Source organism: Rhodococcus sp. KB6, assembly GCF_001445685.1.
Taxonomy (GTDB): domain Bacteria; phylum Actinomycetota; class Actinomycetes; order Mycobacteriales; family Mycobacteriaceae; genus Rhodococcus_F; species Rhodococcus_F qingshengii.
Genome location: NZ_LNAK01000120.1, coordinates 142741 through 258083, shown reverse-complemented (window position 1 = coordinate 258083; position 115343 = coordinate 142741). Strand labels below are relative to the sequence as shown.

General features: G+C 61.9%; 108 protein-coding genes and 2 pseudogenes (2 of these 110 only partly in view). 60 read left to right on the top strand and 50 right to left on the bottom strand.

Annotation, left to right across the window (positions count from 1 at the left end; genetic code table 11):
• Positions 1–100 carry the 3' portion of a TetR/AcrR family transcriptional regulator gene (locus ASU23_RS17610; RefSeq protein WP_030536123.1) on the top strand. It extends 536 nt beyond the left edge of the window, so the window shows 100 of its 636 coding nt (coding positions 537–636); its start codon lies off the left edge, out of view; the stop codon is at positions 98–100.
• On the opposite strand, the gene ASU23_RS17605 is transcribed toward ASU23_RS17610, so the two are convergent.
• Positions 101–1450, bottom strand: coding sequence for an MFS transporter (locus ASU23_RS17605; RefSeq protein ID WP_030536122.1), 1350 nt, complete (start codon positions 1448–1450; stop codon positions 101–103). It lies immediately after the preceding gene.
• A 375-nt stretch (positions 1451–1825) separates the two neighbouring features.
• On the opposite strand from ASU23_RS17605, the gene ASU23_RS17600 reads away from it, so the two are divergent.
• The 5 genes and pseudogenes from ASU23_RS17600 to ASU23_RS17585 all read left to right on the top strand — a co-directional run bounded on the left by ASU23_RS17600 (position 1826) and on the right by ASU23_RS17585 (position 6196).
• Complete coding sequence (locus ASU23_RS17600; protein ID WP_058038360.1) at positions 1826–3403, top strand: AMP-binding protein; 1578 nt, start codon at positions 1826–1828, stop codon at positions 3401–3403.
• Between the two features lie 19 nt (positions 3404–3422).
• Positions 3423–3545 (top strand): annotated as a pseudogene (locus ASU23_RS35335) (hypothetical protein); the annotation flags it as partial.
• Between the two features lie 93 nt (positions 3546–3638).
• The gene (locus ASU23_RS34275; protein WP_003942869.1) at positions 3639–3806 is read left to right on the top strand and encodes a hypothetical protein; all 168 of its coding nucleotides are present in this window, start codon (positions 3639–3641) and stop codon (positions 3804–3806) included.
• Positions 3799–4929, top strand: coding sequence for a thiolase family protein (locus ASU23_RS17590; protein ID WP_003942932.1), 1131 nt, complete (start codon positions 3799–3801; stop codon positions 4927–4929). Before ASU23_RS34275 ends, ASU23_RS17590 begins: the two co-directional genes overlap by 8 nt.
• 55 nt (positions 4930–4984) lie before the next feature.
• A complete protein-coding gene (locus ASU23_RS17585) occupies positions 4985–6196 on the top strand; it encodes a CdaR family transcriptional regulator (protein ID WP_058038358.1) in 1212 nt (403 codons plus the stop codon).
• On the opposite strand, the gene ASU23_RS17580 is transcribed toward ASU23_RS17585, so the two are convergent.
• Positions 6197–7024 (bottom strand): SDR family oxidoreductase, encoded by an 828-nt coding sequence (locus tag ASU23_RS17580; protein WP_003942902.1) that lies wholly within the window; start codon positions 7022–7024, stop codon positions 6197–6199. It abuts the gene before it with no gap.
• 164 nt (positions 7025–7188) lie between these two features.
• Here ASU23_RS17580 and ASU23_RS17575 point away from each other — a divergent pair, with 164 nt between their 5' ends.
• Positions 7189–8421, top strand: a complete 1233-nt coding sequence (locus ASU23_RS17575; protein WP_058038357.1) for a CdaR family transcriptional regulator — start codon at positions 7189–7191, stop codon at positions 8419–8421.
• Positions 8422–8425: 4 nt separating this feature from the next.
• Here ASU23_RS17575 and ASU23_RS17570 read toward each other — a convergent pair whose 3' ends face one another.
• The gene (locus ASU23_RS17570; protein ID WP_030536118.1) at positions 8426–8773 is read right to left on the bottom strand and encodes a hypothetical protein; all 348 of its coding nucleotides are present in this window, start codon (positions 8771–8773) and stop codon (positions 8426–8428) included.
• A gap of 225 nt (positions 8774–8998) precedes the next feature.
• Between ASU23_RS17570 and ASU23_RS17565 the strand changes: the two genes are divergently transcribed.
• Entirely contained in the window at positions 8999–10084 is a 1086-nt protein-coding gene (locus tag ASU23_RS17565; RefSeq protein WP_003942925.1) for a TerC family protein, read from the top strand.
• A 61-nt stretch (positions 10085–10145) separates the two neighbouring features.
• Here the strand turns inward: ASU23_RS17565 and ASU23_RS17560 are convergent, their stop codons facing one another.
• Positions 10146–11192 carry an NADP-dependent oxidoreductase gene (locus ASU23_RS17560; RefSeq protein ID WP_030536117.1) on the bottom strand — a complete coding sequence of 349 codons (1047 nt, stop codon included), beginning with the start codon at positions 11190–11192 and terminating at the stop codon, positions 10146–10148.
• Positions 11193–11560: 368 nt separating this feature from the next.
• On the opposite strand from ASU23_RS17560, the gene ASU23_RS17555 reads away from it, so the two are divergent.
• Entirely contained in the window at positions 11561–12826 is a 1266-nt protein-coding gene (locus ASU23_RS17555) for a cytochrome P450 (RefSeq protein ID WP_007730518.1), read from the top strand.
• Positions 12827–12964: 138 nt separating this feature from the next.
• Entirely contained in the window at positions 12965–13546 is a 582-nt protein-coding gene (locus ASU23_RS17550; RefSeq protein ID WP_050656919.1) for a PadR family transcriptional regulator, read from the top strand.
• Positions 13547–13680: 134 nt separating this feature from the next.
• On the opposite strand, the gene ASU23_RS17545 is transcribed toward ASU23_RS17550, so the two are convergent.
• Positions 13681–14403 (bottom strand): IclR family transcriptional regulator, encoded by a 723-nt coding sequence (locus ASU23_RS17545; protein ID WP_007730520.1) that lies wholly within the window; start codon positions 14401–14403, stop codon positions 13681–13683.
• Positions 14404–14683: 280 nt separating this feature from the next.
• Between ASU23_RS17545 and ASU23_RS17540 the strand changes: the two genes are divergently transcribed.
• Positions 14684–15610, top strand: a complete 927-nt coding sequence (locus ASU23_RS17540; protein ID WP_007730522.1) for an alpha/beta hydrolase — start codon at positions 14684–14686, stop codon at positions 15608–15610.
• Between the two features lie 5 nt (positions 15611–15615).
• Here ASU23_RS17540 and ASU23_RS17535 read toward each other — a convergent pair whose 3' ends face one another.
• Both ASU23_RS17535 and ASU23_RS17530 read right to left on the bottom strand, forming a co-directional pair.
• Complete coding sequence (locus ASU23_RS17535; RefSeq protein WP_058038356.1) at positions 15616–16266, bottom strand: Dabb family protein; 651 nt, start codon at positions 16264–16266, stop codon at positions 15616–15618.
• Positions 16259–16606: a hypothetical protein gene (locus ASU23_RS17530; protein WP_007730530.1), complete on the bottom strand. Its 348-nt coding sequence runs from the start codon at positions 16604–16606 to the stop codon at positions 16259–16261. The genes ASU23_RS17535 and ASU23_RS17530 overlap by 8 nt, the downstream gene beginning before the upstream one ends.
• 241 nt (positions 16607–16847) lie before the next feature.
• Between ASU23_RS17530 and ASU23_RS17525 the strand changes: the two genes are divergently transcribed.
• Both ASU23_RS17525 and ASU23_RS17520 read left to right on the top strand, forming a co-directional pair.
• Positions 16848–17735, top strand: a complete 888-nt coding sequence (locus ASU23_RS17525; RefSeq protein WP_058038475.1) for an SDR family NAD(P)-dependent oxidoreductase — start codon at positions 16848–16850, stop codon at positions 17733–17735.
• Between the two features lie 47 nt (positions 17736–17782).
• A complete protein-coding gene (locus ASU23_RS17520; RefSeq protein WP_007730535.1) occupies positions 17783–18646 on the top strand; it encodes an SDR family NAD(P)-dependent oxidoreductase in 864 nt (287 codons plus the stop codon).
• Between the two features lie 27 nt (positions 18647–18673).
• Here ASU23_RS17520 and ASU23_RS17515 read toward each other — a convergent pair whose 3' ends face one another.
• The 3 genes from ASU23_RS17515 to ASU23_RS17505 form a co-directional block, all read right to left on the bottom strand.
• Positions 18674–20170 carry an MFS transporter gene (locus ASU23_RS17515; RefSeq protein ID WP_202426560.1) on the bottom strand — a complete coding sequence of 499 codons (1497 nt, stop codon included), beginning with the start codon at positions 20168–20170 and terminating at the stop codon, positions 18674–18676.
• A 154-nt stretch (positions 20171–20324) separates the two neighbouring features.
• Positions 20325–21788: a benzaldehyde dehydrogenase gene (locus tag ASU23_RS17510; RefSeq protein WP_058038474.1), complete on the bottom strand. Its 1464-nt coding sequence runs from the start codon at positions 21786–21788 to the stop codon at positions 20325–20327.
• Positions 21789–21881: 93 nt separating this feature from the next.
• Positions 21882–22772 carry a LysR family transcriptional regulator gene (locus ASU23_RS17505; protein ID WP_058038355.1) on the bottom strand — a complete coding sequence of 297 codons (891 nt, stop codon included), beginning with the start codon at positions 22770–22772 and terminating at the stop codon, positions 21882–21884.
• Positions 22773–22896: 124 nt separating this feature from the next.
• Between ASU23_RS17505 and ASU23_RS17500 the strand changes: the two genes are divergently transcribed.
• From ASU23_RS17500 to ASU23_RS17485, 4 genes are all read left to right on the top strand, one after another.
• A complete protein-coding gene (locus ASU23_RS17500; protein WP_003942969.1) occupies positions 22897–24264 on the top strand; it encodes an NAD(P)/FAD-dependent oxidoreductase in 1368 nt (455 codons plus the stop codon).
• Between the two features lie 49 nt (positions 24265–24313).
• On the top strand, positions 24314–25066 hold the full coding sequence (locus tag ASU23_RS17495) for an IclR family transcriptional regulator (protein WP_003943227.1): 753 nt from the start codon (positions 24314–24316) through the stop codon (positions 25064–25066).
• A gap of 98 nt (positions 25067–25164) precedes the next feature.
• Positions 25165–26355, top strand: a complete 1191-nt coding sequence (locus ASU23_RS17490; protein ID WP_007730544.1) for a 4-hydroxybenzoate 3-monooxygenase — start codon at positions 25165–25167, stop codon at positions 26353–26355.
• Positions 26356–26677: 322 nt separating this feature from the next.
• A complete protein-coding gene (locus tag ASU23_RS17485; RefSeq protein ID WP_058038473.1) occupies positions 26678–27547 on the top strand; it encodes a TIGR03619 family F420-dependent LLM class oxidoreductase in 870 nt (289 codons plus the stop codon).
• Positions 27548–27591: 44 nt separating this feature from the next.
• Here the strand turns inward: ASU23_RS17485 and ASU23_RS17480 are convergent, their stop codons facing one another.
• Together ASU23_RS17480 and ASU23_RS17475 are read right to left on the bottom strand one after the other, a co-directional pair.
• Positions 27592–28914, bottom strand: a complete 1323-nt coding sequence (locus ASU23_RS17480; protein ID WP_058038472.1) for a ClC family H(+)/Cl(-) exchange transporter — start codon at positions 28912–28914, stop codon at positions 27592–27594.
• 114 nt (positions 28915–29028) lie between these two features.
• Positions 29029–29649: a LysE/ArgO family amino acid transporter gene (locus ASU23_RS17475; protein WP_042451547.1), complete on the bottom strand. Its 621-nt coding sequence runs from the start codon at positions 29647–29649 to the stop codon at positions 29029–29031.
• A gap of 75 nt (positions 29650–29724) precedes the next feature.
• Here ASU23_RS17475 and ASU23_RS17470 point away from each other — a divergent pair, with 75 nt between their 5' ends.
• From ASU23_RS17470 to ASU23_RS17450, 5 genes are all read left to right on the top strand, one after another.
• Positions 29725–30618 carry a LysR family transcriptional regulator ArgP gene (locus ASU23_RS17470; RefSeq protein ID WP_030536105.1) on the top strand — a complete coding sequence of 298 codons (894 nt, stop codon included), beginning with the start codon at positions 29725–29727 and terminating at the stop codon, positions 30616–30618.
• A 132-nt stretch (positions 30619–30750) separates the two neighbouring features.
• On the top strand, positions 30751–32223 hold the full coding sequence (locus ASU23_RS17465; RefSeq protein ID WP_054826947.1) for a class I adenylate-forming enzyme family protein: 1473 nt from the start codon (positions 30751–30753) through the stop codon (positions 32221–32223).
• A gap of 85 nt (positions 32224–32308) precedes the next feature.
• A complete protein-coding gene (locus ASU23_RS17460; RefSeq protein WP_042451545.1) occupies positions 32309–34156 on the top strand; it encodes a DUF3556 domain-containing protein in 1848 nt (615 codons plus the stop codon).
• Entirely contained in the window at positions 34153–35586 is a 1434-nt protein-coding gene (locus ASU23_RS17455; protein ID WP_030536102.1) for an NAD(P)/FAD-dependent oxidoreductase, read from the top strand. Before ASU23_RS17460 ends, ASU23_RS17455 begins: the two co-directional genes overlap by 4 nt.
• 35 nt (positions 35587–35621) lie before the next feature.
• Complete coding sequence (locus ASU23_RS17450) at positions 35622–36911, top strand: CdaR family transcriptional regulator (RefSeq protein WP_030536101.1); 1290 nt, start codon at positions 35622–35624, stop codon at positions 36909–36911.
• A 112-nt stretch (positions 36912–37023) separates the two neighbouring features.
• On the opposite strand, the pseudogene ASU23_RS33465 reads toward ASU23_RS17450, so the two are convergent.
• Positions 37024–38313, bottom strand: a pseudogene (locus ASU23_RS33465) (DUF222 domain-containing protein); the annotation flags it as partial.
• A 116-nt stretch (positions 38314–38429) separates the two neighbouring features.
• On the opposite strand from ASU23_RS33465, the gene ASU23_RS17445 reads away from it, so the two are divergent.
• The 7 genes from ASU23_RS17445 (at position 38430) to ASU23_RS17415 (ending at position 49921) form a co-directional block, all read left to right on the top strand.
• Entirely contained in the window at positions 38430–39737 is a 1308-nt protein-coding gene (locus ASU23_RS17445) for an SWIM zinc finger family protein (RefSeq protein WP_039973158.1), read from the top strand.
• Complete coding sequence (locus ASU23_RS17440; protein WP_058038354.1) at positions 39734–41218, top strand: DUF5691 domain-containing protein; 1485 nt, start codon at positions 39734–39736, stop codon at positions 41216–41218. Before ASU23_RS17445 ends, ASU23_RS17440 begins: the two co-directional genes overlap by 4 nt.
• A 59-nt stretch (positions 41219–41277) precedes the next feature.
• Positions 41278–42348 (top strand): AAA family ATPase, encoded by a 1071-nt coding sequence (locus tag ASU23_RS17435; protein WP_050656937.1) that lies wholly within the window; start codon positions 41278–41280, stop codon positions 42346–42348.
• A complete protein-coding gene (locus ASU23_RS17430) occupies positions 42345–44531 on the top strand; it encodes a DUF5682 family protein (RefSeq protein ID WP_082661414.1) in 2187 nt (728 codons plus the stop codon). The genes ASU23_RS17435 and ASU23_RS17430 overlap by 4 nt, the downstream gene beginning before the upstream one ends.
• Positions 44528–45691: a VWA domain-containing protein gene (locus tag ASU23_RS17425; protein ID WP_047269390.1), complete on the top strand. Its 1164-nt coding sequence runs from the start codon at positions 44528–44530 to the stop codon at positions 45689–45691. The genes ASU23_RS17430 and ASU23_RS17425 overlap by 4 nt, the downstream gene beginning before the upstream one ends.
• A gap of 42 nt (positions 45692–45733) precedes the next feature.
• Entirely contained in the window at positions 45734–47356 is a 1623-nt protein-coding gene (locus ASU23_RS17420; protein WP_058038352.1) for an MFS transporter, read from the top strand.
• Positions 47357–47593: 237 nt separating this feature from the next.
• Positions 47594–49921 carry a bifunctional diguanylate cyclase/phosphodiesterase gene (locus ASU23_RS17415; RefSeq protein WP_058038351.1) on the top strand — a complete coding sequence of 776 codons (2328 nt, stop codon included), beginning with the start codon at positions 47594–47596 and terminating at the stop codon, positions 49919–49921.
• Position 49922: 1 nt separating this feature from the next.
• Here the strand turns inward: ASU23_RS17415 and ASU23_RS17410 are convergent, their stop codons facing one another.
• Together ASU23_RS17410 and ASU23_RS17405 are read right to left on the bottom strand one after the other, a co-directional pair.
• Positions 49923–51047, bottom strand: coding sequence for a GGDEF domain-containing protein (locus ASU23_RS17410; protein ID WP_253741379.1), 1125 nt, complete (start codon positions 51045–51047; stop codon positions 49923–49925).
• A gap of 121 nt (positions 51048–51168) precedes the next feature.
• Positions 51169–52608 (bottom strand): amino acid permease, encoded by a 1440-nt coding sequence (locus ASU23_RS17405; protein WP_058038349.1) that lies wholly within the window; start codon positions 52606–52608, stop codon positions 51169–51171.
• Positions 52609–52765: 157 nt separating this feature from the next.
• Here ASU23_RS17405 and ASU23_RS17400 point away from each other — a divergent pair, with 157 nt between their 5' ends.
• Positions 52766–54304 carry a PucR family transcriptional regulator gene (locus ASU23_RS17400; RefSeq protein ID WP_058038348.1) on the top strand — a complete coding sequence of 513 codons (1539 nt, stop codon included), beginning with the start codon at positions 52766–52768 and terminating at the stop codon, positions 54302–54304.
• Here ASU23_RS17400 and ASU23_RS17395 read toward each other — a convergent pair.
• The 3 genes from ASU23_RS17395 to ASU23_RS17385 form a co-directional block, all read right to left on the bottom strand.
• A complete protein-coding gene (locus ASU23_RS17395) occupies positions 54280–55716 on the bottom strand; it encodes an aldehyde dehydrogenase family protein (RefSeq protein WP_058038347.1) in 1437 nt (478 codons plus the stop codon). The genes ASU23_RS17400 and ASU23_RS17395 overlap by 25 nt on opposite strands.
• Positions 55713–57086 (bottom strand): 4-aminobutyrate--2-oxoglutarate transaminase, encoded by a 1374-nt coding sequence (gene gabT, locus ASU23_RS17390; RefSeq protein WP_058038346.1) that lies wholly within the window; start codon positions 57084–57086, stop codon positions 55713–55715. Before gabT ends, ASU23_RS17395 begins: the two co-directional genes overlap by 4 nt.
• Positions 57087–57204: 118 nt before the next feature.
• Positions 57205–58011, bottom strand: coding sequence for an alpha/beta fold hydrolase (locus ASU23_RS17385; RefSeq protein ID WP_058038345.1), 807 nt, complete (start codon positions 58009–58011; stop codon positions 57205–57207).
• Between the two features lie 75 nt (positions 58012–58086).
• On the opposite strand from ASU23_RS17385, the gene ASU23_RS17380 reads away from it, so the two are divergent.
• A complete protein-coding gene (locus ASU23_RS17380) occupies positions 58087–58848 on the top strand; it encodes a DUF2127 domain-containing protein (RefSeq protein ID WP_003943067.1) in 762 nt (253 codons plus the stop codon).
• On the opposite strand, the gene ASU23_RS17375 is transcribed toward ASU23_RS17380, so the two are convergent.
• Both ASU23_RS17375 and ASU23_RS17370 read right to left on the bottom strand, forming a co-directional pair.
• The gene (locus tag ASU23_RS17375; protein WP_030536077.1) at positions 58832–59971 is read right to left on the bottom strand and encodes a cation:proton antiporter; all 1140 of its coding nucleotides are present in this window, start codon (positions 59969–59971) and stop codon (positions 58832–58834) included. The two genes, ASU23_RS17380 and ASU23_RS17375, sit on opposite strands and share 17 nt — an antisense overlap.
• Positions 59972–59978: 7 nt before the next feature.
• Complete coding sequence (locus tag ASU23_RS17370) at positions 59979–60341, bottom strand: hypothetical protein (protein WP_042446474.1); 363 nt, start codon at positions 60339–60341, stop codon at positions 59979–59981.
• Between the two features lie 272 nt (positions 60342–60613).
• Between ASU23_RS17370 and ASU23_RS17365 the strand changes: the two genes are divergently transcribed.
• Both ASU23_RS17365 and ASU23_RS17360 read left to right on the top strand, forming a co-directional pair.
• The gene (locus ASU23_RS17365) at positions 60614–61060 is read left to right on the top strand and encodes a cupredoxin domain-containing protein (RefSeq protein ID WP_042446430.1); all 447 of its coding nucleotides are present in this window, start codon (positions 60614–60616) and stop codon (positions 61058–61060) included.
• A gap of 96 nt (positions 61061–61156) precedes the next feature.
• On the top strand, positions 61157–62932 hold the full coding sequence (locus ASU23_RS17360; protein ID WP_253741377.1) for a CocE/NonD family hydrolase: 1776 nt from the start codon (positions 61157–61159) through the stop codon (positions 62930–62932).
• Between the two features lie 33 nt (positions 62933–62965).
• Here ASU23_RS17360 and paaI read toward each other — a convergent pair whose 3' ends face one another.
• The 4 genes from paaI to ASU23_RS17340 all read right to left on the bottom strand — a co-directional run bounded on the left by paaI (position 62966) and on the right by ASU23_RS17340 (position 66461).
• Entirely contained in the window at positions 62966–63334 is a 369-nt protein-coding gene (paaI, locus tag ASU23_RS17355; RefSeq protein WP_047269444.1) for a hydroxyphenylacetyl-CoA thioesterase PaaI, read from the bottom strand.
• Positions 63335–63400: 66 nt separating this feature from the next.
• Positions 63401–63712, bottom strand: a complete 312-nt coding sequence (locus ASU23_RS17350; protein WP_058038343.1) for an EthD family reductase — start codon at positions 63710–63712, stop codon at positions 63401–63403.
• A 6-nt stretch (positions 63713–63718) separates the two neighbouring features.
• Positions 63719–65761, bottom strand: coding sequence for a phenylacetic acid degradation bifunctional protein PaaZ (paaZ, locus tag ASU23_RS17345; protein WP_058038342.1), 2043 nt, complete (start codon positions 65759–65761; stop codon positions 63719–63721).
• 88 nt (positions 65762–65849) lie between these two features.
• Positions 65850–66461, bottom strand: a complete 612-nt coding sequence (locus tag ASU23_RS17340) for a TetR/AcrR family transcriptional regulator (protein WP_007730612.1) — start codon at positions 66459–66461, stop codon at positions 65850–65852.
• 107 nt (positions 66462–66568) lie between these two features.
• Here ASU23_RS17340 and ASU23_RS17335 point away from each other — a divergent pair, with 107 nt between their 5' ends.
• The 9 genes from ASU23_RS17335 (at position 66569) to paaK (ending at position 74221) form a co-directional block, all read left to right on the top strand.
• A complete protein-coding gene (locus tag ASU23_RS17335; protein ID WP_058038341.1) occupies positions 66569–67297 on the top strand; it encodes an enoyl-CoA hydratase/isomerase family protein in 729 nt (242 codons plus the stop codon).
• Entirely contained in the window at positions 67294–68151 is an 858-nt protein-coding gene (locus ASU23_RS17330; RefSeq protein ID WP_007730617.1) for a 3-hydroxyacyl-CoA dehydrogenase family protein, read from the top strand. Before ASU23_RS17335 ends, ASU23_RS17330 begins: the two co-directional genes overlap by 4 nt.
• Positions 68152–68178: 27 nt before the next feature.
• Complete coding sequence (locus ASU23_RS17325; protein ID WP_029256503.1) at positions 68179–68964, top strand: enoyl-CoA hydratase-related protein; 786 nt, start codon at positions 68179–68181, stop codon at positions 68962–68964.
• A gap of 92 nt (positions 68965–69056) precedes the next feature.
• The gene (paaA, locus tag ASU23_RS17320) at positions 69057–70025 is read left to right on the top strand and encodes a 1,2-phenylacetyl-CoA epoxidase subunit PaaA (protein WP_007730621.1); all 969 of its coding nucleotides are present in this window, start codon (positions 69057–69059) and stop codon (positions 70023–70025) included.
• Positions 70022–70339 (top strand): 1,2-phenylacetyl-CoA epoxidase subunit PaaB, encoded by a 318-nt coding sequence (gene paaB, locus ASU23_RS17315; RefSeq protein ID WP_020909477.1) that lies wholly within the window; start codon positions 70022–70024, stop codon positions 70337–70339. Before paaA ends, paaB begins: the two co-directional genes overlap by 4 nt.
• Positions 70340–70367: 28 nt before the next feature.
• Positions 70368–71285: a 1,2-phenylacetyl-CoA epoxidase subunit PaaC gene (gene paaC, locus ASU23_RS17310; RefSeq protein WP_007730623.1), complete on the top strand. Its 918-nt coding sequence runs from the start codon at positions 70368–70370 to the stop codon at positions 71283–71285.
• 2 nt (positions 71286–71287) lie between these two features.
• On the top strand, positions 71288–71794 hold the full coding sequence (paaD, locus tag ASU23_RS17305) for a 1,2-phenylacetyl-CoA epoxidase subunit PaaD (RefSeq protein WP_037130654.1): 507 nt from the start codon (positions 71288–71290) through the stop codon (positions 71792–71794).
• A gap of 4 nt (positions 71795–71798) precedes the next feature.
• Positions 71799–72878, top strand: coding sequence for a 1,2-phenylacetyl-CoA epoxidase subunit PaaE (paaE, locus tag ASU23_RS17300; protein ID WP_058038340.1), 1080 nt, complete (start codon positions 71799–71801; stop codon positions 72876–72878).
• Positions 72879–72919: 41 nt separating this feature from the next.
• The gene (gene paaK, locus ASU23_RS17295) at positions 72920–74221 is read left to right on the top strand and encodes a phenylacetate--CoA ligase PaaK (protein ID WP_007730627.1); all 1302 of its coding nucleotides are present in this window, start codon (positions 72920–72922) and stop codon (positions 74219–74221) included.
• Positions 74222–74223: 2 nt separating this feature from the next.
• Here the strand turns inward: paaK and ASU23_RS17290 are convergent, their stop codons facing one another.
• The 10 genes from ASU23_RS17290 to lepB form a co-directional block, all read right to left on the bottom strand.
• Positions 74224–74847 carry a LysE family translocator gene (locus ASU23_RS17290; RefSeq protein ID WP_042446415.1) on the bottom strand — a complete coding sequence of 208 codons (624 nt, stop codon included), beginning with the start codon at positions 74845–74847 and terminating at the stop codon, positions 74224–74226.
• A 92-nt stretch (positions 74848–74939) separates the two neighbouring features.
• Positions 74940–76133, bottom strand: coding sequence for a globin domain-containing protein (locus tag ASU23_RS17285; RefSeq protein WP_058038339.1), 1194 nt, complete (start codon positions 76131–76133; stop codon positions 74940–74942).
• Between the two features lie 31 nt (positions 76134–76164).
• The gene (locus ASU23_RS17280; protein WP_003943059.1) at positions 76165–76614 is read right to left on the bottom strand and encodes an Rrf2 family transcriptional regulator; all 450 of its coding nucleotides are present in this window, start codon (positions 76612–76614) and stop codon (positions 76165–76167) included.
• 119 nt (positions 76615–76733) lie between these two features.
• On the bottom strand, positions 76734–77864 hold the full coding sequence (gene galK, locus ASU23_RS17275; protein WP_058038338.1) for a galactokinase: 1131 nt from the start codon (positions 77862–77864) through the stop codon (positions 76734–76736).
• A complete protein-coding gene (gene galT, locus ASU23_RS17270) occupies positions 77864–78964 on the bottom strand; it encodes a galactose-1-phosphate uridylyltransferase (protein WP_054187517.1) in 1101 nt (366 codons plus the stop codon). Before galT ends, galK begins: the two co-directional genes overlap by 1 nt.
• Positions 78961–79587 (bottom strand): SMI1/KNR4 family protein, encoded by a 627-nt coding sequence (locus tag ASU23_RS17265; protein WP_054187516.1) that lies wholly within the window; start codon positions 79585–79587, stop codon positions 78961–78963. The genes galT and ASU23_RS17265 overlap by 4 nt, the downstream gene beginning before the upstream one ends.
• Before the next feature lie 21 nt (positions 79588–79608).
• On the bottom strand, positions 79609–80193 hold the full coding sequence (locus tag ASU23_RS17260; protein ID WP_003943180.1) for a TetR/AcrR family transcriptional regulator: 585 nt from the start codon (positions 80191–80193) through the stop codon (positions 79609–79611).
• On the bottom strand, positions 80190–81239 hold the full coding sequence (locus ASU23_RS17255) for a saccharopine dehydrogenase family protein (protein ID WP_058038337.1): 1050 nt from the start codon (positions 81237–81239) through the stop codon (positions 80190–80192). The genes ASU23_RS17260 and ASU23_RS17255 overlap by 4 nt, the downstream gene beginning before the upstream one ends.
• Positions 81240–81294: 55 nt before the next feature.
• A complete protein-coding gene (locus ASU23_RS17250) occupies positions 81295–81648 on the bottom strand; it encodes a glyoxalase superfamily protein (protein ID WP_058038336.1) in 354 nt (117 codons plus the stop codon).
• A gap of 106 nt (positions 81649–81754) precedes the next feature.
• On the bottom strand, positions 81755–82498 hold the full coding sequence (lepB, locus tag ASU23_RS17245) for a signal peptidase I (RefSeq protein WP_058038335.1): 744 nt from the start codon (positions 82496–82498) through the stop codon (positions 81755–81757).
• A 426-nt stretch (positions 82499–82924) separates the two neighbouring features.
• Here lepB and ASU23_RS17240 point away from each other — a divergent pair, with 426 nt between their 5' ends.
• Entirely contained in the window at positions 82925–84406 is a 1482-nt protein-coding gene (locus tag ASU23_RS17240) for an anion permease (RefSeq protein WP_058038334.1), read from the top strand.
• Positions 84407–84409: 3 nt separating this feature from the next.
• Here the strand turns inward: ASU23_RS17240 and ASU23_RS17235 are convergent, their stop codons facing one another.
• The 3 genes from ASU23_RS17235 to ASU23_RS17225 are packed head-to-tail and all read right to left on the bottom strand — an operon-like array spanning position 84410 to position 87858.
• Positions 84410–85159, bottom strand: a complete 750-nt coding sequence (locus tag ASU23_RS17235) for a succinate dehydrogenase/fumarate reductase iron-sulfur subunit (protein WP_003943253.1) — start codon at positions 85157–85159, stop codon at positions 84410–84412.
• The gene (locus ASU23_RS17230; RefSeq protein ID WP_054781015.1) at positions 85156–87108 is read right to left on the bottom strand and encodes a fumarate reductase/succinate dehydrogenase flavoprotein subunit; all 1953 of its coding nucleotides are present in this window, start codon (positions 87106–87108) and stop codon (positions 85156–85158) included. Before ASU23_RS17230 ends, ASU23_RS17235 begins: the two co-directional genes overlap by 4 nt.
• Complete coding sequence (locus ASU23_RS17225) at positions 87109–87858, bottom strand: succinate dehydrogenase cytochrome b subunit (protein WP_047269404.1); 750 nt, start codon at positions 87856–87858, stop codon at positions 87109–87111.
• A gap of 156 nt (positions 87859–88014) precedes the next feature.
• Between ASU23_RS17225 and ASU23_RS17220 the strand changes: the two genes are divergently transcribed.
• Positions 88015–89343, top strand: a complete 1329-nt coding sequence (locus ASU23_RS17220; RefSeq protein WP_058038333.1) for a lipase family protein — start codon at positions 88015–88017, stop codon at positions 89341–89343.
• Positions 89340–90596 carry a hypothetical protein gene (locus tag ASU23_RS17215; RefSeq protein ID WP_052959792.1) on the top strand — a complete coding sequence of 419 codons (1257 nt, stop codon included), beginning with the start codon at positions 89340–89342 and terminating at the stop codon, positions 90594–90596. Before ASU23_RS17220 ends, ASU23_RS17215 begins: the two co-directional genes overlap by 4 nt.
• A gap of 52 nt (positions 90597–90648) precedes the next feature.
• Here ASU23_RS17215 and ASU23_RS17210 read toward each other — a convergent pair whose 3' ends face one another.
• Positions 90649–92025, bottom strand: coding sequence for an MFS transporter (locus tag ASU23_RS17210; RefSeq protein WP_003942962.1), 1377 nt, complete (start codon positions 92023–92025; stop codon positions 90649–90651).
• A 52-nt stretch (positions 92026–92077) separates the two neighbouring features.
• Positions 92078–92953 (bottom strand): SGNH/GDSL hydrolase family protein, encoded by an 876-nt coding sequence (locus ASU23_RS17205; protein ID WP_058038332.1) that lies wholly within the window; start codon positions 92951–92953, stop codon positions 92078–92080.
• A gap of 136 nt (positions 92954–93089) precedes the next feature.
• Here ASU23_RS17205 and ASU23_RS17200 point away from each other — a divergent pair, with 136 nt between their 5' ends.
• From ASU23_RS17200 to ASU23_RS17190, 4 genes are read left to right on the top strand one after another with little or no spacing between them, the layout of a single operon-like run.
• Positions 93090–94373 carry a CdaR family transcriptional regulator gene (locus tag ASU23_RS17200; RefSeq protein WP_058038471.1) on the top strand — a complete coding sequence of 428 codons (1284 nt, stop codon included), beginning with the start codon at positions 93090–93092 and terminating at the stop codon, positions 94371–94373.
• Positions 94374–94433: 60 nt separating this feature from the next.
• Positions 94434–94556, top strand: coding sequence for a hypothetical protein (locus tag ASU23_RS35105; protein WP_256520072.1), 123 nt, complete (start codon positions 94434–94436; stop codon positions 94554–94556).
• On the top strand, positions 94553–94960 hold the full coding sequence (locus ASU23_RS17195) for a hypothetical protein (protein WP_156423168.1): 408 nt from the start codon (positions 94553–94555) through the stop codon (positions 94958–94960). Before ASU23_RS35105 ends, ASU23_RS17195 begins: the two co-directional genes overlap by 4 nt.
• A gap of 55 nt (positions 94961–95015) precedes the next feature.
• Positions 95016–95744 (top strand): YdcF family protein, encoded by a 729-nt coding sequence (locus ASU23_RS17190; RefSeq protein ID WP_054781017.1) that lies wholly within the window; start codon positions 95016–95018, stop codon positions 95742–95744.
• Positions 95745–95746: 2 nt separating this feature from the next.
• On the opposite strand, the gene ASU23_RS17185 is transcribed toward ASU23_RS17190, so the two are convergent.
• Complete coding sequence (locus ASU23_RS17185) at positions 95747–96550, bottom strand: AraC family transcriptional regulator (RefSeq protein ID WP_253741395.1); 804 nt, start codon at positions 96548–96550, stop codon at positions 95747–95749.
• Between ASU23_RS17185 and ASU23_RS34920 the strand changes: the two genes are divergently transcribed.
• Together ASU23_RS34920 and ASU23_RS17180 are read left to right on the top strand one after the other, a co-directional pair.
• Positions 96473–96640, top strand: a complete 168-nt coding sequence (locus ASU23_RS34920) for a hypothetical protein (protein ID WP_225320434.1) — start codon at positions 96473–96475, stop codon at positions 96638–96640. The genes ASU23_RS17185 and ASU23_RS34920 overlap by 78 nt on opposite strands.
• Positions 96641–96830: 190 nt before the next feature.
• Positions 96831–97523, top strand: coding sequence for an alpha/beta hydrolase (locus tag ASU23_RS17180; RefSeq protein WP_047269408.1), 693 nt, complete (start codon positions 96831–96833; stop codon positions 97521–97523).
• Between the two features lie 54 nt (positions 97524–97577).
• Here the strand turns inward: ASU23_RS17180 and ASU23_RS17175 are convergent, their stop codons facing one another.
• Together ASU23_RS17175 and ASU23_RS17170 are read right to left on the bottom strand one after the other, a co-directional pair.
• Entirely contained in the window at positions 97578–98009 is a 432-nt protein-coding gene (locus tag ASU23_RS17175) for a MarR family winged helix-turn-helix transcriptional regulator (protein WP_003942924.1), read from the bottom strand.
• A 147-nt stretch (positions 98010–98156) separates the two neighbouring features.
• The gene (locus ASU23_RS17170; RefSeq protein WP_007730785.1) at positions 98157–98825 is read right to left on the bottom strand and encodes a DsbA family protein; all 669 of its coding nucleotides are present in this window, start codon (positions 98823–98825) and stop codon (positions 98157–98159) included.
• Between the two features lie 140 nt (positions 98826–98965).
• Between ASU23_RS17170 and ASU23_RS17165 the strand changes: the two genes are divergently transcribed.
• A complete protein-coding gene (locus ASU23_RS17165; RefSeq protein WP_030536057.1) occupies positions 98966–99793 on the top strand; it encodes an AraC family transcriptional regulator in 828 nt (275 codons plus the stop codon).
• Here ASU23_RS17165 and ASU23_RS17160 read toward each other — a convergent pair.
• Positions 99780–100775, bottom strand: a complete 996-nt coding sequence (locus ASU23_RS17160) for an ABC transporter substrate-binding protein (protein ID WP_042446360.1) — start codon at positions 100773–100775, stop codon at positions 99780–99782. The two genes, ASU23_RS17165 and ASU23_RS17160, sit on opposite strands and share 14 nt — an antisense overlap.
• A gap of 6 nt (positions 100776–100781) precedes the next feature.
• Entirely contained in the window at positions 100782–102176 is a 1395-nt protein-coding gene (locus ASU23_RS17155) for an MFS transporter (RefSeq protein ID WP_003942889.1), read from the bottom strand.
• Between the two features lie 119 nt (positions 102177–102295).
• Here ASU23_RS17155 and ASU23_RS17150 point away from each other — a divergent pair, with 119 nt between their 5' ends.
• Positions 102296–102958 (top strand): TetR/AcrR family transcriptional regulator, encoded by a 663-nt coding sequence (locus tag ASU23_RS17150; RefSeq protein WP_007730788.1) that lies wholly within the window; start codon positions 102296–102298, stop codon positions 102956–102958.
• 6 nt (positions 102959–102964) lie between these two features.
• Here the strand turns inward: ASU23_RS17150 and ASU23_RS17145 are convergent, their stop codons facing one another.
• Entirely contained in the window at positions 102965–104185 is a 1221-nt protein-coding gene (locus ASU23_RS17145) for an SfnB family sulfur acquisition oxidoreductase (RefSeq protein WP_058038329.1), read from the bottom strand.
• 98 nt (positions 104186–104283) lie between these two features.
• On the opposite strand from ASU23_RS17145, the gene sfnG reads away from it, so the two are divergent.
• Positions 104284–105408 carry a dimethylsulfone monooxygenase SfnG gene (sfnG, locus tag ASU23_RS17140; RefSeq protein ID WP_007730790.1) on the top strand — a complete coding sequence of 375 codons (1125 nt, stop codon included), beginning with the start codon at positions 104284–104286 and terminating at the stop codon, positions 105406–105408.
• 12 nt (positions 105409–105420) lie between these two features.
• Here the strand turns inward: sfnG and ASU23_RS17135 are convergent, their stop codons facing one another.
• Positions 105421–106947, bottom strand: coding sequence for an aldehyde dehydrogenase family protein (locus tag ASU23_RS17135; protein WP_058038470.1), 1527 nt, complete (start codon positions 106945–106947; stop codon positions 105421–105423).
• Between the two features lie 127 nt (positions 106948–107074).
• Between ASU23_RS17135 and ASU23_RS17130 the strand changes: the two genes are divergently transcribed.
• Together ASU23_RS17130 and ASU23_RS17125 are read left to right on the top strand one after the other, a co-directional pair.
• Positions 107075–108217, top strand: a complete 1143-nt coding sequence (locus tag ASU23_RS17130; RefSeq protein WP_007730792.1) for an acyl-CoA dehydrogenase family protein — start codon at positions 107075–107077, stop codon at positions 108215–108217.
• Between the two features lie 9 nt (positions 108218–108226).
• Positions 108227–108919 (top strand): GntR family transcriptional regulator, encoded by a 693-nt coding sequence (locus tag ASU23_RS17125; protein ID WP_054781111.1) that lies wholly within the window; start codon positions 108227–108229, stop codon positions 108917–108919.
• A 10-nt stretch (positions 108920–108929) separates the two neighbouring features.
• Here ASU23_RS17125 and ASU23_RS17120 read toward each other — a convergent pair whose 3' ends face one another.
• Complete coding sequence (locus tag ASU23_RS17120; protein WP_052416921.1) at positions 108930–109550, bottom strand: TetR/AcrR family transcriptional regulator; 621 nt, start codon at positions 109548–109550, stop codon at positions 108930–108932.
• Positions 109551–109666: 116 nt separating this feature from the next.
• Between ASU23_RS17120 and ASU23_RS17115 the strand changes: the two genes are divergently transcribed.
• From ASU23_RS17115 to ASU23_RS17105, 3 genes are all read left to right on the top strand, one after another.
• Positions 109667–110536 carry an oxygenase MpaB family protein gene (locus ASU23_RS17115; RefSeq protein WP_058038328.1) on the top strand — a complete coding sequence of 290 codons (870 nt, stop codon included), beginning with the start codon at positions 109667–109669 and terminating at the stop codon, positions 110534–110536.
• 104 nt (positions 110537–110640) lie between these two features.
• Entirely contained in the window at positions 110641–111780 is a 1140-nt protein-coding gene (locus ASU23_RS17110; protein ID WP_042921573.1) for an EstA family serine hydrolase, read from the top strand.
• Positions 111781–111927: 147 nt separating this feature from the next.
• Entirely contained in the window at positions 111928–113022 is a 1095-nt protein-coding gene (locus tag ASU23_RS17105; protein ID WP_058038327.1) for a GGDEF domain-containing protein, read from the top strand.
• A 9-nt stretch (positions 113023–113031) separates the two neighbouring features.
• Here ASU23_RS17105 and ASU23_RS17100 read toward each other — a convergent pair whose 3' ends face one another.
• Both ASU23_RS17100 and ASU23_RS17095 read right to left on the bottom strand, forming a co-directional pair.
• Positions 113032–113244, bottom strand: a complete 213-nt coding sequence (locus ASU23_RS17100) for a DNA-binding protein (RefSeq protein WP_058038326.1) — start codon at positions 113242–113244, stop codon at positions 113032–113034.
• Positions 113245–113276: 32 nt separating this feature from the next.
• Positions 113277–114707 carry an MFS transporter gene (locus tag ASU23_RS17095; protein WP_054187507.1) on the bottom strand — a complete coding sequence of 477 codons (1431 nt, stop codon included), beginning with the start codon at positions 114705–114707 and terminating at the stop codon, positions 113277–113279.
• A 63-nt stretch (positions 114708–114770) separates the two neighbouring features.
• Between ASU23_RS17095 and soxR the strand changes: the two genes are divergently transcribed.
• Positions 114771–115211: a redox-sensitive transcriptional activator SoxR gene (gene soxR / locus ASU23_RS17090; protein WP_003943238.1), complete on the top strand. Its 441-nt coding sequence runs from the start codon at positions 114771–114773 to the stop codon at positions 115209–115211.
• Positions 115212–115223: 12 nt separating this feature from the next.
• Here the strand turns inward: soxR and ASU23_RS17085 are convergent, their stop codons facing one another.
• On the bottom strand, positions 115224–115343 hold the final stretch of the coding sequence (locus ASU23_RS17085) for an ABC transporter ATP-binding protein (protein ID WP_058038325.1). The gene runs 687 nt beyond the window's last position; 120 of the gene's 807 nt are visible here — the last part of the coding sequence; its start codon lies beyond the right edge, outside the window; the stop codon is at positions 115224–115226.

Genomic DNA, 115343 nt, shown 5'->3' with positions numbered 1-115343 from the left:
GAAGTCCAATCAACGTACGCCCCGGCAGTTGTACGAACAGATGATGCGAAGTTTCCTCTACGGGGTTCTTCACGCCGACCAGGTGGACAACTCGATCTGATCAAGCGGCAGGTACAGATGCCTTTTCGCCGTCGACGGCAAGTGCGACGGATTCCTTGGTATTGCGAATCTGTGCGTATGTGATCGTTGCGGTGGCGAGCAGGGTCGGTACGACGAAGAGGAAGAAGATGGATTCTGTCGTCCAGGAACGGTCGACGAGTAGACCGATCCCCAACGGCGTCACGATACTTCCGATGCGGCCGAGTCCCGCTGCGATTCCGAGAGCGGAGACACGTGCTTCGGGGCGGAAGAGGATCGGCACCATGACATACAGGCCGGTGTAGGCCGCGGTCATACACAGCCCGAGCAGAGCTGACGCCACCAGCGCGGGGCCGAGTTGAGTCGAGACCAGAGCGAGGACGCCGAACAGTAGCGAGCCGGCGAGGATGAAGCCCATCGTGATCCACATCGAGGCGAATCGAAGGGCCAGGCCGGCGAAGACCAGCGTTCCGAGCGCGCCGCCAAGCGAGAACATCAGTCCACCACTGATTCCGGCGTTGTTGGACATGCCGGCAAGCTTGAGAAGTTTCGGTGTCCAGGTATTGCCGAAGAAGTATGCGATGTTGACCAGGCCGAAGACGATGCATGTCGTCGCCAGGGCCCAGGACTTCAGGTGAGCAGATCCGGAGACGTTCGGTGACCGCCGCACGGGTGTCGCGTGATTACCCGTGGCCGGGACTCCGGTCAGTTTCATCTTGGAAATCAGTTCGTCCAGCTTCTTTCGCGACGACTCGGTTCCCTTGGCGGCGAGGAAGTCCGGCGATTCGGGGATTCCGAAATAGGCGACACCCGCCATTATTGCCGTGACGACCGCGCCGAGCAGGAATGCGGAGTGCCAGCCGTACGTCGACATCAGCACCGCTGCTCCGGCGCCGCCGAGTACACCCCCGAGTGGAATGCCGATCGCGAACAGCGCGATGAGCGTCGAGCGCTTGCGTGCAGGTGCGTACTCGCCGACGATGATCGGCGAACTCGGGATGATGCCGCCCATACCGACGCCGGCCAGCAGACGCGCAAGCGCAAGTTGTGTGACGTCGCCGCTCGCTGCGGACAGTAGAAGACCGACTGTGATGACGACCAGCGAACCGATCAGCAGAGGGCGGCGCCCGTATCGGTCGCCGACCGGTCCCAAGGCGATCGAGCCGACTGCCATGCCGATGAGACCAGCGCTGAAAAGCATGCCGGACTGGGTGCCGGATATTCCCCAGTCGTCCGTGATCGGCAGTATGGCGAGTGACATCGAAAGGATGTCGTATCCCTCGGCCATATTGACCAGCGTGCACAGAAGGACGACCCGTATTTGGAGTCTGCTGAGTGGAGACGCATCGATCAGTTCGCGTGCTGAAGCCATCGTGTTCCTTAGTCGGAAGGGGTGGTTGTGGGTGTGACTTGGCTTGTGCGCTCGGGTGTTGTTCACCAGCAGCAGTTTTCGAGTGGGCACCGAGTCGGTGTGCCTCAAGTCACATTCGTCAATCTAACGCAGTTCGGTTAAATGGTCAAAGCATGCGCCGCCGGTAAACCTAATGACGTATGGTTTAGTGTACGAGACGGGATGATTCTGCTGAGTCTGTTCGACCGTTGGCTCTATTCTGTTGTTGTGCAACAGTTTTGCAGTTGTCGATGGTTGACAGGTCGGTCAGGGGAGCCTACGTTTCGGCGAGATGTAAACAGTTACTGACAACTTCCTGGGACGCTGCGGCCCGCAGGAAGGAAGGAATGGTTTCCCATGGCCCTCTCCGATTTCTTCGACCAAGGGTGGAGCGTCGATCCCGCTGCCATCGCATATCGTCACGGCGACGTCGACTGGACGTTCGAAGAAGCGGGTTCGCTGTCCTGTCGTGTCGCGAACGCGTTGCTGCGAGACGGAATGAAGCCGGAAACGAAGATCGGCGTTCTCTCTCCCAATGATCCCGCGGCGTGGTTATGCGTCATCTCCGCCTGGCGTGCCGGTGGAACCTGGGTGCCTCTCAATCCGAACAGTCCGATCACGGACAGCATCGGGTTCATCAACCAGTTCGATTGCGAGATCCTCTTCTATCACCCTGTGCTCGCCGCAGCTGTAGACGAGATTCACGCTGCAGTCGGCGACCGCATCCAGTACATCCGCCTCGAAGGAGAAGCGGACGCCGCCGAGTGTGTTCGTGACTACGCCCGCGCTTTGACGGACTGGCTCGGCGATTCTCCGTCGACGCATCCGAGGGTCGACGTTCCGCAGGATTCCGTGGCGATGATTTCGCCGACCGGCGGTACGACAGGCGCTCCCAAGGGTGTGATGAACACCCACCGCAGCTTCTCGATGTGTGTTGCGCAGCTAATGCTTGCCATGCACTATCGCGCCGACGAGAAGGTGGTCAACCTCGCGGCTGCCCCCATGACGCACTCCGCCGGAATGCTGACCCTGCCGGCAACTGCCCGCGGCGGCGCCGTGGTCGTGTTGAAGCGGCCGGATCCGGAGACCCTGCTCGAGTCGATCGACCGATACAACGTCACCGACCTGTTCCTGCCTCCCACCGTGATCTACCGGTTGATCGAACATCCGGATCTGGCGAAATACGATCTCACGTCGCTGCGGTACTTCCTCTATGGTTCTGCCCCGATGTCGGCCGAGAAGCTGCGCAAGTGCTTGAAGGTTCTGGGTCCGGTGATGATCGAATGCTTCGGCCAGACGGAAGCTCCCGGCTCCATCAGTTTCCTGCGCCCCGAGCAGCACTTTGTCGCCGGCGAGATCGCCGACGACGCCCGATTGCTGTCTTGTGGTCGGCCGTCGCCGTTGATCAGAGTCGAAATCCGCGACGACGAAGACAACGCGCTTCCGAGCGGTGAGCGTGGCGAAATCTGCGTACGCGGAGACCTGGTCATGAAGGGGTACTACAACAACCCCGAGGCGACCGCCGACACCATACGTGACGGTTGGCTTCACACCGGCGACATCGGATACCTCGACAACGAAGGGTTTCTGACGCTCACCGACCGCAAGAAAGACATGATCATCTCGGGCGGATTCAACGTCTTCCCAGCTGAGGTCGAGCAGGTGATTTGGTCGCACCCCGCTGTGCAGGACTGTGCCGTCATCGGCATTCCGGACCCGGAATGGGGCGAGGCCGTCACCGCTGTCGTCGAGCTCAACGAGGGCGCAGAAGTAGGTGCCGACGAGCTGATTGCTCTGTGCCGCAACAAGCTCGGAGGTGTTCGTAGTCCCAAGCGAATCGACTTCGTCGAACGACTCCCGCGCAGCGTCAACGGGAAGGTCCTCAAGAAGGATCTCCGAGAACTCTACTGGGCTGATCAGGCTCGACGAGTCTGAAGAACAGGACTGACGAATAATGCACCCTTCATTCGACGATGCCGCCCTGCGATGTGAAGGCACGAGCATCAGACTGCTGGCTTCGCAGTGCAGTCGGTGCGAGAACATCAGCTTCCCTTGCCGTGAGCGTTGCGCCAAGTGCTTCGCCCCGGCGACCCAGATCGAACTGGCCGAGTCCGGCACCGTCTTATCGCATTGCACTGCAGCATTTCCGATTGCCGGAGCGCAACCTCCCGTGACCATCGCGCAGGTGCGTATCGGTGACGCCGACATCGAAATTCTGGGAGTCAGTGCCGATCCCGTTCGAATCGGTGATGTGGTTTCCGTTGTTCCCCGGAGTGCGGGCACGGAAGACTCACTGTTCACGACATACGGTTTCGAAAAGGAGTCGCGCGATGCGTGAGGTATACATCTCGGGCGTCGGAATGACGCCGTTCGTTTCCAAAACGACGACACCGCCACATGTTCAGGGTGGACAGGCGTTGAACGCGGCCCTCGGGGATTCCGGACTGGACTGGGCTGAAGTCGGCCTGCTCGTGGTCGGTGCCGTCGGTACCGGAATGTCGACCGCTCCGCTGGTTCTGCACGAAATGGCGTGGACCGGGATTCCTGCTGTTGCGGTAGAGAACGCATCAGCCACCGGCACAGCGGCTTTCGAGCAGGCCCGCGCTGCTGTGGCATCGGGGCAGGTGGAAACTGCCGCGGTGGTCGGAGTCGGAAGCCTCGGTGCTCTCTTGATGAGCCGCGCTGCCGAAGGGGAACGTGAACCGGACTTGATTTCTGTATCCGGCATGGCAGTTCCTGCTGTTCCGTTTGCGTTGATGAAGCAGGCTCGCATGCATCGACACGGCGAATCGGCCGACGCCAGCCTCCTGGTGGTGGAGAAGAACCTCTTCAATGCAAGCCGAAACCCCATGGCGCAGCGTAACAAAGCATTGACGATGGACGAGTTGAAAGCTGCACCGATGCTGGTGGATCCGCTCCGGCGCGTCGAATCCTGCCCGATCGGTGACGGCGCAGCGGCAGTCGTCATCACCAGCAGAAAACTCGCGAACGCCAGTCGGGCCGTCCGAGTGGCTGCCGCCGTAGCGGAGACGGACAAGTGGCACGGGGCTGCCGCGTTCATGCCTGATCTCGGTGTGACCAAGCGGGTCTCCGCCCGTGCCTACGAGCAAGCTGACATTCGCCCCGACAACGTCGACGTCGTAGAGGTTCACGAGGCTTTCAGCGTCGAAGAACTGCAGTACATCGAGGATCTCGGGTTGGCGGCGGAAGGGAAGGCGTCGTTCGCGATGGCAGACGGCGATTTCCACATCGGAGGCCGTGTCGCGGTCAGCCCCAGCGGTGGACTGATCGGCCGTGGGCATCCCGGTGGAGCTACCGGCCTGTCCCAGTTCGTCGAGATCACGCAGCAGATTCGTGGGCAGTCCGGGGTCCGTCAGCACGACGGTGCGCGGATCGGATTCGCGCAGATGATCGGAGCCGGCGGAGTGAGTTACGCGCACATCCTGGTCGGCGAAGACTAGCGGTTCCGGTACGACAGTCCCCCCGCCTTCGGAACGTGGTGGAAGAATGCGGGGGGTGAACGCAACCGGAGTGCCCACAGAAGTGCTTTCCCGGGTAGCCGCGGCAGGGGCGGACGACGCCGGTGGCCTACCCGTCGAACTGCTGGGTGATTTCCTCGACGTGCTCAGCGACGCTGTCCGTGAAGGGAAACCGCTGCAGCGTCGCCAGCTGCACCGCTTCCGCGCTCGCGGGGAAGAAGCAGCGCAGCAGGGTGTCGCCTTGCGAGCCCTGCTCGATCTGTATCTCTCCTCGGCCTGGCGTCTGTGGCGTGAACTGCCTGCTGTTATTGCGGCACAATCGGATCCGAATGCCGTCGTCGCGGCCGGCGAAGTGATGCTGCGTGCCGTCGACGATGCCGTCGCCGAACTGGCCGAAGGGTTTCAGTTGGCCAGACGTTCTCTGGTCCGCTCGCAGGTATCGGCACGCCGCGAGTTCGTCGACGACTTGTTGACCGGCGGCGCTGACGTCGTCGGATTGTTGGATCGCGCTTCAGGATTCGGTCTCCACCTCAGTGGTCCGCATGCCGTGGCGGTAGTGACCGCCGCCCGTGAGTTCACCGACGACAACCCTTTGGTGCGCGCCGTCGAACGTGCCGTTCTGGGTAGCAAGGGTGACGCCGACGCGTTGGTCGCCAGCAAGAGCGGCAAACTGGTGGTAGTTTTCGCGGCGCCGGATCGCGATGCCGTCGACCACGTGCTGGCAGGGATTCGTTCGGCTCTCGGACCGGGGACCGATGACGATGGGCGAGTGCAGTTGCAGCGGCGTCCGTTGGACGGCACGTGGCAGATCGCTGTCGGGCGCCCTCGAACCACCGCTTCGGGCGTGGTGGCGTCGTACCGGGAGGCGCTGGACGCACTGGACCTGGCGCAGCGCCTGTCGTTGACCGCACCGATCATCGATGCTCGTGACCTGCTGGTCTACCGGGTTCTGGTCAACGACAGACCGGCGGTCACCGACCTGATCCACACCCTTCTCACACCGCTGCTCGAGGCGCGTGGTGGCGCTGGACCGATGATCGACACACTGCTCGCGTACTTTTCCGCCGGCGGCAATACGGCTAAGACCGCCCGAGACCTGCATTTGTCCGTCCGCGCCGTGACGTACCGGTTGGACCGCATCCGTGAACTCACCGGTCAGAACGTCAACGATCCCAACGACAGCTTCGCGCTCCACGCTGCCGTACTGGGTGCGAAGCTGCTCGACTGGCCGGCCACCGAGCTGACCTGATCAGCTTGCGCGGGCGCGTTCTTCGTAGGCAGCACGTGCCGCGGTGTCGACGTCGCCGAGAAACTGCGTCTCGACGCCGAACAGTCGGCTCAATGCCTCGTACGGCCGCCGGGGGAAGAAGCCCTGTGCCTGCACGAGCAGCCCGGACACCCGCGTAATACGTACGCGTGGACGCGGTTTGGTGATCAAGCCGACGACGGCTTCGGCGATTTCCTCCGGCTGAACCTCTCGGAATCCCTTCATTCCCGAAGTGCCCGAGGTGAGTTGGGTGTTGGTGAGCGTCGGCAGCACGGACGAGATGTGAACTCCGGTGCCACGAACTTCCTTGCGGACAGAATCGGTGAAGCCCAACACCGCATGCTTGGCGCCGCAGTACGTCGACAAACCGGGGCACGGGAGTTCGCCTGCAAGCGAAGCGATGTTGATGACGTGTCCACGTCCGCGCGGAAGCATCCGTCGCAATGCGAGCTTGGTTCCCGTGATCACGCCGAGGACGTCGATCTCGATGATGCGTCTGGTCACGGAGTCGTCCTCGTCGACGATCCGTCCGACCGGCATGATGCCCGCATTGTTGACCAGCACGTCGATCGGGCCGAGTTCACCTTCGACGGTGTCGAGGAAGTCGAAGAACGAGGCGGGGTCGGTGACGTCGAGGCGCCCGAACGTGCGGATGCCCAAATCCTTGGCTGCTCGCGCGAGAGTGGCTTCGTCGATGTCGCCGATCGCGACCGTCGCACCCAGGCTGATCAGCCGCTTCGCGGTGGCGTATCCGATGCCCCGGGCGCCGCCGGTGATGACCACTACCTGACCGTCGAAAGGTTTGTTCATTTACTCCAGCGTCTCCAAAGATAGGGGTTGGTTGCAGTGAGATGAATCTGCAGTGAGATGTGATTGTGGACCAGTCGAAACCGGGTTGCTAGGGCTTCTTGGCCGAAGTGAGACGATAGATTTGTGACTAAGTCACAATCAGGATGACAAGTCGGGGAGGCGCCATGGACACATCGGAGTTGGACGGCTGGATTCCAAATCTCGCGCCCATCTATCTCCAGCCGGAGGTGATCGACGGTTTCGTTCAACGCATCGACGACGCCATTGCGGTGGCCAATCCTGAAGTGGCGGGTGATCGGGAGCTACGACGCGATGTGGATGCGAGCACTGCGGCGCAGCTTCGCGTCATCGTGGCCGCGATCGCGGGCGGTTCCCAGGAGGTCACGCCGCCGCCGGAGTCGGTTGCGCTTGCACTCACCGTTGCCAGGCGCGGTATGGATCTTCGAGTCCTGCTCAAGATCTACGGTGCCGGACGCCTCGCGATGCTGGGCTTCGTCGACGAGTCGATAGAAGCACTTCCGATCGGTCCGGAACTCAAGCGCGCACTTCTGGTCCGAGTGTGGGGTTCGGCGATGAGATGGCTGGAAGTGACCACCGAATTGTTGGTGGCAACGTATGCGAAGGAGCGTGAGAGCTTGGCGCGCGGCGCTTTTGCGCGTCGGTCCGAGACGGTGCACGCGATTGTCGCAGGCGAAGCACTTCACTCCGATGAGGTGTCGCAGATTCTCGACTACCCGATGCGGCGCCACCACACTGCGTTTGTTCTCTGGACGGACGACACCGATCCGGCCGCCGACGTATTGGCCCGATTGGACTCGTATGCGCGTTCCTTTGTGGACGAGTCGAATGCCGAGCGCGTGCTGACGCTGCCTTCGGGGGCGCGCGAGGTGTGGTCGTGGGTCGCGCATTTCGACGACCATGAGTGGGCGGCGCTCGATCGTGCTCGGAATTCGGACCTCCGTGTCGCGGTGGGGGCCAGCGGTTACGGAATGGAAGGATTCGCGCGCAGTCACCGCGAGGCTCTCGCCGCGCAGCGCATCGCGGTCCGTTCGACGGGTTCGCCGGGGGTCACCGTCTACGAAGATGTTCAGGTTCCCTGTCTGCTCACCGAAGATCTGGACGAACTGCGTGCGTTGGTGGCCCGGGAATTGAAAGGACTCGCCGGCGCGGACGGTGTCACGACGCGTATCCGTGACACCGTTCGGGTCTATTACGAGAACAATTGCACTGCAGCCGCTACCGCCGTGGCGCTCGGTCTGCACAAGAACACCGTGCGGTATCGACTCGATCAGGCCGAAAAGCTGTTAGACCGCAGCGTGGACCAGCGTCGGCTGCCAACAGAGTTGGCGCTCATCGCGCTGGAGAGCTACGGAGCCGCCCTCCTGGCGAACCCGTGACTCGCTACTGCATGTCGTCGAGCCCGGGGAGCGAATAGCCGGAGCTGTCATCCCAATCGGCGGGGGTGTCGTCGAGTGAAACGTCCCAGTCTGCGTCGGGCACCGCTCGCCGGAGTTCGGTCAGAGCGTTGAACCAGTAGACGAGCGAAGGAATTACCTCGGTCGGGTCGCTCGAGATCTTTGTCGAACCGTTGAGCAGAGTGTCGGGGATATCCGACGGATAGAGGTCCAGGACCTCGTAGTCGAACGGAAATTCGTCGTTGTGGACGGCGATGAGTCGGTCGACTTCGGCCTTCTCGTCGTCGGTCAGCGGTGTGGTGCGGACGGCGGAGTAGTACAACGAGGTGCTCATGCTTGCCAGGCTAGAACAAGATGCCGTCCAGCGGCGGTTTCGGACGCAACACCCTCAGATTGCATGGTTTCGGCAACTTCAGGTGTGAAAGTCGTCGATATTTCGACCGGGATGGATAGAAGTCGGCAAGGAACACTGGAGAAGACGGCGAGACGGCCGTCCGAACCCAGTGAAGGAGCTCCCCGTGACCGCAGTCATCAGTGCCATTCGGGTAGGTGGTCAGCGATGAACGTTCCCATGTGGGCGTGGGCCGCGTTCGCCGCAGTCATCGTCGTCATGTTGCTCATCGACCTGCTCGCCCACCGCGGCGCGCACGTCATCGGCTTCAAGGAAGCGGCCTGGTGGAGTGCACTCTGGGTCGGTTTGTCTCTCGTATTCGCGGTGGTCGTCACCCTGACCTTGGGGGTGAACTCGGGCGTCGAATTCACCACGGCCTGGCTGTTGGAGAAGAGCCTCTCCGTCGACAACCTCTTCGTGTTCGCCCTGATCTTCGGTTACTTCAAGGTGCCCCGTGAATACCAGCACCGCGTGTTGTTCTTCGGTGTCATCGGCGCCCTGATCTTCCGCGGTATCTTCCTCGCCGCCGGCGTTGCCGTGGTCAGCAAGTTCACGGCCGTGCTGTTCGTCTTCGCCGCCATCCTGCTCTACAGCGCCTACAAGCTGCTCAAGGACGACGACGAGAACTTCGATCCGGGAACCTCGCTGGCGGTTCGCTTGCTGCGCAAGATCATGCCGGTCCGTGAGGAATACGCAGGAACCAAGTTCTTCGTCAAGGAAGCCGGAAAGCGCGTCGCAACACCACTGTTCGCCGTCGTCGTCGCCATCGAAGCTGCCGACCTCGTGTTCGCAGTCGACAGTGTCCCGGCAGTGCTGGCAGTGAGTGACGATCCATTCATCGTGTACTCCAGCAACGCGTTTGCGATCTTGGGTCTGCGTGCCCTGTACTTCCTGCTCTCGGGCCTGCTCGAGAAGTTCCACTACCTGTCCAAGGGTCTGTCGATCATCCTCGCCTTCATCGGCGTGAAGCTGATCATGCAGGCCAGCCACAAGGTGATCAGCACGTCGATCCCCGAGATTCCCTCACTGGTCAGCCTCGCGGTGATCATCGTGGTGTTGGCAGGCTCGATCATCCTGAGTCTCAAGAAGCCGCTACCGGAAGAGCCTGAGGCCGAAGAGGTTGCGACCGGTGATGCACCGATCGACCTCGAGAAGTCAGGTGCTGACGGCAGCATCGAGAAATCCGGCGTCCAGCTCGCAACCGGCGAGCGCGACGACGATGACGACAAGGTAGATGCTCGGCCCAGAGGCTGACGCCTGATCGGCTGAACGAATCGAAAAGGGAGACCACACAACGACGTGTGGTCTCCCTTTGTCAAATCATCACCAACTGCTTCCCCCGGTTGTGGCCCGAAAGCTGCCCGATCAAGGCCGCTGGGGCATTTTCGATGCCCTCGGTGACATCGTTGCGGTAGCGCAGTCCACCTTCGGCGATTCGAGCGGACGCCCACGCCCGGTACTCCGGGTACCGGTCGTAGTGGTCGTAGCAGACGAACCCTTCGATGCGTAGACGTTTGCGTAGTACAGGGCGTAGGGGAGGCCCGACTTCGCTTTCATCCTGGTTGTATTCGCTGATCATTCCGCACACGACGACCCTTCCGAAATCGGCCATGCGATCGAAAACCGCTCGCGTGATCGAGCCTCCGACGTTGTCGAAATAGACGTCGACGCCCTTCGGACACAATTCGTCCAACTGCTCGCCGATGTTCGCCGTCTTCCTATCTATGCAGGCGTCGAACCCCAATTCCTCCACAACGTATTCGGTCTTCTCACCCCCGGCGATTCCGATCACCCGGGCGCCCGCCAGCTTCGCGATTTGGCCTGCAACCATGCCGACTGCTCCGCCGGCCGCCGAAACCACGACTGTGTCTCGCTCTCGGACGTCGGCGACCAACCGCATTCCGCAGTGTGCGACAAATCCTGGCTGTCCTAGAATTCCGAGTTCATCTCCTAGGGAAGCTCGATTCTCCCTCGGTATGCGGTCCAGGGCAGCGCCTTTGATTGTGTGATAAACCTGCCAGTGCGTGCCGCCTCGAACCAAATCACCTGCCGCAAAGTCAGGATGCCGCGAAGAAATCACTTCGCCGACTGCGATGCCGTCCAAACCGGAGTGCGCAGGCACTACTCCAGCCAAGACGACGTCGCCGATACCGGCAACAGCTCCCAACGGCCCGGGGGCAGAGCTGGTGGACGGTAGGCGTCTTCGTATCGCCGGATCGATCGAAAGATAGTGGGCGCGGAACAGAACTTCGCCGTCCGCGGGCGGCCGGATCGGAACCTCGTCGATCCGAAAATCTTCTACGACAGGCAAGCCGCGGGGAGCTCGAACGACTCGCACAGCGCGGTTCACATATTCGGTCATGCGCAATTTCCAATCTGCTTCGACACCGGTTCGCATCACTTCTCGGGACGATTGCCCGGAATTGATCTCGCCGCCTTACTGATTCACGGCGAAGACGTCTGGGAATTCTGTCCTCGAGCAGCAAGGAGCGCACCTTCCCGCCCGCTCAGTGAGAATGTGGCAACCCGACGTCCGGAGCGCGACTTCATTTCCCATACAGCGGGCGGTTTGTTGGTTGCCTCGTAGTCCGACTGTGAAGCTCTGCGCAGTTCAGTTCAGCGCAGCGCTGACGCTCGTCACCAGTGGTATTCGGCTGTGGATTTTTACGAGGGCGTCAATGATCTGCCAGATCTTGTGTGAGTGATTTTGTCGAGGACGAGAGGTTGACTATGACTTCGCCGGTGGGTTCGGAGCGTGCGGTTCATGACACAACGGATTGGCTCAGAACGGGATTGGTCGATCCAACGGAGCCAGGCTTCCTGTCCGATCCGTACGCGCGGTACGCGATTGCGCGAGAAGTTGCTCCGGTACAACAGCATTCGAATGGCGTATACATGCTTTTCGCCTACGACGACGTGAAACGCGCACTGGCGGACAAGTCGCTGAGTTCGTCGGAACAGTATGCACTCGAGGCACCGCGCAATATGCGGATCAAGGCGGCCGGTGGTAGCGACGCCTACTTGTTGCGCCCATCGTTGTCGAAGCTGGATCCGCCGGACCATCTGGCATTGCGCAAGCTACTGGCGCGCCCGTTCACGCCCAGGGCAATCAAGCGTTACGACGCGCGGGCGAAGGAAATCGTCGACGAGTTGCTTGCCGATCATGGACGGGGCTCCGAGATCGAGCTGGTGACGGAAGTTGCTCATCCGCTACCGATTCGCCTTGTCTGCGAAATTTTCGGTATCCCCGTACCTGCCGACACCGATACGATGTTCGAGTGGACCCGTAAGGGACTCAACCTACTCGATCCGTTTCTGACTGCCGAGCAGACCAGCGACTACATTTCCGCTCAGCGTGATTTCTCGGCACACCTTCAGGACGTTATCGCTTGGAAGCGCAACAATCTTGGCGACGACATCCTGTCGGACTTCATCTCCGCCGGCGACGAAGGCGAGATAATCGGGCCGGATCAAGTTGCCGCAACCGTGCAGACTTTGGTCATCGCCGGACTGGACACCACAGTCAATCAGGTCGGTCTCACCATGAATGCACTTATGGGCCATCGTGATCAGTGGGAACGACTCGTCGACGACAGGGCACTGCTCGATCACGCGGTAGAAGAAGTCCTGCGCTATGAGCCGACGGCGCAGTTGATGATTCGCATTGCTCCCGAGGATTACGCGGTGGGAGATGCGGTGATTCCGGCCGGAAATCACATTGTGACGTGGCTGGCGTCGGCAAACCGCGATGAAACTCGATTCGGTCCGAACGCGGACAGATTGGACTGGTCGAGGTCAAATGTCCGGGACCACATCACGTTCGGTCACGGTGCGCACGCTTGCCTCGGTGCGTGGTTGGCCCGGCTGGAGATCAAGACCATCCTGAATGCGTTGATCGACAAAGCGCCGAAGACCGAGCTCGTCGACGGTGGAGTGACGTGGGGTGGCACGGCCTTTATCCGCGGTGTCTCCGAACTGCGATTGAACCTTTTCTGATTGCACGAATTCGTGAACAGACCACTCGGTGGGCAAGTCGGTGTCAGATGGTCGACGTCTTGTTAGTCTGGGCCGGTGCCTGATCCCGCAACTGCGTGTTACCCGGCATTGCCCGCGACAAGTTGGGCAGTGCTGGGAATGCTCACATTCGGAGAAGAACTCAGTGGCAGCGATCTGAAAAGCTGGGCCGACTGGAGCATCGGGTTCTATTACTGGAGCCCGTCGGTGAGCCAGGTCTATACCGAGCTCAAAAAGCTGGAAACGCTGGGATTCGTCAGTTCGCGGGAGGTTTCGGAATCGGGTGGGCGTCGTCGACGAGTGTTCACGATAACCGAATCCGGTATCGAGGCTCTCAGATCATGGTCACGCCGATCGGAGATCGAAACCCCCGTTCTCAAACATGGAGTGATGTTGAGACTGTGGGTCGGCCACCTCAACGACCCCGATCAGCTCAAGTCGATAGTGCTCGATCACATCGACAACCTCGAGGCAAAGAAGCTCAAGGCAATCGAACACGCCGATAACTCGGAGAATGAACCCGCCTGGGCATTTACCGAGATGAGTCTGCGATGGATAGGCCGCCATTTTCAGATGGAGATCGACCTCGCCGCTCAGTTGCTCGATGACATCGATGAGGCCGCCGCTCGATTCGCGCAAGGCGACGCCAACGCTCTCGGCTTGCCGCAGCCCGTCAATGCCGGTAGTTGGAAGTTGATCTGAGCGTGCGGAGGTACAACTCTCCAGATTCTGCCCCACGCCAATAGAATTGTGCTGTCGAGGTTTTCGTGCCCAGTCTTCGTGCCCAGTCTTCGTGCCTAGTCTTCGTGCCTAGTCTTCGTGCCTAGTCTTCGTGCCTACTGAGCTCGCATGCTTTCGGTGGTCCGGACGCCCGCATTTCGCCACAGGGAAGCGGCTGTTTCCCGAAGAAGCCCGGTGAGAGGCGAGTTCCGCTCGTCGAGCGGCATTTGTCGGAGCGGTCCGCAGATCGACAGCGCGGAGGTCGCGACGCCGATCGGGCCGATCGGAGTGGCGATCGTGCCGAATCCGTCGATCGGCGTGTCACGGCCGTATCCCACGCCGGTTTTTCGGACCTCGTCGGCCGCCTCTCCTCGCTCGTTGTTGAAGGTGTGGAGGACCCTGCCGACGAGAGTTCCGTCTGCGCGCGTGCTGAAACCGATCCGATTCGGAATCATGCTGGCGAAACGACCTGCCATGTGGGCGCGGCACACCACATTTGAGCCGTCGAGAATCGTCATCTCGACGATCAGTCCGGTACGCCGGTGCAATTCGTACAGGTGCGGATGCGCAGCTGAGTGAAGTCTGTCCTGGTACACGGCCAACGAGCCGAGTTCCACGAGCCGCAACCCGAGCGTGTAATCGCGGCCGCTGCGGTGCAGCCACCGAAGTTGGACCAGATGGTCGAGTATGCGGTGGGCTGAAGACCTTGGAAGCCCGGTTCGTCGGACAATCTCGGCGAGGGTGAGACGATCTCGACCGCCGAACGCATCCAGTAGCAGAGAGACTCGGTCGAGGAAGGCGTTCGGCGTTGCGGGATCGACCTCGAGCTGGAGCGACATGTGTTCCCTCTGCTATCCCGTAGTCAAGTTGGACAACTGCCCTGGACAAGGCTATTTCGATTAGGAATGATGACATGTTTTTTCTGCTTTGTGAAGAAGGCCACCCTGTGGATCGGACGCCTCCGGTGCTCGTCGGCGGAAACGGACCACTGATCGGGAGAGCGGGTTCCTTGCTTGGTGGTGGGCGATCTACGTTGACGTGATCACACGCCAAGTGGACAAACGCGGATGCCGGCGCAGACGTAGCGCCACCCGCCGGGCTGAGAGACCAGGAGACGATATGACGATTCAAGCGGAAGTCACCACGATGCTTGCAACCCTCAACGCTGGATTCCCGGATGTCACCAGTGTCCCGCCGTCGGAGCTACGAACTCTGATTCGGAACCGACGTGCGCCGCTGACGGGTCTTCCCGACATGCTTTCAGTCGAGAATCACGTAATCGACGGTCCCGGTGGAGATCTGGCAATTCGCGTCTTTCGTCCGCATGGAACCTCGAACGACGTTCCTCTCGTGGTCTTCGCTCACGGGGGCGGTTTCGTGTTCTGCGATCTGGACAGTCACGACGAATTCTGTCGATCGATGGCGCAGGGAGTCGGCGCAGTAGTGGTTGCCGTCGACTATCGGTTGGCGCCGGAGCATCCGGCACCGGCAGCCCACGACGACGTCTACGCCGCGGTGGCGTGGGCCAGCGAGCATGCTGCCGAATACGGTTCCGACGCAGGTAAAATCGCACTTGTGGGCGACAGTGCGGGAGGGAACCTCGCGGCGACCGTGGCTATTGCCGCTCGGGATCGGGGTGGTCCGGAAATCGCCCTTCAGGTTCTCATCTACCCCGTGATCGACGACGACTTCGAAACCGAGTCGTATCGGCTCTACGGCACGGGTCACTACAACACCACCGCAGCGATGGAATGGTACTGGCAGCAGTACGCGCCTGAAGGTCGCGACGACGCCCGTGTGATTCCTACGCGTGCGGAGACGCTCGCCGGTCTTCCGTCTGCTGTCGTCGTGACAGCCGAACTCGATCCGCCGTGTTCGTCAGGTGACGCGTATGCGCAGATGCTCGCGACGGCTGGCGTTTCGGTGCGCCATCATCGCTTCGAAGGATTGTTCCACGGCTTCCTCACTATCCCGTCTTTGTCACTGACCGAGCCTGCGCGACAGAAGCTTTGGGCGATGACGCGCGAGGCGCTCGGTAGCGAGTAGGCAGATCACTTCACTGTCAGGAGTCTCTCGGTGAGATTGCCGAACGTGTGACAGATTCTGTCGTGGACCACTGCCTCGGGACATTCGGGGTCGAACCACCGGTCCACCACTGCCCAGTGAATCGGATGATCGAGGTACTGGGTCTGCAGTGAGCCGAGGTCGGTGAACTCCTGCTCCCAGACATGAGTCCATGGTGTGTGCCCGGTCGCTGCGTCGACTCGGCTGAGACGCCAGGCGCAGATCGACGAGATATGGGTAGGCATCCTGAGCAGATCCCGTTCGAATTCCTCGAGTACGTCCTGGGGTGTGCTGGGGGATATCCGGATGAACAGCGCTCGGTACACCTGACCGGCGGCTTCGGCGCCGGAACGTCCCGTGGTCCCGGACGAGTACTCGGCACCGTGGAAGTGGTCGACGGCGGCGCAGCGCAGGCTGTCGTCGACCGCATCTCGGGCTGTCTGCCAAGCCATCTCGTCTTCGAACTGAAGATGGACGATCAGATCTCCGCCGTTGATGACGCCGGGAAGTGTCGTACATACGAGATGACGCAGCGCGTTCGACGATTCGGCAACTGCGGCAATGTTCTTCACTGCAGCGGTCCACTCGTCGGCGCCCGCCCCGTTGGCGGCGTGCACGACTCTTGTCACGTTATACATTGCTCAGTCCTTCGATGTCCTTTGCTGCGGCGGCCATGGAGCGACTCCGTTCGATTATGAGCGGAGCCATTGCATCCCACCACTGCCTGAGGGTGGAGTCTCTGCGGCCCTGGCGCGTCATCGACCACCAGCCGGCCGTGCCGTCGACCGTCCAGGTGACGGTCAAGGTGTTCGGGTCTTGATCGCACCACAACGGAGGGCTGACGAGTACGTCGGCGAGTGTCATGCCGCGACGCTGTGCACTCGGCAAATACTGGTCGAGTAGCGCGTCGACGAACTGTCGACCGCATCCCGGTTTCGTGACTATCCGATCGATCACGTAGAGCGTTTCATCTGCCATTGGTGAAGATTACTTTCCCCTAACCCGTTGTGATGCTTTCGATCTCACACAGCGGGAGATAGCGGATTTGGTCATGTGCCCGGCATTTCGACACCTCCCGTCAGGCGGGAATCGTTGCTGTGCAACAGAATCGGATGATGCAACATGGCGGACAACGATTGCGTGAAATGCAGTCGAACTCAGGTCGAACACATACGTCATGTGTTCGATGTCGTGAAGTGGAAGAGCCTTGGAGGAGCAGTTGAATCACTCGCTGGTAGGGAAGACCGCGCTGGTGACCGGGAGCAGTCGAGGCATCGGCAGGGCGATCGCCAGGCGACTGGCGGCAGAGGGGGCAACCGTGGTCGTCACCGCACGGTCGGCTCGGCCTACCGCGGCAGTCCGTGCCGACAGTAATGTCGTCATCGGCGGTACGTTGTCCGAGACCGTCGAGATGATCGAGTCGCAACACGGTCGTGCACTTGCCATTCCGGCCGATCTCGAGGATTCCGAGGCTCGCGACGGATTGATCGAGAAGGTCGTCTCGCGGACCGGAGGTATCGACATCCTCGTGAACAATGCCGGGTTTGCCGACTACGCGCCGATCGAGAAGATGTCGCTGGCGACGTTCGATCGGACCCTCGACCACTACATTCGCGCGCCGTTCGCCCTGTCGAAGGCAGCCATCCCCTACATGCGAGAGCGCGGCGCAGGCTGGATCGTGAACATCGGTTCCTCGACGGGACTGAATCCGATCAGGCCCTTCCGCGACTACAACAAGACGTCGGGTGACGTGATTTACGCGTCGATGAAGGCAGCACTGCACAGGTTCACACAGGGCCTCGCCGCGGAGGTGCTGGACGACAATATCGCGGTCAACTCGGTGGGGCCTTCCACTGCGATCTCGACTCCCGGCGCCGACGCACTCATTCCGGATGGATACGAAACCGAGCCCGTCGAGTATCTTGCCGAGACGGTACTGGCCATGTGTTCTCTTCCCGCGGCCGAGCGGACCGGCCTTGTAGCCTTCAGTCTTCATTTTCCCTGGTATCAGGATCTGGTCGTGAAGGCGCTCGACGGGCAAGGGCTGATGCCCAGACGTGAGCCACCGACGTGGTGCAATCCCAACATTCTGCCCGAAGGAATCTGAAGTCTTTGTCGAGCAATAGTTTCGGCGACACAACCCGAGGAGTGGAGATGTCCCACGCTGAACGCCGGTTCGGTACCGGCACGGCCGTCGTGACCGGTGCGGGGGCCGGTATCGGTGCAGGGTTCGCCCGTCACCTTGCGCGGCTGGGAATGACGGTGGTCGTTGCCGACATCGACGAGGAGCGTGCGTCGCTCGTCGCCGAGGACATTCGCGCGGCCGGTGGGAGAGCTGACGTCCATGGGGTGGACGTAGCGGATGCCGATGCCGTGAAGAGGATGGCGGACAATGTGTTCGATCGTCACGGCAGCGTCGAGTTGCTGGTCAACAATGCCGGAGTGGAGACGGCCGGGTTGCTGTGGGAAGTCAGTGGTGCGCGGTGGAGACGGTTGATGGAGATCAACGTCGACGGCGTCTTCTATTGCCTTCGTGCTTTCGTGCCATTGATGTTGAAGGTGGGTAAGCCGGCGTGTGTGGCCAATCTGTCTTCTGTCGGCGGGATCAACAGCGCCGCGGTGCAAGGACCGTACATCGTCAGTAAGTTCGCGGTGCTGGCGATGACCGAGAGCTTGCACCAAGATCTGTCGTTGGTCGACTCTCCGATTCAGGTCAGTGCTGTTGTTCCACACTCGATCCGGAGTGAGATCTTTCGTGCGGCCCAGCGTGACGCGCCGACTACGAACGTCACGGCAAACGCTGTCTTCGATGCAATGCAACAGGCGAACGTCGAATCCGGACTCGACCCGCTCGATGCCGCCGAGCACATGACCGAAGCAATAGCGCGTGGGGACTTCTGGGTGTTCTCCGACGACGACGCGTGTCGGCAGTTCACCGACCGCCGAGCCGCTCAGCTTCGAGACCTGCTACCTCCCGCCGATCCTCGCACAATGCTCACACGCATGGGCATCTCGTGAATGCGGAGCTGTTCGGAGCAGGCCTGTTCACGCGCTGCCGTTGACAGACGTCGACGCACTCTTGGGGAGGCCTGACCAACCCACCAGGCCGACCAGAGCGAAAGCTACGGCGGCAGTGACGAAGGTGACGGTGAAGGCGGATTCGCTGGGCAGAGCGGATACGCCCTCTGGCAGGTTCGCGATGGTCATCGAGGCGAGAATCGTAGTCACCACTGCACTGCCCATGGCGCTGCCGGTGGAACGGGAGATCGAGTTGATGCCGTTGGCTATTCCACTCTGGTGTCGCGGAACGCTCGACATGATGATCGCGGGCATGGCCGCGTAGCCCAGGCTCACGGCGGCGCCGATCACGATGCCGGCACCGATGACCGACGCGGTGTGCGTGTGGTCGTACGCGAGCCAGGCGAACGGCACCGCACCACAGATGGCGGTGAGTCCCAGGACGAAGCGTGGCCCACGCACTCTGATGAGCCGCCCACCGATCGGTGCTGCGATCAGCGAGGCAATCGCACCCGGCAGCAGGAATTCCACCGACGCACGCAGAATGCTGGCGTCGAATCCGTATCCCGTGAGGGCGTGGGGAAGCTGCACGAGATAGGAGATGCCCAGGAAGTTGGCGAACATTCCGAAGCCCAGCATGACCCCCGCCAGATTCGCCATCATCACGGGCCGGTGGACGAACATTCGCATGTCGACCAGTGGTTCGTCGACGATCTTCTCGATCCAGACCCAGACTGCGAACATCACGATCGAGCCCAGGAAAACACCGATGGTCACGGGTGAGAACCAACCCCATTGGTGGCCTTGCGAAATCGACAACAGGAGCAGAAGGAGTGCAGCGCCCAGGCTCAGCGCGCCGATGACGTCGACGCGCCCGCCGCTCTTGTGCTTGGTTGCCGGAACCAGCGTGATGACGGCGACGAGGGCAAGCAACGCGAACCCGGTGGCCATCCAGAAGGCATTGCGGTAGTCGGCATCCGGAGCCGATGTGAGAAGTCCGGTGGCTACGAGGGCGAGCCCGCTGCCGAATGCGAGAGTTCCGCTGACCAATGCCATCGCGCCGGGAAGCTTGTGTGGGCGGACCTCTTCGCGCAGGACCGACAGAGCCAGCGGGAAGATGGCGGTGGCGGTCCCCTGGAGGACGCGTCCGAGGATGAGAAGTGGCAGATTGTGTGCCAGTGCGGCGACGATCGAACCGATGACCATGACGACCAGAACGCCGACCAGCGTGCGCTTCTTGCCGTGCTGATCGCCGTAGCGGCCCAACAGGGGAGTGAAAACGGCGGCCGACAGCAACGTCGCCGTCGTCACCCAACTGATGCCGGCCGCGGATGCGCCCAGATCGGACTGAATACGCCCCAAAATCGGGACGGGCAGTGTCTGCATCATCGAGACGATCATCGCGGCCAGGCTGAGCGCCCCGATGATGACGGCCTCGCGGCGCGGCGATGTTACGACGGATACATCCGGGGTGTCGTGGACCGTTGGCTGCGCAGCGCTGTCGGTCGTCACTGAATTCGTCAAGTGGGTCCTTCTCGGGAATTACAAGAGAAATTGCTTAATGTGCCGAAGTAATTTTCTCTGGATGGTAAGTCCGCGAGATCGATCCCGTCAATGCTGGTCAGTGAGCCCCTGGGGTCAGTTCGGTGTATTCAGGACCAACTCGGCGTGTTCCGGACTAGAAGGGGTAGACCGGGAGTGCGCTCTGCGCAGTCACCCACTGCGTTTCGGTGAAGGCGTCGAGGTTTGCGCCGATACCGCCGACGCGGCCACCGTTACCCGAAGACGCCATACCGCCGAACGGGATGACTGCTTCGTCGCCGACGGTCTGATCGTTGATGTGTACGAGGCCGGTGGGGATCTGTTGAGCGAGTTCGAGTCCGCGCATGGCGTCGGAGGTCAGAATGCCCAGTGACAGTCCGTACTCGGAATCGTTGGCTATGGTGACGGCCTGTTCGACGGTGGCGAAGGAGGTGACCGGTGCGACTGGCCCGAAGACTTCGTCGGCGAATGCCGGCGCGGTGAGTGGGGTGTCGGCCAGCACGGTGGGCCGGTAGAAGAGATCCTCGTAGGTGCCACCGGCCGCCAGTTTTGCTCCGGCCGCGATGCTTCCGGTGACCAGGGAGTGGATGTGGTCGCGTTGTTTGGCGTCGATGATGGGTCCGAGTGCGACCTGACCGGTGAACGGGTCGCCTACCGGAAGCTTGTCGGCGCGTTCGGCAAGGAGTGCGGTGTAGTCGGCGGCGATACTTTCGTGGACGAGCTGGCGGCCGGTGGTCATGCAGATCTGCCCCTGGTGCATGAAGGATCCGAAAGCGCCTACAGATGCGGCCTTTTCGAGGTCGACGTCGTCCATGACGATCAGTGCGTTGTTTCCCCCGAGTTCGAGGTGTGCTCGTTTGAGATGGCGGCCCGCCAGTTCACCGACAGCGCGTCCTGCCCGGGTCGACCCGGTGAATGCGATGACGCGAACGCTCGGATGAACCACGATTGCCTCACCGGCGTCAGCGCCACCCGGCAGCATGCCGAACACTCCGGCAGGCAAACCGGCTTCTTCGAAGATGCGGGCAAGAACCACACCGCCACAGATCGCCGTGCGCGGATCAGGCTTGAGGATCACCGAATTGCCCAGTGCCAGTGCGGGAGCGACTGCACGGATCGACAGAATGATCGGGAAGTTGAACGGTGCGATGACGCCGACGGTGCCGACGGGGACGCGACGAGAGAAGCTCAGCCGCGGTTGCTCCGAGCGCAGCACCTCGCCGACGGGGTGTGCGGCCAAAGCTGCTGCGTTGTAGCACTCTTCGGCAGCGGTGTGGGTTTCCAGTCCGGCTTTGGCGGGAATGCTGCCGGCCTCGCGGATTACCCATTCGCCGATTTCGTCGGCGTACTGTTCGAACAGTTGACCGGCGCGGCGTAGAACGGCGGCTCGTTCGGTGTACGGCCTTGCTGCCCAATCCTTCTGAGCGGCAGTAGCTTTTGTTGCAGCGGCTGCCACGTCGTCTGGTGTTGCCATGCCGACCGTCGTCAACTGCTTGCCGGTGGCCGGCTCGACGACAATACGATCGTCGGCGCTACCGAGAACCCATTCGCCGTCGAAGATCTTCGATTCCCACACAGGTTCGCTCAGTAGACGCGTCATGGCCGCTCCTCGGTAAAGGGATGCAACCGCGCGCCGCATCACATGGTTGTGGACCACGTTGCTCCGTGAGGGGAGTCGATCGCCATCGCACTTTCACTCAGTGAAAGACGGATTCATGGCGTCCTTGAGCGCTTGGATCAGATCGGCGAACTCGGTCGAGTGGGTGGCGCCGCTGCGGGTCACTCCCGAGACGGGAATTCGCAAGCGGCCGTTCGATTCTCGCATGAAGCTGATGCCGGCGCGTGGAGATTCGCCTGCGGTGATCGAATACAGCAGGGTCCAGGCGCGCGGGTTGGTGATCACGTCCAGCGTGGCTGTGTGATCGCTCGGAATTGCTGGGCCCAGTTGGACGCGTCGATCTATCTCGCGGAACGCGTCCTCGACCACCTTGTGAATGAGCACCTGGCTTTGGCGCGGCGGCAGGAGCAGGGGGTATGCGGCCAGATCATTGAGGTCGACGCTTTGCTGGCCGGCCAGGGGGTGCCGGCTCGACATTACGACCAGCAGATCTTCGACGCCGAGATCCAAGGGTTCGAGTCCGGGGCGGTCGACGCCGCCGCGAATCAGCGCGATGTCGGCGTCACCGGAGGCCACGGCGTCCATGCGGTGGGCAAAACTCTTGATGACGAACTCGACGTCCAGGTCCGGATGAAGTTCGCGCACGTGTGCGATGGCGTCCAGCGTCTGAGCGGCGAAGCTCATGTTTCCGGTGATCCGGATCCGGGCTCGTGGGTCGCGTGCGACGGAGTATGCCATCGTTTCGAGGCTGAGGACTTGCTGCGCGATGGGCACGAGTCGCGATCCTGCCGGGGCAAGGCGAACGGCTCGGGTCGAGCGTTCGAAGAGTGTCGCGCCAAGCTCCTTCTCCAGTCGGGCGACCTGATGGCTGATCGCCGACTGCGAGATGAAGCAGCGCTCGGCAGCGCGACTGAAGCTCAGTTCCTCGCTCACGACGAGGAAGTACTTGAGTTGGCGGAAGTCCATGAGGACAGCTTACTTATGAGCAATCGAGATAACAGTCTTGCGAATACTCCAGCTAGCTGGACCCGACCCATGATCAGTCCATACCGTAATAGTCATACTTTCAATTTGGTTGAGGAGATTTGTTGTGGATAGAACAGCTGCGGGTCGCGCTGACATCGACGCGACTGGACACGAGCAGACTCAGGTAGTCATCGTCGGTTCGGGATTCGGAGCCCTCGCCGCGGCCAAGACCCTCGCGAAGTCCAAGACGCCGTTCGTCCTCATCTCCGCCACCACCGAGCACCTCTTCCAGCCGCTGCTCTACCAGGTGGCGACGGGCGTTCTGTCGGCAGGCGAAGTTGCTCCGCCCATCCGCACGATCCTGCAGAAGTACCCCAACGCCGACGTGCGTCTCGGTCGCGTCGTCGAGGTCAACGCCGAAGAGAACACCGTCGTCTACGAGGCTTCGGGCACCCGCCACACTCTCGGATACCGCTCGCTCATCGCAGCCACCGGTGCCACCCAGGCGTACTTCGGTCATGACGAGTTCGAAAAGGTCACCTACAAGCTCAAGACCGTCGAGGATGCCGAGGTCCTGCGTAAGCAGATCCTGCGTTGCTTCGAAGAGGCTCACACCACCAACGACGCGCTGGTTCGCCGCAACCTGCTCAGCTTCGTTGTCGTCGGTGCAGGCGCGACCGGCGTCGAGCTCGCCGGACAGATCAAGGAACTGGCGCGTCGCTACTTCGCCAAGTCCATCAACAACATCAGCGCCGACGAGGTCACGGTCACCATGGTCGAGGGCGCGGGCGTTGCGCTTCCGGCCTTCGGCGGCAAGCTCAGTGAGTACACACAGGCCTCGCTCGAGAAGTCGGGTGTCGAGGTTGTTCTCAACACCATGGTCACCGCCATCGACGAGCACGGTGTCACCGTCTCTTCGGCAAAGACCAAGGAAGAGAAGCGCATCGACGCCGAGACCGTCATCTGGTCGGCCGGTGTTCGAGCCAACGACTTCGCCGCAGTGCTCGGCGAGGCGACCGGTTGTGAGAGTGACCGTGCAGGTCGTCTGCTCATCAATCCGGACTTGACCGTCGGCGGGTTCGCCAACGTCTTTGCCATCGGCGACATGACTTCGCTGAACGGTCTGCCGGGTCAGTCGCCCGTTGCAATGCAGGGTGGCCGTCACGCAGCGAAGACTGTGAACGGAAAGGTCAAGGCCGGAACGCCTTTCAAATACTTCGACAAGGGCAGCATGTCGATCATCAGCCGATTCAGCGCTGTGTGTCGCGTCCGCAAGGTCGAGTTCAAGGGCACGATCGCCTGGTTCATGTGGCTGGCCGTGCACGTGATGTATCTGGTGGGCTTCCGCAACCGGTATGTCGCTGTGATGTCGTGGTTCGGTTCGTTCATCGGTCACCGTCGTCCGCACTTCCACTACGCGCAGGAGCCGATGAAGATCGAGGCCACGCCGCCAGTGACCGAACGCGAACCGGAATTGGCGCACTCCGCGTAGCTCCGCACCGCCTGAACACGTTTCGCCTGATGTCAGTCACACTGTGTGAATGGCATCAGGCGAGCGTTCGTTGATCGGCCGGGCATTTATCGTGCTCGGTGCCTTCGACGCGAAATCGCCGCGGTTGACGCAGTCGGAGATCAGTCGTCGCAGCGGTTTGCCTCTGCCCACCGTCCACCGACTGTGTGGGCAGTTGGTGGCTGAGGGCGCACTCGAGCGTCGGAGTGACGGCAAGTACCAGGTCGGAGTCCGGTTGTGGGAGATCGGCGCTCTTGCTCCCGGCGCTCACGGCCTACGGCAGGTGGCGTTGCCGTTCCTCGAGGACCTGTACGAGGTCACCCGAGAGAACGTGCAGTTGGTCGTTCGTGAGGGCACCGAGGCTCTGTACCTCGAGCGCTTGTCCTCGCGTAGCGCCGTCACCGTGGTCGGCCGTGCCGGCGGAAGATTGCCGTTGCACGCGTCCAGCGGTGGATTGATTCTCCTTGCGCACGGCGGAACCGAGCTTCTCGACGACGTCCTTCGCGCCGGCCTCGAGTCGTTCACTCCCAAAACCATTACTTCCGAGCGGATTTTGCGAGCAACTCTCGACGAGATCAGGCGCGCCGGATTCGTGGTCTGTCGTGAGTATCTGAACGTCGGAACCCTTGCCGTCGCCGCTCCTGTCCGCGAAGCCGGGGGCAGTGTCGTGGCAGCGGTCTCGACAGTTGTTCCGGTGGAGCAGGATCCGGCTCCTTTACTGCCGGCGTTGGTCGCGGCCGCCCGTGGAATATCACGCGGGCTTGGTAGCGGTGGGTTTCGATAGCTCGTTTCGGTCTTTCACTGAGTGAAATTGCAGCTGTTCAGAGGAGTGATCGTGGTCGAGGGTGGTCTCAATCGTCACTCACCTCAGGAGCTCTCTGTATGTCTTCTTCACGCACCCAGGTCGGAATCGTCGGTGGTGGTCCCGCCGGGTTGATGCTCTCGCATCTGTTGCATCTGAAGGGAATCGATTCGGTTGTCCTGGAATGCCGCACCCGCGAAGAGGTAGAAGGCACCATTCGTGCCGGGGTGCTCGAACAGAACACGGTTGATCTCATGGTCGAGACCGGACTCGGTGATCGACTGAAGCGGGAGGGCCTCGAACATCACGGAATCGAGTTGCGATTCGGTGGACGAGGGCACCGAATCGCGTTCGACGAACTGACCGACGGGCGAGCAGTCACGGTGTATCCGCAACACGAGGTGCTCAAGGATCTGATCGCGCGGCGTCTCGCTGACGGCGGGGACATTCGATTCGGAGTGTCCGACGCGCAAGTACACGATCACGAATCGGATCGCCCGAGTATCACTTTTGTCGACTCGGACGGAAATGATCAGAAGCTCGAGTGCGCCCTGGTGGCCGGTTGCGACGGTTCACGCACCGGAACGCGAAAGCTGATTCCCGAACCGTCGATCCGAACAGATCATTTCCGCCAGTATCCCTTCGCGTGGTTCGGCATCCTGGCCGAGGCGCCGCCGTCGTCCGAAGAACTGATCTATGCCAACCATGAGCGCGGGTTTGCACTGATCAGCACACGGACGCCCGAGGTACAGCGTCATTACCTTCAGGTCGATCCGGACGACTCCGTGGACAACTGGTCCGACGATCGAATCTGGGACGAGCTGCACATGCGCGTCGACGGTGAGGGGGCGGAGATCAAGGACGGCAGGATCTTTCAGAAGTCGATCCTCCAGTTCCGCAGCTTCGTGTGTGAGCCGATGCAGCACGGCAACCTGTTTCTTGCAGGGGATGCGGCGCACACCGTGCCGCCGACCGGCGCGAAGGGAATGAATCTCGCGATCGCCGACGTCTACGCACTGGCGAAGGCAATGGACGGTTTCTTCACCTCGTCCGACCGAAAGATGCTGGACGGGTACACCGAAACGGTGTTGCCGCGTGTGTGGCGGACGCAGCACTTCTCGTGGTGGATGTCGTCGATGCTCCATCGCTTGCCAGACGACAGCGGTTTCGGGCATCGCCGACAGTTGGCCGAGTTGGACATGGTCACGCGTTCCGTGGCGGGACGAACGCTGATCGCCGAGAACTACGTCGGAACTCCCTTGCATCAGTAGGCCGATTCGCAGGTTGCACGGTGCGAAATCAGGGGGAGTGGGGTGCCAGGTGTCACCAGGACCCCGAAGTTCTTGGTATGTGTCCGCCTGGCGGGAAGCCGCCGAGCCGAAGTAGCGGGAGCTTTGTAACCTCGAACACGTCCTTGTCCAACCGAGGGTGGCTGATGCTTCGACCGCACTGCGGGGGAGTTGTCGTATGACTGAGCGTTGCAAGAAGTGACTGTTCAGGATCCACTGTCTCCCAAGCCGATCGGTGCGAACCGACTTCGAGCTCATCGAGGCACTTCAGTCGCTCCGGTCAACTGAACAGAGGGATCTTCCGATGAAGTTCAGCCTCGCCGTGGCGATGATTCCCCTCTCTCAACTCGTTGCACTTGCGAAAGTGGCCGAAGAATGCGGCTTTTCTTCGATCACGATGCCCGACTCACTGTTCTTTCCCGAGCGGGGCGCTACCGGGTATCCGTATACCGCTGACGGTGTGCGGATGTGGGACGCGAAGACACCATTTGTAGACCCCATGATTGCCGCGGCCTTCATGGGACCCGGAACGTCGAAGATTTGCTTTTATCCGCAGGTGCTCGAGCTCAGCTCACGCAATCCTCTGCTGCTGGCAAGCCAGGTGGGGTCGGTCGCGAATCTGACAGGAGGCCGCTTCGGTCTCGGGGTCGGTGTGGGCTGGGCGCCAGAGGAATTCGAGTGGTGCGGCGCTTCCCCCAAGGATCGAGGCCCGCGAGTCGACGAGATGCTCGAGGTACTGCGACTGGTTCTAGGCGGCGGTATGGTCGAACATCACGGCAAGTTCTTCGACTTCGACAGGCTGCAGATGAGCCCGGCGCCGATCGATCCCGTCCCCATCTACATCGGAGGACATTCCGCGGCCGCATTGCGCCGTGCAGCGCGAGTGGGTGACGGTTGGACCTCGGCTACAGTCTCTTTCGCTGATCTGCAAGCTCTCATCGCGAGGATCGGCGTCCTGCGGGTCGAGTACGGGCGCGCCGAGTCCCCGTTCGAAATTCAGGCCGTCTGCGCCGATCGCTTCGGTCTCGACGGCTCCCTGGAACTGGCCGATAGCGGAGTGACGGAATCGATCGTCATTCCTTGGGCCATGTACGGCCTCGGGTTCGACTGCGACCTGGAAGCGAAGAAAGATGCGGTACGCAGGTTCTCCGAGGAAGTCATCTGCAAATTCTGAAATTCACGTAGCGCACCCGTGCTGCAATGACCCGTGTGCGGGGATCAATCCGTATGCGGGCGTTGCGGCTCCAACATCCGTTCGCGCAGACTGTCGTAGATAGGTGCCGACCCTGCCGACGTGGTGACGAATACCGCTGCCGCAGTGGCAGCGAGCATCGGGACCAGCGTCGACGTCACCGCGGTCATTTCGACCACGATCACGATGCCGGTGAACGGTGCGCGTACTACGGCGCCGAAGAAGGCAGCCATACCGACGGTGGCCATGGTGACCGTGAGCCCGGCGTCCACTCCGGGCACGAAGCTCGACAGTCCGGTGAAGATCGACCCCCAGACCGCGCCGAGAGCGAGTAAGGGAGCGAACAGTCCGCCGGGAGTTCCAGCGGCATACGAGAGCGGGCCGGTGAAGAACCGAACCACCAAGTACAGCAGCAGGATCGGCAGTACGAAGGTCCTTCCGCCGACGATCATCTGTGCAAGAACGTCGCCGCCCCCACTGGCCAACGGGTCGAGGAACAGCGTCAGGCCGATGACGGCGCCGATCGTTGCGCCGATGACAGTCGGTGGGATCTTGTCGAGCCGTGCCACGATGTCGAGTAGTCCTAGAATCAGGCGGTTGTACGCAATACCCAGTAGCCCCGTGAGGATTCCGAAGACGACGAACAGTGGCAAGAATGCGAGTTGAGGTGTCGGGACGGTGCCGACTTCGAAATCGGGTTGATCACCGATGACGATCCGTGCACAGCCCACCGCCACTGAAACACCGAAAAGGGTTGGCAGCACGGTGCGCAGCCGGAACGAGTGCGTCACCTCCTCGCAGACGAACAGTGCTCCCGCGATCGGCGCGTTGAATGCGACAGCGAGACCTGCTCCGGCCGTGGATGTTTGCAGCATGGCGACGTCGGGTTCGGTGAGGCGGGCTCGCCGTCCCGCTTCTGCTCCGATCGCCGCACCCATGTGTACGGTGGGGCCTTCACGACCGAGAACCAGACCGGAGCCGATCGCCAAGAGGCCGCCGATGAATCTGGCGGGCACGAGATTGATTCCCGGCGGTTTCGCTTCACCGCGGGACACCGCCTCGACGTGCTGGATGCCGCTTCCCTTTGCGAGGGGCACTCGTCTGACGATCAGTACGGCAAGTACGGTACACAGGGCCACCAGGAGGACCGGCACGAGCCACCCGACGTACGGAACGTGATGCGCCCAGTTCACGATCGCCTGACGAAGTTCGTCGGCCCTGATCAGACACCAACGGAACGCGCCGCCGACAAATCCGACCCCGACGCCGGCGACCGCAGCGAGTAGACACAGCAAACCCAGTCCGCGGTTGGAGTCACGCGGTTCGGTGCCGCCATCGTCCTCGGTCATCGTGATCAGCCCTACCTGATGGTCACAACTCGCGACAGGTGAATTGAGCTTCCTCATCTTGGACGGTAACCCATCCCGCTACCCGCAGGGTCGGATCGAGGTTGTGCAGCCTGGTCACAATTCGACAAGCAGGCTGATTCCGAGAACCGCCATCATCACGGCGATCAGAGCATCGAGAACCCGCCAGGCGTTGGGTTTCGCAAAAAGCGGCGTCAGCAGACGTGCGCCGTAACCGAGGGCGCCGAACCAGACCACACTTGCCGTGATGGCACCGGCGGCAAACCACCAACGTCCGATCTCGCCGCGACCGTTGGCGATGGAACCCATGAGCACGACGGTGTCGAGGTACACGTGTGGATTGAGCCAGGTGAGAGCCAATGCCATCGTGACGGCGGCAAGCCTCGACCCGTTGCCATGTCGATCCGGCGCCAACGTCTGGGGGTGAAGTGCCCGCTTGGCGGCGAAGAGCGCATAGCTGAGGAGGAAAACGGCGCCGGCGATACGAACGAACGTGATCATCGACGGTGCGTGTTCGAGGAGGGTCCCGATTCCGCTGACGCCCGCGAGGATGAGAATTGCGTCTGACAACGCGCACACTGCGACGATCGGGAGTACGTGTGATCGCGTCAGGCCTTGACGAAGAACAAACGCATTCTGGGCGCCGATTGCGACGATCAAAGACAGTCCGACCCCGAAACCGACGAGGGCCGACGCAGGGTCGTTGGTGCTGAGCATGTCGTCGAGCCTGCCGCTCGGATTTCAGTCAGTCCAGCTAATGATTCTTAGGATGCATCAGAGTAGCTTCAGATTATGTTGGATTTCGAGCAACTGAGGGCATTGCACGCCGCGGTCGACGAGGGAACCTTCGAGGCGGCGGCGCGGAAGTTACACATCACGCCTTCGGCGGTCAGCCAACGAATCAAAGGTCTCGAGACCTCGGTTGGCCGGATCCTGGTGCAGCGCACCAAACCCATCCGGGTCACCGATTCGGGGAGAGAAGTCCTGCGTCTTGCCCGTCAGATAGACGCACTGTCGCGTGACACCGTGCGAGAACTCGGCCTTGAAAATGGTTCAGGGATGTTTGCACGCGTCTCGATCGCGGTCAATGCCGATTCGCTGTCCACCTGGGTTCTCGGGGCCCTCGCGGAGTTCACGCAAGAAGTCAGTTTCGATTTTCATCTCGACGATCAAGACCACACCACTGAACTACTGCGCGACGGTTCGGTCATGGCTGCCGTCACCTCTGTTGCGTCACCGATTCAAGGGTGTACCTCCAGCCGTTTGGGCATCATGCGGTATCGGCCGATGGCGAGTGCGGAGTTCTGCCGTCGTTGGTTCGCAGACGGTGTCACGGCCGAATCCCTTTCGGAGGCGCCGCTGGTTGTGTTCAATCGCAAGGATCTACTGCAGGATCGCTACCTCGATCAAAAGGTCGGCCACCCCGCCGATCCGCCCCGTCATCTTGTTCCTTCATCGGCAGACTTCGCGGACGCCGTCAGGCGGGGATACGGCTGGGGATTGATACCGGACCTGCAGCGCGGCGACGACGATCGCTCCGGCGTGCTGATCGGATTCGATCCGGACTTCGTGGACGACGTTCCGCTGTACTGGCAGCAGTGGAAACTGTCGTCACCTGTCTTGCGCCGGATCTCCGAGGTGGTGACCAGACGCGCCCACGAGGTGTTGCATCAGCCGTCGAACTGATGCATACCGTACGTGTGGTGTTGTGCTCAGGGAACAAAGAACCTGGACAAGTTGATCCCCTGGGACCGTTTCTTCGGCCGCAGGACGCCGATAGTGTTTTGAGTCACACACGAATGAAAGGTGCTGACTCTCGTGGCGAACATCGGATATCTGGCTTGGGATCTTGCAGAGAAGTACGGGCAGAAGCCGTGCTTGCGGGACGACCACGTCGAACTCACGTATGAAGAGTTCGCAGATCGCACGGAAGCTGTTGCCGCGCAATTGGCTGGACTCGGAATCGGCCTCGGTGACGTGGTGGCGATCATGCTGCCCAATCGCGTCGAGTTGCTGATCGCGATCATGGCTGCCTGGCGCATCGGTGCTGCCGCTACACCCATCAATCCGATGTTCACCGCGAACGAAGCGGACTACCAGATCGCGGACTCCGGGGCCGAGTTGGTCATCACCGCCACTGCCGACGCACCCTCGGGCGGCCGCGCAGTGTTGGCCGTCGAGGATCTGGCGACAGTGCCGCCGACCGATCCCCGACCCGGAATCGATGTTGCAGCAGACGATCTGGCGTTGCTCATCTACACCAGCGGCTCCACCGGACGGCCCAAGGGAGTGATGCTGACTCATGCCAACCTGCAGTTCATGGCTTCGTCGATGGGCAAGAACATCGGTGTTACCGGCGCGGATCACTGCCTGCTGATTCTGCCGCTGTTCCATGTCAACGCGATCTGCGTCAGCGTCTTGACGCCCTTACTTGTCGGCGGACAGGTGAGTGTCACCGGGAAGTTCTCGGTTTCGAGATTCTTCGACGACGTCGCGCGGCTTCGCCCCACGTATTTCTCGGCGGTGCCGGCAATCTACGCGATGCTGACCTCACAGCCGGAAGACCCTTCGATCGACACGTCGTCCTTGAGGTTTGCCGTGTGCGGTGCGGCGCCGATCAGCAAGGAACTCCTCGAACGCGCTGAGCAGCGTTTCGGTTTCGTGATCGTGGAAGGTTACGGACTCACCGAGGGGACCTGTGCGTCGGCCTGCAATCCTGTGGACGGCGTGCGCAAACTCGGTACGGTCGGCCCGGCGTTGCCCGGCCAGCAGATTTCCATTCTTGCCGAGGACGGAACCTTTGCGCCCGCCGGGACTGCCGGAGAGGTGGTCATCAAGGGTGGCAACGTGATGCGTGGCTATCTGGGTAAGCCGGAGGAAACTGCGAAGACCGTCAAGGATGGTTGGTTGCATACCGGTGACGTCGGAGTCCTCGACGAGGACGGCTACCTGACCCTGGTCGATCGCATCAAGGACATGATCATCCGTGGGGGAGAGAACATCTACCCCAAGGAGATCGAAAACTCGCTCGCTACGCACCCTTCCGTGCTCGAGGCAGCCGTCATCGGCGCTCCGCACCAGGTCTACGGAGAGGTGCCAGTTGCCTATGTTGTCGCCTACCCCGATGCGCCCGTCACCGAAGACGAACTGCTCGAACATGTCACGGCCTTGCTCACCCGAGTAAAGGTGCCAGTGGCGATCTACGTCGTCGATGCGCTTCCCCGAAACCCGGTGGGCAAGATCGACAAACCTGGAATGAGACGAGCTCTGAGCGCAACTCCCGCTCACTAGTCACTTCCCCGTAGTACCAGCACAACTCGACGACGTCCGTCGAGTCGATCCGTCATGCCCACATTCCGTATTTCAGGAGCACATCATGGGATTCAAAGAAGGAAACTTCCCTCCCGTCGATCCGGCAACGTTCATGGACAAGCCGTTTCTCGAGCGTCTGCGTGACATGTCCACGCACTGGGTGGATTACGGCTTCGGTACGCCGAAGATGGTCCACACCGTCTACATCATGAAACTGTTGTTCCTTTACCTGGCAGCTGGAACAGCCGTTGCCACTTTGACTTCCGGCCTCTCGTGGTTCGACATCGGATCGTGGTGGAACCAGCCGATCGTCTACCAGAAACTCATCATCTGGACGATGATGCTCGAGATGCTGGGCTTGGCAGGATCCTGGGGGCCGCTCGCCGGCCACTTCAAGCCGATGACCGGTGGAGTTCTCTACTGGCTCCGCCCCGGCACCATTCGTCTGCCACCGTGGCCGGGCAAAGTGCCGCTCACCTCGGGTGACACCCGCACGGTGTTCGACGTCTTCATCTATGTCGCCGCAGTCGCCAATCTCCTTGTTGCCGCTGTTCTCCCCGGTGTTCACACCACAGGAATCGACTCGGCAATCGCTGACAATGCCGGACTGGTGCGCCCGACGGTCTTGTACTCCTTCCTGGTACTCATGGTGATTCTCGGGTTGCGGGACAAGGTGCCCTTCATCGCTGCCCGTAGTGAGCAGTACCTGCCGGCGATCTTCTTCTTCACATTCCTGCCGTTCGTCGACATGATCCTGGCGCTCAAACTGCTGATCGTCATGGTGTGGATCGGTGCCGGTGTCTCGAAGTTCGGTCGCCATTTCTCGCTGGTGGTTCCTCCGATGCTCAGCAATACCCCGTGGATCCCGTCGAAGAAGATCAAGCGCGCCCACTACCGGAATTTCCCGGAGGATCTGCGGCCTTCACACCTGGGCGGCGGCGTCGCACACGTGGCCGGAACGATGGTCGAAATCGTCACCCCGTTGATACTGCTGTTCTCGACGAACAAAACCCTCACGATCCTCGCCGTGATCCTCATGGTCGGATTCCATCTGTTCATCGCGTCGACCTTCCCGCTTGCCGTCCCACTCGAATGGAATCTTCTGTTCGCCTACGCCTCGGTCTTTCTGTTCCTGGGATTCCCGGCATGGGACGGCTACGGACTCGGCGCCATGTCCTCACCGTGGATTACCGCGGGAATTGTTGCAGCCCTTGCCTTCTTCCCCATCCTCGGAAACCTTCGACCCGATCTGGTGTCCTTCCTGCCGTCGATGCGCCAGTACGCCGGCAACTGGGCATCCGCGACGTGGGCATTCGCGCCGGGCGCTGAAGCCAAGATCGACCAGTTCATCAAGCGTCCGTCGCCGGATACGCGCAATCAGTTGATGACGATGTACCCCGAAGATGTGTCCGATGTCGTTCTGCATCAGCTGTTGGGCTGGCGTTCCATGCACAGCCAGGGGCGTGCGCTGTTCTCTCTGATGATCAGGCACCTCGGCGACGACATCAACACGTACTCACTGCGGGAAGCAGAGTTCATGTGCAACTCCATCGTCGCCTTCAACTTCGGTGACGGGCACCTGCACGACGCGAAGTTGATCGCAGCCATTCAGCGTCGCTGCAATTTCGCACCCGGTGAGTTCCTGGTGACCTGGATCGAATCGCAGCCCATCCACAAGGGAACGCAGGAGTACCAGGTGATCGATGCCGCTCTCGGTGTCATCGAACGAGGTACTTTCAAGGTCGCCGACGCAGTCGCCGAACAGCCGTGGTTGCCGAACGGGCCCATTCCGTTCGACGTTCAGTGGACACTGGACGTACGGGCCGACCGCGCGGCAACGGATCCGCAGGTTGTCTCCGAACCGAAGATGCGTACGAGGGTCAGCGGTAGCGAGCAAGAGGTGAGTAAGTGACAAAGGCCGTAGTCGTCGGCAGCGGGCCCAATGGGCTCGCTGCCGCGGTACACCTCGCACGTAGCGGTGTGGACGTGCAGGTGCTCGAGGCTGCCGACCAGATCGGCGGAGGCACCCGCTCCGGTCCGATCGACGTGCCGGGGTTGATCCATGATCACTGCTCGGCGTTTCACCCGATGGGTATCGGCTCGCCGTACCTGTCCAAGCTGGACCTCGAGCGATACGGGCTGATCTGGAGATGGGCAGAGGTGGACTGCGCGCATCCGCTCGACAACGGGGACGCCGGGGTCCTGTACCGCTCGCTGGAGCAGACGGCTGCGGGGCTCGGCGCTGACGGGCCTCGATGGCAACGCATGTTCGGTGACTTGTCGACTGGGTTCGATGCGCTGGCGTCCGATCTGATGCGCCCGATCGTCAATGTTCCGCACCATCCGCTGCGGCTCGCAGCTTTCGGTCCGCGAGCGCTGCTTCCGGCAACGGTGACCGCCAAACTGTGGAAGACGGACAAGGGGAAGGCGCTGTTCGGCGGGGTTGCCGCACACGCCTTCTATCCACTCAACCGTCCGGCCACCTCGGCGGTGGGATTGATGATCACTGCTGCTGGTCACCGCTACGGTTGGCCGGTTGCCGAGGGAGGTTCGCGGTCGATCACCGACGCGATGGCTGCGATGCTCCTCGATCACGGCGGCAAGATCGACACCGGCGTTCGGGTTCGTACGGCCTCCGAGATTCCGGACGCCGATGTTGTTCTGCTGGATGTCAATCCGGGGGGTGCGCTCGAAATTCTGGGCGATCGACTCCCTGGTCGAGTGGCGAGGGCCTATCGAAAGTTCAAGCAGGCTCCCGGAGCATTCAAGGTCGATTTTGCGATCGAAGGTCATGTGCCGTGGACCAATCCGGACTGTGCTCGGGCCGGAACTGTCCATCTGGCAGGTGGTTTCGACGAAATCGTGGCCGCTGAGCGTGAGACGAATTCAGGCCGTATGCCGGACCGGCCGTTCGTGCTCCTAGGTCAGCAATACCTGGCTGATCCCACCCGATCCGCCGGGAACGTTCATCCTCTGTATGCCTATGCGCACGTGCCTCACGGTTACGCCGGCGACGCTACGGAGGCGATCATCCGTCAGATCGAGAGGTTTGCGCCAGGATTCCGGGAGCAGATCGTCGCGACGTCGAGCAGTGGTACAGCTGACCTGGCAGAGGACAATCCGAATCAGGTAGGCGGCGACATCATCGGAGGTGCCAACACCGAACTGCAGGTTGTCTTGCGTCCGCGCGTCGCAGTCGATCCGTACAGCACGGGGATCGCGGGCACTTACCTGTGCTCGGCCTCGACCCCGCCGGGTGCCGGAGCACATGGAATGTGCGGGTACAACGCAGCCGAATCGGCTCTGAAGTACCTGCGACGAAAGGGTGCGGAAGTTCTGTGAGTAGTCCATCGCACAAGGAGCGAGGCGCCGGTGCGATGCGGCGCCTCGCCCGAGTGCCTGCAGCCGCGGAGCCGGAAGTGCTTGCGGTGGTTGCCGAGTTGGCACGACGACTCGACGAGCGCAGCGCCGACATCGCGCGTGAGATGGCCTTCATGATGGCTCACGAAATCGACCAATTGGATGCAGACGCCAAATTGCTCGAAATGCTCGAGGCCAGCGTGCAGGGAAACATCACGACGATCATCCACGTATTGGCCAACGACATTCCGATCGATCATCTCCAACCCACCACTGCTGCAGTGGAATACGCTCTGCGTCTGGCGCAGCGGGATGTCCCGTCCAACTCCCTTGTCCGGGCCTATCACATGGGCCAAGGCGATCTGATGCGGATATGCCACGACGAGATCAGCACACTGGATATTCCGGCGCGACTCACTTTGGCTGTCCTGAAACACACTTCGGACGTGGTCTACAGCTACATCGACTGGATCACGCTCTACGTCTTCGACGCGTACGAGCGGGAACGCAGTCGATGGATGGCAGCGCAGGGAAACCTCCATTCCGCCGCAATCCACGCCCTCCTGTCCGGCACCAACGCAGATACCGCTGCTTTCGAAGCGGAGACCGGGTACCGCCTGGGTCAGAACCACGTCGCCCTGGTGGTCTGGTCGACGTGGGATGCCGACGTCATGGGCATCAATACGCTGGACCGACTCGTACGTGATCTCGGCGCAGCGGCGGGAGCGGACAAGCCGCCGATCATCACCGCCATCGATCGGCGCACGGTGTGGGCGTGGCTGCCGTTCGGTCGCCGGGTGCCTGCGCCGGATCCGGAGGTTCTCGCGGCGGCAGTGCCGTTGGACGGCGGGGCGCGGGTGGCAATCGGACTGCCGGGGTCAGGGGTCGACGGTTTCAAACGGTCCCACGAACAGGCAACCGCCGCCTATTCGGTTGCTGCCGTCCCGGATACACCGCAGCGACCTGTGGTGAGCTTCGGAGACCGCGGCGTCGCTGTGGTTTCACTTCTGTCCGAGAACATCGATTCGACGAAGTCGTGGGTCTGGGAGGTGCTTGGCCCGTTGGCGGAAGATACGCCCTCTGCTGCATCCTTGCGGACGACGTTGAGTGTGTACTTTGCACATGGTGAAAGTCATCTGCACACTGCCAATCACATGAATCTGCACCGGAATACGGTGAAGTATCGCATCAACAAGGCGCTCGGCGATCCAGTTGCTGCCGGCCGAGACAAGTTGGATCTTGCTCTGGCCCTGCAGGTTTGTGAGTTGTTGGGCAGATCGGTCTTGCGCCCCGCGCGAACGTCGTGAGTTGTGGAAAGTTGTGGACGCGCCACGGCCTGTGGGCTCCGTATCGGGTTTTGATGTCCGATGCGGAGCCTGGCCGTGTTCTGTTGTCGCCAAAGAGGTTTGACCCCTCAGGTTTGAAGGTGGTGTTCGCGGGCCGCGGTTGCTGCCCGGGGTCGATCGAGGGCGGCGGGACGAACCAGGGTTTGTTGTCGACACCGATGCGGATTTCCCATTTCCCGACGAACCCGGATTTTCGGTGCATCAATCGATGATGTGAACGGCACAGCAGCACCAGGTTGTTCATCACCGTCGGGCCGCCGTTCGCCCAGTGCCGGATATGGTGCGCATCAGTCCACGGCGGTACACACGTGCAGCCGGGGAACGCGCAGCCTTTGTCTCGGGCGATCAACGCCACTCGCTGCTCCGCGGTCACCAACCGTTTCCCGGGTTGCGCATCCAAGGGCGCGCCGTGATCGTCGAGCAGGACGGTGGAGAGGAAACAATCGCATCCGAGAAGTCGGGTCTGCGACACCGAGAGTGGCCCGAGCCAGGGCATGTGCCCGACATCAAGATCCGACGCAGACTCTTCACCATCAGAAGAGGCGGCGCAGTCTCGGTGCTCGGCCAGATCCCGTGCGTTGATGTGCACGTTCACGTGCGGGCGTTGCCCACCATCGAAACCGGTTTTGGCGCAATCGAGATAGCGGCGGATCAGTTCGGTGAACCCGTCGGCAGTTCGTTTCGCTGCCGACCGAGAATCCGGGGTTCCATCGGGTGCCGGGGTGGGCATCGTCAGATTCGACAACGCCGACAACAACATTTCACCGGTCAGGGCGTCGAAATCCCCACGCACCACCACCCGACCGTTCAATGTCGAGGCGATCCGCAACTCGTTGAGATCGACATCCTCGGCGGGCGGGATCTCGTCCGATTCGAACAACCGCTCCAAGGTCGCGATCACGTTCCGCACCTTCGTCGTCGTCGCCTCAACACCCGACGCAGCAGCCAACAGTAGGTCGATACAACGAGGGAGCGCTTCGTCCGGCATGCCTTTCGGTGGTGACTCACAGAACGCCACGATCAACACGGCATGATCGAACGAGCAATCCCCGCCATCGAACCGAGCAGCCACCGCCGGAAACGGCCGCAAAGCAGCACCCAACGCGGCGATCTTCTTCCCGTCCCGAACCTGCAGCATCGTATTCGCCGCCAACCACGCACCCACCCCGCGGCTGGCAATCACCTGATCATCCGGGCGCGTCGACAACTCGTCCACCACCGCCACTCGAACGGCTTCCAGGCGCAGAATCTCCGCACTCGCCTCGACAGCAGCAGCGCGCAACTCGGCAGCAGTCAACCGCCACAACCGTCCGCGTAACCCCACCGCAGAACCCGACACCACGTCCGACAACAAGACACTCATTGAATCCCCCGATCCCCTCCCCAAATCATATTCGAATATGTGTTCGAGCCAAGGGGTTATTCACCAACGAATCGGCCTGACTCTGTGATGTCAGCGGGTTGTCATACTGTGGTCGAGTGACTTCGCCGTGGACAGCTGGGCAGGTGGCGTCGGTAGCTCCCGACGCCGCATCGCTGGCCGCTGCGCGCAAGTTGGCTGGTTCGTGGAGCCATGCCGGCAACAGGGGTCTCGCGCTCTGGGGGCTGTGTCAGGGCAGCGGCTCGAAGCCGTATCAAGCAGTGGTCGACCTGAGGGGCCCTGCATACAAGTGCTCGTGCCCCAGTCGAAAGTTTCCGTGCAAACATGCTCTGGGGCTGCTGGTGGAATGGTCGGAAGGGCGTGTGCCGTCGGCGGACGAGCCCGCCGACTTCGCGGCAGAGTGGTTGTTGCGCCGCGAGGAGAAGGCCGAGACCCGCGGCGAAAGGGCTGAGACCGGCGACGAGGCTCCCAAGAGGGCTCCCGACCCGGCGACAGCGCAGAAGCGCGCCGACCGCGTTGCGAGCGGTCTCGTCGAATTGGACCTGTGGATCACCGATCAGATTCGCAGTGGTCTGGCAGCGATGGACACATCCTGGGCGGGCTTCGACGCAGTAGCTGCTCGAATGGTGGATGCTCAGGCGCCTGGTGTCGCAGGCACACTTCGAGCCTTGGCGGGCACCGTTGCGTCTACCGAGAACTGGCCCGAGACAGTCCTCGACGAGTTGGCTCGGTTGCACCTGCTGGTTGCTGCGCATCAGAAGCTGTCCGAGTTGCCGGAAGATCTTGCCTATTCGGTGAAAGCACACGTCGGCTATCCGGTCTCAACCGAGAGTGTGATGGAATCGATTCCGGTGAAAGAGAACTGGATGATTCTCGGTTCCGGGATCACCGAGGAGAAGCGACTGTTCACCCGAACGGTGTGGATGCTCGGCAGGAATTCGAAGCGGTGGGCCATGCTGCTCGACTTCTCCCACGGGTCGGCCAATTTTGCCACCGAAACGCCGCCAGTCGGGTTTCTGCTCAACGCCGATGTTCATTTCTATCCTGGTGCCGCGGCATTGCGGGCGCGGATAGGGGTCACGCACGGAGAACCGGAGCCCTTCACAACCATGCCGTTCGGAAGCATCGACACTGCGTTGCAGCAGTTTACCGATGCCCTCGCCGCGGATCCATGGTTGCGCTCGTGGCCGGCAGTGATCAGTTCGGTGGTCCCGTCGTTCGTCGACGGATCATGGTTTGTCGTCGACGAATCGGGCACAGCGCTTCGGGCAGAGGGTGATTCGGATCTTCTGTGGAAGTTGCTCGGCATTTCCGGCGGTTACCCGGTCACAGTCTGCGGAACGTGGAACGCGCTGGCTCTTACTCCGATCTCGGTTTTCACGGGAGGGCAGGTGATCGTGCTGTGAGTACATTGATCTCAGCGGCGCTCCTTGGGACAGCTAGAACAGCAACAACATTCGAGGAGCTGCCGACTGAAGTGCGTGGCTACGCTCGCGAACTCGACGGCGATCCTGCCGAGATGCTTCTCGCAGGAGCAGCGTTGGAGAGGGCGTACCGCCGTGGTGGTGCGGGCTCCACCACGGCGGCGGTGCCGACACCTGCGCCAGACGATGTTCGATTCACGCTGCCGGAATCCTCATCGGCGCATCTGCTGTCGATGCTCGCGGCCAAGGCGACCTTGCTCGACGAATGGTTCGCAGTCGCGTTGGAGCACAATTACCGTGCGCCTGATCATCTGGTCGCCGAGTTGCTTTCTTTCGCACGTGCAAGTGAAGCTCACCGGGAGAGCATCCTGCAGATTGTCGGCGAGCGTGGTCGATGGCTTGCCGCGCAAAACCTCGAGTGGAGCAAACTCGTCCGAACCAGGGATGCCAACCCGGACGTGTGGCGTCACGGAAGTTCGTCGCAGCGCACACAGTGGCTGATAGACACTCGTCGAACAGATCCCGCGCTGGCGCTGGCCGAACTCCGAAAGTCCTGGGGCACCGAGCGGGGCGAACAGAAGGCTGCCTTCGTCGCGGCGCTGGCAAACGGACTGAGTGCGGATGATCAACCATTGTTGGAGGAAGCCCTCGACGACCGTCGCAAGGACGTGCGACGCGCGGCAGTGGAAGTACTCGGACAACTCCCCGAATCGGAGTTCGGGGAGAGAATGGCTGCTCGGGTTCGGAAATGGGTGCGGGTGGAAAGGAAACTCGTTCGGTCCACGCTCGTCATCGTCCCGCCTGAGGAAGTCGATTCAGCGGCGAGGCGAGACGGCATCGAAGACCGGCCGAATCCACACACCGACTATCGTGCCGAGTATGTGCGTCAGGCGATCGGTTCTGCGCCGTTGTCTCTGTGGAACAACATGATCGGTGGACCAGGCAAGGTCTTGGGGATGAGCGTTGACGAAAGCTGGGAGCCGATCCTTCACGACGCGTGGTCCACCGCCGCAGTCGCGCAGAACAATACGGAATGGGCGCTGGAACTCTTTCGTATGCGCGGCACCGCCACCGATCGACGCGTGCTCCCGTTGGTGCCGGCCAAGGCGCTGGCTGATCTGTTGAGGTCCGGAAACGGCGACGCCAACGTTCTGCACCCGGGCCGGGCAGCGATCTACGACGCTCTGCGAGGTCCATGGCCCGAGGACATCACCCGGGCAGTGGTAGCCCAGTGGGAACGAGTTGCGGCCAGACGTGCCGACGGAGGCGCCAAGGCCGGCGAATTCTCACGCTACAAGTACGTCGCATCGCTGCGCCTGGCCGAGACTCGATTTCCTTACAGCGCAGTAACTTTGCTGGAGCGTGCGGCGGAGCGTGCTCGTGACCCCGACTGGCGGCAAACCTTCGCCAGAACTGCCAGTGCCATCACCCACCGCAAGACTCTGCTCGAGGAGCTCAAGTGACTGACAGCGTAACCGTGCCCACCACGGAACCGGAAAAGCTCGCGCAACCGGCAAAGCTGATGCGGCCCCACGCAGAGCAGGAGTACGCGCTCGAACTCGAAGCACTGGCCGCGCAGGATGCTCGTCCGCGTCCACCGTCGTGGAACTTGTCGCCCTGGGCCGTCGTGACGTATCTGTTGGGTGGCACTCTCGACGACGGAACCGTCATTTCGCCGAAGTACGTCGGTCCACGGCGGTTGATGGAAGTGGCCGTCGCAACTCTTGCCACCGACCGGGCGCTACTGCTGTTGGGGGTTCCCGGTACGGCCAAGACCTGGGTCTCCGAACACCTTTCGGCCGCAATCTCGGGTGCGTCGACGCTCCTGGTTCAAGGCACGTCGGGTACGCCCGAGGAAGCTATCCGCTACGGCTGGAACTACGCACGTCTTCTCTCCGAGGGTCCGACCGCCGGTGCGCTGGTGCCTTCTCCCGTGATGACGGCGATGGAAACCGGGAAGATCGCCCGCGTCGAAGAGTTGACGCGTATCCCGGCCGACGTGCAGGACGCTCTCATCACCATTCTCTCCGAGAAGACGTTGCCGGTGCCGGAACTGGGCATCGAGGTGCAGGCAGCCAAGGGCTTCAATCTGATCGCTACCGCCAACGATCGCGATCGCGGTGTCAACGATCTGTCGTCCGCACTGCGTCGACGGTTCAATACCGTAGTCCTCCCGTTGCCGGCCAGCGAGGAAGACGAGGTGGCCATAGTGGCACGTCGAGTCGAACAGCTGGGCGCAGCACTGGAATTGCCGACAACCCCCGCAGCAGCCGAGGAAATTCGCCGGGTCGTCACCGTGTTCCGGGAACTGCGATCAGGCACGACCACCGACGGCCGCACCAAGTTGAAGTCCCCGTCCGGAACTCTGTCGACGGCGGAGGCGATCTCGGTGGTCACCAACGGTTTGGCGTTGTCTGCGCATTTCGGGGACGGCGTACTGCGGGCATCCGACGTCGCTGCCGGAATCCTGGGTTCGGTGATCAAGGATCCGGTCGCAGACAAGGTGGTGTGGAACGAGTACCTCGAGGCAGTAGTGCGTGAACGCGGCGAGTGGTCCGACTTCTACCGGGCGTGCCGCGAGGTCACCGGGTGACCATCGTGATTCCGGACCTGCGTGTCCGGGTCTTCGGTATCCGTCACCACGGCCCGGGATCTGCTCGTTCGGTTCGGCAGGGTCTGGAAGAGTTCTCGCCTGACGTCGTCCTGATCGAAGGGCCTTCGGACGCAGACCCGTTGGTGATGCTGGCGGCGTCGGAATCGATGGAACCACCGATTGCGTTGCTCGCGTACGCCACTGGCGAGCCGTCGAAGGCGGCCTTCTGGCCGTTTGCGGTGTTCTCACCCGAATGGCAAGCGCTGCAGTGGGCTGCGAAGAACGTTGTGCAGGCACGGTTCTGCGATCTGCCCGCCTTCAACGTGTTGGCGGATCAGGGGATTCGTACTGTCCGCGAGGGCGATCCTCTGTCGGAACTGGCCGCGGCCGCGGGTTTCGACGACACCGAGCGCTGGTGGGATTCGGTGATCGAATCGAGCTCGGGCGCAGATTCTTTCGATGCGATCACCGAGGCGATGGAGGCGCTGCGTGAGACAGTGCCGATCGACGAGGAGACAGCGCATCGCGAAGCGTACATGCGTCAGGTGCTGCGAAAGACGTTGAAAGATGGCGCTGAGCGGGTAGCGGTCGTCTGCGGAGCCTGGCACGCGCCGGCGTTGGTCGGAGCCTTGGGGCCGGCGGCACCCGATGCTCGCATCCTCAAAGGAATGTCCAAGGTCAAGACCTCGCTGACCTGGGTTCCCTGGACTCACTCACGCCTGGCGTCGGCATCGGGTTACGGCGCCGGAATCACCTCGCCGGGCTGGTATCACCACCTGTTCACTGCGAACGACAAGACGATCACGCGGTGGCTCACCAAAGTTGCGCGGGTGCTCAGGGACGAGGACCTTCCGATCTCGAGTGCTCACGTCATCGAAGCTGTCCGGTTGGCAGATACGTTGGCGGCAATGCGTTCTCGACCCTTGGCGGGATTGTCGGAGGTCACCGAGGCAACGAGGTCGGTGATGTGCGACGGGAACGACGTTCTTCTGGATCTGATCACGCGAAGATTGGTTGTGGGCGAAGCGCTGGGCGCGGTGCCCGAGGAAACGCCGACAGTCCCACTCGAAGCAGACCTGCGCGCACGCTCGAAGACCTTGCGGCTCAGACAACAAGCGGGAGCAAAGACTCTCGATCTGGACCTGCGACGCGACATCGACGTCGAGCGTTCCCAGTTCCTGCACCGACTGGGGATCCTCGAGATCGATTGGGGAACCCCGGCCGACAGTGAGGTCCGTTCCACCGGAACGTTCCGGGAGACTTGGGCGCTGCAATGGAAGCCCGAATTCTCGGTCTCGGTGATCGAGGCGTCGCTGTGGGGCACGACGGTGGCTGCAGCGGCAACATCACGTGTCGTCTCGAAGATCAACGAGCCGGACATCTCTCTCGCGTCACTGATCGGACTACTGGAGAACTCGCTCCTGGCGAACCTGCCGGCAGCGTTGTCCGCTGTGCTGGAAAGTGTGAAAACGGTGGCGGCACTAGATCATGACGTGTCGCACCTGATGGCGGCGCTGCCCACGCTGACGCGAACGCTGCGGTACGGCGATGTGCGCGGAACCGACGTGTCGGCATTGGTCGACGTCGCCGACAGCTTGTTGATCCGCATTTGCACCGGCCTCGCAGTCGCCGTCACGGGCCTGGACGATCCCAGTGCCGAGGAGTTTCGCGAACACCTCGACAAGGTTCACTCGGCAGTCATGGTTCGTGACGATCGCGATGCGAGCGCACGGTGGCTGCAGGCCATGGCCGGCGTGATCGACCGTGACGACGTCAACGGATTACTCGTCGGACGGTTGGTGCGGCTACTGCGCGACAGCGGTTCGATCACGGAAACCGCTGCAGCCCAGCGCTTGTCTCGGGCCCTGTCCGTGGGAAGCACGCCGACCGCCAAAGCCGGGTGGGTCGACGGGTTTCTCGGTGGAGGAGGGCTTGTGCTCGTTCACGATCGAGCGTTGCTCACGCTGATCGACACGTGGGTTCGCCAACTTCGTGAGCAGGACTTCATCGACACGCTTCCACTGCTTCGACGTACGTTCGGAGCGTTCGAGGCGGGGGAGCGTCGAGCGATCGGTCAGGCGGTCAGAGGTGGACGACGCGTAGAAACGACAGTGGAGACCGATGCTCGACGCGGCAGAGCGGCAATGGCGGTCGTTGCGGACATCTTGGGGGTGGGCGCATGAGCGACGACGATCAGCGCCTTCGACGCTGGAGACTGATGCTCGGGGAATCCGCCGAAGAATCGACGGGTGGGCTGGGCCAACCGGGCGAGCGTCGAATGGATGCAGCTCTTGCCGCACTCTACGATTCGTCCGGCCCGACCAAGGGGCGACGCCGCTCAGCCGGATTGGGGGCGTCGGCTCCGTCCGTCGCCAGATGGCTCGGCGATATCCGGACGTACTTTCCCAGCACGGTGGTGCAGGTGATGCAGAAGGACGCGATCGACCGACTGGGTTTGGCGCAGTTGCTGCTCGAACCGGAACTGCTCGATGCCGTCGAGCCCGATGTGCATCTGGTCGGGACGCTGCTGAGCCTCAACCAGGTCATGCCGGAGGCCAGCAAGGCAACTGCTCGAATGGTCGTCGGCAAGGTGGTTCGGGAAGTCGAAGAGCGAATCGCGCAGAAAACGAAGGCCGCGGTGACCGGGGCTCTCAATCGTTCGGCCAGAACGTCGAATCCGAAGTTGCGTGACATCGACTGGGACCGAACCATCCGAGCAAATCTGTCGCACTACCTTCCGGAGTATCGAACCGTCGTCCCCGAGCGGCTCGTCGGATACGGCCGCAAGTCGAAATCCGTGCAGCGCGACGTAGTCCTGGCGATCGACCAATCGGGTTCGATGGCGTCCAGCGTCGTCTACGCATCCGTGTTCGGCGCGGTGTTGGCGTCGATGCAGGCGCTGAAGACTTCGCTCGTGGTTTTCGACACTGCCGTCGTCGACTTGACGGACAAACTGTCCGACCCAGTCGACGTCCTTTTCGGGACCCAACTTGGTGGGGGCACGGACATCAACCGCGCAATCGCGTACAGCCAGTCACTGATCTCGCGTCCTGCCGAGTCGATGTTCGTTCTGATCTCGGACCTCTACGAGGGCGGTATTCGCAACGAGATGTTGCGCCGCATGGCCGCCATGAAGAACTCCGGCGTTCAAGTCGTGGTTCTACTGGCACTCTCGGACGACGGGGCACCGTCGTTCGATCACGACAATGCAGCGTCGCTGAGTGCCCTCGGGATTCCCGCGTTTGCGTGCACGCCGGACAAGTTTCCGGAACTGCTGGCGGTGGCTCTGGAACGCGGGGACGTGTCGGCTTGGGCGGATCAGCTCAGCCTCGAACAGCACTGACCGGTCTGCTTCGAGGACCTGAACACCGGGTACACCCGCACGATGGGTGACGGACAGGTTGCTGGTTCGACTACGCAGGCGGGTTCAGGACTGGTTCTCACGGTGTTGGCATCCAGCCAATTCCTGATGACCTTGGACAGTTCGGTCATGAACGTTTCGATGGCAACCGTCGCCGAGGACGTCGGCACGAGCATCACCGGCATTCAAACCGCGATCACGCTGTACACCCTGGTCATGGCGACGCTGATGATCACGGGCAGCAAGCTGGGGTCGATGATGGGTCGTCGCCGAGCCTTCGCGGTCGGCTTGATCATCTACGGCGCAGGTTCTCTGACAACGGCGCTCGCTCCCAATCTTGCGGTTCTGCTGATCGGATGGTCGTTCCTCGAAGGCGTCGGTGCGGCACTCATCATGCCCGCGATCGTCGCGCTCGTCGCCACCAACTTTCCGGCGCAGAAGCGCCCGGCTGCCTACGGTCTGGTCGCTGCCGCCGGCGCGATGGCCGTGGCGGTCGGGCCGCTGATCGGCGGCGCCGCGACGACATTTGCGTCATGGCGTTACGTGTTCGTCGGCGAAGTCGTGATCGTTGTCCTGATCTTGCTGGTGCTGAGCAAGGTGGTCGACGTCCCACCGTCGAAGTCGCGCCTCGATTACGTCGGATCGATCTTGTCCGTGGTCGGGCTGGGCATGATCGTCTTCGGCGTACTGCGCTCGAGCGAGTGGGGTTGGGTGCAGGCCAAACCCGACGGACCGCAGCTGGTCGGGCTTTCCCCGGTGGTGTGGCTGCTGATCGCCGGGCTCCTGGTCGTGTACGGATTCCTGCGCTGGGAGGGACGCCTGGCCGCTGCGGGGAAGGAGCCGTTGCTTGATCCGGCGATGCTGCGAAACCGCGAGCTCAGTGGCGGACTTTCCATGTTCTTCGCGCAGTTTCTGGTCCAGGCGGGCGTGTTCTTTGCGGTCCCGTTGTTCTTGTCCGTAGTTCTGGAGCTCAGTGCCCTGGAGACGGGAGTTCGCATCCTGCCGTTGTCGGCGGCGCTCGTGTTGGCTGCCATCGGTATTCCGAAGCTGCGGCCTACCGCGAACCCGCGGCGCGTGGTCCGAGTCGGATTGTTGGTCATGGTCGTCGGCATCTTGATGCTCGTGGCGGGCATGGACCCCGGAGCCGACGCGGCGGTCGTGATGATCCCCATGCTGTTCATGGGTTTCGGCTTGGGCTGTCTGTCTTCACAGCTCGGAGCGGTTACCGTGTCGGCGGTCCCGGACGACCGCAGTACCGAGGTCGGCGGGCTGCAGAACACTGCCACGAACCTGGGCGCCTCATTGGGAACCGCGCTGATCGGGTCTGTTCTCATTGCCACTCTCTCGAGCTCTGCGATTGCCGGGATCGAAGACAACCCGGCGGTTCCGACCTCGGTGCAGCAGCAAGCGAGCACCGACCTGGCCTCGGGCGTGCCGTTCCTGTCGACGACGCAACTTCGATCAGCTCTCGGTGACGCCGGCGTCGCCGAGTCGACGGCGGACGCGATCGTGGGTGTGAACGAAGACGCCAGGCTGGACGCGTTGCGTGTCGCCTTTGCCGTGGCTGCGCTGCTCGCGATCGCAGCGTTGTTCCCGACCGCTCGAATCCCTAGCGTCGCAGTCGGCGACAAACGTGGGTCGAGCTAAGAATCAGCAATCGCGGATCGACCTGGAAGATCGAGGGATCGACCTCTGGATATAGTGATCTGCGCACAATCGATTCGTCAGATGGCTACCGTTGTGAAGGAAACAAGCAGCGAGTCTGAAACACTGACGTTTCACCGGATAAGGGTTCGGTGGGGAGCCAGGGGAGGTTCGGATGGCCAGGCGAGCGGATTCGACGCCCGCTGATGGCGCCTGCGCAGATGTCGGGATGCCTCGCTGATGAACCGTCCGAGTCGATTGGGCAGGCAAGATCCTGCTTCGGAGGCCGACTGCAACAGCCTGTTTCGCCGTCAGATAGACGAAGCTGCAGCCGTCGCGCCGTTCGCCAATCTTGCGTACATGGCGAGTTTGGTCGTGATTCTGACCTACACCGTCCCGCCCGGACGTCAGACGCTCAGGTGGTTGGGTGGCGCCCTCATCTTTCTCGTCCTCGCGAATTCGATCCGAGTATGGATTCCCCTTCGCTGGCGACCGTCGAAGCACACCCCGCGCTACGACTACGTGGGTCTGCTCGTCGAAGTGATCGTGGTCGCGACCCTCGACGTCACACTTTTCGCTCTGCTCTTTCACGACATGGACGTCTTCCGCGACTTGGTTCTGATCGCGACGATGGCCGGGATCATGGGCGCCGGGACCGTGACGTTCTCGAGTCTGAGATCGGTGAGCCTGACCTGGATCTACATTCACGGCCTCGGCGTCTTCACTGTTCTCGTCGTCCACGCCGAACCCCACTTTCGCATACTTGCGATTCAGTTGTGCATCTACATGTTTGCGCTCACCGTAGGGGCGGTCTATCTGTCGGCCTCTTTCCAGAGACGTTGTCTCGCAGAGTTTCAGGCGGAATCCGAGCGTCAGACTGTGGCGTTGTTGCTCGACGGTTTCGAGGGCGGTTCTCGCGACTGGCTGTGGGAGTGCGACACCAACGGCCGGTTCTCCCACACCTCGGCACGTCTCGCCGAGGTCGCAGGTATGACGGTGGACGAGTTGCAGCAACTCACCTTCGGACAACTCCTCACCAGACTCCAGATCGCATCGAGTCCGGAGGGGCGTGCGGCCGCGGCCCAGATGATCGACAAACTCGAATCGAGTGCTCCCTTCCGGGACACTGTCGTGCCGGTGCATGTCGACGGTAGGCGACGCTGGTGGTCTCTTTCCGGCAATCCACGGGTCCTCGAATCCGGCGTGATTCTGGGTTGGCGCGGTGTCGGTTCCGACATCACGGAGAGGTATGTCCACGAGCAGGAGATCCTTCGCCTTGCGGCCACCGACTCGTTGACCGGGTTGCCGAACCGTCGTGCGTTCGGAGTGGCGCTCGAGGAAGCGATCGACTCCCGCGCGCCGGAGAAGCAGGTTCTCGTCGGGATTCTCGACCTCGACAACTTCAAATCGGTGAACGACACCCTTGGCCATCCGATCGGGGACCAATTACTTCTCGAAGTCACGAAACGCCTTCGCGACGTGATCGGTTCGGACATGTGCTCGCGGATGGGCGGTGACGAATTCGGGCTGATCGTCTGCACGTCTTCGCGCGACGATCCCGGTGTGATCTTCGATCGGTACCTGGAAGTGCTGCACGAACCATTCTTTGTCGAAGGCAATCGGATCGAAGTGCGGGCCACGATCGGTTACTCGAGCGCGCCCGAGGATTCGACGGACGCCGACGGATTGGTGATGCTGGCGGATCTGGCTCTGTACGAGGCGAAGTCGACGGGACGCAATCGAGTGGGCAAGTTCTCACCGCTGCTGCGGGCGAGGGCATCGGCGCGGGCGACGGCGTTGCACGAGCTGGACAGAGGGATCGAGGAAGGGCAGTTCGATCTCCATTACCAGCCTCAGGTCGACACTCAGACCGGTGAAGTGGTGGCCTTCGAGGCTCTTCTTCGGTGGAACCATCCCAGCCGCGGCCTCATCGGGCCCAGCCAGTTCATCTCGGTGGCGGAGGAAACCGGAATGATCATTCCCCTCGGCGCGCAGGCAATGGCGATGGCGACCGCCGCTGCTGCGGGGTGGCCGACCGGAATTGGCGTCTCGGTCAACGTTTCACCAGTGCAGTTGGTGTCGCGAGAGTTCGGTGCGATGGTGAAGAAAGCGCTGACGGATTCGGGCTTGCCTCCGCAACTGCTGCAGCTCGAAATCACCGAGACAGGTGTTGTGGACGATCGCGCGATCCGGGATCTCTACAAGCTGCGTGAGCTCGGGGTCACCGTCGCACTCGACGATTTCGGCACCGGCTATTCGTCCTTCGCCACGCTCCAGAGACTTCCAATCGACGTTCTCAAGATCGATCGCATGCTGGTCACCGACTCGGACGATCCGAAGATGTCCGTGGTGAAGTCCATTGTCGAATTGGCCGCGGCCCTCGGTATGAAATCGTTGGCCGAGGGCGTGGAGACCATCGAGCAGTTCCGCCGCGTCCAGTGGGTCGGGTGTGACCTGGTCCAGGGTTACCACATCAGCAAGGCTCTGACCGCTGAGCGCGTCGATGTGTATCTTGCCGCGACGGACACGGAAACCGGGCGCAGCGTCCACCCACTTACGTGGCTGTGAATCAGATCTGAGCCGAGCGGATCGTATTACCGCCTGCCGCTTTCGCTTGATACATCATCGAATCCGCGACATTTGTCGCCGCCAGGATTGCGGAAGCACCGCCGCTCCACGCCTTCGATTCGGCGGTCATCATCACCGCTCCGACGCTCACCGTTGTGGGGATCGCGTCGGAACAATCCGACAGCGCGGCGTTTATCCCGTCGATCAACAGGGTTGTCGATTCGGGATCGCCGGCGATGACGGCCAGGTATTCTTCCCCGCCGGTTCGAGCGATGACTCCGCGTTCGCCGAGATGTGTGCTCAATCGGTTCGCGGTTCTCCTGATGACATGATCGCCTTCGGCATGACCGTGAAGATCATTCACCGTTTTGAATTCGTCGATATCGACGACGATGAAGGCGAGAGATGAAGAATCGTCTCGGGCGCTCTCGAAGAGATCGCCGACTGCCCCTTCCAGTCCCCGACGGTTGAACAGTCCAGTGAGGGGATCCCGGTCCGAATACTGGGCATCGCGGTAGAGAGTGCGCCAAGTCAGGTGCGCAAAAATGGGAACGAGTGTGACAGCTCCGAAAAGAACGGTGCCGCGGGCCAGAAGCGTCGTGATATCGACGTCGCCTTCCAGATATGCAAGAACGAAAACGGTGGTCGTGACGGTCGTCGACCAAACGACATGAGCGACAAGCCACTTTGCGCTGACAAAAAGCGTCGCAAAGGTTCCGGTGACCGCGAAGACGATGCAACCGAACGTCCCGGACGAGCGATCCGGCACCAGGAGGACGGCAGCCGCGATCCCGAGATCTGCGAATATTCCGAATGCAAGCAACCCCCGGCGTCCGGGAAACGGTTGTGTGAACCAGCATGCGGCGATTCCCACACACGTACAGATCATGAAAATCGAAAGAGCTTTGCCGGGTGTGGTCGGCGGCGTATCCGGACCGATCAATTTGTAGAAAGCGGACAGTCCGAAGATGATCGTCATCATTCCGAGCAAGGTTCGAAAGATCGGAATGATTGCCCGGCCGGATCTCTGGTGCTTTATCCACTCGTAGTCGTGTGGTTCGTTGAACCATTCGTGAAGTGTTCGCCAAGAACTGTGCCCCTCGGAGGCGATGACAGGGCTCGGCATGCTGTCCATTTTGCCTTGAATTTAGGTAAAGAGAAAATCTATGTTCGACCGCTTCCATCGGATCGGCTCTTTTCGGGGAAGAGGTTCAATTATCGAGTCGAGCGCTTACTCGATGCTTGTTTCAAGCCTTCTTCGAACTGCTGTGTGCGTTGTTCGAGGCGGTCGCGAACGATCCGACTTTTCGCGTACGAGACTTTCTCACGCCGTAAGCGGCGAGGATGACCCCCAGCGCGACCAGGCTTTGGACGAATTCCGCGCGCGTGGGTTCGTTGAGCCCCATTCCCACCAGGATCACGAGAATCAGACCAGTGACCACTATCGGCAGGCCGGGATACAACCAGACACGGAATTTCAGAATCTCGGGGCTTTCGCGTTCCCATCGGCGTCGGAGGCGTAGTTCGGATACACAGATCAGGATGTAAACGAACAAGCAGATTGCGCCCGACGAATTCACGAGGAACAAGAAAATCGTATCCGGCCAGATGTAGCCGGCCGCGATACAGAAGTACCCGGCCACGGTGCAGGCGAGTACGCCCTTCACCGGCACGCCGCGGCTGTTGGTCCGTGTCATCCAGGCCGGCGCGTCGTTGTAGACGGAGAGTGCGAAGAGCATCCGTGACGCCGTGTACAGGCCGGAATTGAGGCAGGACAGCACCGCGACCAGAACCACGAGATTGAGAATGTCGGCGGCGCCGGGAATTCCGAGCAGGTCGAGTGCGGAGATGAACGGAGAATCGCCGACGACGAACGAATCCCACGGCAGCATCGTCACGAGGAGGAAGGTGGCGACAACGAAGAAGGCGAGAATGCGGAAGACGACCGTGTTCGTGGCCCGCCTGATCGCTCCGGCAGGTTCGGCGGATTCCGCTGCGGCGATCGTGACAAGCTCGGCTCCGGTCATGGAGAAGATCACGGCGACAACGCCCACCAGTACGGGGGTGAAGCCGTTCGGCAGAAATCCTCCGTGGCCGGTCAGATTGCTGAAATCGACTTCATTGCCGGGCCAGATGCCGAAGACGAACAGACTGCCGAGCACGATGAAGCCGATGATGACGGCGACCTTGATACCCGCAAACCAGTATTCAGCCTCGCCGAAGTTGCTGACGGAGAGAAGATTGACCCCGGTCATCACCAACAGGAGTACCGCTGACATGAGCCAGCGCGGGACACCATGGATCCACCGGGAGAGCAAGGTTGCTCCGACGACGGATTCGATGCCGACGACGATCACCCAGAAATACCAGTAGAGCCAGCCAGTGGTGAAACCCGCCCAGTCGCCCAACGCCATGCGGGCGTATTCGGTGAACGATCCCGTACACGGCTTGGCCACGGCCATTTCGCCGAGCATGCGCATCACCAGGAACACGATGATCCCGCAGATCGCGCACGTGATGACTGCGCCGGGGCCGGCCTGGTTGATGATTCCGCTCAGACCGACGAAGAAACCGGCGCCGATGACGCCGCCCATGGAAAGCATGGTCAGGTGGCGCTTCTTCAAGCCTGTTTTGAGTGTCGAATGAACGCTGGCGGCTTCGGCTGTTTCGGTGCTGCTGTCGGGCATCTGGGCTCAGCTCCTATTGCATAACGCGATCAGTTCTTTCGGAGAGACGCTAAGCTCATCGTGTGATCCAGAACATGGACTTGATGTACAAATCTGAACTGGAAACTGTCAGTTCTGTCCACTGCCTTTCTATTCACTGCCCTCGGAGGTTCCGGTAATGCCGATGACTGTCCGGCGCCTGGCGGCCACCACCTCGCTCGGCCTCACGATCGTTGCCGGTCACGACGACGTGGATCTGTCGATCAGCTGGGCGCACGCAATCGAATTGCAGGATCCGACCCGTTGGCTCGCCGGTGGAGAGCTTGTCATGACGACGGGGCTGCATCTACCGCGTTCGGCGACAAAGCAATACGAGTACGTCGAGCGCATCGCGCAGACCGGTGCGGTGGCACTGGCGTTCGACACCGGCACCGTGCACGAGAGGGTGCCGGACGCGATCATCAGGGCCGGCGACGAACTGGGTTTTGCCGTGCTTTCCGTCGCCAAGGAGACGCCGTTCATCGCCATTTCGCGGGCCGTGATCGACGAACTGACCGCCGACCAGATACGAACGGTGCAGGCGGTGGTCGACGCGCAGGAGAAGTTGGCGCGTGCCCTGCTCGATGGGGTGCCGGCTCTGATCACTGCCCTGGGTCGAGCCGTTCACGCAGCCGTCTGTGTTCTCGATCGGGACGGCGCGGTGCTGGCTCTGACGGAAGGTGCGAGTTCGTCTCTGCCCGAACGCATCAGGGAGCGATCAGGTAAGGAGCGCAGCCGGATCGTGGTGGACGACGACGGTCACCTGGCCATTCACCGCCTTGCTGTGAGCGGCACGCTGGCCGTGGCGTCCGAGGCCGCCTTGGATCAGTCCGAGCGATTGTTGGTGGGCCACACGGTGTCGCTGTTGACCATCGAGCTTGCCAAGCCGTTGCGGGTTGTCGATGCCGAACAGCGGCTGAGGTTGGCCGTTACGACGATGGTGCGCCAGGCCGGCGGTGACGTCGACGAAAGTCTGTTGCGGTACTTCGGATTCGAATCCGAAACCACGGTGGTGGCAACTGCCTTGACCGATGTCGGACCTTTGCTTGCGGCCACCGACATCACTTCAGCGGCCCTGGAAGAAGAGTCGGTGCCGTACCTGTTGGCCCCGCTGACTGACGGAACCGGTGTGTGGTTCGTCGTGAAAAGTGAAGTTGCGGAGAAGGTCACACGCAGTGTGTATGCGAGAGTACGGGAGAATTCACGCCGGAGTATCAACGGTGGAATCGGTGGCGTCCGGCCGATTAGCGGTGTTGCGGCCAGTCTGCGCGAGGCCGTCTCTGCTGCCAAAGTGGGGCAGGTCGAAGGACACACACTCGTTCCGTTCTCGGAACTCGGGACTTTCAGTCTCTTGTTGAGTGTGCAGTCGAGCGATGTTCTGCAGTCGATCGCGGCCAGCGGTCTCGGTGTGCTGGAAGGCTACGACGCCGAGAACGGTTCCCGTCTGGTGGACTCGATCGAAGCGTTCCTGCACCACAATGGTCAATGGGAATCCGCTGCAGCGCAATTGGGTGTTCACCGGCACACGCTGCGTAACCGCATGGACAAGGCTGCCGAGTTGATCGGGAGAGATCTCGATTCCGCCCACACCCGGTCCGAGTTGTGGATCGCACTCAAAGCTCGTGAACTGCTGCAGGCGGAATCGAATTCAGATCACGCTCGGCCGCCCCTGAGATAGACGGTGGTGGTGTGAGTGAAGAACTCTCGCGCCGCGTCGCCTTGTTCCTTGGGTCCGTATCCACTCCTCTTCGCGCCACCGAAAGGTACGTGGGGATCAGCGCCCGCCGATTCCGAATTCACGTGCAGGATCCCCACGTCCAGATCGTCGATACCGGCCAGTGCACTGGTCAGGTCTTGCGTGAACAATGCTGCGGACAAACCGAATTCGCCCTCGTTCGCCAAGCGGAATGCGTCTGCGGTTGTTGCTGCCCGCTGCACCGCCAGTACCGGGCCGAAGAGTTCCTCGAACCACAGTTCGGTGCTCGACGGTAGTTCCAGCACTGTCGGTTGGACGTAGTAGCCCGACTGCGGCGCTTCGGCGGTGGCCACAACCCTGGCGCCGCCGTCGACGGCTCGATTGATCCCCTCGATGATCGACTGCTGCGCGTATGCGCTGACCACGGGACCTGTCGTGACGTCGGGATCGAGTGGATCTCCGACTCTCAGTTGCTTGACTTCAACGGTCAGCCTGGCCAGGAATTCCTCGGCGATGGATTCATGGAGCACCAGACGTGAAGTGGCCGTGCATTTCTGGCCGGTTGACCGAAATGCGCCCAGCATCACCTGCTCGACCGCAAGCTCGAGATCTGCGTCGGCAAGTACGACGGCTGCGTTCTTTCCACCCATTTCCGCCTGTACCGGAATTCCGCGCGCCGCAGCAGATCCCGCGATCTTTCGGCCGACGCCGGTGGAACCGGTGAAGGTGACGGCGTCGAGGTCCGGGTGATCGACCAGCGCTTCACCGGCCGCGCTGTCGGCGAGGATCATGTTCAGGACTCCGTCGGGTAGGCCCGCTTCGGTCAGTGCCTGCGCGAGACGGAAGGCCAGAAGGGGCACCGCGGCAGCCGGTTTCCAGACGACGGTGTTTCCGTACACCAAGGCAGGCGCAATCTTCCATGCCGGGATCGCGATCGGGAAGTTGAACGGCGTGACGACGCCTACCACGCCGAGAGGTTTGCGAGTGACGAGAATCTGCTCGCTGCTACGTGGGGAGGAATACACCGTTCCGGTCTCGCGGTCGGCGGCGTTGCCGTAGTAACGCAGAATCTGCGCTGCGCGGCGCACCTCTCCGATACCCTCGGCCAGCGTTTTCCCTTCTTCGCGGGTGAGTTCTTCGCCCCAGGCCTCAGCGTTGGATTCTATGATTTCCGCTGCACGAGTGAGGTATGCGCCGCGTGCGGACATCGGCAGGCGGGCCCAGTCGTTCGCGGCGATGCGGGCGACGCGAACACCGGTCGCCATTTCGGAGGCACCGGCGCGGCCTCCGGTGGCGACAACCTCGTCGGGACGGGCCGGGTTGGTGTCCGTCAGTGTGCCGTCGCTGCCCGTGACCCAAGCTCCGCCGATCAAGCTGCGCACTGCGACGCTCATCGGACTGCGGCCACAGCGTCGCGAAGAATACCGAGTCCTTCGGTCAGCAACTCGTCGGAGATGCTCAGCGGTGGGAGGAAACGGACGACGTTTCCATAGGTGCCGGCGGTGAGCATAAGGAGACCGTGCGCGTGGGCGTAGCTGACGATCTGGGCGACGGCCTCGCGATTCGGAGCCTTGTCCTCGTCGTGGACGAGTTCGATTGCAATCATGGCGCCGCGTCCGCGAATGTCGCCGATTATGTCTGTGTCCGAAGCGATTTCGGACAAACCTGTGGTCAGAATGTCGCCGATGTCCTTGGCGCGGTCGAGGAGCCCTTCCATCTCGATCGTCTCGAAAACTGCCAGGGCGGCCTCGCAGGCAACGGGATTGCCGCTGTACGTACCGCCGATACCACCGGGATGCGCGGCGTCCATGACGTCGGCACGGCCGGTCACGGCGGCGAGTGGCATTCCGCCGGCGAGACCTTTTGCGGTTGTGATGATGTCGGGGACGAAGTCCTCACTCTCGCTGGCGAACCAGGATCCGGTTCGTGCGATACCGGTCTGGACCTCGTCCGCGACGACGAGAATGCCGCGCTCACGGCAGAATTCCGAGATTCGCTTCAGGAATCCCGGAGCGGGAACGATGAAACCGCCCTCACCCTGAATCGGTTCCACGACCACAGCGGCTACCGATTCGGCGCCGATCTGAGTGTCGATCGCAAGACGGAACTGGGCGAATGCTTCGTCGGCCGCGTTTTCGGGGCCGCTCGGCCAACGGTAGGGGTATGCCATCGGAACCCGGTAGACCTCTGGTGCGAACGGGCCGAATGTGGCCTTGTACGGCTGGTTCTTGGCTGTCATCGTCATGGTCATCAACGTGCGACCGTGGAATGCGTGGTCGAAGACGACAACTGCCGGGCGACCGGTGGCGGCACGTGCGTATTTCACGGCGTTCTCGAGCGCTTCGCTGCCGGTGTTGAACAGCGCTGTTCGCTTCTCGTGATCTCCCGGGGTCAGGCGGTTGAGCGCTTCGCAGACCTCGAGGTACCCCTCATAGGGGTTTGCGAGGAAACACGTATGGGTGAACTGACCGAGCTGGCGCGTGGTGCGTTCGACCACGCGCGGCGCACTGTTTCCGACGGTGGTCACGGCGATGCCGCTGCCGAAGTCGATGAACGAGTTGTCGTCGACGTCGACGACAACTCCTCCGCCCGCTGCGGCAACGTAAATGCTGGATCCGCTGGTCAGCCCGGCCGGTAGTGCGGCGCTCCGGCGCTTTGCCAAAGCGCGCGAGTTGGGGCCGGGCACTTCGGTGACGAGGCGTCGTATCTGGGGAAGGGTCGGTCCACCGATGCACGTTTCCGTGCCGTGCTCGAGAATGGTCATCGCAGTGCCTCCAGTCGTTTTCCGAACTGTAGGACGGCGATGAATGATCCGGACATGGCCGGATTGTCGAGTGGCTTCTATCTCATAGGACGCCGCGTCCAGCAGGTTGTCCAGCAGGTTACTGTGCGAAACTGCCGAGGAATCGTTGCAACAGTGGGTTGTACACCTCAGGGGCTTCCCAGAACGCTGCATGCCCCACACCGGGAATCACGTGATACGTGCCCTCCCAGAGATTCGCGAAGGTCAACGACGCGACATACGACGTGTTCACGAACGGGTCCTCGGCGCCGTCGATCACCGCGAGAGGCACAGACGCCGTTGCAACCAGAGCCTTCTGATCCGATTCGCGGCCGGCGCCGAATGCGTCGAACATGATCTTGCGAGCGCGTCCGTCCGTGCGTATCGCGGCGTCGAGGGCAGCCTGCTCGAAGGGAACGGCGGTCATTCGTGCGTAGAGTTCGGCTTCTTGCGCGGTGATGACCTCGGTGCCGCCGATGGACAATCCGTCGCCGGCATTGAAGGCGTCGCCGAGCGTCTCGGGATTTGCCGGCGGCGTACCGGTGATGACGATTCCGGTGAGCCCGGGGAATTTCGCGATCAACTCGAGAGCGATGTGTCCGCCGAGCGACCAGCCGACGACAACGGCTCTTTCGACGCCGAGTTCGGTCAGAACATCGACGATGGCGTCGGCGTAACCGTTCTGCGTGTATGCGGTTTCGGGATCGCTCGCGTCCTCGGAGTCGCCGTGGCCGAGTAGGTCCAGAGTGATCATGCGGTAGTCGCCGGCCCAGTCGGCGTCGACCTGATGACGGAAGATGGAGCGGCTGGCCGAGTTCCCGTGAATGAAGACAACCGGAAAACCGTCGGTGGCACTGTCGTCGACTGCCATGACGCCATGCCGGGTTTCGATCTTGGTGGTTGTCATCGGAATCCTCATCGTTCGAAGTGCACGGTCAGCGGGTATCCACGCTACCGGGCATATGCGGCATAGAGTTCACCCGTGGACTTCGCATTGCGCTCGTGCAGTTGGCACGGTCACGAGACCTACGCTCCGGACGAACCGGAACTGCGGGATCGACTACATGTGGATACTGCGGTGGGTCAGGCGTGGCGATGCCTACGTTGCGGCAACTTCGTCCCGGGAGCGCCCCGAGCATCGGGACCGGCGGACGCCGCCCCCGAGGTTCCGCGGGGGAGGCTGCTTCGCGACCGGTTGATCATGCGACTTCTCGCCACCGAGAGAATGTTCCGCGCTCTGGGTTTGGTTCTTCTGGCGATCGGTGTGTTCGAACTGAGATCGTCGAAGGGTCGCGCCGAGGACGCCTTCGAGAACGAATTGCCGTTGATCAGGCCACTTGCCCGTCAATTGGGCTGGAACATCGACGATTCCAAACTGGTCCATCACATCGAGCAGGCGTTTTCGTTGTCCGCTACGACGCTCACCTGGATCGCAGTCGGGCTGTTGGTCTACGCCGGCCTTCAAGTGATCGAGGCAGTCGGCCTGTGGATGGTCGAACGCTGGGGCGAGTACTTCGCGGTGGTGGCGACCAGCTTGTTCCTGCCCCTCGAAATCTACGAATTGACCGAGAAGATCACGTGGTTGAGGGCCGGGTTGCTGCTGGTGAACATCGCTGCCGTCGTATGGCTGATCTGGAGCAAGCGACTCTTCGGTGTCCGCGGCGGCGGCGCGGCGTATCACGCCGAACATTCGGAGGAGAGCTTGCTGACGGTGGAGAGGGCCGCGGTCAAGCAGGCTTCGTGAGACCAGCTTTCGACGCGGCAGCACCCGCCAGCGTTGCTGCACCGATCGTGATCATGGCGGCGAGGAGGATGGCTGCGGGTTCACCGTCGCCCATCACCCCCAATTGAGTGCCCACCGTAACTGCGGCAACCGGTACTCCCAGTTGTGCGGCGGACAGCACGCCGAGAGGGAGCGGGAGACCGAGGGCGCGTATCGCGGCGTGAACCACGAGAGTTGCTCCGCCCAAGACCAATCCGAGCCAGATGGCGGACGGATGGGTGACGAGGTCGCGCAGATTGATCGCCGCTCCCAACCAGACGAAGAAGAGGGGAGCGAAGAAGCCGTCGGTGATGGCGAAGAGCTGTTTGGCGAGGCGGCGGGGTTCACCGATCGCGGCAAGAACGAGCCCGAAGGCGAAGCCCGCGAGCATGATCGACACGTGAGTGCTCGACGCCAGCGCTGCCAGAGAAAAGAGGATCACCAGATTGATCCGGAGTTCGAGTGCAAACTTTCGTTTCTCCGAGAATTTGTGGAGCCTTCGCCAATGGCCGGACCGGTGGAAGGCTCGCAGTACGAAGAACAAGGCAACCGCACACGCCGCCACAGCCAGTGCGCCGACACCGGCACGAGGGGCATTGTCCGGATCGATCACCAAAGGCAGCGCAACAATGCAGACGGTGTCCGCGATCGCGACCTGGGCAGTCATCTGCAGAACCGAGGTTCCACCGAGCCCCAGCGAATCGACGATGGGGAGAATCAACGCCGCGGACGACGACGCGATCAGGACCGCGTACAGCGCGGCGTGACCGGTGCCGAATGCCGTCGCCGCACCGTAGCCGGCAACAACCGACAGAAGTCCGACGACAACCGAGCGAACGGCACCCTTGCCGATTGCCGCACGGACTGCCGGATCGCGGACCGGGACGTGTGAGCCGGCCACCATCATCGTGAGCGCGAATCCGATATCGGCCAGGAACGTGAAAGTCTGGTCCGAAGAGTCGAGCAGCCCGAAACCGGTGACACCGAAGACGACGCCCGCGGCAAGTTCGCCGACCACCACGGGGACATGCCAGCTGACGCGAGCGCCGAGCAGCGGGCCGAGAATGCCGGCCAGCGCGACGAGGGCAAGGATGCCGAAGGTCATCGACGACCTACGAGTTAACTGTCGAGGGTGCGATCTTCGCGGGGATGGCGGTGTTCTCGTCCACGTGGTAGCTCGCACAGACACGGTGGTAGCCGTCGGCGATCTGCGCCGGTACTCCGGCGCGGAAGTCTCCCTGCACCAGCAGGATCGGCGACAGCGCGATCCCCTTGCGGATCTTCAACAGGTCGGCAGCAACGTGTGGGTTGTCGACAGGCAGCAGGGGTAGCCCGGCAGCCCGCAGGATGTCTTTGGCCTTCTTCGAGACCAGCGTCGCCGTCTTGAGGGCGTACACGAGAGCTTGGACCTGAACCGGCGTCGCGCCCAACTGGAGGTAATCGCGGGCTGCCGGGTAGTCGTGCTCGTCCGGCAGGTCCTTCCAGAGAACGGCGGGAGCCTTCTCGGCTACCTTCGGCTCTGCTGTCTTGGGAGCCTTGGGCTGCGCTGCCTTCGACGCCTTCGGCTGGGCTGCCTTCGACGTTTTGCTCTTGGCCATCTGTGCTGTTTCCTTCAGTGTCGGTCCGCGAGTGGAGCTGGTGCAGAAATCGTGCACTATCAGCGCCGCAGGCACCACATCGGAGCTGTTTGGCCCCCTAGGCGGCGGGTAATCAGCAGACTGCGGGGGAACGAGCAGGAGGCGAAGCAATGAAGCGGATTCTCGCAGTGCTCGCAGCGCTGATCCTGGCGGTGTTCGCACTGACCGCGTGCAGTGACAACAACGATTCGTCGGACAACGATTCGGCCGATCACGACGGCATGGGGATGACCAGTATGCCGATGACCAGCATGCCGACCAGTATGTCGATGCCGAGCATGCCTCTGGGTATGTCGACGCCGGGAGCGTCGTCGATGGGAATCGTGATCAGCGGTTTCGAATATTCGACGCCGGAGTCGGTGATGCCCGGACAGGTACTGACCATTCAGAACAACGACACCGTCGAGCACTCGGTCACGTCCGATACCGCGGGGTTGTTCAACGAGGACATCGAAGCGGGTGAGACGGAAACCATCACGGTGCCGAACGAGCCTGGAACGTACACGTTCCACTGCACCTACCACCCGAGCATGCACGGCACCTTGACGGTCAAGTAGAGGTCGGCTCGGTCTGGCGTGACTTTCGCGAGAAAACGTTGGCGGCACGCGCCGGATTGAGCTGGTGGAGAACAGATCCGGGTGTACGGTTTTCAGGTGCGCCGGAGAACAGCGATCAGTGTCGTCACGCTCGTGGTTTGCGCCCTCGGCTTTTCGCCGCCGGCGCTCGCGGATTCACCGAACGGCTCGTATTCGTCACAGCTGCTGTACTTCTCGGTCGATGTCGGGCCTGAACTCTCGACGCCGTGCACCGTCGTCGGTGAACTCTTTGTTCCCGATGGCGTCGACGCTGACAACCCAGCTCCCGCGATCCTGACCACCAACGGGTTCGGCGGTTCGTACAAGGACCAGATTCCTGCCCTGCAGAACTTCGCCGAGAACGGGTATGTCGGACTGACGTATTCGGGATTGGGTTTCGGCGGCACGAGTTGCAAGATCACACTCGACTCTCCCGCATACGACGGTATCGCCGCTTCCCAGTTGGTCAGCTTCCTCGGCGGCCAAGAAGGGATTGCCTTCACGGATCAGGCTCTGACGCAGCCCTATCCGGCGCTCACCACGGTCGTTCAGGACTCCGTCGATCACACCGGTGCACCGTCGACGAACGACCCGCGGGTCGGAATGACGGGTGGCTCTTACGGCGGCGGCATTCAATTCGCCGCCGCGAGTGTCGATCCCCGCATCGACACCATCATCCCCATGATCACCTGGAACGATCTCTCGTATTCTCTGGCGCCCAACAGCACCGGGACCATCTCCGGAGTGTCGACTGCGGAGCCGGGAGCAGCGAAGGTGCTCTTTGCATCGCTGCTCTTCGGCGCGGGCATCGCGAATCCCGGTGTGGACGGTTACATCGCAGATCCCGCACGGCTACCCGGCTGCCCGAACTACGTCCCTTACATGTGCAACGCGATCGCCGAGGCAGTGGTGACCGGCGATATCGGACCGCAAGTAGTGAGTGAGCTCCGAGCGTCGTCGGTCTCGTCGTTCGTCGACCGGATCAACATTCCGGTACTGCTTGCTCAGGGGCAACAGGACACCCTGTTCGATCTGAACGAGGCAACCGCGACTTACGACGCGCTGAAGGATCGTGGCGTCGAAGCCAAGATGATCTGGCATTCGTGGGGGCACAGCCACTTGGCCGCTGCGCCGGGCGAGTTCAGCTTCTCCGCACCCGACGAGGATACCCAGTACGAGACCGGTCGCTTCATGGACTGGTTCGATCACTACCTCAAGGACGAGAACACGGAGACCGGCCCGGAATTCGCGTATTTCCGCAACTGGATCGACTACGAGGGAAACGCGGCACCGGCCTACGCGACGTCCGACACCGTCGATGTCGGGACCGCTCGCGCCTTCCATCTGTCCGCCGACGGGGGACTGCTACCGGACGGCACGCCGGTGATACCGGGTTCGAAGACGATCGTCACCGCACCGGCTGGGCTGCCGACGGGCGTAGAGCCACTCAATATCAATCCGGCCGGAAACATTCCGAATGCACAGATTCCGGGAACCGAGGCGCTCTGGACCGCTGCGCCGATGACCGAGGCGATGGACGTGGTGGGAGCCCCCACTGTGACGCTGCGTGTTGCGGCGCCCGGACAGCCGGTGGTGTTCGCGAAACTCTACGACGTGGCTCCGGACGGAACTTCCTCGCTGATCAACGGACTCATCGCGCCCATACGCATCAGTGATCCGTCGCAGCCGGTGCCGGTGACGATGCCGGCGATAGTGCACCGATTCGAGCCAGGGCATTCCGTGCGTCTCGCGATCACCGGTGGCGACATCAGTTTCCGTGGGGGATTGCAGGGCATGCCGGTGACGATCTTCGCCGACGGGTCCGGCCCCCTCGAACTTCCCGTCGTGGGCTGATACACCGTGGGCTGATACACCGTGGGCTGAATTTCAGCGGGTGATGGTTCGACTGTCGCCGCGGAACTCGGCCACGACGGCGTCGCCATTGCGAACGGTCACGTCGTAGATCCCACTTCGGCCGCCTCGAGCCTTCTCGGTGGCGACCGCGGTCAAGGTGTCGCCCAGACGGGTCGGACGCAGAAATCTGATGTCCGCGCGCGCTGCAACGGCTGAATCCTCGTAGCCGTTGCAGGCGAGCGCAAACGCGGTGTCCGCGAGCAGGAAAACATAACCGCCGTGTGTGATTCCGTGACCGTTCACCATGGTTTCGCCCACGGTGACGGTCACGGTTGCGCTACCGGGCGCCAGTTCGGAAATCTCGATACCGAGTGCCTGCGATGCCTGGTCCGCGTCGAACATCTCTCTGGCGGTGATGCTTCCTGTACTCACGAGACAACTCCTGTGTGATCGGGAAATTGCAGGGGTCTAGAGGACCGAGACAACTTCCTGGACATACATGTCGACCGTGCCGGTGGCAAAGTTTGCGACATCTTTTCCAGCGGCGCCCATCTCCGGGGACTTCAGGCCGCTCTGCATAGTCTCGAGATCGGGAAACTCGAGGTTGGCGACGGCATAGAAGACTGGATCGGAGCCGTCCAGCGTCGAGCACTTGCTGAACGTGAAGTCCGAGAGCCCTGGCACTGCGCTGGCGAGCGGGACGTGGATCTCGTTGTAGTACTTGTCGAAAGCATCCGGATCGGTGGGGCGTCCGTAACACACTGCTACTCGATAGGTCATGTGCTTTTAATTCCCTTCGGGGCGAGTCTTGGCTACCAGAGTCAGGACGTCGTATGTCGCGACCGGATCGTTGTCCTGGTTCGTCACCACGGCGTCCCAACGAACCTCACCGTAGTCGGCGCTGCTGCGAGGTGTGATGGTCTTGGCTGTGAGGGTGACCGTCAGGCTGTCTTCGGCTTTGACCGGAGTCAGGAACCTGAGGCTGTCCACGCCGAAGTTCGCGAGAACCGGGCCGGGAGCCGGGTCGACGAACAGGCCCGCAGCGAGTGAGACAACAAGATAGCCGTGCGCGACGATGCCGCCGAAGAGTGGATTCGCCGCAGCGGCCACCGGATCGGTGTGAGCGTAGAAGGTGTCACCGGTGAACTCTGCAAAATGATCGATGTCTGCGAGTGTGACCTGGCGCGGACCGCCGACAACAGTGTCACCGATCTTCAACTCGGCGAGACTCTTTCGGAATGGATGTTCGGATCCGGTCGTGCGCTGCGATCCGGTGAACCAGCGCTCGCCGACTGCGGTGAGGACGTCGGGTGTGCCCTGTACGGCGGTCCGCTGCATGTGGTGCAGAACTCCGCGGATGCCACCCAGCTCCTCACCGCCGCCGGCACGGCCGGGACCGCCGTGTACGAGGACTGGAAGGGGAGAGCCGTGGCCGGTGGATTCCTTGGCGTCGTCGCGGTTCAGCACGAGCACTCTGCCGTGAAAAGCTGCGAGACCCAGCACCAGTCGACGTGCGATGTCGGTGTCGGCAGTGACCACCGAGGCGACGAGGCTTCCCTCGCCACGGGCCGCGAGTTCGATCGCATGATCGATGCCGTCGTATCCGATGACGGTGCTGACGGGTCCGAAGGCCTCCAGTTCGTGTACCTCGTGCGCATTCTCTTCCGCCCGGAGAAGGACTGGGGAAAGGAAGGCTCCTGACTGGCCGTCGGCACCGACCACGTCGACGTTGTCCGGGTCTCCGAATACGATAGTTGCCGACTTCGTCAGACCGCGAATGGATTTCAAGACTTCGTCACGCTGTTCGATGCTGGCGAGCGCTCCCATCGTGACGCCGTCGGCATCGGGGTGTTCCACGACCACTTTGTTCAGTCGCTCGGATGCGGCATCGACAACGGCGTCGACCAGCGAGACCGGGACCAGGGCGCGCCGGATCGCCGTGCACTTCTGACCAGCCTTGACTGTCATTTCGGTGACGAGTTGTTTGACGTACAAATCGAATTCGGGCGTTCCTGGTACGGCGTCCTCGCCGAGGATCGACGCGTTGAGTGAATCGGCCTCGGCATTGAAATGGACGCCCTTGCCGACGACGTTCGGGTGAGCACGCAGCGTTGCGGCGGTGTCGGCGGATCCGGTGAATGCCACTGAGTCCTGCCCGCCGAGGTGATCGAGGAGGCCCCGTGCACTACCGGAGAGCAGTTGGACGGAACCCTCCGGGAGCAAGCCTGATTCGATGATGCGCCGGAAGACGAGTTCGGTGAGATATGCCGTGGAACTGGCAGGTTTGACGATGGACGGCACCCCCGCGATGAATGCCGGTGCCAGCTTCTCCAGGAACCCCCACACCGGGAAATTGAAGGCGTTGATCTGCACGGCGACGCCGCGACGTGATGTATAGATGTGTTGCCCGAGGAAGGTTCCGCCTTTGCCGAGAGGCTCGACGTTTCCGTCCAGAAAGACTGTGCTGTCGGGCAATTCGCGCCGAGCCTTGCTCGCGTAGCTCAGCAGGGTCCCGAATCCGCCGTCGATGTCCACCCCGGAATCTCGCGTCGTCGCACCGGTGGCAGTGGAGAGTGTGTAGAACTCGGCTTTTCCTGCCATCAACGTGAGGGCGAGAGCCTTGAGCGCGCCGGCACGTTCGTGGAAGGTCATCGCGGACAGTGCAGGCCCGCCGACCTCGCGTGCGTACGTAACCATCTCGGCGAGGTCGACGCCGGTTGCGGAGATCCGGGCCACCTCCGATCCGTCCACTGCGCTCGGCAACGGGGTACCTGCGTCCGGTGCGGCGTACCACTGACCGGCCACATAGCTTTCCAACAGTCTGCTCACGACAACTCCATCTCACCGTACGTTCGGTCGGTAATTACGATCGCCCGGTAATGCCGCGTTGTCAAGGATTCGGCAGAACTGCCTGGAGTCAGGCCTTGCGAAGTCCGTCGAAAGTGACGGCGACGACCGCGTCGGCGATGTCGGAGACGGACTCACCCGCTCGGGGTTTGTACCACTCGATCAGTGAGTTGACGGTGCCGAACATCAGCTTGCTGGCGAGGGCTGGTTCGATGTCCGGGCGCAAGTCTCCCTCCGCTGCGGCGGACGCGACGAGACCTCCGACGAAGTTGTCGAATTCGCGTCGACGAGCTAGCGCGGCGCGCTCGACCGTCGTGTTGCCGCGGACGCGCAGGAGCAGGGTGACGTATGGAAGCTCTGCGACCAGCACCTCTACGCTGCGCCGGACCAGGTATTCGAGCCGGTCGATGTACGGACCGGTGGTGGCGCCCTCTTCGGTCGTGACCGCAAACAGGGCGTTGAGTGCACGCGAAAGGGCGAGTTCGAGAAGTTCTGACTTTCCGGACACATGGTGGTAGATCGAGGACTTCGTGATGCCGAGTTTCTTGGCGAGCACCTCCATGCTGGCGCCGTCGTAGCCCTTGTCGTTGAACACCTTCACGGCCACGGCCAGGAGCGAATCGAGGTCGTAGCCGGGACGTCCGGGGAGGCCGGTGCGTCGAGTGGGGCGTGCCGTAGTCATGTCCCCATCTTCTCAGTTCGGGCAAAGCTGTGCACCATCCTCGTTCTCACCCTTGCCAAACGACCGAATGTTCGGTTACTAATGGAGAAGAGTGAGAAGGAGCGAATGTGAACACCCTGCACGTGGACGAGCGCGAGGATCGCGTCGTGGTCACCCTCGACAGGCCCGCGCAACGCAATGCGATCAACGCGGAAATGATCGACGAACTGCATCAGGTTTGTGGACGCCTCGAACGGGATCCGAAGCTGCTCCTGCTTGCGGGTCGCGGCGACCACTTCGCAGGCGGCGCTGACATCGCGGAGCTCCGAGCGCGCGGACGAGAGGAAGCGTTCGCGGGTATCAACCGCACGCTGTTCGACCGAATCGGAAAGCTCCCGCTTCCCACCGTGGCCGCCGTGAGCGGCTACGCGCTCGGCGGTGGGGCAGAGTTGACCTACGCCTGCGACATTCGCATCGCGACAACGACGGCGGTCTTCGGGAATCCGGAGCCCAATCTCGGCATAATGGCAGCCGCCGGCGCCAGCTATCGATTGCCGAAGCTCGTCGGCGTCTCGATCGCGAAGCAGGTGCTCCTCGGTGCCAGGAACCTCGACGCCGAGTTGGCGCTACGAGCGGGCCTGGTTGTCGAGGTAACCGAACCGAACTGCCACGTCGACGCAGCGCATCGGCTGCTCGACCGCATTTCCCGACTGTCCCCGCTGGCGCTGCGATTGACCAAGATCATCGTCGATGCGCCGGGATCGCATCCGTTTGCCGACGACATCGCCCAGGCCGTCCTGTTCGAGAGTTCGGACAAGCGCGATCGCATGACGGCCTTCCTGGAGACGAAATCATGACTGAAGCAGTTGCACCGAAGACCGTCGGAGTCATCGGCGGTGGACGCATGGGTGCGGGTATCGCCCAGGTGTTCGCCAGTCTCGGCGGGGCGGTCACCATCGCGGAGAGTGGCGACACCGCGGCCGCGTTGCAGCGTGTTTCCGCCGGCCTCGACAGAGCTCACGAGCGAGGGAAACTCGACGACCAGGACCCCGCGACGGTGCTGGCGCGCGTGAGCACCGTGGACGCAGTGACCTCGTTGCCACCGTCGCTCGACCTGATCGTCGAGGCGGTCCCGGAAATTGCGGCCCTCAAGGTCGAGGTGCTCGCCGCTGCGGAAACCGTTGCCGGAGAAAGCACCGTGATCGCCAGCAACACCAGTTCCATGTCGATCGCCGAACTCGGCGCAGCGCTGACGGATCCGGGCCGGTTCATCGGTATGCACTTCTTCAATCCAGTCCCGGCGTCGCTGTTGGTCGAGATCGTCCGGGCGCCTCAGACCCGCCCCGAGGTTGTCGACTCGGTACGAGCATGGGTGTCGATGCTCGGCAAAGCCGAGGTGCTCGTCAACGACTCACCTGGTTTTGCAACCAGCCGGCTTGGTGTCGGTCTCGGGCTCGAAGCCATCCGCATGCTCGAAGAGGGTGTGGCGGACGCGGAATCGATCGACCGAGCAATGGAATTGGGGTATCGGCATCCGATGGGCCCGCTGCGGTCGACAGATCTGGTCGGGTTGGATGTGCGCCTGGCGATCGCCGAACACCTCGCGAGCACGCTCGGTGATCGATTTGCACCTCCAGCACTGCTGCGAGAGAAGGTGGCTCGCGGCGAGTTGGGGCGCAAGACGGGACAGGGTTTTCACACATGGAGCTGAACCGAACTGCCTGCGAAAGGAACATCGATGACTGACGTGATTCGCTTGGAGATCGAGCGAGGTTTGGCGACAATCACTCTCGACCGACCCAAGGCCGCCAATGCCGTCAACGGCGAAATGAAGTCTCAGCTGCTCGAAGCGTTGCTGCAGGTTCACGCGGACGCAGAGGTTCGAGCGGTGTTGATTCTCGCCGAAGGCAAGAACTTCTGCGTCGGTCAGGATCTGGGCGAGCACGCCGCAGCGTTGGATGCTGATCCGGCGCACGCGATGGATACCGTCGAGGCGCACTACAACCCCATCGTCACGGCGCTGTCGACGCTCTCTGTCCCGGTGGTGGTGGGTATCGGCGGAGCCTGCGTCGGGGCCGGGTTGGGAATCGCGTTGGCCGGAGACATCCGTGTCGTGGGGGCTCGCGCGAGCTTTGCGACGGCATTCACCGGCATCGGTCTGGCCAGTGACTCCGGGCTCAGTCATGCGCTCGTGCACGCGCTCGGACCTAGCCGCGCCAGTGGCCTGATGTTGCTCGGCGACAAGTTCGACGCGCAGAGCGCGCTGGAGTGGGGCTTGGTTCATCGCGTGGTGGCCGACGAGGACGTCGCAGCTGAGGCTCGGGTACTCGCGCGTCGGCTTGCCGACGGACCCACCGCGGCCTTCGCCCACGTGAAATCGCTGATCCGTGCCGTTGCTCCTGGGCTTTCCCAGACGCTGGCGGCCGAGGCGAACGCACAGGTGGAGCTGGGTTCCACGGCAGATCATCGAGGCGCAGTCACGGCTTTCCTGTCGAAGCAGAAGCCGGTTTTCGAGGGTCGCTGATTTCTGGTGCGGCGAAAGATTCTCTTGTGTGCTGGGACACCTCGGTGCATACTAGTTACCAACCGATCATTCGGTAATAAAAGGTAGGTACGATGACCAACGTGGAAGCTCCACAAGACCTGCAGAACCTGTTCGACGAGACGATCGCGGCAGACCAGCGCATCGAGCCTCGCGACTGGATGCCGGACGGCTACCGCAAGACTCTGATCCGCCAGGTCGCCCAGCATGCGCATTCCGAGATCATCGGAATGCAGCCCGAGGGAAACTGGCTCACCCGTGCGCCTTCGTTGCGACGCAAGGCGATCCTGATGGCGAAGGTCCAGGACGAAGCCGGGCACGGTCTGTATCTCTACTCCGCGGCCGAGACGCTCGGTGCCGATCGTGGCGATCTGACCACCAAGCTGATCGAGGGAAAGCAGAAGTACTCCTCGATCTTCAACTATCCGACGCTGACATACGCCGACGTGGGTGTGATCGGCTGGCTGGTCGACGGAGCTGCCATCTGCAATCAGGTTCCGCTGTGCCGCAGCTCCTTCGGGCCGTATGCGCGCGCGATGATCCGTGTGTGCAAGGAGGAATCGTTCCATCAGCGGCAAGGCTTCGAGCTGTTGGCGACGATGATGCGCGGCACGGAAGCTCAACGGGCAATGGTGCAGGAAGCCGTCGACCGATGGTGGTGGCCCGCTCTGATGATGTTCGGACCGCCGGACGACGAATCGCCGAACACCGAGCAGTCGATGAAGTGGCGCATCAAGCGGCACACGAACGACGAACTGCGGCAACGATTCGTGGACATGTCGATACCGCAGGCCGAGATACTCGGTGTGACCTTCCCTGATCCCGACCTGCGCTGGAACCCCGAGCGTGGCGCACACGATTTCGGCGAGCCGGACTGGAGCGAATTCATGGACGTGGTCCGCGGCAACGGAGCGGCGAGCGTCGAGCGGATCACCAATCGGAAAGCCGCACACGACAACGGGGCCTGGGTTCGCGACGCCGCGTACGCCTTTGCACAGCGCGAGAGACTCGCGCACGATCGCACGACTGGGGAAACATCATGAGCGAGAACGATCAGGTACAGGGCGATCAGGTGCGGGGCGAATGGCCTTTGTACGAGGTATTTCTGAGGGGAAAGCGCGGACTGAACCACGTGCACGTCGGATCCCTGCGCGCGGCAGACGACCAGATGGCGTTACGCCACGCGCGCGACGTCTACACCAGACGTAACGAAGGCGTGAGTATCTGGGTCGTGCCATCCGCGAAAATCGTGGCTTCGAGTCCGGCAGAAAAGGATCCGTTCTTCGCGCCGAGCGGCGACAAGGTCTACCGGCACCCGACTTTCTACGACATCCCGGACTCCGTTCCGCACATGTGAGAATCACTTCGACTTCGAGGACCAACAGATGAACGATCACGACAGTGCCTACGACGGCCTGGTCGACGGTGACGGCCACGGTCAGTGGGCGTTCGGAACGAGCTTCGACGACCCCCTCGCCGGCGTCGACACCACGGTGCCAGGCGATGTCGATCTCGGTGCGCTGGCGCGCTACTGCCTCATGCTCGGCGACGACGCGCTCGTCAGTTCGCAGCGACTCGCCGAATGGTCGACGCGGGCACCGGAACTCGAAGAAGAGGTAGCTCTCGCCAACGTCGGCCTGGACTTGATCGGGCAGGCCAGGCTGCTGCTGGCTCGCGCGGCAGCAGCCGATTCCACTGTGGTTCCGTTCATCTCCGATACGTCACCGGTGCCGGCTGAAGATGCGCTTGCCTTCTTTCGTGATCAGTTCGGTTTCCGCAACGTGAGACTGGTGGAACTCGCCAACGGCGACTTCGCGCACACGGTCGTTCGGCTACTCGTGTTCTCGACCTGGCGGCTGGCGCTGTTCGATCGGCTGCGCATGTCGCGCGATCCGGTTCTCGCAGCTGTGGCGAACAAGGGCGTCAAGGAACTGACCTATCACCGCGACTACGCGGCAAGATGGGTCGTCACCTTGGGCGCCGGCACGGCAGAATCCAAGCGTCGGACGGCCGACGCCTTGCTCGAGATCTTCCCGTTCGTGGACGAACTCTTTGTTCCCACTCAGGACGAACTCGTCTTGGCAGAAGTTGGCGTCGGAGTGGACCCGCGTACTGTTCGGCCGGAGTTCGACGCTGTTCTTGCCCAGGTCCTCCATGCAGCCGAAATGGAAGAGCCCCCTTCGCGTTTCTCCGGTTTCGTCGGCGGCCGCGGCGGGCGTGCCGGACTGCACACCGGGGCACTGGGGCTACTTCTCGCCGAAATGCAGAGCGTCGCTCGGGAGCATCCGGAAGGGGTGTGGTGACCGTGACTGCCGCTACCGTCTCTTCCGCGCAGGAGATCGTCGCCTCGGTGATGGATCCGGAGATGCCACTGTTGACCTTGGCCGATCTCGGCGTCATCCGATCGGTCGACGTCGAAGCGAACTTGGTCTGTGTGACAATCACTCCCACCTATTCCGGGTGTCCGGCGATGGCGACGATGCGAGACGACATCGAGCACAAGCTGACCGACGCGGGGTACGGCAGCGTCCAGATCAAGACTCAACTGTCGCCGCCTTGGAGTTCGGATTGGATCAGCGAAGAGGGGCTCGCGAAACTTCGGACGGCCGGGTACTCGGTGCCGGGGGCCGCGCCGCGTCGCACCTCCGGCCCGATCGCCTTGACCTTGACGGCCAAGCCGCGCGACATCCTGTGCCCCCAGTGCGGTTCGGCAAACACCAGACTGAGTTCGGAATTCGGTGCGACCCTGTGCAAAGCGCTCTATCGCTGCCTCGACTGCCTCGAGCCGTTCGATCACGTGAAGGAGATCTGAACAGATGAGTACCGCAACGACGAACCGGAACAAACCATTTCACGTGTTGACGGTCGCCGGTGTCGAATCACTGTGCGACGACGCAGTTGCCGTCACCTTCGACGTGCCTGCCGATATCGCCGATCAATTCGACTTCGGCGCCGGGCAGTCACTGACACTGCGGCGGATGATCGACGGCGTCGAACACCGTCGCTCCTACTCGATCTGTGCACCGGTAGGGGCGTCTCCACGGGTGGGGGTTCGCGAAGTGGCAGACGGACTCTTCTCCTCCTGGTTGGTGCGAGACGTCAAGGCCGGGGATCGAATCGACGTCCAGGGCCCATCTGGCAATTTTGTCGCCGATCCGGCATTGGGTGGACGGCACGTCCTGATCGCGGCGGGCTCCGGAATCACGCCCATGTTGTCCATCGCTGCAACACTGCTGGTGAACCCCGAGGCCGATGTCACCCTGCTGTACGGGAACAGGCGCACCCGTTCGGTCATGTTCGCCGAAGAGATCGCCGACCTGAAGGACCGGTACGGTGCGCGCCTGGACGTTATTCATGTCCTCTCTCGCGAGCCGCGCGAGGTCGAGTTGTTCTCGGGCCGTCTCGACGCCGACCGGTTGCGTGAGATCTTCACCTCTCTCGTTCCGTGCGACCAGGTCGACGGCTTCTGGTTGTGTGGTCCGTTCGGGATGGTCAACGACGCCCAGGAAGTACTGGCCGGCTTGGGAATTGCCAAGGATCGCATCCATCACGAGCTGTTCTACGTCGACGACGTCGCTCCGCCGGTTGCAGTGCATCGTGAGCCCGGAATTGTGGGACCAGGCAGCGAGGTCACCATCACGCTCGACGGTCGATCGACCACCGCGACACTTCCGCGAGACCAGTCGATTCTCGATGCAGCGGAACAGTACCGATCGGATCTGCCCTTCGCGTGCAAGGGCGGGGTCTGTGGAACGTGTCGCGCCAAGGTCACCTGCGGTGACGTCGAGATGCGCAGGAACTACGCACTCGAAGACTACGAAGTCGACGCGGGTTTTGTACTGACCTGCCAGACCTTCCCTGTCGGTGAACAGATAACAGTCGATTTCGACGCCTGACCGCCCGCACAGCGCCCTCACTGAGCCCACCGGAGACAATCATGACCGAACTCGTCACTGCTACTTCGCAAGAAATCGAATTTGCCAGTCGGGACCGCATTTCGACGCTCCAACTCGAGCGGATGCAATGGTCCCTGATGCACGCGTACACCAATGTTCCGCACTACCGCAAAGCTTTCGACGACGCCGGCGTCCACCCGAGCGACTTGAAGGATCTGAGCGATCTCGCGAAGTTTCCCTTCACCACCAAAGCGGATCTGCGTGAGAACTATCCGTTCAAGATGTTTGCGGTGCCACAGGACCGGGTCTCGCGAATTCACGCGTCTTCGGGGACCACCGGTCGCCCGACGGTGGTGGGGTACACGAGCAACGACCTGAACAACTGGGCCGATCTCATCGCGCGCAGTCTCTCGGCCGGCGGCGTGCGGTCTTCGGACAAGGTTCACGTGGCTTACGGGTACGGTCTGTTCACCGGTGGGTTGGGAGCACACTACGGTGCGGAGCGCTTGGGCTGCACGGTCATTCCCATGTCCGGTGGCATGACCGAGCGGCAGATTCAACTGATCGAGGACTTCGAGCCCGACGCCATCATGGTGACTCCGTCGTACATGTTGACCATCGTGGATGCGATGATCAAGAAAGGTATCGATCCCTCGAAGACCTCACTGAGGGTGGGAGTTTTCGGAGCGGAGCCGTGGACCGAACAGATGCGTACCGAGCTGGAACAGCAACTCGACATGCATGCGGTCGACATCTACGGACTCTCCGAGATCATGGGCCCGGGTGTGGCAATGGAATGTGTGGAAACCAAAGACGGGCTCCATATCTGGGAAGACCACTTCTACCCGGAGATCATCGATCCGGTCACGGGCGAAGTGCTGCCGGACGGTGAAGAAGGTGAGCTGGTTTTCACCTCTCTCACCAAGGAAGCGCTGCCCATCATTCGCTACCGAACCAGGGACCTGACCCGTCTGTTGCCCGGTACGGCGCGCTCGATGCGTCGGATGCAGAAGGTCACCGGCCGGACCGACGACATGATCATCCTGCGTGGGGTCAATCTGTTCCCCACACAGATCGAAGAGCTGATCCTGACCGTCCCCGCCCTGGCACCCCAATTCCAGTGTGTGCTCGAGCGTCCGGGCCGGATGGATACTCTGACAGTGCGCGTCGAGGCTCGCCCTGACGCGGCAATTTCCGATCATGCGGCAGCGTCTTCGGCGTTGCAGAAGCTGGTGAAGAACAAGATCGGTGTCACGGTCGAGGTGAGCGTTCTCGAACCCGGCGGACTCGAACGCTCGATCGGCAAAGCGCGTCGTCTGATCGACCAACGTCCGAAGGACTGAAACTACTCCAGGGCCATGCGGGTGGCGAAGATTCCGAGAATGCCACCAGCTAGCCATTTCTGAGCCCGCATCCACACCGGACGCGCCATGAGGAAGGTCGACACGGCTGCCGCACAGCACACGATCAACGCGTTGACGGTGACTGCGACCAGGATCTGCACGCCGCCGAGTACGAGTGCCTGTTGCCAGACCGGACCCGCAGTGGGATCGACGAACTGGGGGATCAGGGCCGCGTACATCAGCGCAATCTTGGGATTGAGCAGATTGGTGGTCAACCCCATCCCGAACAGACGGCCGCTACCGTGGCGGTCGACCTCGCCCACCTCGAAAGCGGACTTCCCACCTGGTCGGAGTGTCGACCAGGCGAGATAGGCCAGGTACAGGGCACCACCGATTTTCACCGCGGTGAACACCGTTGGTACGGCGAAGAGAACCGCCGTCAGCCCTGCACACGTGGCGGCGAGGTAGACCAGGAAACCGGTTGCGACTCCGCCGAGCGAGATCAAACCCGCCCGGCGGCCCTGGCTGATGCTGCGGGACACCAGATAGATCATGTTGGGGCCCGGTGTCAGAACCATCGCCAGGGCGATCAGCGCGACTCCCGTCATCGACGCTGACGTGATCATGTCGGTCTCCCACTACTCGATGCGTATGTTTCTTCGAGTACACAAGGGTTTGCAGTCGCGCGCCAAGGTCCAGTTCGCAGGCAGTGGTCCGCTCAGGTGTTGGCCCAGCTGTCGGGCCCGAAGACCTCGTAGTGGATATTCTGTGCCGGGACGTCCCTTTCGAGCAACGATGCGCGCATCGCCAACATGAACGGCATCGGCCCGCAAAGGAAGGCTTGGGTATCGGGCTCCACTGCAATACCTTGCAAATCCGCCCGTCCTTCGTGAACCGATCCGAACGCAAGGTGCGTGCCGAGATCCTCGTACCAACGGTGCAGGGTTGCGGCGGGAATCTGGTCGACGAGTGTGCTGAGTTCTGCGCGGTGCGCGTGATCCGCAATGGATCGATCCGCATGGATGACAGATACCGAACGGTCAGCACCGGTGTCCACGAGATGATTGAGCATCCCGATCATCGGTGTGCAACCGATTCCGGCCGACGCGAGCAGGAGCGGTGAGTTGTCGTCCGGCATGGTGAGATCGCCGAAAGGTGTGGTGACGGAGAGTTCTTGACCTTCGAATACGTTGTTGTAGAGGAAGTTCGACACTTCGCCATCGGGAGTTCCGGAGATTCGCTTGACGCTGATCCGCCAGTCTGCGCTGCTCGGTATCGAACACAGGCTGTATTGGCGGATCTGACGGGCGCCGTCGGGCAGCGTAACCCCGACCGAAAGGTACTGTCCGGGAGCGAAGGTGGGGAGCGCGCTACCGTCGAGCGACGTGAGTGTCAGTGAGACGGTGTCGGCGGACTGAAGAACTCGTTCGCTGATTCTGACCGTGCGCCAGACGTCACCGGCGTCGACGCCGGCGAGTTGGTAGAGGCCTCGCTCCATCGTGATGAGGGTTTCCGCCATCAGCCAGTAGACCTCGTCCCAGGCTGCTGCGACCTCGGGAGTGACTGCATCGCCGAGTATTTCGACGATCGCGGCAAAGAGGTGTTCGTGCACGATTGCGTACTGGTCGGGCGTGATTCCCAGCGACGCATGCTTGTGGGCGATACGTGAAAGTATGAGATCGACCTTGGCGCTGTCCGGCTCGAGCTGAAGCGTCGCGAATGCCGCGATGGCGCCGGCGAGAGCCTTCTGCTGTTCGCCCTGCTTCTGATTGCCGCGATTGAACAAATCGCGTTCGAGTTCAGGATGCGCGTCGAACATCCTGCGGTAGAACAGGGTTGTGATATCGCCGATGGCAGCGCCGACCACGGGAAGGGTGGCGCGAATGACCTCGGTTGACTGTGGGGAAAGCATGAGCTGCTCCGTTCGGTCGAAATTCGATTGATCAGCCTGCTTCGTCGCTCCGGGTGGTGAGGCGTAGCAGGACAGTTTTGGACGGCTGCCGGATGACGTCTTCGATCGTGACCGCGTCGAGTGAAACGAAGAACGCTTCCTGTGCTTCGCGCAAAGCGCTCCGAAGGAGGCAACCTCCGCGCAGTGGGCACGGTTTGTCCCCTTCGCAGTCGACGACTTCACCCGGGCCTTCGAGGCGTCTGGCCAGCCAGCCGATGGTGGCGGTGCGGCCGAGTTCGGTGATGGAAAGCCCACCGCCGCGGCCGCGCCTGGTTGTCACGATGCCGAGCTCACCGAGCCGTGTAACCACCTTGGTGGCATGGGAATACGACACGTTGAGCTGCTGCGCAACATCCCGAGTGCTGGGGGAGGCATCCGCGTCGAGTACGGCCAACCGCATGACGACGCGCAATCCCAGATCGGTGAACTGCGTCAGTTGCATGATCTGAACCTACATAATTCGCATCTGAGATGACTATTTATGTGAGGGGGATCTCGAGGTGCCCCAACCAGGGCGAACGGTACGTTCGGCACCTCCAGTGCGCTGAACGTGCCGTTCGCTCAGAGACGAGCGGCCGAACCCCCGGCAACGACGCCGAGAAAGTGTGGTGCTCGCCAACCTCGCGCCGCAAAGTCGCGGCTCACCGATGCGATGACCTCCGCTCCGCTTCCTTCCGGAACCAGCGCGATGGCTGAGCCTCCGAATCCGCCGCCGGTCATCCGCGCACCGATCGCGCCGCCGCGTCGTGCTGCGGCAACGGCGACGTCGAGTTCATCGCACGAGACCTCGAAGTCGTCGCGCAACGAGGCGTGCGAGTTGTCGAACAGCTCGCCGACGTCACTGAATCTGCTGCTGCGCAGAAGTTCTGCGGTCTTCCGCGTCCTCTCGATCTCGGTCACGACGTGCCGTGCCCGCGCCCGGAGGATCGGGTCTCGCACTGTCTCGGCCTGGTCTGCTGTAGCCTCTCGCAAGCTGCCGACGCCGAGAGCTGCTGCTGCAGCGACGCATTGAGAGCGCCGCATTCCGTACTGTCCGTCTGCGAGCGAGTGTTTGACCCGGGTGTCGATGACGATCAGTTCGTACCCTGCACCGTGGAGTTCGAAAGGTATGGGTTCGGTGGATCCGCCCTGGCAGTCCAGCAGGAGCGCAGTCGAGGGCTGAGCAAAGAGGGCAATGGTTTGATCCATCCCTCCGGTCGGTGCGCCGACGCCGTCGTTCTCGGCCTGGATGCACACCTGTACCAGCTCATCGCGGGGGAAGGGTGAATCATGAAGTTCGTTGACGGCCAACGCAACCGAACAGGTGAGGGCAGCGGAGCTCGACAGCCCGGCCCCGACCGGTACCGACGAGTCGACGGCAAGATCGATTCCTTCGATCGGGAGGCCTCTGCGCGCAAGAGACCACAGAACGGCTGTGGGGTAGGCGGCCCACCCTGTGGCGATGTCGCCGAGGGGCCCGGTGTACGTCTCGGCGGATTGCCGACTGTGCACGCGGACGACCCCGTCGCTGCGCAGTGCGACGGCAACCAGTGTTCGCTGCTCGAGAGCGACCGGTAGGCACAATCCACCGTTGTAGTCCGTGTGTTCACCGATCAGGTTGACTCGACCGGGTGCCGCCCACACTCCGGTTGCCGGATAGCCGTAGGTGGCGTGAAACTGTTGGAGCACAGAATTGTTCGAGACCGTATCCACTATTTCAACTCCCGTAGGCGGGCCGCGACTGCCTCGGGAACGGTGTCGTTCACCCAGGCGCCCATGGCGGACTCGGACCCGGCGAGGTATTTGAGTTTGCCCGGTGCGCGCAAGATCGAGAACAGCTGAAGATGCAGTCGGCCCAGAGGTCGGTTGATGCGGACGGGAGCTTGGTGCCAGGCCGCGATGTACGGTACCCGGTCGACGCCCGGATAGAAGCGATCGATACGGCGTAGGAGATCTTGGTAGACGACCGCAAGCTCTTCGCGCTCTTGGTCGTTCAGCGAGGGAAGGTCCGGGACGTCTCGGTGCGGTGCCAGGTGAATCTCGATGGGCCATCGTGCGGCGGTCGGGACGTAGGCGCTCCAGTGATCGCCGTCGTAGATCAACCGGGCCTTGTCCTCGCGCTCGAACGCCAGAACATCGGCGAGTAGTGAGCGACCGGTGCGCTCGAAGTGTTTGTGCGCCTGCGTCAGCATCGATCGGGTGCGTGGCGTGACATACGGGTATGCGTAGATCTGTCCGTGTGGATGGGTGAGTGTCACCCCGATTTCTTCGCCGCGGTTCTCGAAGCAGAACACTTGTTCCACAAGCGGATCCGCCGACAACTCTTCGGTCCGAGAAATCCAGGCGCCCACAATCGTGCGCATGCGTTCGAGTGGAAGCTCGGCGACGGACGCCGTGTGATCGCTCGAGAAGCACATCACTTCGCAGTGACCGGCCGCTGGGCGATCGCCCGCACCGTCTCCGGGACTGTCAATGGCTTCCTCAGGCGCCGCGGCAAAGCTCGGAAACCGATTCTCGAACACCGCGACGTCGTAGTCTCCGTCGGGTATCTCTGTGGGCGTGCGTGTTTCGTCGGTCGGGCACAATGGACATTCGGCGGCGGAGGGGAGATGTGTCCGTGTCATGCGATGCGAAGCCATGGTGATCCACTCCCCGGTGAGAACGTCGAATCTCATCCGAGACGAGTGGTCGAGAGCCGGCAATTCGCGGGAATCTCGCGCAGAGTGGGCGCGGGCACTGCCGGCATCGTCGAAGTAGAAGATCTGACGCCCGTCGGCGAGGGTGCGACGGGTCGGATCCTGCTTGGGTGTCATGCGTCGACTTCCCATTCCAGAACACCCTTGCTGACAACGGGTTTCCACACTCCGATCGTTGATCCTGTTTCCAGCGCTACGGCATGGGCGGCCAGCATTACCGAGATGGACGCCCAGATCGGACCGCCGTTGTCAGTGGCGTCCGAGGCATACTCGGTCACACAATGGTGGAGTGCGCCGCTACGGGTGTCCACGAAGTAGTGGTACTCGTCCAGTCCGGCAAAGGGAACGAACGAGGGGATGAACATGGTTGCGGCAGTGCCTGCGTCGCGTTGATCGTGTCGATCCATCTCGTCCTCGGCGTAGAGGTCTGGATTCTCGTAGATCGTCTCGTCCCACGTTTCGAGCAGAGTGAGACGAACTTCGGTTGCGACGTCTATGGGGTAGAAGAACTTGTCCGGGAGCACGCTGCCGAGAAAGAGGCCGGTCCGGTCGTCGTGGGTCAGGCTGCCGTTGTGGACCCGATACAGGTCGCGAAGTTCCTGGGGCCACGTGACGCCGGTCGAGGCTTCGAATTCCTCGATAACGGCGTCACCGAGTCCTGGTTGAAACGCTGCAGCCGTCACCGGTGCGTTTGTACGGCACCACGCTTCGATTCGGCTCCATTCGTTTGCAACGCTCATGGGCTTTACGATACGTCCGAGTCAGGACCCGTGAATCAGGTACTGCAGTGTGTCCACGAGCTTTCGGTCCGAAGCCTCGGACTTTCGGCCGGTGATTCCCGATCGGAGAATTGCGGAACCCTCGAGCAGGCTCACGATGGTCTGCGCTGTCGCGCCAAGTTCCGCCGCATCCAGCTCCGGTTGTGCACACGCGACTGCGCGCTCTACGTGTGCGATGTACTGGGCGTAGAAGTCTCGAAGCACGACCGCGACTTCTTGGTCCGCCGCTGCAATGGCCCATACTTCGACGTACAGACGCACCGTGGCCTGGTCGTCCTGTTCTCCGAGCAGGACTCCGATGAAGTGTTCGGATTCCTCGCGGGAGAGGCTCTGATCCGTATCGGGGACGACGGCAAGGCGATCCAGTGAGCGGGTCAATGCACGTGACATCACTGCGCGTATCAGATCTGCACGGGTGGGGTAGTAGTGCTGCAGATGTCCTACCCGCACTCCGGCCGCGGCTGCGAAATCGCGCATTGCCGAGTTGGCATTGCCCTGAGTAGTGAGGACCTGTTCTGCTGCGTCGAGAAGTGCTGCCGCACGGGCGGCGCCCTTGGAGAGGGTCATGGTCGCAATACTGCCACCCCGAAGCTCTCCAACTCGGAGACGGTGCGGCGAGGGTTCGGAAGCGATTCGGGGAAAGTGACTCCAGGCCGGGCATCGTCGGCCAAGGCTCGTCTGACGGCCAACGCGCCGCCCACCGCGGTGAGGTGAGCCTGGCCCTGCCGGTCGACGATTGTCGCGCTTGTCGTGCCGCTCGGGCCGGTGACATCGATGCGTACTTGCGCGCTCCCGCCCTTGCCCGGCGAGTACAGGAGTCCGCGTCGTAGCGGTGTGAAGCGGTCGCCGCGACCCCAACGGAACAGACCCACCTTCTTGGCGGCGAGCAGCGCAGTTGTGGATGCATTCGAACTGAAACCTATTCGAGTGCTGGCAGTTTCGGCGCCCAAGGTCATGGGGAACGTGAATTGTTCCGGAGTGTCGATTCTTCCGACCTTGGTGCGCGATCCGGGGAAGTCGACCCAGCGTGTATCCGTCAACGGGCTGACGGTGATCGGGTTTCCTTGCTGCATCACCTCGAAATCCTGCCCGAGCCGATCGATGAAGTCGACGGAGTCCAGCCCGGCAATGTCGTTGACGTCGTAGCGAATCGAGACGTCGATCGTGCTCGCGCCACCCAGTTCCTCGGCCAGCGCTGCGGCGACGATATTGGTGACTCCGCCCATCCATCCGGACGACAGGTACACCGGTGCGCTCGGCGACTTCTGACCCGCCAGAGTGGCGGCGCGAGCGACGCGGGTTGTCCAGCGGGTGATGTCCACGTACGGAATGCCGGCCTCGACGGCGGCGGACAAGACACGATCGTGGGGATCGTTGACCGTCGAAACGACCGCGCGTACGGACGCGTCGAAGGGTGTCGGGTCGAGGAGGTCCCAGCGGCGGACGGAAGCGCCGTGACGGCCGGCCAGTTCGTTGCCTCGCTCGGGGGTGCGTCCGGTGAGGAGTAGTGGGAAGTCGGGGGCGAGCAACGCTGTCAGGGCGCTGCCCACGGTTCCGTATCCGCCGGCCACGAGGATCGGGCCGTCGGCTGAATACTGCAATGAATCGGTCATGCACGTAACTCTAGGTCAAATGACCTAAAACGTCGAATGGGGTTCTTTCCGCTGCTCAGTCCCGGTGTCGCACGATGTTGACGACGTTGCCATCGGGTGCCCGGACGAGGAATCGGCGAACACCCCACTCTTCGGTCGTTATGGGGTGCACGATTTCGTAGCCGAGCCTGCGGGCCTCTTCGTAGGCGCCGTCGATGTCGTCCGTGTGGACTGAGATGACGGAGTCCTCGGCCGCAGTGGCGTCGTGCGTGACGAGCTGTACGTTCGCGCCGGTGTCGGGAGAGGTGTAGCGAGCGACCCACCCCATGTTGAACTCTTCGGTGCTCAGGCCGAGAAAGTCGGAGTAGAAGCTCTTGGCGGTTCCGATATCGGCGACTTTGAGATTGGCGGTGAGGCGTCGAGCGCGCATGTGGTTCTCCTACCTTCGGCAACAGATGCGCTCGATGATCGTCCGAAAGCGGATCCATGTCGACTGTGCCGTCCGAAGATGCAGGCCGCCTGGTTGATTCGATCTGTCACTGCGGATCGAACGAGCTCACAGTTCCCCACCGTGAGAAGGGAAGGACGATCAATTGAACCTTGCCGATGACATTGTCGATCGGCACCGTTCCACTGTGTTCGTCATCGAGATGGAAACGTGAATCCTTCGAATGGGCGCGGTTGTCGCCCATCACCCACAGGTTCCCGTCGGGAACCGTGACCGGCCCGAAATACCTTCCTTGGCAAGAGGTACCGTTGCCCGGAATGCGCTTGTCGATGTACGGCTCGGTCAGCGGCTTGCCGTTCACTCGAAGCCCCTCTTCCTCGGACAGGCACTGTACGGTTTGGCCACCGACCGCGACTACCCGCTTCACGAGGTCGTTTTCGTCCGGCGGGACCAAGCCGACGATGGACCCGAGTCCCTGAAATGCGCGAACAATCGAATTGTCGGATCGAATGGATTTGTACTCGTCGTTCCAGGACTCGGGTCCCTTGAACACGACCACATCCCCAGGTTGCGGATCCCCGAATCGATAGCTGATTCTGTCGACGAGGATCTTGTCTCCCGTGCAGCCGGTGCATCCGTGAAGTGTCGGTTCCATGGACTCCGACGGGATCAGAAAGATGCGTCCGACGAAGTTCTGAATGACAACACTCAGGACAAGTGCGACGACAACGAGGATCAGAATCTCACGCCACAGTGGACGTTTTCTCGGGTGATCGGCCACTGCCGATTCAGTGGAGGCGGTCGAGTCCTCGTGGGCGTCGGATTCCGTCACACTCCCGACAATAGATGGCGCAACCAGTCGTCGGCCCGATACGAATCTTCTCGGTTCGTGGGTCTGTCTGTCGGCTGACATGCTTCGGAATTGGATCACATCACGCGCGAAGATCCGGTCGAGGTCGGCAATCCGCGCAGTCCTGACCCAAACATCGTGCCGACGAATACCTTTCGCAGAAGCAGGTTGAACAACTCTCCGAGATTCAAGCGTGCAGCACGCCGGAGCCTTGTTGATCGATTGGCACAATCTTTTGCGAGAGATGGGCATCCTCCCACTGAAGCGTCGGTGCGAGACAGCGCCTCGTAAGGACGACTGTACTTCCGGGCATTTTCTCTCGAACTTGGATTGACCGCACGAAAACCTGATGTTTGGGGGACAATCATCTGGGGCGATCACCTGGGGCGACAAGTCGAGGAGATGCAAATGTCCGAGGCCAAATCCGAAAGCACTGAGTCTTTTTCTGAGACGACACCGCCGGCGGAGCCGTCGAAACAATCGGTGCTCAGGCGGTACTACCCGGCTGCGGTGCCCGTCATCCTCGGCTTGATCATCTATTTCGTGCCTGTTCCGGACGGTGTGGATCCCAAGGGCATGCACATGCTCGGAATTTTCGTCGGCACCATCGTGGCGTTGATCTTGCAGCCTCTGCCGACGGGTTCTGTGGCGCTGGTAGGCCTGTCGATCGCCATGATCACCCAGACCGAGACGCCGACGGAAGCGTTGTCCGGCTTCAGTAACACCACGATCTGGCTGATTGTCGCATCGTTCTTCATTGCCGAGGGCTTTCTGGTCACCGGACTCGGCAAACGGGTTGCGCTCATGTTCGTGACCAAACTCGGCAAGTCGAGTCTCGGATTGTCCTACGGAATGGCGTTGACGGACTTGATACTTGCTCCGGCGACGCCGTCGAACACCGCCCGTGCGGGTGGCGTCGTCTATCCGATCATCGTCTCGCTGAGCAAGTTGGAGGACTCCAATCCCGAGCCCGAGGACTCTCGCAAGAAGCTCGGAGCATATCTGCTGCTCACGTCGCTGCAAGTCAACGTCGTGACCTCCGCGATGTTCATCACCGCCATGGCGGGTAACCCTGTGGCCGTCGATGCGGCTGCCAAGATCGGCATCGACATCTCGTGGGGCAAATGGGCGCTGGCAGCATCGGTTCCGGGAATTGCGAGTCTCATCGCGATCCCGTGGGTGATGTCGAAGATCTTCCCGCCCACGATGTTGAAGACTCCGAAAGCACCCGAGCAAGCCAGGGAGGAACTGCGCAAGGCAGGTCCGATCAGCCGCAACGAGAAGATCATGGCCGCCACCTTCGTTCTGCTGCTGGTGCTCTGGTGCCTGGGCTCGCAGCTCAACGTCAATGCCACTACAACAGCATTCGTCGGAATCGGCATCCTGTTGGTGACCAAGGTGCTGACGTGGAACAACCTGGTCCACGACACCGGGGCGTGGCAGACGCTCGTGTTCTTTGCCGTTCTGGTCGGTATGGCAAGCCATCTCGAAGAACTCGGCGTGATCTCGTGGATCGGAACCCAGGTCTCCTCGAGCGTCGACGGTTTGCCGTGGATCTGGGCTTTTGCGATCCTGACCTTGGTGTACTTCTACGCGCACTATCTGTTTGCGTCGAACACCGCGCAGATCGTCGCGATGTACGCGGTGTTTCTCGGCGCGGCGGTGGCAACCGGTGCACCGTCGCTGTTCTCGGCCCTGGTGTTCGGCTTCATCGGCAGCCTGTTCGGCGGTATCTCGCACTACGCGTCCGGTCCGGCCGGAGTGATCTACGGTTCCGGATACATCAAGACCTCGGAATGGTTCCGAATCGGTTTCGTGATGAGCGTCGTGATCATCCTGATCTGGACGATCATCGGCGGCGCGTGGATGAAGCTGATCGGCGCCTGGTGACGATCAGTTGTCCTTGCGCCGCAATCCGAATCGCATCGATTCCTTGTTGACAGCGGCAATCGCGGTCAGCGGTATCTCCGCGGGACACACCTGCGCACATTCACCGTAGGTCGAGCACGGCCCGAAATCGGCCTCCATCTGGTGCGACATCGCTCGGGCCCGCTTGCCACGTTCGTTGCGGCCCTGCGTGACGAGAGACAGGTGGGTCAGTTTGGACCCGGTGAAGAGGTGCGCGGCACCGTTCGGGCAGGCTGCCACGCAAGCGCCGCAGCCGATGCACGCGGCGAAGTCCAGTGCAGCTTCGGCACTTTGATGCGAGAGCGGCTGACTGTCTGCGTCCGGCGCGGTTCCTGCATTGACCGAAACGTATCCACCGGCTTCGAGCACCCGGTCGAGCGCAGAGCGATCGACGACGAGGTCTCGGACCACGGGAAAGGCTGCGGAGCGGAACGGCTCCAGTTTGATTCGGTCCCCGTCGGAGAAGCTGCGCAGGTGCTGACGGCACGTGGGAGTGTTCGCAACCGGTCCATGGGGAACATTGTCGACCGTGATGCCGCAGGACCCGCAGATCCCTTCTCGGCAGTCGGAATCGAAGGCGATGGGTTCGTTGCCGCTCTCCACGAGTTGGTCGTTGAGTCGGTCGAGGAGCTCCAGCAGCGACATCTCCACCGTCGCGTCGTCTATTTGGTAGGTGTCGAATGCGCCGGACGACTCAGGTCCGGATTGGCGCCACACGTCCACGGTGATTTTCATACGTAGTTCCTCGTCTGCAGTGGAACAGCGGTGAAGGACAACGGCTCGTCGTGTCGAACGTGTCTGCCGTCCTGGGCGGTTTCCCACGCGGAGACGAAGCACCAGTCCTGATCGTTTCGCTGCGCTTCGCCTTCGGGAGTCTGATGTTCGGCACGAAAGTGCGCTCCACAGGACTCGTCACGATCGAGAGCATCGACGCACATCAGTTCGGCGAGCTCGAGGAAATCGGCTACCCTGCCGGCCCTTTCCAACTCCTGGTTGAACTGGTTTCCGCTGCCGGCAACTCGCAGGTTCGACCAGAAATCGGTTCGCAGTGCGCGGATTTCGGCGATCGCCTTGGTCAAGCCCTCGGCCGTTCGGGTGACACCGCAACCCGCATAGAGGATCTCGCCCAGTTGTCGATGGAACCTGTCGGGGCCGTGTGTTCCGCCGACCGAGAGCAGCAGGTCCACCCGACCCCTCACGTCAGTGAGCGTCGACGTCACAGCGGGATCGGACAGTTCGAGTGGAGTGGATCCGAGTAGCGGCGCAAGATAATTCGGAATCGCGTACGGGAGGGTGAACCAGCCGTCGACGCATGCCGAGAGCAACGAATTGGCGCCGAGGCGGTTGGCTCCGTGGTATCCCCAGCCTGCCTCACCACCGACGAACAAGCCGGGGATGGAGGTCATCTGGTCGTAGTCGTTCCACAGTCCTCCCATGGTGAAGTGGGCTCCGGGGGCGATGCGCATCGGCACCGTATAGGGGTCTTCGCTGGTGGCGTCGCGATACATCGAGAACAGATTTCCGTATCGCTCCTCGATGGTCTTGCGGCCGAGCCGTGCCAACGCATCGCGGAAATCCAGGTACACACTGTTTTTCAGAGGACCGACGCCGTGACCGGAGTCGATTTGCTCGCGGGCGGCCCGTGAAGAGACGTCGCGGGGAGAGAGGTTCCCGAACGCCGGATATTTGCGCTCGAGGTAGTAGTCGCGTTCGTTTTCGGGAATGTCGCCGGGCTCACGATCGTCTCCGGGCTTGGCCGGTACCCAGATCCGGCCGTCGTTGCGCAGGGATTCGCTCATCAGAATGGTTTTCGACTGCCACTCGGAGTTGACGGGAAGTGCCGTCGGATGGAATTGGATGAACGAGGGTGAAGCCATCAACGCACCGCGTCGGTGCGCTCGCCACGCGGCCGTGGCGTTGGAATTCTTCGCAAGTGTGGACTTGTGGAATACGGTTCCGTAGCCGCCGGATGCCAGTACGACGGCATGGCCTGTGGTGGCGCCGATCTCACCGGTCACGAGATCGCGTGTGACTATCCCTTGTGCTCGCCCGTCCGAAACGATGAGATCGAGCATCTCGGTTCGGGTGTGTAGGTTGACCGTTCCGGCTGCGATCTGACGTTGCAGTGCCTGCGACGACGCTATCTGCAACTGCTGGCCTGTCTGCCCGCGCGTATAGTACGTGCGCGACACCTGAACGCCGCCGAAGGATCGGGTGGCCAGAGTGCCGCCGTACTCGCGAGCAAACGGTGCCCCGATGGCATTCATGTGATCGATGACGCGTACGGATTCTTCGGCGAGACGGAAACAGTCGGCCTCACGGCCCCGGAAATCACCGCCCTTGACGGTGTCCTTCACGAAGCGGGCGAGGCTGTCGTTGTCCACTTTTCGAGCGCGAGCAGCGTTGATGCCTCCTTGCGCGGCGACACTGTGTGCACGGCGGGGTGCATCGTGGAAGGTGAAGGACTCGACGTGGTAGCCCAGTTCACCGAGGGAGGCGGCGCAGGCCGCGCCGGCGAGGCCGGTACCGACGACGATGACCGTGAACTTGCGCCGGTTGAGTGGGCTGACGAGCTTGTAGTCGAGTTTGCGAGTGGGCCAGGCCGTCGCCGGATCGCCGGCCGGGACCTTACCGTCCACCGGTGTCCCGATGCTGCGCAGATCGTCGAGTTCGAAGCTGTTCACTTATGACGCTCCTGTCTTCGAGATGGCGCCGGTCATGACCGCGATGGGGATCGACATGTTTCCGACCATCACGACGAGCGCAAAGATTCCGGAGAGTGCAACGCCAATCTGGCGCAGTCGTTGGCCGGTCACGCCGAGATCGTTGACCGCGCTCCAGAGTCCGTGCGCGAGGTGCATTGCCAGCAGAGCCATCGCGACGATGTAGAACGCTGCCACCAGCGGACGCTCGAAGCTGGCAATCAGATTGTCGTATGCGTAACTCTGTGTGCGCGTGGCCGCTTCGTACTCGCTGCTGCCGATGGGTCGGGTTCCGGTCGTGAGGTCGAGTATGTGGAAAATGACGAACAGCAGCAGCACAGCTCCGGTGACGGGCATCGTGCGCGCTGTAAAGGACTTGATTCCCAGACCTTTACGTCGAAATTTTCCTCGAGCTCGGCGTCCGCGGACGGTGAGCAGCCAGGCACACCAGACGTGTGCGACCAATGACGCGAGCAAGACGATGCGAAGAATCCACAGAAGTCCCTCGTAGGGCAGGAAGGGTTCGAACACCGTTCGTAGCCAGTGTGCGTAGTCGTCGAAGTGATCGGCACCGGTGTAGACCTTCAGGTTTCCGATCATGTGGACGAGAACGAAAGCGGCGAAGATCAGTCCTGTCACGGCCATCAGAATCTTGCACGTGATGTTGGACGGCCGCGGTCGAGCTTGGAGTGAATCGCCGGTAGCTCGCGATACACGGGTCGGAGCACTCACAGACAAACCTCCCACGCCAGACTTGCCGGACAGGTGCCGTCAGCCTAAGCCCGATCGAGGTTTTCGGCCAACGGATGGGTGCCCGACTTGTCTGTTAATGCAGGTGAATGGGAGTGTAGGGGTGCTCATTACCCGAAAGTAAGGAACTCGTGAACGATGTTTGACTCGACGTGGCGACGGTGGTCATGGCGCGCCGGAACGGCATCGGCCCTGGCAGTGGCCTTGTTTGCGGTGGGGTCGCCGGCTGGTGCGCAGGAGACCGTCGACCTGGCCGACGTGTTCAACCCGTTGGTCGTGAAGGCACTCCAAGGCGCTGACATTTCCACCGAATTGACTCCACTCGGGCTCTCGTCCGATGATCCGTGGTTCGACGAACCTGAAATCGAGCCGGGTACCGCCCCCGGCACACTTCTCAAAGCGCGTCCGGTCAGCGTGCAGGTCTACCAGGTCCGTCCCGACGTGGTCTCGGCTCACCAACTCATGTACACCACCACTGATCACTTCGGTCGGCAGGTGATCAGCACCGGAATTCTGATGATTCCCGAGGACGGAACTGCGCCAGGTGATCGCAAGATCATCGGATACGCCGAGGCGAACGACAGCCTCGGCGCGAACTGCGCACCAAGTCACCAGTGGACCGGCGGCAATCAGAGCGACCCGGCGATGTTCTCGGCGCTCGGCCCGGTGGCTCAGATGTTCGGCCACGGCTGGGCAGTGATGATGAGCGACGTCGGCAACGACGGCGACACTGCTCCCCATCCGTTCTCGATCGGACAGTTCTCAGGGAAGGCAACGCTCGACGGCGTTCGGGCAGCACTCGCGCTTCCGGAAGGCGGCCTCGAATCAGACACCCCTGTCGGCATCTACGGTGTCGCCGGAGGCGGTGTCGCAGCGGGCTTTGCCGCGGAACAAGCCCATGATTATGCGCCGGAACTGAACGTCCAGGCCAGTGCCATTCAGGCGATGATGATCGACCCCGCAACGTTCGAGGAAACAGCGGCCGGTGGGATCGGTTCCGGATTCGTCTTCTCGAGCATTCTCGGATTCGACGCGGGCTACCCCGACGTTCGGCTCGACGACCATCTGACTCCGATCGGTCACAACGTCGCCGCAGCCTTCCGCGCGTCCTGCCAGGCGCTCTACCTCGGACTCCCATTCGTTCCGTTCGACGTCCTACTCGCCAACCCTTCGCCCCGAACGATCCCTGCGCTGGCCGCGGCGTATGCGGACAACACGTTGGGAAAGCAGGCGCCGGCTTCCAAGCTTCTGATTTCTTCCTGTGAGGACGACTTTCTCGTTCCCTTCAGTGAGGCAGAGCAATTGGCGCAGACATATCGAGCAGACGGCGGCAACGTGGACCTGCTCCCGTCGCAGTGCGGGCCGCTCGATTACGTGACCAACCTGTACAAGACGGTGACCGATCAGCTGGGTATGCAGGACATCGCCTGGCTGGCAAAGACGTTCGACGAAGCCGAGGGACGATGAGCTTGCGGAAGTCTCTGACGCGCAGGGATTTTGCGCGTACGGTTCTCGTTGCTTCGGCAGGTATCGGCGGTGCCGTCGTACTGGGAGGCAGGGCGTCCGCGGGTACTGGTGAGCTCGACAGGTACCTCGACCTGGAAGCAGTGAACGCAAACGCCGAAGCCACGGGCGGCCTGCATCCTTCTCTGCCATCGGATTCCGCGACGCTGCGGTCTTTGGTGGATACCGCCCGAGCCTCGGGAGTGGATCCGCATCGCTATCAGACACTGCTCAAGCAGTACTGGCTCGCGGTCGGGACGGAGTCGGCAGGTATCGATCTCGCTTCGTGGACTCCGTTCGACGGTGTGCACGCGAATCTCGGAAACCTCACCAACACTTTCCAGTTCTACGAGCGACTCCAGCTCGAGCATCGAGAGCTGCAGTGGGCAGGTATGGGAGGAATGGTCGGGCCCGCTTTCGCCGGTGGACTCCTCGACTTGGACTACGGGCGGGTTGTGCTGGAAGTCCAAGCGATCAGCGAGGCGATGGCACTGGTCTGGCGAGAGATCGACCGCATCGGGTCGCCGGTTGCATCGTCGATGGGAGCACCCGAGGACATTGCGGCACTTCTCGAGGTCGGCCACGAGATTCGCCCCGAGGACGTGATGTGGTTCCAGGGGAAAGTGATTGCGATGAGCAAACACATCTTCTCGGACCTGATTCCCATGCACATGGCGTGGGTTCACGACGGTGTCGACGGCATCGCCGAACTCGATCGCGCAGGGCTGCTCGACGAGAACGCCCGTATCGCGTGGAACAACATTGCTTCGGGGACACCGGAATCGGTCTTCGACGGCAATGTGCGTCTGCTGCGAAGGGAGCAGTACCAGTCGGTGGGTGATCAGTGGGACGAGGCGAAGGCCTACCGCGGCAGCGTTGGTCGCTCGTTGACCTACCTGACCACCTTCGCCGCATCACCGTCGATGCCTGGCGTCGTGCCGCCACGCGAGTCGAACCCGCTCTCGTTCGCGGTGGGCAATGCTGTTGTGCAAACGCCGCTTCCGGACTTCAACTGGGCGGACCGGGATGGTCGTTGGACCTACATCAACGATCAGTTGCTCCCGGTCTACAACAACCTGATGAAGAATCAACCGGAACTGTGGCGAGCGACGCTGGCCGCGCCCGTCTCCGTTCGGATAACCGAGCAGCGAATGATCGCTCGCTTGCCGGACATGTTGCGGTCCATGTTGTCGACTCTGGCGATTACGGTCAACTGAACTCGGCGGTGGCGGGGCCTCAGGGTCCCGCCACCGCCCGTGAACTTGTCGGTCAGGCCTGGCTCAGCTCCGCTTGCATGCGCGCGGAGTCCTTGCCTACAGTGCGGGTAGCCAGGTAGATGAATACCGCGGTGAGTGCCAACATGATCGGCACGAGATACATGGCCGAGTTCAACCCGTCGCCGGCGTACTGAGCCAACTTCCCGGTACCGGCATCTGCAAGCGCACGCTTGGCGAACCAGTCCGAGATCGCTCCAACGGCAACCGGTCCGGAGAATCCGCCGAGAAGGTACATGGCAGCGAAGAACAGCGCCGTCGCAGTGCCGCGGAGCCTGGGAACCACGACGTCGTGAATGGCAGGGTAGACGCTGATGTAGAAGCCGTAGGCCAGAAGCCACCCGGCCGAGAACAAGAGCGTGAACATCACGACGTTTCCGCCGTGTTGCAACAGTGCCAGCGCCGTCAAAGGTGCCGCCAATGCCGAGGTTCCGACACCGATCATCAACCGTGCGCGCGGTGAGCGTGCGCTGGCCTTGTCCGCGTAGCGAGCGCCGAGAAGCAATCCGATCAGGCCCGTGATTCCGACGATGATGCCCGTGACCGATGCCGCCGCAGTCAGCTTCAGGTGGTACTGGCGCATGAGCAGTGGGACGACAAACGAATTCACTGCGTAGGCGGCGAAGTTGAACGTCAGCCCGGCAAGGATGAGCCAACGAAGCGTGGGAATTGCGAGCAGGCGACGGATCGGGCGGGTGATCGGTGCCTGTGAAACAGCGGCTGCGCGGGCCTCCGGACTTTCGGAACCACCACGAACCGGATCTGCCATGCGGTAGAGCACGACTGCAAGCAGGACACCGGGAATCGCCGCGAGGAAGAACGGTGCACGCCAGCTGTCGAATGCCTCGGCGATCTTGCCGACGGTGAAGTAGGCGAGCATGAGGCCAATCGGCAAACCGAGCATGAAGACACCAAGTGCGCGTGAGCGTCGTTCCGCCGGGTAGATATCGCCGATCATCGAGTTTGCTGCGGGTGTGAAGGTCGCTTCGCCCACACCGACGCCGAGACGCGCGAGAATGAACAGCACGTAGCTGCCGGCGGCACCGGTTGCTGCCGTCAGTCCGCTCCACACCAGGAGTCCGATCCCGATGATCTTGGGACGGTTCTTCGTGTCGGCCAACCGGCCCAGAGGCAGTCCTGCGACTGCGTAGACGAGGGTGAATGCAGAGGTGATCAATCCCAATTGCAAGTCACTGAGCGAAAACTCGTTCTTGATCGGCTCGGCAACGACCGAGGGGATCGCCCGGTCGAAGAAGTTGAGCATGTTTGCGAGAAACAGTGCGACGAGTGTGCCGCCGAGAAGTTTGTCGCGTGTTCCGACAGGGGCGCCGTCGACGGACGGCAGCGGCGGAGCGTCTCGTTGAATTGACATGATTGTTCCACCCTTTTCGCGAGTGCTGAATGAATTGTGCTGGGGGAGAAGCTCAGGACAGAGCGTCGGCGACCGTTTTCCCGATCGCCTGCATCCCGGCCGCAGTGGGATGCAGTGGAACCGCCGGCTGGGTAGGGACGATTCCCGTGTAGTAAGCAGTGGCAGGGTCCGTGCAGATGTCATGCCCGGCAGTGGTTTCGGTGATGTCGATGTACTCGACGCCGTGACGGGCCGCAGTTGCTGCCATGACCGTGTTGCCGTAGTCGATCACACTCTGGAGATAGTCGGCGTCGCGCGGCCAGAACGGCTGAGTGTCGGGGCAGCCGCCACCACGGATGTATGTGCCGTATCCGACCACGACGATGCGCGCCGACCGTGCTCGATCCTGCGCGACTTCGATCATGGAACTCCAACCTGTGGACGCATTTTCGATCATCTGTCGCTGTTGATCGACGCCACCGGAGGTGAACTTGTCACGGCAGGACGTTCCGGCGGGTTCGGGGAGTGGATTGACGCAGCTCAGAACTGTCGGGAACAACGAGATGTCGTTGGCACCGATGGTGATGGTGACGAGGTCGGTATCAGGCCCCAATGCTGTTGCCTGCGGTGATACTTGACCGGAGAACGTCGATTGTGCGGTGTCCGTGACGTTGGCGGATCGCGCCGACGAGCAGGTCATATCCGTGAGTTCAGCGCCGAGTTCTCGCGCCACCACGGACGGGTAGTTGTCGAGTGATCGTAGACAGCCCGGTGACGACGAGTCCTGCGCGGTGACCAGTGGGCCGGCCGCCGCGGAATCGCCGAGTGCGACGTACTGGATAGTGCTGACCGGTGTCTCGGCACTCGACACACCGGTCCCGAGAGCCGCGATCGAACCGGCAGCCACGACGCCTGCCAGAATGGCTGCGCTGCGCGTTTTCCACGTCACTCGAGGCTCCTCTTGGTCGAAGGTGGGACTTCCAGTTACGCCGCTGATTGTGAATTCGTGAGTGGCGTGGGTTACATAGTGATAGGAAAAAGGCAGGTCGGCCTTGTGGTGGCAATTCAATTCTGTGGAGGGTTTTGTGTCAGGAAACAAAGATCTGCCGTTCGAGCCGATCCTGGTTGGTGGCAGATCTCTGGCCGACCGACTGGCGCAACGCACCCATCCACTGGTCATTGAGACAGTCGATCTGGTCCACCGCGACGTCACCTTCTACCGGTTGCTCCCTGACGAGGCATTACGTAACGACGTCACCACCATCGTGAGGCGCAATCTGGAACTGTTCATTTCGATGCTGCGGACCGGCGCCGATCTGGCGCCCGAGTTGCTCGCCGACATCAGCGAATCGGCTCGCCAACGGGCTCAGGAATTGGTTCCGCTCGGTGAGGTGCTGCGGGCATATCACCTGGCTGCCGGGCTGTGGTGGGAGACCATCAGCGAATGGGCGGTCCCGGAAGACGGTGTCGCACTTGCCCGCACCGGACGACTCTTGAATGCATACACCGCGGCCTCCGCGTCGGCGGTTCTTGCCGGCTACGGTTCCGACCACGCCACCCAGACGGACGAGGATTCTGCGCGAAGGTCATTGTTCGTAGCACTTTCGACGGGTGTCGATGTTGATCGGGTCTCCGACGATGTGGGCATCCGGTTGGCGCGCCTGTACTGGGTGGTGGCGCTGCACGTCGAACGGAATGACGACGAGTCCTCGACCGAGGTGGACACTGCCGTCGCCGAGCGGAGAAAGGTGCGCCACCTGCAACGAGAGCTCGATCAGGTGGGGCGTGACAAAGCGCTCGGGGTGCTCGGGAGCAGTGGCGGAGCCGTACTGATTCCTATTGTGGAATCGGAACCCGCTGAGGGGAACTGGGCGTCGAGTCCGCAGTATCTTTCATTGTGTCGACGATTGGGTGATCTCGAGAAGGTCATCGGTGCATCGACGGTTGCCGCCGTACATGTCGCGGCACCGCCGGCAATTCCGGCAGCGGTGTCGCAGGCGCGCGAGGTGCTGAACGTTGCCCGAAAGTACGGCCGTACAAGTGGGGTCGTGCGTCTCGAGGATCTTGCAGTCGAGTATCAACTGACCCGCCCGAGCGCTGCGCTGCCGATCCTCGCAGATGTGTTGTCGCCGTTGGAGTCCGATCCTGCCGTGCTCGAGACGCTCGAATCTTTCATCGACTCCGGATTCGATCGAGCTACCACCGCTCGGCAGTTGCACGTACACCCGAACACGGTCGTGTACCGCCTGCGTAAAGCGAGTTCCCTGACGGGACTTGACCTGTCGTCACCGAAAGACCTTGTACAGGTCACCATGGCGCTGGGAGCGCGTCGCGCAATCGGCATGGAGGCGGACTCTTCCCAAACGTGATGCGTCTGTGGTTCTCTGTGAAGGTGTCTGATTCTCGGATTGGCAATGCGGCCGGGAGACATGGCCAGACTGGGTCAGCTGATGGTGCAACGAGGCGCGTGGCGTGATCAGACGTTGATCGACTCCGCCTACCTCGACGAGTTGTCCGCGCCCTCTCCGTCCAATGGGGGTACGGCTTCTTGACCTGGGTGAACGCGGGCGAGGACTTCTACTCCGTGAATGCGCCGGTGAGCAAGTATGTTTCGCATCCGGTGTGGCAGAACGCGCCTCGGGATCTCTATCTCCAGGAGTTCTTGCGGCTTGTCGTCGCTTCGATCGTGGACGTTTCACCGCCGCCGTACGTCGGGCCTCCCGTGCATGGGTCGGGTGGTCCGCTCATCGACGATCCGTCACAGCTCGTCGGCTTCGCGAACCCCGAATTGATCTTCGACACGATGGTCGGGACGGGGCGAGCAGGAACACCCGGATGCAACATCGTGATCTGCAACAACGAATTGTTGCCGTTCAGTGTCGCCGACCTGCTCGGGGATGCTGCAGCTCAGATCGGTAACGCGGCAGGCGCGTCGATTCGAGATGATGGTAGATGACGGTTTCGAACCCGAATTGTTGCCCAATATTTATGTTTAATCTGTGTGACGGTCAGTGAACAGTAAATTTGAGTCAAATGATGCAATCGCGACGAAATGTTCGTTACCGTGGGCTGGACAATCGACAATCTGGGGGTTCGGCTACATGGCAAATGTTCGTAGGTCTCTGACGAAGGGATTGATTGCTGCTTCGGTAATCGCCGCAGCCGGAGTGGGATTGACGCCGGCGACAGCGAGTGCCGACATCACTCCGACGACGGTCGTCAACGGCATCCTGTCGACGGTGGGCGGCTGCCAAACACCGGTGCGGTCTCTCATTCTCGCGTGCACGAGTGCTGAGACGCTGACACGCCAGTCGCCCGTGCTGCTCGACCTCAACCCCGTGGGCACGAACATCGTCGTCTTGGGTGCCGGCCTCTTCGACGACGGCACGATGCGTCCGATGTTGGTCGACCGGCTTCAGGCGGCGCTCCAGCTGGCCCGTCAGTACCCGCAGTCTCCGATCATCACAAGCGGTGGGGCTCCGAAGGCCGGAGTAACGGAAGCCAGGGCGATGCGCGAATGGCTCGTTGCCAACGGCGTCAACCCGGGCCGGATCACCGAAGAGGGAACTTCGTGGTCGACGGTCGAGAATGCGATCAACTCTGCGCGGATTCTCGCCGATCGAGGCGCGACCGGCGTGGTTGTGGTCTCGAGCGCCAATCACGTGGAGCGCGCGATGGTGGACTTCCGCGTTGCAGTTCTCGGCCGGATCCCGGTCGCAGGCGTAATCGCTGCGACCTGACGTCAGTGATTGTGGGAGTTGGACTTTCGCCAGTTCAACGGCGAGGCGTCGAATCGTCGACGGAAGGCGCGGCTGAACGCGGCATCGGATTCGTAGCCGACAGTTATCGCAATGGTTCCGACCGGCTCGGTGGTTTGCACGAGTAGTTCGGCGGCACGGTCGAGTCGGCGCTCGGTGATGTAAGCGCCGGGCGTCTGGCCGACCAGTCGCGAGAAGCGCTCCGCAAAAGACGATCTCGACAGGGTGGACAGCGTCGCCAGTTCGTCGATGGTCCAGTTGCGTGACGGGTCGTTGTGGACGGCCTCGAGGGCCTGCCCGATTCGTGGATCCATTGCTGCGGTCAACCATCCGCCGTTCGATCCGTCCGCTCGAGCCCACGCTCTGAGGATCTGGACGAAGAGAAGGTCGAGAATCCGGGAAACCATCACGGAGGAACCAGGTTTCGGATCGTCCACCTCGGCGCCCAACAGTCGGCTGCTCACCTCGAGCCACTCGACCGGGGTCCCTTGTGTCGCGCGCAGTTCGACGAAGTCCGGCAGAACGGACAGCAGTCGCTGCGCTGCGACGTCGTCGAGTGTGAAAGTACCGAAAAGCCAACATGTTTCGTTTTTCGGGGGCATCGGTATCGCATTCTCGATCGTATGAGCATGCCCATGGGGTAACAGTACGAGTTCCCCGGGGCCGAGTTCGATCGGGGCTTTGCCCTGCGTTCTGATCACGATGTCACCGTGCTCGGCAATGTGAAGTGCTCGCACCCCAGTGGGTACCTCCACGGTGAAGTTCTCGCCGTGGACGCAGCGATGAATCTGATCACCGCGAAGGTGGACGACTTCGAGAACGTGCGAGAGGGTGTCCCGGGTTCGAGTCTCGTCGGTGGTGGGTACGTACCGCTGTGATGATGTTGTCCTCATGGATCGATCACTCCGATGGTCTCGAGCATTCGGCGTTTCTGCACAAAAACTTGGCAATCTGGTCATGGTTATTGATCCAGGATCCCCTTAACGTGGGTAACAGGCAAGGTCTGGGTTTCGAAGGCTTGCCGATCGTCGGAGTATTCGTCGCACTGCGTATCTGGAGGAGTTGGTCATGGCAGAGAAGGTAAACATCGTTCTGGTGCATGGAGCCTGGGGAGACGGTTCTCATTGGCGTCACGTCATACCCACCCTGCACAACGCCGGGCATCGAGTGGTTGCGGTCCAGAATCCACTTACTTCGCTCGCCGACGACGTGGACCGGACCAGGAAGTTGGCCGAATCGATGGACGGCCCGACCCTGCTGGTCGGACACTCGTACGGCGGCGCGGTGATCACAGGCGCGGGTCATGCGGAAAACGTTGTGGGACTGGTATATATCGCTGCCTTTGCGCCGGACGAGGGTGACAGCCTGGGAAGTATCTTCGCCCGCACGGATCAGCCGGCGGGCGCGGCGAACATCGCGCCGGACGCCGAGGGCTTCTTGTGGATCGCCCCGGACAAGTTTCAGGAGAGTTTCAGTCAGGATCTCGACGACACCGAAGCATTGGTCATGGCGCTGACGCAGAAACCCATTGCGGGTCAGTGCTTCTCGGACCCGTCAGGGCCGCCGGCATGGCGTGGGAAGCCCAGTTGGTATCAGGTTTCAGGGCAGGACCGAATGATTCCGCCGGAAACCGAGCGATGGATGGCAGAGCGTATCGGTGCCCGCGAGATCGAGGAACTCGACGCAGGCCATGCATCCTTGGCGTCCCACCCGCACGAGGTCACCCAGTTGATCCTGCGTGCTGCTGCAGAATTGTCGTGACGGCGTAAATCGTCCGGCTGTTCGAGTGGGCTGCCCATCACGACTAATTTGTCGTCAGTCCTCGGAACTGCCCAGTCGGTGAAGCAGCGCTGTCAGCGTGGTGATGTCGTCCGTATCCCATTTCGCGAGTCGAGCGCGCCAGCGATCTATCTGGTGATTGCGGATGGTCGTGAGCTTCGTTCGCGCCTCAGGGGTCAGAGCTACCAACTTGGCGCGAGCGTCGTCGGGATCGGGGATTCGTTCCACCAGGCCGAGTCGAGCTGCGGCGTCGATTTGCCTGGTCAAGGTGGACTTCTCGATATCGAGGGTGCAGATCAGGTCGGACATCCGCACCGCATCCGAACGGTTCAGGATGACCAGAACCGGGTAGAGCGCCGGATCGAGTTTGGGATGAATTGCGCGCGCATAGGTGCGCGCCTGGGCGCGTCCTCGTTGCCACATGTCGGCAAGTTCCATCTCCAGGCCCGTGATCGGATCTGAAACCACTGTCGTTTCCCCTTTGGTGCGATTCGTTCGGTGTTCATCAAACCAGAAGGGGGGCCGAAGTGATTTGGGTGAAGTCACGCTGAGCGAAAGGTACGTTCGGCGTACTGAAGGCGCCGGGCGTACCTTTCGCTCGCAAAAGTGCGTGGGTCAAGCCACCGCATACGCCCGCACGCACGTGTTCAGGTCGCGGGTGAGATCGGCCGCGGTACTGGTCGGAGAACCGAATTTCACGACGGACCCGTCGCTCCCGTGGAACAACAGCGTCGGAAACGAAGTGGCGCCGAGCCTGCGTGCTCGGACGAAATCAGCGCGGGCGGCATCCTTCGAGGCGGCGGTGAACAGGGAAGACACCGCGGCAGATGGGTCGAGTTGGAGGGATTCCGCGATGGATCGGTACGTCTCGGGATCGGAAAGGCTGCGACCGTCTCGGTAGAACGCGATCTGCATGGCCTCCGCGATGTCGAGGGCGCGTGTCGGATCTTGCGCGCGCAGTGCGGCGAGTCCGATCGCTGCATCCGTCGAATCCATGACGAACCGCCCATCAGTCACCAGTTGTGAATATCCGTCACCGAAGACAGCGCCGGTCTGGGCGGCGATGGTGGCGTTGGCTGATTTCAGGTACGGAGCCGAAGACATGGGCGCGACGCGCTCACCGGTGAACAGTCCGCCGCTGACCACGGACAAGTCGATGGAATCGGCATTTTGACGGACGAACTCCGTCAACGCAGGGCCGAAGCCGAAACACCACCCGCAATAGGCGTCGAAGACGTAGGTGAGTTGCGTCTTGCCTGCTGTTTCCGAGCGTGATGTCTGCACTGGAAGATTCCTATCCGAGCGTGAACTGATTGATACCCTGACGGTATGTCGCATTCGGGTATTCGGTCACGGTGAAGATGAGTCCCGAACTAGTGAAAAACAGACAAGTACCCGTCCGGGACGTCGGGTACGCATCGTCGGTGGCTGACGCGACCGAGATCGAAGTACTCAGCCTGGACACCATTCGCATCAACGGGGGAAGCGCAGAGTTCGTCGGCCCCCAACGTCCGCAATTTCACTTGCTCGCGCTGGTGACCGAGGGCTCGGCGCTACACACCATCGACTTCGTGAACTACGCGGTGAGCCCGGGGACCGTGTTCTGGGTCAGACCGGGGCAGGTGCAACAGTGGGGGCGAATCCAGGACTTCGAGGCGACGGTTGTTCTGTTCACACCCTCGTCGCTCGATGCCGTCAGCCAGCAGTTGTTGGACGGGAACGCTCGCAGTCGGCAGGCAGCGTGGCAGTTGTCCGGCGAGAACCTCGAGACCATCAGCACGGGTATGAAACACCTGAACCTGAACTACGGCTGCCCGGATACTTCCGCGCCGGTCGTTCGCGCGGCCATTCTGCGGCACACGCTGACAGCAATTCTGTTGAAACTGACCCATCTCGGTGGACAGGAACAGAGTTCCGTGCTGGCGCACAATGACGTGTTCGAAAGGTTTCATGCCGTTGTCGAACGTGACTTCGCCACGGTCCGTTCGGTTTCGGAGTACGCCAACAAGATCGGGTACTCCGAGAAGACTGTGCTGCGGGCCACCCGAGCCGCTGCCGGGATGACGGCAAAGCAGTACATCGATCAGCGTGTGGTTCTCGAAGCGAAACGTCTGCTGTCTTTCGGCACGGACACGGTCACCCAGGTGGCGTCGAAGTTGGGGTTCGACGATTCTGCGAACTTCACGAAGTTCTTCGCCACCCGGGTGGGTGTTTCCCCGCTGACCTTCCGTCAGGACGTCAGAGCGCGCTGAATGCCGCCCATCGCGCGTCGGCGCTGTCGAGGGTTCCGATACTGTTCTGCCCCTTGCCATGTGCGATGCCGTCCAGATCCTGGATGATCCAGTAGATGGCAAAAGGATGGCTGCCGAACCAGAGATCACCGCTGACGTCCAGAGCGTGCGCCGGATCGGGTGTCAGGTTGTCGAACAGTGGAGTGTTTCGCACGATGGATGCGTCGTACTGCTGCCCGGAAAGTACGGCGACGGTCTGCGCCGCATGCTCGGGTAGGAGTTCAGGTGAGACGGGCGAAATCGTGCCGGTGTCTTGATTGTTGGTCGCGTTGATTTCCGATGCCGGCCTGGTGAATCCGGCCTCGGTGACCAGTGTGGAGATGGGAGTGGTCGGTGGCACGGTGAACAGGTTTCCGCTGTAGCCGAGAAGGATCGCAAGGCTCTGGCCGGCAGCCGCGGACTTGACGTCTTCGAGACCGGATTCCAGCTTTCCGATCATGGCGGTTGCTTCACTGCCTCGATCGAGCTGTGCCCCAGCTTGTTCGAGCACGTCACGCCACGGCGCCGAGTACGGGAGGACCAAGGTTGGCGCCACGGCGTTGATCTGAGCGAACAGGCTCGGTAATGGACCGGCATTGCTCATCAAGATTTCATCGGGTTCGACGGACGCGATCTCCTCGACGGCGGGGTTGGCGAAGAAGGTCGGCTTGTCGAGAACTTCGACGCCCTGCTCGCGCAGGATCGACTTGGCGACGTCCGATCGCAGGGTGCTGTAGACGACGGTGGGCTTCACGCCGAGTGCGAGTGCACTCAACCCCGCGTACTCGTCGAGCGCGAGAATGCGCTGCGGTGAGGCCGGAACTTCGACGGTGCCGAGTTCGTGGGTGACGGAGCGAGTTGCAGAGGCGGTGTCGGACTCGGCGGAGCTGCTGCACGCGCTTGCGCCGGCGACGGTCAGGAGAAGCGCCGAGACGATGCCGAATGCGGTTCGGGTGGTGAACATCTGAGGTCAACGATCCATTCGTGGGAAGAAGAAGGACAGGAGGGTACCGGCCAGCAGTAGGCCGGAGCAGACGAAGAGGGCTTGGGAGTATCCGGAAACCAGTGCTTCGGTCGGCGCGCTGTCCGAACGTGCCGTCGAGGAAGCGGCGACGCTCACGAGAACGGCTAGTCCGAGTGAACCGCCGATCTGACGCGATGTACTCAGTAGCCCGGATGCCATGCCGACTTCTTCGGGGGGAGCGTCGGCGGTGGCGACGTTACTGAGCGGCATGAACGACAGACCGATGCCGATGCTCGCCAGAAGCGAAGGCACCAGGATGACGGCCCAGAAGGGACTGTCGAGGTTCATGGTCGAAAACATGAAAGTTCCGATTGCGGCGACTGCTGTCCCGACTACGAGCAGCGGTCGAACTCCGTAGCGCGGAAGGAGTTTGGTGGACGCGAGGATGCCGATCACCAGGCCGAAGCAGAAGGGCAGGAAAGCCAGACCGGTGGTGGTCGGTGAATAGCCCAGCCCGCGTTGCAGGAAGAGTGAGACGAAGAAGAACGCGCTGAACTGTGCCGCGCACACCAGGCACATGATGGCGTTGGCCAGTCCGATTCGGGGTCGAAGCAGGGTGGACAGTCGTACCAGTGGTGTGGCGCAGCGGCTTTCGACCACAACGAAAGCAGTGAGCAGCGCGATCGTGAGCGCGAATCCACCCAGCACGTAACCCGAAGTCCAGGAATGTGATTCCGTGGCGATCACTGTGCCGACAAGGGCGGTGATTCCGGCCGTCGCCAAGATGGCTCCGGGGAGATCGAGGGAGCCGCCTCTGGCGGCTTGGCCGGCCGGCAGGCCACGGGCACCGGCAACTGCGGCGATCAGGGCCACTGGTGCGCCGGCGAACATCACCCATCGCCAACTGAGCCCTTCGGTCAAAATGCCGCTCAGGACGACACCGAGTGCGCCGCCCAGTGCTGACGACATTGCGCCGATGCCGAATGCCTTGGCCCTGGCGCGTCCGGTGGGAAAGGCCTGACTGAGTGCGGCGAGCCCGGCCGGCGCGATCAGTGCAGCGCCGACGCCTTGAAGTGCCCGAGCTCCGACAAGCATTTCGGCGGACACGGAGAAGGTGCCGACGATGCTGACGAGGGCGAACAGCAGAAGCCCGGAAACCAGAACTCGACGAGTGCCCATCACGTCGCACAGACGACCGCCGAGAAGCAGCAGTCCGCCGAAGGCGAGGGCGTACGCGTTGACGACCCAGGACAACCCGGCGTCGGAAAAGTTCAGCGATTCCTGGATGTCGGGCAGTGCGACGTTGATGACCGACATGTCGAAGGCCACCAGGAACTGCGCTGCCGCGGCGGCTGTGAGGACCAGAGCCGGTGCGGCTACCGCTCGAGTTGTTGTTGTCATTGCAGGTACCTAATTTGTATACGCGTTCTCATAAGTAGTTAGGTTTACCTTGCTGGCGACTGAGATGCAAGGGGTTCCCCGGGCGAGAGCGTCGTCGCAGGGGCGCGCACAATCGACGGATGGCCGAAAAGATGGAACCGAGATCACCGCGGCTCGGACGTCCCCCGACGATCACGTCGGAGCAGATAGTCGACGAGGCGAAACGGCAGCTTCAGACCGGCGGCGCCGACGCGTTGAGCATGCGCGCGTTGGCGAAGTCGCTCGGCACCACGCCGATGGCGCTGTACCGGCACGTGGGCGACAAGGAACAGCTGATCAGCGCGGTGCTCGATGTGTACTCACAAGATCTCGGCGCGCTGGTCCTGCCGCAGGATCAGGTCGAACGGCTTCGCACGATCTTCACCGCGATCTTCGAAAAGCTGGCGTCGGAGCGCTGGATCATCGAGTTGCTTCAGCGCGGTGGCCGTGGTGGGAGCGGCGCTGTGGTCTTGGTCGATCGGGCGATGGCCGCGTGTGTCGAACTCGGTATGTCACCTCGTCGCGCACTGTTGATCTATCGAGCGCTGTGGAACTACACACTCGGCGCATTGCTCAACATCTACGACACCACTACGCGACCGGAAGGCAGCGTGTCACCTCTCGCGGTCAAGATCCGAGAAATCGGGCCCGAGAAACTGCCGGTGCTCAGTGAGGTGCTCGAGGACTGGCCGGGAGGGACGACGACTGAGAGCTACTTGGAAGGACTGGAAGTCTTGATCAGCGGATATATGAACTCCGACTGAGTGTGTTCACAGCAGTCCGTGCCGCGGTGGGATTGTCCCGGACAGTGTCCACCGGCCGATGTGCTGGACCTTCCACCTCGTCGGATCGTGCAGGGTGTGCGTGCGCGCGTCACGCCAGAACCGCGAGAGGTTCGCCGATTCGCCCGCGCTTCTGGTGCCACCGATCTCGAACAAAGTGCTCGTGGCCGCCAATGACGCCCTGGCGCCGACCACTTTGGCAGTTGCAGCGTCGATGGATGCTCGGGCCGTGGAGTCCTCGGTGGGATCACGACGCGCCACGTCGATCGATCGCGCTGCTTCCGCCAAGAGGGATCTGGCAGCGCGAACCTCGATTGCCGCTTCGCCGGCGAGTTGAACGAGCAGTGGATCCTCCACCGCTGTATCGACTTTCGCTTCGAAGAAGGGACGCGCCTTTGCCGCGAGTTTCACGGATTCACGCAGTGCAGCCGACGCGATGCCGGTGTCGATCGCGGCGTGCAGGATCTGGGCCTGTGCTCCGTAGGTGGTCGGGTGAGTGAAGAGCGACGTGAAGGGCACGACATTGAACCGCGGCACCGAAACGGATTCCAGGGTCACGGTTCCGCTTGCAGTTGTCTTCTGTCCCATGCCGTCCCAGTCGTCGACGATCGACAGTCCGGGAGTATTCCGGGGTAGGTAGACCGCGGATTTCACCTGTGCGCCGGTCTCGGTGAATTGATCCGCATTGGCGGCACGCACCACGATCCAATCTGCGAAAAGCGCTCCGGTGCAATAGAATTTTCGACCTTCGAGCACAAAGTCTTCCCCGTCGGGGGTGAGAGTGGTGCCGTCGATGTCGATGGTCTTGTTGCCGCGCTCGCTCTGGGCGTTGGCGAACTGCTTGCCCGACAATGCTTCGGCGTAGAAGAACTGCTTCTGCTCGTTAGACCCCTGGTACCGGAGCGCTTCCAGGAAAGTGAAGTGGCTGTGCGGAATCTGCGCGATGCTGGGATCGCCCTCGGCGAGTAGGCGGAAGACCTCGGCCAACGTCTCGGTGCTTGCGTCGATGCCACCGAACTCCTTCGGCACCGAGAGTCCGAGCAAGCCGGACCGCGCCAGGGTGCGAACCTCGTCGTGGGGAAGGAGGCGCTGCGCATCGCGGACTCCGGCACCTGCCGCGAACTCGTCGGACAGCTGTGACGCCACCGAGAGCGCCTCGTCCTCGCTGGTGATGCGGTGCGCGATCTCCTGAATGTCCACAGCAGTCATGCTGCCACCGTTTCACAGTCGCAGCACCCACCCAACACTTACAACCTGTGTGATCGCTACCCTGGAAACCACTGGGAACTGCATGTTTGCTGGGTTTCATGTCTACTGAACGTATCGCCGACGAGATCAAGTTCGCCTACTGGGTGCCCAATGTCAGTGGTGGTCTGGTCACCTCCGACATCGAGCAGCGGACCAGCTGGGACTACGAGTACAACAAGAAGCTGGCACAGACCGCCGAGAACAACGGCTTCGAGTACGCCCTGAGCCAGGTACGTTACGAGGCGAGCTACGGGGCCGAATTCCAGCACGAATCCACGAGCTTCAGCCTTGCGCTACTCCTGGCCACCGAGAAGCTCAAGGTGATCGCCGCGGTGCATCCGGGACTCTGGCAGCCGGCCGTGTTGGCGAAACTGGGCGCTACCGCCGATCACTTGTCGAACGGTCGATTTGCCGTCAACGTCGTCAGTGGTTGGTTCAAGGACGAGTTCACACATCTAGGCGAGCCGTGGCTCGAGCACGACGAGCGTTATCGGCGTAGCGCCGAGTTCCTTCAGGTTCTTCGGAAGATCTGGACGGAGGACGACGTCGATTTCCGCGGCGACTTCTACCGCATCCACGACTTCACGTTGAAGCCGAAGCCTCTCAACACTCCGGAGCGCCCCAATCCCGAACTGTTCCAAGGTGGTAACTCGGCGGCAGCCCGTGAGAACGCAGGCCGGTATTCGGATTGGTACTTCAGTAACGGCAAGGACTACGACGGCGTCACCGAACAGTTGGTCGACGTTCGCCGTGTTGCTCGTGAGAACGATCGGGAGGTCAAGTTCGGGCTCAACGGATTCATCATCGCCCGCGACACCGAGGCGGAAGCAAAGGACACACTGCGCGAGATCATCGCCAAGGCCAACCGCCCTGCGGTCGAGGGATTCAAGAATGCAGTCCAACAGGCCGGCGCATCGACCGCGTCCAAGGACGGGATGTGGGCGGATTCGACGTTCGAGGACTTGGTTCAGTACAACGACGGTTTCCGCTCACAACTGATCGGCACGCCGGAACAAATCGCGCATCGGATCGTCGAATATCGCCGTCGCGGTGTCGATCTGATTCTCGGCGGATTCCTGCATTTCCAGGAGGAGATCGAATACTTCGGGGCCAAGGTGCTTCCGCTGGTTCGTGAACTCGAAGCAGCCGACAGCGACGAGCAGGTGCTCGTCACCGCCGGCTGATCGCCTGATCTCTCAGGACTTCGCGTGGCGTTTTGCCAGCATCCAACGTGAGATCTTCATGTCCCTGGCTTTTCGCTCGATGGTCAGCAGGTCCAGTGGAGCGCTGAACTTCTGAACGGCCAGTGATTTCACACTGCTGAACTCACGCAGCCCATCGGCTCCGTGGATACGGCCGAATCCGGAATCGCCGACCCCGCCGAACGGCAGGGCGGCGATTCCAGCGAAACCGAGAACCGAATTGACCGTGACGACACCGCATTCGAGCTTTTCGGCAATTGCTCGGCCCTTCGACGAACTCTTGGTGAACACCGAGGCGCCCAAGCCGTACTTCGACGCATTGGCGCGTTCGATCCCCTCGTTCATGTCGGCGACCTTGTTCACCACGACGCTCGGGCCGAACGTCTCCTCGGTGATCGCCGTGGAATCCTCCGGAACATCCGTCAGGATGATCGGATCGATGAACGGACCGTTGAACGAATCAAGTCCGCCGAGTACAGCTTTCGCGCCGCGACTGAGAGCGTCTTCGATCTGGCCCCGGACTATCGCAGTCTGCTTTCCCAGCGTCATCGGCCCGTAGGTCGAGCTGTCGGTGGCGCCGGCGTGGGCGTCCCGAAGCGCGGCGGTGAGCTTGGACAAGAAGGCGTCGTACACGGGCGCTGCGACGTAGATTCGTTCGACGCCGGCACAGGTTTGTCCGCCGTTGCCCACTGCCCCGAATGCCGCGAAGCTCACGGCCGCATCGAGGTTGGCATCGGAGTCCACCAGCATGGCGTCCTTGCCACCGCATTCGGCGACCAGGGGAGTGAGGGTGTCCGCGCAGGCGGCCATTACGCGCTTTGCGGTAGCGGTCGAACCGGTGAATGCGATCTTGTCGACGCCGGACGAACACAGAAGTGCTCCGGTTTTGCCGTCGCCGGTAATGGTCTGCAGGACAGGGTGTCCGGGTGCCGCGATGTCCCACAGCCGGGCCAATTCGACGCCGACGCCTGGTGAGAGTTCGCTCGGTTTGAACACGACGGCGTTACCGGCGGCCAGTGCGTAGCCGATCGACCCCATCGGTGTGTACAGCGGATAGTTCCAGGGGCCGATCACGCCGACGACGCCCATCGGCCGGTAGCCGACGGATGCAGACTGGTTGGCGCTGATCAGTCCTGCACCGACGCGTCTGCGGCGCAACACTTTCTGTGCGTTTCGTGCCGCCCAGTCGAGATGTTCGACGGCCAGCATGACTTCGAGTAGTGCGTCGTCGCTGGGTTTTCCGGTCTCGGCGGAAATGATCGCCGCCATCGATTCGGCGTGAGTGGCGATCGCGGCGCGGAAATTGCCGAGCACCTTCCGGCGGCCTTGGAATCCGAGTTGATCCCACCACTTCGACGCCGTGCGTGCTGCGGCGACCGCTTTCTCGATCTCCTGCTGGTCTGCAATGGGGTGCTGCGCGACCACGGAATCATTGCGAGGGTCGAGGCTCGCGAAAGTGTGATCGTCCGATCTCGGATCTGTCGACGTGGACGTGCTCTGGCGGCCGAGCTGTTCTGTCATGTTCTTCAGATCCTCCACATGTCGGTGCATCACATATATGTGATGTGATTTACTGTGCTGGTAGTCACAGTATGCGTCGGACCGAGCTCCGACAAGCCTCCAGCCTCATCTCACTCGGGAGTTTTCGATGTACATGGATTTCACGCAGGAGCAGTCTGATTTCGCCAAGTCGGTAGCGTCGTTCTGCAAGAAGGAAAGTGGTACCCGTGAGCAGCGAGACCTGCTGACCGATCATGGCGCCCATAACCACAACCAGGCGTTCTACGAGAAGATGGCGGAATTGGGATGGCTCGGGCTGACTGTCCCGGAGGAATACGGCGGATCCGCCGGAAGCACGGTCGACCTGTGCATCTTCCTGGAGGAAGCCGCCAAGGGTATGGCGCCGATCGGTGGACTGGGCCCGACCGTCATCACCGGGGCTGCATACGAGAAGTTCGGCAGTCCGGCCCAGAAGGAGGCAGTGCTCGGCGGGATCGTCCGTGGCGCGTCTCAGTCGATCTCGATGTCCGAACCCGAAGCGGGCTCCGACGTGGGAAATCTGAGTTGCCGCGCCGAGAAGGTCGACGGTGGGTGGCTGATCAACGGCCAGAAGACGTGGTGCTCCAACGCGCACTTCGCCGAGAACATCCTTCTGGTGGCTCGCACATCCCGAGGTGAAGGCAAGCATGAGGGCCTGACGATGTTCCATGTCCCGGCCGACATCTCCGGATTGAAGATCAGTGGAATCGACACCATGGGCGGCAAGGAGGTCAACGATCTCTACTTCACCGACACATTCCTGCCCGAGGACGCGGTGGTTGGGGAAGTCGGCAACGGCTGGCGTCAACTCATGGCCGGACTCAACATCGAACGCCTCATCCTCGCGGCGATGATGCTCGGGACCGCGCAGCGCGCTTTCGACGACACCCTCGAATTCGTCACCACGCGTAAGCAGTTCGGCCGTCCGGTCGGATCGTTTCAGGCGCTTCGCCATCGGATCGCGGATCTCGCCACGGAGATCGAATGCGGCCGTCTGCTGGTCTACAGCGTGGCCAGGATGGTCGACGCCAACCCGACCAAGATGTTCCCGCGGGAAGCGTCGATGGCCAAGCTCAAGCTGACCGAGACCGCCAAGAAGGTCGCGCTCGAGGGGATGCAGATGATGGGTGGGTACGGTTACGCGACTGAGTTCGACATGGAGCACCATGTGCGAAAGACTCTTGTGTCCTCCATTTATGGTGGTACCAACGAGATTCAGCGAGACATCATCGGCAAAACGTACGGACTGTGAGGATCGGTTGTGGCAACGTCTGCACGCACTCGGAGAGCGACATCTGAGCTGAGGAGACGGCCACAGTTGTCGGAGGACGTGGCCAACCACGTTCGCAACCTGATCATGTCCGGCTCGGTCCGTCCGGGCGAGTTCGTCAGGCTGGACGAAACGGCGGCCGACCTCGGGGTCAGCGTCACGCCGGTGCGAGAAGCCCTCGTCGCATTACGCGGCGAGGGGATGGTCGAGTTGGTTCCGCATCGCGGCTATCTCGTCTCGCCCCTCAGTCGCCAGGACATCGAAGACATCTTCTGGTTGCAGGGGCAGATCGCGGTCAAGCTGGCGTTGCGGGCGATGGACAGCATCACCGCTGATCAACTCGCGGAACTCGCGGAACTCAATGCCGATTTGCGAGCGGCGGTCGACGCTTCGGATGCAGCTGCGATCGAGCAGTGCGAATTCGAGTTCCATCGCCTGATCAATCGCGCTGCGGGTGGTGCGAAGTTGGCATGGTTCCTGTTCGGCGCGATTCGGTACACCCCTGCTCGTCTCTACGCGACGGATCCAGGCTGGGGTGAGCTTGCGGTATCGAGCCACGATGCTTTGATCGCGGCGTTCGAGAAGCACGATCGAGAACAGGTGGACGCGCAGATGAGTCTGCAGTTCTCCGACGGCGCTGCTCGACTTCTCGCTCACCTCGACAACATCGGGATCTGGGACTGAATGCAGGAGCTCAAGACGGCGGCAGGGCGGGTGCGAGCAGGATCGCCGCACATTCGGCGACCAGTTCTTCTTCCGTCACGTCGATGTACCCGTCGAGCCATGCACTGAGGGTCTGCGCCAGGCCGCCGACCAGGAACGTGGCCGTCAGGGTCAGATGACCGCTGTCGTTCAATCGGTAGAAGGTCTTCGCGTTGGCGGCCAGGAGACCGATGAATATCGTCGTCGACGCTTGGCGTTTCTCGGCCAGGACAGGGCTCGTCAGGGCGCTGGAGAACAGTAGACGTCCGCGACGGGGATCGTTCGCGATAGTGCGGACGATGTTCGCGATTCCAGCGAGCGCCTTGCCGCGTTCGGTCTCGGCGGCGTCCACTGCAGCCTGGGTTGAAACGGCGATGTCCGTGATGACGGTGTCGTAGACGGCCGACATCAGAGCATCACGATCGGTGAAGCTCTCGTAGAAGTACCGCGCCGCGACACCGGCCTTCTTGCACACTCCGCGGACCGTCAGTTCGGGCTCGGCGGAGCCCATGAGTTCCAGACCGGCCTCGATCAGCGCCTCCCGTCGTTGGGCTATGCGGAGCGCGCCGTCGACGCCACCGTACGAACGCGGTTGGTCATTCATGAAGACCATCTTTGCATCCCGAGATTGCTTGACATCTCGGCATTTCGGCGTTTCACTCATCTGAGAACATGCGTTCGCAGATATCGACTCGAAGGGGTTCTGCCATGACGGTGAGTAGGGATTCGATGGACGGGCGCGAGGAAGCGGTGGCAGGCGGCATCGGAGCGGTCGGCGTCCGGGCGGTCGACATCGACGCCGAGGTTGAAAAGGCGATGTCCGGGCTCGGACTGTTGGCCGCCGGCGCCAACGTCATCATGCAGTTGGCGCGCCCGGCGGTGGGGTACGGCGTGTATGAGAGCAAGGTCGAGACGGGTCGGTTGGATCGGCATCCGGTGAAGCGAACCCGGACGACGCTGACGTATCTCGCCGTCGCAAGCCTGGCGACGGACGAAGAAAAGAAGCTGTACCGACGCGCAGTCAACGGCTCTCACAAGCACGTTCGCTCCGATGAGAACAGCGCGGTCGAATACAACGCGTTCGATCCCGAACTGCAGTTGTGGGTAGCCGCCTGCCTGTACCGAGGCTTCGAGGACGTCTACAAAATCTTGTACGGGGATCTCGATCCGGTAACCGGGGATGCGTTCTATCAGCGCAGCGCCACGTTCGGTACAACCCTTCAGATGCGACGCGACATGTGGCCGGCGGACCGGGATGCGTTCGAGGTCTACTGGAACGAGAACCTCGACAAGGTGGCGATCGACGAGACGATTCGTGAGCATCTCTACGGGATCGCGTCGGCGACCTTCACGCCGAAGTTGTTGCATCCCGTGGTCGGTCCGCTCAACCGATTTGTCACCACAGGGTTCCTGCCCCAAGCCTTTCGTGACGAAATGCGGCTCCCGTGGTCAGCGCGTCAGCAGCGTAACTTCGACCGATCCATGCGCGTCGCCGCGCTGGTCAATCGGTTCAGCCCGAAGATTCTGCGGATGTTTCCCTACAACTTCTATCTCTGGGATCTGCGTCGGCGCATCGCCAAGGGAATCCCGTTGGTCTGAGCCGACTCTGGCACTTGAAGTGATTGACACCACAGGTGAATCGGACACATACTCAACGTAGTTGAAGTTGACGTCAAGTTTCATCATTCCTGTGGAGGCTGTCAGTGGCGAACATCGAAGGCGTATGTGACCAGCGATTCTCTGGCTTGAAGGAGGCGCTGGCACGCAATCTCGATTCCGGCGAGGACGTCGGGGCAGCGATCGCACTGACGATCGACGGCGAATCCGTCGTCGACATGTGGGGCGGTTGGGTCGACGTCGAGCACACTGCTCCTTGGTCTCGCGACACCGTTACCAATGTCTGGTCCTGCAGCAAGACCGTGACCGCACTGGCCGCGCTCATGCTCGTCGACCGCGGGTTGCTTGATCTCGACGCCCCGGTCGCGCAGTACTGGCCGGAATTCGCAGCAGCGGGCAAGGACCGAATTCAGGTCCGGCAACTGTTGTCGCACACCTCGGGTGTGTCGGGGTGGGATCAACCGTTCACCCTCGAGAACATTTGCGACGACGAATATGCCACCGCCCGGTTGGCGACGCAGGCTCCGTGGTGGGAACCGGGTACGGCATCCGGATACCACGCCCTCAACTATGGCCATCTGATCGGCGAGGTCGTCAGGCGCATCGACGGACGAACCCTCGGTAGCTTCATCGACGAGGAAATCGCCGGCCCGCTCGATGCTGATTTCCGCCTGGGCTTGCCGAAGTCGGAATACGGGCGAGTCTCGAATGTGATTGCGCCACCGCCTTTGCCGATCGACATCGCGGCACTCGGGATGGACAACATCATGGTGAAGACATTCACCGCGCCGCCGGCTGACGCTACAGGTTCGTGGACCGACGGGTGGCGCGCCGCCGAGATCGGTGCGGCCAACGGTCATTCGAATGCGAGGGCACTCGCAAGGATCCAATCGGTGATCGCGTGCGGTGGCAAGGTCGGTGACGTTCGCTTGCTGTCGGAGGAAACGATCGACAAGATCTTCGAGGAGCAGTCGTACGGGGTCGACCTCGTCCTCGGCGTGCCGGTCCGCTTCGGCGTCGGATTCGGATTGCCGACGCCCGAGTCCGTCCCGTTCATTCCGGAGGGGCGAATCTGCTTCTGGGGAGGTTGGGGTGGCTCGCAGATCATCATCGACACCGAGAAGCGCATGACGTTCTCGTACGTGATGAACAAGATGGGGCCGGGTCTGCTCGGTTCCGAGAGATCGGCGCAGTACGTATCGGCGGCCTACGACGCTTTGAGTTGATCGACCGATTCAAATCCGGCAGAACGGTTTTTGTCTGTCGCCGCTGACTATGCTGCCGGATATGCCAGTGTGTTCCGGGGGGAAATCAGCGAGTCCGTTTCGTCGAAGTACGCCCAAAAGTTGCGGAGCTGCATCGGCTGATCGGCGATGAACGGTTTGGTCGACGTCGTCATGCGCTGGTGGCAGTTGCCGGACCAGTTCCACAGTTTCAGCAGGTACCTCGAGGACCGCGGGTTCTTGACTTCCTGCCGGGCACTGGTCGGCGGAACAGCATTCTGGATGGGGCTGGTGTTGCTGTCGGCGCGATTCAGTGACGTCGGTCCGCAAGGTACGTTCGGGCGAGCGGTCAATCTGGCGGTCATCGCGCTGTGCCTCGGCGCGGCCCTGATCTGGTGGCTGTTTCCGCCTACGCCGCTGTGGTCGTACACCTTTGTCGTGGGTTCCGACGTCGCGATTGCGGCGGCGGCCGCAACCGACTCGGAACCGCTGGGACGACTCATCGCGTGCGTCGTTTTCGCGTCGATCGGCGGCTACATCGCGTTCTTCCACAATCCGAAACTCCAAGTCGGTCACTTGGTCTTCGCCTCGACCGTCACGGTGCTTTCGGGGTGGACTTTGTTGTTCGGGCCAGCAGCGGACGTCGGCTTGGGACTGGCGAAGATCTCGGTTGTGCTGGCTACGATCATCGTGATTCCTGTTGTGTCACAGATTGTTCTGGCGGTCCTGGGTTCGGATGCCACTACCTCCGACATCGACCCGTTGACCGGACTGCTCAACCGTCGCGGATTGGCGCGTCGGGTGAACGACTTGATGGGCGCTCCGGTCACCGAAGCGGATGCACTGCTCGTAGTGGTGATCGACCTCGATCGCTTCAAGACGATCAACGACGTTCACGGCCATGACGTAGGAGACAGCACGATCATGCGAACTGCACTGCGCATCCGTTTGTGGACAACCCAGTCCGCCTTGACTGCTCGTATGGGCGGTGACGAGTTCGTCGTGGTCGAACGGGTACCGGTCAGCGTGATCTCCAGGCTGGAAGGACAGATCCGCTCCGCGATGGACGGAGCGAACGATGACCCTCCGACGAGCGCGAGCATCGGAATGGCGGTCCGCACCGCGCCCCGGAATCCGGGTGAGTCAGTCGACGCTGCTTTTGCCGAACTCTTCCGCGTCGCGGACTCGGTGATGTACGAAGCGAAGCGCGAAGGTGGCAACCAGGTGCGGGCGAGCCTGGTCTGATGTGAGAGCTCAGTCGGCGAAGCTCAGACCACGTTCGGAGAGTGCTTCGCGCAGAATCCTCAAGGCCTTCGGTCCCATCCCGTGCAAAGCGCCGAGTTCCTTCTCGGACACGGACGTCAGCTGCGCGAGATGGGTGTAACCCGCTGCGATCAGCGCGCGCTGTGCGGGAGCTCCCGTCTTCGGGAAGTCGGTTTCCACTGTGCCCGGATCCGGTTCTGTCACTGGCCAACTCCTCCGTGTGGGTTTCTCACAGTTTAGCGAGCGTCGTGAACGATTTCGGGGCTGCCGATTTTGTCGGGCGTTCGCGGAAGTGCGCGAGCTGCCACGGCAATGCCGATGATCGAGACAGCGGCGAAGGTGAAGAGAAGCAATTGCGCAGAACGAAGCGTCGACGGTTCGCCGATGTTGACCAGCACTCCGGCCAGGGCTGCACCGAAGGCATTGGCGATCAGCTGAACGGTGTTGATGGCAGCCGAGGCACGCGCACCTTCTCCGGGATCGGTGACCGAGGTCATCGCCCCGACTGCAAGATGAGGCCAGGCGATGCCGATTCCGACGCCGGCGAACAGCAGTCCGATCACCCACGCGACCATCGCACCGGCGCCGGCGTGTTCGGTGAGAAATGCTGCCATGATGCCCAACCCGATCGCGACGAGGATCGGACCGCTGACAACGATTCGTCGCACGATACGAGGGGTCGTGGCCGAGGCGCTCGGGATTTCGCCGAGAGTCCAGCCGAGAGCGAGTGCGGCCCCGAGGAATCCGGCCGCGAGAGGCGCCAGGCCGGCAAGTCGTTGCCCGAAGAGTGGAATGAACGTCTCGACGGTCGACGCGACGGCGAGGACGACGATGGTCAGGTACACCCATTTGAGAGATGACGAGTTGAACGTCGACGGCGGTAGTACGCCGTGGCGCGAGCGACGGTCAGCGGCGACAAAAGCGATCAGTAGCAGCACAGCGGCGAGAACCATTGCGGCGGTCACGGCGAGGTTGGACAGAATTCCGGCAACGCTGACCAGCAAAGCTGCCGCAGTCAGCAATGCCAGCGAGAGGACCGGCACCGGGCTACTGGTGGTGCTGCCCGGTTCATGTGCCGGTAGCGCGCTGGGGACGAGAGCGGCGACTGCGATCGTCGCGATGACCAGGACGCCGAAAGCCCATCGCCAGGCTCCGAACTGAGCAAAGACACCGCCGATTGCAGGGCCGGCGAAGGTGCCGACTCCCCACATCGCCGAAACCAGCGCGGCCCCGCGAGTCCACAGATGTCTGGGGAGCGCGGCATTGATGACGGCGTAACCGAGACCGGCCAGCAGGCCACCGCCCGAACCCTGGATCGTGCGGCCGACCAACAGCAATTCCATCGTCGGGCTGACCGCACAGACAACGGTGCCGAGCGCGAAGATCGCGAGGCCGATCAGGTAGGCCCCGCGCGGTCCCCTGGCGGCGAGGACGTTGGTGACCAACATCGAAGAGATGACGGAAGCAATGAGGAAGACCGTCGCGGTCCAGGCGTAGTACTGCTGACCGCCGATGTCGTCGATGGCAGTCGGAAGCAGGCTGGTCGTCAGGTAGACGTTGGTCGCGTAGAGCGCAACGCCGCCTGCGAGGACGGTAGCGGTGCCGAGGTATCGACCGCTCAGGAGTTGCCGCCAGGTTCCGGCGGGAGCATCGGTGGGGGAGTGCATGTTGTCGAAGGTAGAATCTCGAGTGCGCTTCAGGTCAATGTCGCGCAGCCATTGGGAGGCAGAATGATCCGTAAGAGTGACGAACTTCTCTCGATCGGCGAGGTATCGGAGCGCACTGGCGTCGCCGTGTCGGCTGTGCGCTACTACGAAACACTCGGTCTGGTTCCTGCGGAGCGGACGGCAGGAAATATGAGGAAGTTCCCGCGGCATTCGATCCGGCGGGTGTCGCTGATCCAGTTGGCAGTCAGATTCGGGATACCCCTGGCCGAAGTTGCCGAAGTATTCGGATCGTTGCCGCAGGGGCGAACTCCGACGAAGAAAGACTGGCGCAAGATTTCCACGGAGTGGAATCAGCGCCTCGAGGATCGCAAGCAGGCCATCAACCGGATGCAGGACGAACTGACGGGCTGTATCGGCTGCGGGTGTCTGTCACTGAAAACATGCAACCTGCTCAACCCTGGAGACGAACTGGGCCGGGAGGGACCCGGCGCCAGACGTCTCTGAAACTACTGTCGGTCACACTCTTTCGCGTGGCCGCGACTGAGCATTCCACCGACCACCACGACGCTCGATCTCGATGGGATGCGAGAAGCACTCGCTGATGTTCTGGGTGGTGATCACATCCTCGGCGAGGCC

Bases quoted from the DNA above. Each gene is read 5' to 3' on its own strand.
- paaI (WP_047269444.1), bottom strand. From the start codon at position 63,334: ATGTTCGACGCGGACCAGGCATCGCAGGCACTCGGTATCGAGATTTCC.
- ASU23_RS17540 (WP_007730522.1), top strand. From the start codon at position 14,684: ATGACGATTCAAGCGGAAGTCACCACGATGCTTGCAACCCTCAACGCT.
- soxR (WP_003943238.1), top strand. From the start codon at position 114,771: ATGATCCGTAAGAGTGACGAACTTCTCTCGATCGGCGAGGTATCGGAG.
- ASU23_RS17115 (WP_058038328.1), top strand. From the start codon at position 109,667: ATGGACGGGCGCGAGGAAGCGGTGGCAGGCGGCATCGGAGCGGTCGGC.
- ASU23_RS17130 (WP_007730792.1), top strand. From the start codon at position 107,075: ATGTACATGGATTTCACGCAGGAGCAGTCTGATTTCGCCAAGTCGGTA.
- ASU23_RS17470 (WP_030536105.1), top strand. From the start codon at position 29,725: ATGTTGGATTTCGAGCAACTGAGGGCATTGCACGCCGCGGTCGACGAG.
- ASU23_RS17095 (WP_054187507.1), bottom strand. From the start codon at position 114,707: ATGCACTCCCCCACCGATGCTCCCGCCGGAACCTGGCGGCAACTCCTG.
- ASU23_RS17570 (WP_030536118.1), bottom strand. From the start codon at position 8,773: ATGAGCACCTCGTTGTACTACTCCGCCGTCCGCACCACACCGCTGACC.
- ASU23_RS17215 (WP_052959792.1), top strand. From the start codon at position 89,340: ATGAGCTTGCGGAAGTCTCTGACGCGCAGGGATTTTGCGCGTACGGTT.
- ASU23_RS17605 (WP_030536122.1), bottom strand. From the start codon at position 1,450: ATGGCTTCAGCACGCGAACTGATCGATGCGTCTCCACTCAGCAGACTC.
- ASU23_RS17210 (WP_003942962.1), bottom strand. From the start codon at position 92,025: ATGTCAATTCAACGAGACGCTCCGCCGCTGCCGTCCGTCGACGGCGCC.
- ASU23_RS17415 (WP_058038351.1), top strand. From the start codon at position 47,594: ATGAACCGTCCGAGTCGATTGGGCAGGCAAGATCCTGCTTCGGAGGCC.
- ASU23_RS17405 (WP_058038349.1), bottom strand. From the start codon at position 52,608: ATGCCCGACAGCAGCACCGAAACAGCCGAAGCCGCCAGCGTTCATTCG.
- ASU23_RS17365 (WP_042446430.1), top strand. From the start codon at position 60,614: ATGAAGCGGATTCTCGCAGTGCTCGCAGCGCTGATCCTGGCGGTGTTC.
- paaA (WP_007730621.1), top strand. From the start codon at position 69,057: ATGACCAACGTGGAAGCTCCACAAGACCTGCAGAACCTGTTCGACGAG.
- ASU23_RS17460 (WP_042451545.1), top strand. From the start codon at position 32,309: ATGGGATTCAAAGAAGGAAACTTCCCTCCCGTCGATCCGGCAACGTTC.
- ASU23_RS17260 (WP_003943180.1), bottom strand. From the start codon at position 80,193: ATGACCCTCTCCAAGGGCGCCGCCCGTGCGGCAGCACTTCTCGACGCA.
- ASU23_RS17535 (WP_058038356.1), bottom strand. From the start codon at position 16,266: ATGTATAACGTGACAAGAGTCGTGCACGCCGCCAACGGGGCGGGCGCC.
- ASU23_RS17495 (WP_003943227.1), top strand. From the start codon at position 24,314: ATGGCATCAGGCGAGCGTTCGTTGATCGGCCGGGCATTTATCGTGCTC.
- ASU23_RS17530 (WP_007730530.1), bottom strand. From the start codon at position 16,606: ATGGCAGATGAAACGCTCTACGTGATCGATCGGATAGTCACGAAACCG.
- ASU23_RS17395 (WP_058038347.1), bottom strand. From the start codon at position 55,716: ATGAGCGTCGCAGTGCGCAGCTTGATCGGCGGAGCTTGGGTCACGGGC.
- paaK (WP_007730627.1), top strand. From the start codon at position 72,920: ATGACCGAACTCGTCACTGCTACTTCGCAAGAAATCGAATTTGCCAGT.
- ASU23_RS17135 (WP_058038470.1), bottom strand. From the start codon at position 106,947: ATGACAGAACAGCTCGGCCGCCAGAGCACGTCCACGTCGACAGATCCG.
- ASU23_RS17330 (WP_007730617.1), top strand. From the start codon at position 67,294: ATGACTGAAGCAGTTGCACCGAAGACCGTCGGAGTCATCGGCGGTGGA.
- galT (WP_054187517.1), bottom strand. From the start codon at position 78,964: ATGACACCCAAGCAGGATCCGACCCGTCGCACCCTCGCCGACGGGCGT.
- ASU23_RS17235 (WP_003943253.1), bottom strand. From the start codon at position 85,159: ATGAAAATCACCGTGGACGTGTGGCGCCAATCCGGACCTGAGTCGTCC.
- ASU23_RS17545 (WP_007730520.1), bottom strand. From the start codon at position 14,403: ATGTCGCTCCAGCTCGAGGTCGATCCCGCAACGCCGAACGCCTTCCTC.
- ASU23_RS17505 (WP_058038355.1), bottom strand. From the start codon at position 22,772: ATGGACTTCCGCCAACTCAAGTACTTCCTCGTCGTGAGCGAGGAACTG.
- ASU23_RS17420 (WP_058038352.1), top strand. From the start codon at position 45,734: ATGGGTGACGGACAGGTTGCTGGTTCGACTACGCAGGCGGGTTCAGGA.
- ASU23_RS17350 (WP_058038343.1), bottom strand. From the start codon at position 63,712: ATGACCTATCGAGTAGCAGTGTGTTACGGACGCCCCACCGATCCGGAT.
- ASU23_RS17290 (WP_042446415.1), bottom strand. From the start codon at position 74,847: ATGATCACGTCAGCGTCGATGACGGGAGTCGCGCTGATCGCCCTGGCG.
- ASU23_RS17255 (WP_058038337.1), bottom strand. From the start codon at position 81,239: ATGACCGATTCATTGCAGTATTCAGCCGACGGCCCGATCCTCGTGGCC.
- ASU23_RS17375 (WP_030536077.1), bottom strand. From the start codon at position 59,971: ATGACCTTCGGCATCCTTGCCCTCGTCGCGCTGGCCGGCATTCTCGGC.
- ASU23_RS17285 (WP_058038339.1), bottom strand. From the start codon at position 76,133: ATGCTTTCCCCACAGTCAACCGAGGTCATTCGCGCCACCCTTCCCGTG.
- ASU23_RS17520 (WP_007730535.1), top strand. From the start codon at position 17,783: ATGTCCCACGCTGAACGCCGGTTCGGTACCGGCACGGCCGTCGTGACC.
- ASU23_RS17580 (WP_003942902.1), bottom strand. From the start codon at position 7,024: ATGAACAAACCTTTCGACGGTCAGGTAGTGGTCATCACCGGCGGCGCC.
- paaE (WP_058038340.1), top strand. From the start codon at position 71,799: ATGAGTACCGCAACGACGAACCGGAACAAACCATTTCACGTGTTGACG.
- ASU23_RS17120 (WP_052416921.1), bottom strand. From the start codon at position 109,550: ATGGTCTTCATGAATGACCAACCGCGTTCGTACGGTGGCGTCGACGGC.
- ASU23_RS17485 (WP_058038473.1), top strand. From the start codon at position 26,678: ATGAAGTTCAGCCTCGCCGTGGCGATGATTCCCCTCTCTCAACTCGTT.
- ASU23_RS17240 (WP_058038334.1), top strand. From the start codon at position 82,925: ATGTCCGAGGCCAAATCCGAAAGCACTGAGTCTTTTTCTGAGACGACA.
- ASU23_RS17450 (WP_030536101.1), top strand. From the start codon at position 35,622: ATGCGGCGCCTCGCCCGAGTGCCTGCAGCCGCGGAGCCGGAAGTGCTT.
- ASU23_RS17280 (WP_003943059.1), bottom strand. From the start codon at position 76,614: ATGCAACTGACGCAGTTCACCGATCTGGGATTGCGCGTCGTCATGCGG.
- ASU23_RS17400 (WP_058038348.1), top strand. From the start codon at position 52,766: ATGCCGATGACTGTCCGGCGCCTGGCGGCCACCACCTCGCTCGGCCTC.
- ASU23_RS17480 (WP_058038472.1), bottom strand. From the start codon at position 28,914: ATGACCGAGGACGATGGCGGCACCGAACCGCGTGACTCCAACCGCGGA.
- ASU23_RS17490 (WP_007730544.1), top strand. From the start codon at position 25,165: ATGTCTTCTTCACGCACCCAGGTCGGAATCGTCGGTGGTGGTCCCGCC.
- ASU23_RS17265 (WP_054187516.1), bottom strand. From the start codon at position 79,587: ATGAGCGTTGCAAACGAATGGAGCCGAATCGAAGCGTGGTGCCGTACA.
- ASU23_RS17555 (WP_007730518.1), top strand. From the start codon at position 11,561: ATGACTTCGCCGGTGGGTTCGGAGCGTGCGGTTCATGACACAACGGAT.
- ASU23_RS17600 (WP_058038360.1), top strand. From the start codon at position 1,826: ATGGCCCTCTCCGATTTCTTCGACCAAGGGTGGAGCGTCGATCCCGCT.
- ASU23_RS17575 (WP_058038357.1), top strand. From the start codon at position 7,189: ATGGACACATCGGAGTTGGACGGCTGGATTCCAAATCTCGCGCCCATC.
- ASU23_RS17160 (WP_042446360.1), bottom strand. From the start codon at position 100,775: ATGTTCACCACCCGAACCGCATTCGGCATCGTCTCGGCGCTTCTCCTG.
- ASU23_RS17385 (WP_058038345.1), bottom strand. From the start codon at position 58,011: ATGACAACCACCAAGATCGAAACCCGGCATGGCGTCATGGCAGTCGAC.
- ASU23_RS17590 (WP_003942932.1), top strand. From the start codon at position 3,799: ATGCGTGAGGTATACATCTCGGGCGTCGGAATGACGCCGTTCGTTTCC.
- paaC (WP_007730623.1), top strand. From the start codon at position 70,368: ATGAACGATCACGACAGTGCCTACGACGGCCTGGTCGACGGTGACGGC.
- ASU23_RS35105 (WP_256520072.1), top strand. From the start codon at position 94,434: ATGGCCAGACTGGGTCAGCTGATGGTGCAACGAGGCGCGTGGCGTGAT.
- ASU23_RS17475 (WP_042451547.1), bottom strand. From the start codon at position 29,649: ATGCTCAGCACCAACGACCCTGCGTCGGCCCTCGTCGGTTTCGGGGTC.
- ASU23_RS17565 (WP_003942925.1), top strand. From the start codon at position 8,999: ATGAACGTTCCCATGTGGGCGTGGGCCGCGTTCGCCGCAGTCATCGTC.
- gabT (WP_058038346.1), bottom strand. From the start codon at position 57,086: ATGACCATTCTCGAGCACGGCACGGAAACGTGCATCGGTGGACCGACC.
- sfnG (WP_007730790.1), top strand. From the start codon at position 104,284: ATGTCTACTGAACGTATCGCCGACGAGATCAAGTTCGCCTACTGGGTG.
- ASU23_RS17435 (WP_050656937.1), top strand. From the start codon at position 41,278: ATGCGGCCCCACGCAGAGCAGGAGTACGCGCTCGAACTCGAAGCACTG.
- ASU23_RS17340 (WP_007730612.1), bottom strand. From the start codon at position 66,461: ATGACTACGGCACGCCCCACTCGACGCACCGGCCTCCCCGGACGTCCC.
- ASU23_RS17150 (WP_007730788.1), top strand. From the start codon at position 102,296: ATGGCCGAAAAGATGGAACCGAGATCACCGCGGCTCGGACGTCCCCCG.
- ASU23_RS17325 (WP_029256503.1), top strand. From the start codon at position 68,179: ATGACTGACGTGATTCGCTTGGAGATCGAGCGAGGTTTGGCGACAATC.
- ASU23_RS17145 (WP_058038329.1), bottom strand. From the start codon at position 104,185: ATGACTGCTGTGGACATTCAGGAGATCGCGCACCGCATCACCAGCGAG.
- ASU23_RS17560 (WP_030536117.1), bottom strand. From the start codon at position 11,192: ATGACCGAATATGTGAACCGCGCTGTGCGAGTCGTTCGAGCTCCCCGC.
- ASU23_RS17220 (WP_058038333.1), top strand. From the start codon at position 88,015: ATGTTTGACTCGACGTGGCGACGGTGGTCATGGCGCGCCGGAACGGCA.
- paaB (WP_020909477.1), top strand. From the start codon at position 70,022: ATGAGCGAGAACGATCAGGTACAGGGCGATCAGGTGCGGGGCGAATGG.
- ASU23_RS17250 (WP_058038336.1), bottom strand. From the start codon at position 81,648: ATGCGCGCTCGACGCCTCACCGCCAATCTCAAAGTCGCCGATATCGGA.
- ASU23_RS17510 (WP_058038474.1), bottom strand. From the start codon at position 21,788: ATGACGCGTCTACTGAGCGAACCTGTGTGGGAATCGAAGATCTTCGAC.
- ASU23_RS17155 (WP_003942889.1), bottom strand. From the start codon at position 102,176: ATGACAACAACAACTCGAGCGGTAGCCGCACCGGCTCTGGTCCTCACA.
- ASU23_RS17105 (WP_058038327.1), top strand. From the start codon at position 111,928: ATGAACGGTTTGGTCGACGTCGTCATGCGCTGGTGGCAGTTGCCGGAC.
- ASU23_RS17180 (WP_047269408.1), top strand. From the start codon at position 96,831: ATGGCAGAGAAGGTAAACATCGTTCTGGTGCATGGAGCCTGGGGAGAC.
- ASU23_RS17410 (WP_253741379.1), bottom strand. From the start codon at position 51,047: ATGCCGAGCCCTGTCATCGCCTCCGAGGGGCACAGTTCTTGGCGAACA.
- ASU23_RS17550 (WP_050656919.1), top strand. From the start codon at position 12,965: ATGCTCACATTCGGAGAAGAACTCAGTGGCAGCGATCTGAAAAGCTGG.
- ASU23_RS17425 (WP_047269390.1), top strand. From the start codon at position 44,528: ATGAGCGACGACGATCAGCGCCTTCGACGCTGGAGACTGATGCTCGGG.